Annotated in this window: 107 protein-coding genes and 4 tRNA genes (1 of these 111 running past the window's edge); 52 read left to right on the top strand and 59 right to left on the bottom strand. The window is 58.2% G+C overall.

Going from position 1 to position 114,539, the window contains the following annotated elements; genetic code table 11:
- From GOW56_RS13520 to GOW56_RS13485, 8 genes are all read right to left on the bottom strand, one after another.
- Positions 1-701: the beginning of an aminotransferase class III-fold pyridoxal phosphate-dependent enzyme gene (locus GOW56_RS13520; RefSeq protein ID WP_171206224.1), read on the bottom strand. The gene continues 2,365 nt to the left of window position 1, outside the view; only the first 701 of its 3,066 coding nucleotides appear in the window; it begins with the start codon at positions 699-701; its stop codon lies beyond the left edge, outside the window.
- Between the two features lie 102 nt (positions 702-803).
- Positions 804-1,676, bottom strand: coding sequence for an NAD(P)-dependent oxidoreductase (locus GOW56_RS13515; RefSeq protein ID WP_171206223.1), 873 nt, complete (start codon positions 1,674-1,676; stop codon positions 804-806).
- A 101-nt stretch (positions 1,677-1,777) separates the two neighbouring features.
- A complete protein-coding gene (gene cueR / locus GOW56_RS13510; protein WP_171118663.1) occupies positions 1,778-2,167 on the bottom strand; it encodes a Cu(I)-responsive transcriptional regulator in 390 nt (129 codons plus the stop codon).
- Positions 2,164-4,632, bottom strand: coding sequence for a heavy metal translocating P-type ATPase (locus tag GOW56_RS13505; RefSeq protein WP_171206222.1), 2,469 nt, complete (start codon positions 4,630-4,632; stop codon positions 2,164-2,166). The genes cueR and GOW56_RS13505 overlap by 4 nt, the downstream gene beginning before the upstream one ends.
- 78 nt (positions 4,633-4,710) lie before the next feature.
- Positions 4,711-5,475: an SDR family oxidoreductase gene (locus GOW56_RS13500; protein ID WP_171206221.1), complete on the bottom strand. Its 765-nt coding sequence runs from the start codon at positions 5,473-5,475 to the stop codon at positions 4,711-4,713.
- Positions 5,472-6,404, bottom strand: a complete 933-nt coding sequence (locus GOW56_RS13495; RefSeq protein WP_171118657.1) for an SDR family oxidoreductase — start codon at positions 6,402-6,404, stop codon at positions 5,472-5,474. The genes GOW56_RS13500 and GOW56_RS13495 overlap by 4 nt, the downstream gene beginning before the upstream one ends.
- Complete coding sequence (locus tag GOW56_RS13490; RefSeq protein ID WP_171206220.1) at positions 6,401-7,303, bottom strand: bile acid:sodium symporter family protein; 903 nt, start codon at positions 7,301-7,303, stop codon at positions 6,401-6,403. Before GOW56_RS13490 ends, GOW56_RS13495 begins: the two co-directional genes overlap by 4 nt.
- Positions 7,300-8,616 (bottom strand): NAD(P)/FAD-dependent oxidoreductase, encoded by a 1,317-nt coding sequence (locus GOW56_RS13485; protein ID WP_171168841.1) that lies wholly within the window; start codon positions 8,614-8,616, stop codon positions 7,300-7,302. Before GOW56_RS13485 ends, GOW56_RS13490 begins: the two co-directional genes overlap by 4 nt.
- A gap of 65 nt (positions 8,617-8,681) precedes the next feature.
- On the opposite strand from GOW56_RS13485, the gene GOW56_RS13480 reads away from it, so the two are divergent.
- Positions 8,682-9,341, top strand: coding sequence for a TetR/AcrR family transcriptional regulator (locus GOW56_RS13480; RefSeq protein WP_171118653.1), 660 nt, complete (start codon positions 8,682-8,684; stop codon positions 9,339-9,341).
- A gap of 256 nt (positions 9,342-9,597) precedes the next feature.
- Positions 9,598-10,293, top strand: a complete 696-nt coding sequence (locus GOW56_RS13475) for a THxN family PEP-CTERM protein (protein ID WP_171206219.1) — start codon at positions 9,598-9,600, stop codon at positions 10,291-10,293.
- Positions 10,294-10,680: 387 nt separating this feature from the next.
- Here GOW56_RS13475 and GOW56_RS13470 read toward each other — a convergent pair whose 3' ends face one another.
- Positions 10,681-11,301 carry a pyridoxamine 5'-phosphate oxidase family protein gene (locus GOW56_RS13470; RefSeq protein ID WP_171206218.1) on the bottom strand — a complete coding sequence of 207 codons (621 nt, stop codon included), beginning with the start codon at positions 11,299-11,301 and terminating at the stop codon, positions 10,681-10,683.
- A gap of 12 nt (positions 11,302-11,313) precedes the next feature.
- On the bottom strand, positions 11,314-11,778 hold the full coding sequence (locus GOW56_RS13465) for a nuclear transport factor 2 family protein (RefSeq protein ID WP_171206217.1): 465 nt from the start codon (positions 11,776-11,778) through the stop codon (positions 11,314-11,316).
- A 293-nt stretch (positions 11,779-12,071) separates the two neighbouring features.
- Between GOW56_RS13465 and GOW56_RS13460 the strand changes: the two genes are divergently transcribed.
- The 3 genes from GOW56_RS13460 (at position 12,072) to GOW56_RS13450 (ending at position 15,395) form a co-directional block, all read left to right on the top strand.
- Positions 12,072-12,635, top strand: a complete 564-nt coding sequence (locus GOW56_RS13460; RefSeq protein WP_171206216.1) for a TetR/AcrR family transcriptional regulator — start codon at positions 12,072-12,074, stop codon at positions 12,633-12,635.
- A 139-nt stretch (positions 12,636-12,774) separates the two neighbouring features.
- Positions 12,775-13,932 (top strand): acyl-CoA dehydrogenase family protein, encoded by a 1,158-nt coding sequence (locus GOW56_RS13455; RefSeq protein WP_171206215.1) that lies wholly within the window; start codon positions 12,775-12,777, stop codon positions 13,930-13,932.
- A 191-nt stretch (positions 13,933-14,123) separates the two neighbouring features.
- Positions 14,124-15,395: an FAD-binding oxidoreductase gene (locus tag GOW56_RS13450; protein WP_171206214.1), complete on the top strand. Its 1,272-nt coding sequence runs from the start codon at positions 14,124-14,126 to the stop codon at positions 15,393-15,395.
- A gap of 2 nt (positions 15,396-15,397) precedes the next feature.
- Here the strand turns inward: GOW56_RS13450 and GOW56_RS13445 are convergent, their stop codons facing one another.
- Complete coding sequence (locus GOW56_RS13445; RefSeq protein ID WP_171206213.1) at positions 15,398-16,099, bottom strand: SDR family oxidoreductase; 702 nt, start codon at positions 16,097-16,099, stop codon at positions 15,398-15,400.
- A gap of 103 nt (positions 16,100-16,202) precedes the next feature.
- On the opposite strand from GOW56_RS13445, the gene GOW56_RS13440 reads away from it, so the two are divergent.
- Positions 16,203-17,054 (top strand): LysR substrate-binding domain-containing protein, encoded by an 852-nt coding sequence (locus GOW56_RS13440; RefSeq protein WP_171206212.1) that lies wholly within the window; start codon positions 16,203-16,205, stop codon positions 17,052-17,054.
- Here the strand turns inward: GOW56_RS13440 and GOW56_RS13435 are convergent.
- Positions 17,045-17,947, bottom strand: a complete 903-nt coding sequence (locus GOW56_RS13435; RefSeq protein ID WP_171206211.1) for a LysR family transcriptional regulator — start codon at positions 17,945-17,947, stop codon at positions 17,045-17,047. The two genes, GOW56_RS13440 and GOW56_RS13435, sit on opposite strands and share 10 nt — an antisense overlap.
- A gap of 75 nt (positions 17,948-18,022) precedes the next feature.
- Here GOW56_RS13435 and GOW56_RS13430 point away from each other — a divergent pair, with 75 nt between their 5' ends.
- The 5 genes from GOW56_RS13430 (at position 18,023) to GOW56_RS13410 (ending at position 25,196) form a co-directional block, all read left to right on the top strand.
- Complete coding sequence (locus GOW56_RS13430; RefSeq protein ID WP_171206210.1) at positions 18,023-21,235, top strand: reductive dehalogenase; 3,213 nt, start codon at positions 18,023-18,025, stop codon at positions 21,233-21,235.
- 125 nt (positions 21,236-21,360) lie between these two features.
- A complete protein-coding gene (locus GOW56_RS13425; RefSeq protein ID WP_171206209.1) occupies positions 21,361-22,227 on the top strand; it encodes a xanthine dehydrogenase family protein subunit M in 867 nt (288 codons plus the stop codon).
- Positions 22,224-22,703 (top strand): (2Fe-2S)-binding protein, encoded by a 480-nt coding sequence (locus GOW56_RS13420; RefSeq protein ID WP_171206208.1) that lies wholly within the window; start codon positions 22,224-22,226, stop codon positions 22,701-22,703. The genes GOW56_RS13425 and GOW56_RS13420 overlap by 4 nt, the downstream gene beginning before the upstream one ends.
- Positions 22,703-24,958, top strand: a complete 2,256-nt coding sequence (locus tag GOW56_RS13415) for a xanthine dehydrogenase family protein molybdopterin-binding subunit (protein ID WP_171206207.1) — start codon at positions 22,703-22,705, stop codon at positions 24,956-24,958. Before GOW56_RS13420 ends, GOW56_RS13415 begins: the two co-directional genes overlap by 1 nt.
- Positions 24,951-25,196, top strand: a complete 246-nt coding sequence (locus tag GOW56_RS13410; RefSeq protein WP_152458904.1) for a MoaD/ThiS family protein — start codon at positions 24,951-24,953, stop codon at positions 25,194-25,196. The genes GOW56_RS13415 and GOW56_RS13410 overlap by 8 nt, the downstream gene beginning before the upstream one ends.
- Here GOW56_RS13410 and GOW56_RS13405 read toward each other — a convergent pair.
- Positions 25,193-25,897: a DUF374 domain-containing protein gene (locus GOW56_RS13405; protein ID WP_171168817.1), complete on the bottom strand. Its 705-nt coding sequence runs from the start codon at positions 25,895-25,897 to the stop codon at positions 25,193-25,195. The genes GOW56_RS13410 and GOW56_RS13405 overlap by 4 nt on opposite strands.
- Positions 25,898-26,038: 141 nt before the next feature.
- Between GOW56_RS13405 and GOW56_RS13400 the strand changes: the two genes are divergently transcribed.
- A tRNA-Trp gene (locus GOW56_RS13400) sits at positions 26,039-26,114 on the top strand.
- A gap of 427 nt (positions 26,115-26,541) precedes the next feature.
- Here GOW56_RS13400 and GOW56_RS13395 read toward each other — a convergent pair.
- A complete protein-coding gene (locus GOW56_RS13395; protein ID WP_171206206.1) occupies positions 26,542-27,468 on the bottom strand; it encodes an alpha/beta fold hydrolase in 927 nt (308 codons plus the stop codon).
- A gap of 218 nt (positions 27,469-27,686) precedes the next feature.
- On the opposite strand from GOW56_RS13395, the gene lptF reads away from it, so the two are divergent.
- Positions 27,687-28,826: an LPS export ABC transporter permease LptF gene (gene lptF, locus GOW56_RS13390; protein ID WP_171206205.1), complete on the top strand. Its 1,140-nt coding sequence runs from the start codon at positions 27,687-27,689 to the stop codon at positions 28,824-28,826.
- 3 nt (positions 28,827-28,829) lie between these two features.
- On the opposite strand, the gene GOW56_RS13385 is transcribed toward lptF, so the two are convergent.
- A complete protein-coding gene (locus GOW56_RS13385) occupies positions 28,830-29,663 on the bottom strand; it encodes a LysR family transcriptional regulator (RefSeq protein ID WP_171206204.1) in 834 nt (277 codons plus the stop codon).
- Positions 29,664-29,764: 101 nt separating this feature from the next.
- Between GOW56_RS13385 and GOW56_RS13380 the strand changes: the two genes are divergently transcribed.
- On the top strand, positions 29,765-30,367 hold the full coding sequence (locus GOW56_RS13380) for an HD domain-containing protein (protein ID WP_171206203.1): 603 nt from the start codon (positions 29,765-29,767) through the stop codon (positions 30,365-30,367).
- A gap of 39 nt (positions 30,368-30,406) precedes the next feature.
- Here the strand turns inward: GOW56_RS13380 and speB are convergent, their stop codons facing one another.
- The 10 genes from speB to GOW56_RS13330 form a co-directional block, all read right to left on the bottom strand.
- Positions 30,407-31,249, bottom strand: a complete 843-nt coding sequence (speB, locus tag GOW56_RS13375) for an agmatinase (RefSeq protein ID WP_171206202.1) — start codon at positions 31,247-31,249, stop codon at positions 30,407-30,409.
- Entirely contained in the window at positions 31,246-32,415 is a 1,170-nt protein-coding gene (nspC, locus tag GOW56_RS13370; RefSeq protein WP_171206201.1) for a carboxynorspermidine decarboxylase, read from the bottom strand. Before nspC ends, speB begins: the two co-directional genes overlap by 4 nt.
- Positions 32,416-32,523: 108 nt before the next feature.
- Positions 32,524-33,747, bottom strand: coding sequence for a saccharopine dehydrogenase family protein (locus tag GOW56_RS13365; protein ID WP_171206200.1), 1,224 nt, complete (start codon positions 33,745-33,747; stop codon positions 32,524-32,526).
- Between the two features lie 25 nt (positions 33,748-33,772).
- Positions 33,773-35,662: a biosynthetic arginine decarboxylase gene (gene speA / locus GOW56_RS13360; RefSeq protein ID WP_171206199.1), complete on the bottom strand. Its 1,890-nt coding sequence runs from the start codon at positions 35,660-35,662 to the stop codon at positions 33,773-33,775.
- 101 nt (positions 35,663-35,763) lie between these two features.
- Positions 35,764-36,849 (bottom strand): DUF1513 domain-containing protein, encoded by a 1,086-nt coding sequence (locus tag GOW56_RS13355; protein WP_171206198.1) that lies wholly within the window; start codon positions 36,847-36,849, stop codon positions 35,764-35,766.
- A 3-nt stretch (positions 36,850-36,852) separates the two neighbouring features.
- Entirely contained in the window at positions 36,853-37,863 is a 1,011-nt protein-coding gene (locus tag GOW56_RS13350) for an imelysin family protein (protein WP_171206197.1), read from the bottom strand.
- 3 nt (positions 37,864-37,866) lie between these two features.
- Positions 37,867-39,414, bottom strand: coding sequence for a di-heme oxidoredictase family protein (locus tag GOW56_RS13345; RefSeq protein ID WP_171206196.1), 1,548 nt, complete (start codon positions 39,412-39,414; stop codon positions 37,867-37,869).
- A complete protein-coding gene (gene bfr / locus GOW56_RS13340; RefSeq protein ID WP_152458892.1) occupies positions 39,374-39,859 on the bottom strand; it encodes a bacterioferritin in 486 nt (161 codons plus the stop codon). Before bfr ends, GOW56_RS13345 begins: the two co-directional genes overlap by 41 nt.
- Positions 39,807-40,100, bottom strand: a complete 294-nt coding sequence (locus GOW56_RS13335; RefSeq protein ID WP_152458891.1) for a bacterioferritin-associated ferredoxin — start codon at positions 40,098-40,100, stop codon at positions 39,807-39,809. The genes bfr and GOW56_RS13335 overlap by 53 nt, the downstream gene beginning before the upstream one ends.
- Positions 40,101-40,186: 86 nt before the next feature.
- Positions 40,187-41,458, bottom strand: coding sequence for an imelysin family protein (locus GOW56_RS13330; protein ID WP_171206195.1), 1,272 nt, complete (start codon positions 41,456-41,458; stop codon positions 40,187-40,189).
- Positions 41,459-41,707: 249 nt separating this feature from the next.
- Between GOW56_RS13330 and GOW56_RS13325 the strand changes: the two genes are divergently transcribed.
- Positions 41,708-42,265: a DUF2796 domain-containing protein gene (locus GOW56_RS13325; protein WP_171206194.1), complete on the top strand. Its 558-nt coding sequence runs from the start codon at positions 41,708-41,710 to the stop codon at positions 42,263-42,265.
- Positions 42,266-42,742: 477 nt separating this feature from the next.
- On the opposite strand, the gene GOW56_RS13320 is transcribed toward GOW56_RS13325, so the two are convergent.
- The gene (locus tag GOW56_RS13320; RefSeq protein ID WP_171206193.1) at positions 42,743-43,693 is read right to left on the bottom strand and encodes a GlxA family transcriptional regulator; all 951 of its coding nucleotides are present in this window, start codon (positions 43,691-43,693) and stop codon (positions 42,743-42,745) included.
- 168 nt (positions 43,694-43,861) lie between these two features.
- Between GOW56_RS13320 and GOW56_RS13310 the strand changes: the two genes are divergently transcribed.
- From GOW56_RS13310 to GOW56_RS13295, 4 genes are read left to right on the top strand one after another with little or no spacing between them, the layout of a single operon-like run.
- Entirely contained in the window at positions 43,862-44,572 is a 711-nt protein-coding gene (locus GOW56_RS13310; protein ID WP_171118563.1) for a GntR family transcriptional regulator, read from the top strand.
- A gap of 7 nt (positions 44,573-44,579) precedes the next feature.
- Positions 44,580-45,497, top strand: coding sequence for a dihydrodipicolinate synthase family protein (locus tag GOW56_RS13305; protein WP_171206192.1), 918 nt, complete (start codon positions 44,580-44,582; stop codon positions 45,495-45,497).
- 5 nt (positions 45,498-45,502) lie between these two features.
- Entirely contained in the window at positions 45,503-46,999 is a 1,497-nt protein-coding gene (locus GOW56_RS13300; protein WP_171206191.1) for an aldehyde dehydrogenase, read from the top strand.
- Positions 46,996-48,336 (top strand): FAD-binding oxidoreductase, encoded by a 1,341-nt coding sequence (locus GOW56_RS13295; RefSeq protein WP_171206190.1) that lies wholly within the window; start codon positions 46,996-46,998, stop codon positions 48,334-48,336. The genes GOW56_RS13300 and GOW56_RS13295 overlap by 4 nt, the downstream gene beginning before the upstream one ends.
- A 10-nt stretch (positions 48,337-48,346) precedes the next feature.
- Here the strand turns inward: GOW56_RS13295 and GOW56_RS13290 are convergent, their stop codons facing one another.
- The 4 genes from GOW56_RS13290 to GOW56_RS13275 form a co-directional block, all read right to left on the bottom strand.
- On the bottom strand, positions 48,347-49,081 hold the full coding sequence (locus GOW56_RS13290) for an SDR family NAD(P)-dependent oxidoreductase (protein ID WP_171206189.1): 735 nt from the start codon (positions 49,079-49,081) through the stop codon (positions 48,347-48,349).
- Complete coding sequence (locus GOW56_RS13285) at positions 49,078-49,809, bottom strand: SDR family NAD(P)-dependent oxidoreductase (protein ID WP_171206296.1); 732 nt, start codon at positions 49,807-49,809, stop codon at positions 49,078-49,080. The genes GOW56_RS13290 and GOW56_RS13285 overlap by 4 nt, the downstream gene beginning before the upstream one ends.
- A 14-nt stretch (positions 49,810-49,823) precedes the next feature.
- Positions 49,824-50,927: a mandelate racemase/muconate lactonizing enzyme family protein gene (locus GOW56_RS13280; protein WP_171206188.1), complete on the bottom strand. Its 1,104-nt coding sequence runs from the start codon at positions 50,925-50,927 to the stop codon at positions 49,824-49,826.
- Between the two features lie 72 nt (positions 50,928-50,999).
- Entirely contained in the window at positions 51,000-52,547 is a 1,548-nt protein-coding gene (locus GOW56_RS13275; protein ID WP_171206187.1) for a trimethylamine methyltransferase family protein, read from the bottom strand.
- Positions 52,548-52,773: 226 nt separating this feature from the next.
- On the opposite strand from GOW56_RS13275, the gene GOW56_RS13270 reads away from it, so the two are divergent.
- From GOW56_RS13270 to GOW56_RS13255, 4 genes are all read left to right on the top strand, one after another.
- Complete coding sequence (locus tag GOW56_RS13270) at positions 52,774-54,246, top strand: NAD(P)/FAD-dependent oxidoreductase (protein WP_171206186.1); 1,473 nt, start codon at positions 52,774-52,776, stop codon at positions 54,244-54,246.
- The gene (locus tag GOW56_RS13265) at positions 54,247-55,233 is read left to right on the top strand and encodes an alpha/beta fold hydrolase (protein ID WP_171206185.1); all 987 of its coding nucleotides are present in this window, start codon (positions 54,247-54,249) and stop codon (positions 55,231-55,233) included.
- A 72-nt stretch (positions 55,234-55,305) separates the two neighbouring features.
- Positions 55,306-55,382: transfer RNA gene (locus tag GOW56_RS13260), tRNA-Met, on the top strand.
- 108 nt (positions 55,383-55,490) lie between these two features.
- Positions 55,491-55,697, top strand: coding sequence for a hypothetical protein (locus tag GOW56_RS13255; protein WP_171118545.1), 207 nt, complete (start codon positions 55,491-55,493; stop codon positions 55,695-55,697).
- Between the two features lie 560 nt (positions 55,698-56,257).
- Here the strand turns inward: GOW56_RS13255 and GOW56_RS13250 are convergent.
- A complete protein-coding gene (locus GOW56_RS13250) occupies positions 56,258-56,875 on the bottom strand; it encodes a DUF4329 domain-containing protein (protein WP_171206184.1) in 618 nt (205 codons plus the stop codon).
- Between the two features lie 880 nt (positions 56,876-57,755).
- On the opposite strand from GOW56_RS13250, the gene GOW56_RS13245 reads away from it, so the two are divergent.
- Positions 57,756-58,513 (top strand): IS5 family transposase gene (locus GOW56_RS13245; RefSeq protein ID WP_171206183.1). Its coding sequence is split into 2 segments (ribosomal slippage): positions 57,756-58,077 and positions 58,077-58,513, totalling 759 coding nucleotides; the frame shifts between segments, so codons are not numbered across the junction.
- A gap of 285 nt (positions 58,514-58,798) precedes the next feature.
- On the opposite strand, the gene GOW56_RS13240 is transcribed toward GOW56_RS13245, so the two are convergent.
- On the bottom strand, positions 58,799-60,118 hold the full coding sequence (locus tag GOW56_RS13240) for a hypothetical protein (RefSeq protein ID WP_171206182.1): 1,320 nt from the start codon (positions 60,116-60,118) through the stop codon (positions 58,799-58,801).
- 344 nt (positions 60,119-60,462) lie between these two features.
- On the bottom strand, positions 60,463-60,714 hold the full coding sequence (locus tag GOW56_RS13235) for a hypothetical protein (RefSeq protein WP_171206181.1): 252 nt from the start codon (positions 60,712-60,714) through the stop codon (positions 60,463-60,465).
- 420 nt (positions 60,715-61,134) lie between these two features.
- On the opposite strand from GOW56_RS13235, the gene GOW56_RS13230 reads away from it, so the two are divergent.
- Entirely contained in the window at positions 61,135-62,850 is a 1,716-nt protein-coding gene (locus tag GOW56_RS13230) for an adenylate/guanylate cyclase domain-containing protein (protein WP_254447225.1), read from the top strand.
- A 323-nt stretch (positions 62,851-63,173) separates the two neighbouring features.
- On the opposite strand, the gene GOW56_RS13225 is transcribed toward GOW56_RS13230, so the two are convergent.
- The 4 genes from GOW56_RS13225 to GOW56_RS13210 all read right to left on the bottom strand — a co-directional run bounded on the left by GOW56_RS13225 (position 63,174) and on the right by GOW56_RS13210 (position 64,950).
- The gene (locus GOW56_RS13225; protein WP_171206180.1) at positions 63,174-63,443 is read right to left on the bottom strand and encodes an HlyU family transcriptional regulator; all 270 of its coding nucleotides are present in this window, start codon (positions 63,441-63,443) and stop codon (positions 63,174-63,176) included.
- Between the two features lie 432 nt (positions 63,444-63,875).
- Positions 63,876-64,478, bottom strand: coding sequence for a hypothetical protein (locus GOW56_RS22110; protein ID WP_171206179.1), 603 nt, complete (start codon positions 64,476-64,478; stop codon positions 63,876-63,878).
- A 9-nt stretch (positions 64,479-64,487) separates the two neighbouring features.
- Positions 64,488-64,796 (bottom strand): DUF6538 domain-containing protein, encoded by a 309-nt coding sequence (locus GOW56_RS13215; protein WP_171206178.1) that lies wholly within the window; start codon positions 64,794-64,796, stop codon positions 64,488-64,490.
- 79 nt (positions 64,797-64,875) lie between these two features.
- A tRNA-Thr gene (locus tag GOW56_RS13210) sits at positions 64,876-64,950 on the bottom strand.
- A gap of 83 nt (positions 64,951-65,033) precedes the next feature.
- On the opposite strand from GOW56_RS13210, the gene GOW56_RS13205 reads away from it, so the two are divergent.
- The 16 genes from GOW56_RS13205 to GOW56_RS13130 all read left to right on the top strand — a co-directional run bounded on the left by GOW56_RS13205 (position 65,034) and on the right by GOW56_RS13130 (position 74,371).
- Entirely contained in the window at positions 65,034-65,189 is a 156-nt protein-coding gene (locus GOW56_RS13205; RefSeq protein ID WP_171206177.1) for a hypothetical protein, read from the top strand.
- 6 nt (positions 65,190-65,195) lie between these two features.
- Complete coding sequence (murA, locus tag GOW56_RS13200) at positions 65,196-66,464, top strand: UDP-N-acetylglucosamine 1-carboxyvinyltransferase (protein WP_152458871.1); 1,269 nt, start codon at positions 65,196-65,198, stop codon at positions 66,462-66,464.
- On the top strand, positions 66,461-66,937 hold the full coding sequence (locus GOW56_RS13195) for a DUF2948 family protein (protein ID WP_171206176.1): 477 nt from the start codon (positions 66,461-66,463) through the stop codon (positions 66,935-66,937). The genes murA and GOW56_RS13195 overlap by 4 nt, the downstream gene beginning before the upstream one ends.
- Positions 66,938-67,459 (top strand): GNAT family N-acetyltransferase, encoded by a 522-nt coding sequence (locus tag GOW56_RS13190; RefSeq protein ID WP_171206175.1) that lies wholly within the window; start codon positions 66,938-66,940, stop codon positions 67,457-67,459.
- A gap of 61 nt (positions 67,460-67,520) precedes the next feature.
- On the top strand, positions 67,521-68,822 hold the full coding sequence (gene hisD, locus GOW56_RS13185) for a histidinol dehydrogenase (protein WP_171206174.1): 1,302 nt from the start codon (positions 67,521-67,523) through the stop codon (positions 68,820-68,822).
- A 98-nt stretch (positions 68,823-68,920) separates the two neighbouring features.
- Positions 68,921-69,400: a UPF0262 family protein gene (locus tag GOW56_RS13180; RefSeq protein ID WP_171168754.1), complete on the top strand. Its 480-nt coding sequence runs from the start codon at positions 68,921-68,923 to the stop codon at positions 69,398-69,400.
- 3 nt (positions 69,401-69,403) lie between these two features.
- Positions 69,404-69,856 carry a low molecular weight phosphatase family protein gene (locus GOW56_RS13175; protein WP_171118521.1) on the top strand — a complete coding sequence of 151 codons (453 nt, stop codon included), beginning with the start codon at positions 69,404-69,406 and terminating at the stop codon, positions 69,854-69,856.
- A 2-nt stretch (positions 69,857-69,858) separates the two neighbouring features.
- Positions 69,859-70,257, top strand: a complete 399-nt coding sequence (locus GOW56_RS13170; RefSeq protein ID WP_171168752.1) for a ketosteroid isomerase-related protein — start codon at positions 69,859-69,861, stop codon at positions 70,255-70,257.
- A complete protein-coding gene (locus GOW56_RS13165) occupies positions 70,250-70,843 on the top strand; it encodes a GNAT family N-acetyltransferase (protein WP_171206173.1) in 594 nt (197 codons plus the stop codon). Before GOW56_RS13170 ends, GOW56_RS13165 begins: the two co-directional genes overlap by 8 nt.
- 63 nt (positions 70,844-70,906) lie before the next feature.
- Positions 70,907-71,176, top strand: coding sequence for a DUF4242 domain-containing protein (locus GOW56_RS13160; protein WP_152458857.1), 270 nt, complete (start codon positions 70,907-70,909; stop codon positions 71,174-71,176).
- 67 nt (positions 71,177-71,243) lie between these two features.
- Complete coding sequence (locus GOW56_RS13155) at positions 71,244-72,119, top strand: carbon-nitrogen hydrolase family protein (RefSeq protein WP_171206172.1); 876 nt, start codon at positions 71,244-71,246, stop codon at positions 72,117-72,119.
- Positions 72,120-72,210: 91 nt separating this feature from the next.
- On the top strand, positions 72,211-72,429 hold the full coding sequence (infA, locus tag GOW56_RS13150) for a translation initiation factor IF-1 (RefSeq protein ID WP_005978431.1): 219 nt from the start codon (positions 72,211-72,213) through the stop codon (positions 72,427-72,429).
- Positions 72,430-72,440: 11 nt separating this feature from the next.
- Positions 72,441-73,019 (top strand): nucleoside triphosphate pyrophosphatase, encoded by a 579-nt coding sequence (locus GOW56_RS13145; RefSeq protein ID WP_171118515.1) that lies wholly within the window; start codon positions 72,441-72,443, stop codon positions 73,017-73,019.
- Positions 73,016-74,038: a ribonuclease E/G gene (locus tag GOW56_RS13140; RefSeq protein ID WP_171206171.1), complete on the top strand. Its 1,023-nt coding sequence runs from the start codon at positions 73,016-73,018 to the stop codon at positions 74,036-74,038. Before GOW56_RS13145 ends, GOW56_RS13140 begins: the two co-directional genes overlap by 4 nt.
- Positions 74,035-74,217: a DNA gyrase inhibitor YacG gene (locus GOW56_RS13135; RefSeq protein WP_171168742.1), complete on the top strand. Its 183-nt coding sequence runs from the start codon at positions 74,035-74,037 to the stop codon at positions 74,215-74,217. Before GOW56_RS13140 ends, GOW56_RS13135 begins: the two co-directional genes overlap by 4 nt.
- Positions 74,218-74,296: 79 nt before the next feature.
- A tRNA-Phe gene (locus tag GOW56_RS13130) sits at positions 74,297-74,371 on the top strand.
- Positions 74,372-75,000: 629 nt separating this feature from the next.
- On the opposite strand, the gene GOW56_RS13125 is transcribed toward GOW56_RS13130, so the two are convergent.
- The 3 genes from GOW56_RS13125 to GOW56_RS13110 form a co-directional block, all read right to left on the bottom strand.
- On the bottom strand, positions 75,001-75,396 hold the full coding sequence (locus GOW56_RS13125) for a nuclear transport factor 2 family protein (protein WP_171206170.1): 396 nt from the start codon (positions 75,394-75,396) through the stop codon (positions 75,001-75,003).
- A gap of 286 nt (positions 75,397-75,682) precedes the next feature.
- Positions 75,683-77,146, bottom strand: coding sequence for a serine protease (locus GOW56_RS13120; protein ID WP_217358823.1), 1,464 nt, complete (start codon positions 77,144-77,146; stop codon positions 75,683-75,685).
- 356 nt (positions 77,147-77,502) lie between these two features.
- Positions 77,503-78,951, bottom strand: a complete 1,449-nt coding sequence (locus tag GOW56_RS13110) for a tetratricopeptide repeat protein (RefSeq protein ID WP_171206167.1) — start codon at positions 78,949-78,951, stop codon at positions 77,503-77,505.
- A gap of 19 nt (positions 78,952-78,970) precedes the next feature.
- Between GOW56_RS13110 and GOW56_RS13105 the strand changes: the two genes are divergently transcribed.
- Both GOW56_RS13105 and GOW56_RS13100 read left to right on the top strand, forming a co-directional pair.
- On the top strand, positions 78,971-79,195 hold the full coding sequence (locus GOW56_RS13105; protein WP_171120937.1) for a hypothetical protein: 225 nt from the start codon (positions 78,971-78,973) through the stop codon (positions 79,193-79,195).
- A 177-nt stretch (positions 79,196-79,372) separates the two neighbouring features.
- A complete protein-coding gene (locus GOW56_RS13100) occupies positions 79,373-80,845 on the top strand; it encodes a sulfatase-like hydrolase/transferase (protein ID WP_217358822.1) in 1,473 nt (490 codons plus the stop codon).
- Positions 80,846-81,042: 197 nt separating this feature from the next.
- Here GOW56_RS13100 and GOW56_RS13095 read toward each other — a convergent pair whose 3' ends face one another.
- From GOW56_RS13095 to GOW56_RS13060, 8 genes are all read right to left on the bottom strand, one after another.
- Positions 81,043-81,675 carry a tyrosine-type recombinase/integrase gene (locus GOW56_RS13095; RefSeq protein WP_171120940.1) on the bottom strand — a complete coding sequence of 211 codons (633 nt, stop codon included), beginning with the start codon at positions 81,673-81,675 and terminating at the stop codon, positions 81,043-81,045.
- 228 nt (positions 81,676-81,903) lie between these two features.
- The gene (locus GOW56_RS13090; protein ID WP_171120943.1) at positions 81,904-82,314 is read right to left on the bottom strand and encodes a universal stress protein; all 411 of its coding nucleotides are present in this window, start codon (positions 82,312-82,314) and stop codon (positions 81,904-81,906) included.
- A 139-nt stretch (positions 82,315-82,453) separates the two neighbouring features.
- Positions 82,454-83,746: a TRAP transporter large permease gene (locus tag GOW56_RS13085; RefSeq protein ID WP_171168727.1), complete on the bottom strand. Its 1,293-nt coding sequence runs from the start codon at positions 83,744-83,746 to the stop codon at positions 82,454-82,456.
- The gene (locus tag GOW56_RS13080) at positions 83,743-84,357 is read right to left on the bottom strand and encodes a TRAP transporter small permease (RefSeq protein ID WP_254447224.1); all 615 of its coding nucleotides are present in this window, start codon (positions 84,355-84,357) and stop codon (positions 83,743-83,745) included. Before GOW56_RS13080 ends, GOW56_RS13085 begins: the two co-directional genes overlap by 4 nt.
- A 72-nt stretch (positions 84,358-84,429) precedes the next feature.
- Positions 84,430-85,419 (bottom strand): TRAP transporter substrate-binding protein DctP, encoded by a 990-nt coding sequence (gene dctP / locus GOW56_RS13075; RefSeq protein WP_171206295.1) that lies wholly within the window; start codon positions 85,417-85,419, stop codon positions 84,430-84,432.
- Between the two features lie 104 nt (positions 85,420-85,523).
- Entirely contained in the window at positions 85,524-86,633 is a 1,110-nt protein-coding gene (gene ald / locus GOW56_RS13070; RefSeq protein WP_171206165.1) for an alanine dehydrogenase, read from the bottom strand.
- 25 nt (positions 86,634-86,658) lie between these two features.
- Positions 86,659-88,170 carry a CoA-acylating methylmalonate-semialdehyde dehydrogenase gene (locus GOW56_RS13065; protein WP_174831838.1) on the bottom strand — a complete coding sequence of 504 codons (1,512 nt, stop codon included), beginning with the start codon at positions 88,168-88,170 and terminating at the stop codon, positions 86,659-86,661.
- Positions 88,171-88,204: 34 nt separating this feature from the next.
- A complete protein-coding gene (locus GOW56_RS13060; protein WP_171206164.1) occupies positions 88,205-89,527 on the bottom strand; it encodes an aspartate aminotransferase family protein in 1,323 nt (440 codons plus the stop codon).
- Between the two features lie 155 nt (positions 89,528-89,682).
- On the opposite strand from GOW56_RS13060, the gene GOW56_RS13055 reads away from it, so the two are divergent.
- Positions 89,683-90,237 carry a cupin domain-containing protein gene (locus GOW56_RS13055; RefSeq protein ID WP_170417168.1) on the top strand — a complete coding sequence of 185 codons (555 nt, stop codon included), beginning with the start codon at positions 89,683-89,685 and terminating at the stop codon, positions 90,235-90,237.
- Positions 90,238-90,532: 295 nt separating this feature from the next.
- Here the strand turns inward: GOW56_RS13055 and GOW56_RS13050 are convergent, their stop codons facing one another.
- Complete coding sequence (locus GOW56_RS13050; protein WP_171206163.1) at positions 90,533-90,877, bottom strand: hypothetical protein; 345 nt, start codon at positions 90,875-90,877, stop codon at positions 90,533-90,535.
- 431 nt (positions 90,878-91,308) lie between these two features.
- On the opposite strand from GOW56_RS13050, the gene GOW56_RS13045 reads away from it, so the two are divergent.
- The 8 genes from GOW56_RS13045 to GOW56_RS13010 all read left to right on the top strand — a co-directional run bounded on the left by GOW56_RS13045 (position 91,309) and on the right by GOW56_RS13010 (position 101,039).
- A complete protein-coding gene (locus GOW56_RS13045) occupies positions 91,309-92,262 on the top strand; it encodes an HlyD family secretion protein (protein WP_254447229.1) in 954 nt (317 codons plus the stop codon).
- Entirely contained in the window at positions 92,259-93,185 is a 927-nt protein-coding gene (locus GOW56_RS13040) for an ABC transporter ATP-binding protein (protein ID WP_171206162.1), read from the top strand. The genes GOW56_RS13045 and GOW56_RS13040 overlap by 4 nt, the downstream gene beginning before the upstream one ends.
- Positions 93,182-94,327 (top strand): ABC transporter permease, encoded by a 1,146-nt coding sequence (locus tag GOW56_RS13035; RefSeq protein ID WP_171120927.1) that lies wholly within the window; start codon positions 93,182-93,184, stop codon positions 94,325-94,327. The genes GOW56_RS13040 and GOW56_RS13035 overlap by 4 nt, the downstream gene beginning before the upstream one ends.
- A gap of 552 nt (positions 94,328-94,879) precedes the next feature.
- The gene (locus GOW56_RS13030; RefSeq protein ID WP_171120925.1) at positions 94,880-95,626 is read left to right on the top strand and encodes a response regulator transcription factor; all 747 of its coding nucleotides are present in this window, start codon (positions 94,880-94,882) and stop codon (positions 95,624-95,626) included.
- Between the two features lie 324 nt (positions 95,627-95,950).
- Complete coding sequence (locus GOW56_RS13025) at positions 95,951-97,957, top strand: ATP-binding protein (RefSeq protein ID WP_171206161.1); 2,007 nt, start codon at positions 95,951-95,953, stop codon at positions 97,955-97,957.
- Between the two features lie 63 nt (positions 97,958-98,020).
- Positions 98,021-99,043 (top strand): adenylate/guanylate cyclase domain-containing protein, encoded by a 1,023-nt coding sequence (locus GOW56_RS13020; protein ID WP_171206160.1) that lies wholly within the window; start codon positions 98,021-98,023, stop codon positions 99,041-99,043.
- Between the two features lie 99 nt (positions 99,044-99,142).
- Positions 99,143-100,591 carry an NADH:flavin oxidoreductase gene (locus tag GOW56_RS13015; protein ID WP_171120919.1) on the top strand — a complete coding sequence of 483 codons (1,449 nt, stop codon included), beginning with the start codon at positions 99,143-99,145 and terminating at the stop codon, positions 100,589-100,591.
- Between the two features lie 34 nt (positions 100,592-100,625).
- The gene (locus tag GOW56_RS13010) at positions 100,626-101,039 is read left to right on the top strand and encodes a hypothetical protein (protein WP_171120917.1); all 414 of its coding nucleotides are present in this window, start codon (positions 100,626-100,628) and stop codon (positions 101,037-101,039) included.
- Positions 101,040-101,951: 912 nt separating this feature from the next.
- On the opposite strand, the gene GOW56_RS13005 is transcribed toward GOW56_RS13010, so the two are convergent.
- The 10 genes from GOW56_RS13005 to GOW56_RS22105 all read right to left on the bottom strand — a co-directional run bounded on the left by GOW56_RS13005 (position 101,952) and on the right by GOW56_RS22105 (position 114,258).
- Positions 101,952-104,612, bottom strand: a complete 2,661-nt coding sequence (locus GOW56_RS13005) for a nitrate reductase (protein WP_171206159.1) — start codon at positions 104,610-104,612, stop codon at positions 101,952-101,954.
- Positions 104,612-104,944, bottom strand: coding sequence for a nitrite reductase small subunit NirD (gene nirD / locus GOW56_RS13000; protein ID WP_171172767.1), 333 nt, complete (start codon positions 104,942-104,944; stop codon positions 104,612-104,614). The genes GOW56_RS13005 and nirD overlap by 1 nt, the downstream gene beginning before the upstream one ends.
- Complete coding sequence (gene nirB / locus GOW56_RS12995) at positions 104,941-107,376, bottom strand: nitrite reductase large subunit NirB (protein WP_171206158.1); 2,436 nt, start codon at positions 107,374-107,376, stop codon at positions 104,941-104,943. Before nirB ends, nirD begins: the two co-directional genes overlap by 4 nt.
- A gap of 4 nt (positions 107,377-107,380) precedes the next feature.
- Positions 107,381-109,060: an ABC transporter ATP-binding protein gene (locus GOW56_RS12990; protein WP_171206157.1), complete on the bottom strand. Its 1,680-nt coding sequence runs from the start codon at positions 109,058-109,060 to the stop codon at positions 107,381-107,383.
- 5 nt (positions 109,061-109,065) lie between these two features.
- Positions 109,066-110,148 (bottom strand): ABC transporter permease, encoded by a 1,083-nt coding sequence (locus tag GOW56_RS12985; RefSeq protein WP_152458841.1) that lies wholly within the window; start codon positions 110,146-110,148, stop codon positions 109,066-109,068.
- Positions 110,149-110,219: 71 nt separating this feature from the next.
- Positions 110,220-111,584 carry a CmpA/NrtA family ABC transporter substrate-binding protein gene (locus GOW56_RS12980; RefSeq protein WP_171172771.1) on the bottom strand — a complete coding sequence of 455 codons (1,365 nt, stop codon included), beginning with the start codon at positions 111,582-111,584 and terminating at the stop codon, positions 110,220-110,222.
- A 270-nt stretch (positions 111,585-111,854) separates the two neighbouring features.
- Positions 111,855-113,024: an ABC transporter substrate-binding protein gene (locus tag GOW56_RS12975; RefSeq protein WP_171206156.1), complete on the bottom strand. Its 1,170-nt coding sequence runs from the start codon at positions 113,022-113,024 to the stop codon at positions 111,855-111,857.
- Positions 113,021-113,605, bottom strand: a complete 585-nt coding sequence (locus GOW56_RS12970) for an ANTAR domain-containing response regulator (protein ID WP_171206155.1) — start codon at positions 113,603-113,605, stop codon at positions 113,021-113,023. The genes GOW56_RS12975 and GOW56_RS12970 overlap by 4 nt, the downstream gene beginning before the upstream one ends.
- A gap of 201 nt (positions 113,606-113,806) precedes the next feature.
- Entirely contained in the window at positions 113,807-113,941 is a 135-nt protein-coding gene (locus GOW56_RS22015) for a hypothetical protein (RefSeq protein ID WP_256368257.1), read from the bottom strand.
- 113 nt (positions 113,942-114,054) lie between these two features.
- Complete coding sequence (locus GOW56_RS22105) at positions 114,055-114,258, bottom strand: hypothetical protein (protein WP_371807908.1); 204 nt, start codon at positions 114,256-114,258, stop codon at positions 114,055-114,057.
- Positions 114,259-114,539 lie beyond the last annotated feature (281 nt).

The following is a 114,539-nucleotide window of genomic DNA, read 5'->3' as shown; positions in this document are numbered from 1 at the left end:
ATGCGCGGCGCGGCGCACATGTCGCCCAGATCGGTCAGGCCCGAGATCCGCCGCCGCTCGCTCAGTTCCCCTTCGACCAGAATGTTGTAGTCATTGGCGTCATTGTGGATGGCCTGTTTCGGAAGATCCGCAAGGACATCCGCGATTGCAGCGAACCCCTCACAGATTTCCGTCAGCAGCGCCCGCCGCGCGGGGTCAGAGATCGCGTTTAACTTGTCAGCAATCCAGCCCGCCTGCATCAGGTCCCATTTGAAACCGGTCCGGTGCAACCCTTCATGCTCAAACCCTTCCAGGGCCCGGTCGGTTGCCCCCAATACGCGGCCCAGTTTCAGGATCAGCTCTTCGGATTTTGGGGCGGCCTTCGCGTAACATTGGCCCGGCAGGCACTCCAACAGCCAAACCAGCCTGCGCTGTCCTTCAGAATCGGCAATCTCGGGCAACATTTCGCCGGTCAGATCAGGGAATACCTTGGGAAACGGCAATCCCGGTGCCTCAGAAGCGATATGCGCCAGCGCCTTGATTTGCAGATCAACCAGATCCGCATCGCATCCGGCCCGCATGGCCTTCAGCACATAATCCTGACCATTGGTGGCGTGCACTCGAAAGTTCAGATCATATTCACCATCCAACCGCGTCAAACGGGCGTCCAGCCCCCAGAGCTGCCGCAGCGCGGCCGTCCAAAAAGCACTCAAATCGTCCATTCCCGTCTCCGCTCCGAACGCGCCGGAGCCCTCTTCATCTGGCCAAAATATCCTCGGGGGGAATCGCGCCTTGGCGCGATGGGGGGCAGACAGCCCCCCGCGTTACCCCATGGCCCGCAGGCGCTTGATCAACGACGAGGTGTCCCAGCGGCCACCACCCAGTTTCTGCACATCCTTGTAAAACTGATCGACCAGAGCGGTGACGGGCAGGGACGCACCGGTTTCATTGGAGGTATCCAGACAGATACCCAGATCCTTGCGCATCCAGTCGACGGCAAAGCCATGTTCGAAGTGATCATCCAGCATGGTCTCATACCGGTTTGCCATCTGCCAGCTGCCCGCCGCGCCCTGGCTGATCACCTCGACCACGGCCCTTCCGTCCAGCCCGGCCTTTTCGGCGAAGTGCAATGCTTCGCTCAGGCCCTGAACCAACCCTGCGATGGCAATCTGGTTGCACATCTTGGTCATCTGGCCCGCGCCGCTGTCCCCGATCCGGCGGCAGATCTTAGCATAGACCTGCATCACCGGTTCAGCCGCATCATACGCCGCCTGATCTCCGCCGCACATGATTGACAGAACACCGTTTTCGGCGCCTGCCTGGCCGCCCGAGATCGGCGCGTCCACGAAGGCGATACCCTGTGATTGGCCGGCAGCGTACAATTCCCGTGTGACTTTTGCAGAAACCGTGGTGTGGTCGACGAAAACAGCCCCGTTGGACATGCCGCGAAATGCGCCGTCCTCGCCCGTGCAAACCATGCACAGATCGTCGTCATTGCCGACGCAGGCCATCACAAATTCGGCGCCTTCAGCCGCGTCTTTCGGGGTGGCCGCCATCGATCCGCCATGCTGCTTTACCCAGGCTTCGGCCTTGGCAGCTGTGCGGTTGTAGACGGTGACGTCATGACCTGCGGCGTGAAGATGCCCAGCCATGGGATAGCCCATGACGCCCAAGCCAAGGAACGCGACTTTTGCCATTTTGTGATCCTCTCCGCTGTTCGGTCGGCTTCAGCGGTGCGTGCCTGGCCGAAATGTTTGGCGAAGACAAAGCAAAGCTGCGCCCAAAGGGCAACCCCAAGTCAGCCCTTCCCGCCCAGATCCTGCAGGATCGGGCAATCCGGCCTGTCATCCCCGGCGCAGGCGTCGATCAGGTGGCTCAGCGTCTCGCGCATCGCGTTCAGGTCGGCGATCTTGGCTTCGATCTGCGCCAGATGATCCCGCGCGACCTGTTTCACATCTGCACTGGCGCGGGTTTCATCCTCGTAAAGCGCCAGCAATGTCCGGCAATCCCCGATGGTGAATCCCAGAGCCCGGGCCCGGCCCAGAAAGTTCAGCTTGTGCACATCCTGATCGCGAAATCGGCGATAGCCGTTGTCGTCGCGCAGCGGTTTGATCAGGTCGATGTCTTCATAGTACCGGATCGTCTTTGCAGGCAGGCCGGTGCGGGCGGACACATCTCCGATATTCATGCGTGCACCTCCTTGGCGGGCGGGATCGGGGTTTCCGGCACGCTGGCTTGAACGCGACGCAGACGCAGCGCGTTCGAGACGACAAAGACGCTCGAAAGCGCCATTGCGCCCGCCGCCAGTGCCGGAGACAACAGATGGCCTCCGAACGGGTACAGCGCACCAGCGGCGACCGGGATCAGCAGGACATTGTAACCGAATGCCCATCCCAGGTTCTGGCGAATGTTTCGCATCGTTCTGCGGCTGATCTCGGTTGCATTTGCAACCCCGCGCAGATCGCCGGACATCAGAACGACATCAGCGGTTTCGATGGCCACATCGGTGCCCGTCCCGATGGCGATGCCGATGTCAGCCGTTGCCAGCGCCGGGGCGTCATTTATGCCGTCGCCGACGAAAGCCAGCGTTCCGAACTGGTCCCGCAAGGCGGTGATCGCATCCACCTTGCCGTCGGGCAGCACTTCGGCGGTGACGTGATCGATACCCAGCCGATCAGCCAAGGCCTGCGCGGTGCGCGCGTTGTCTCCGGTGACCATGGCCACGGTCAGACCCATTTGGTGGAGCCGCTCCAGCGCCTCTTCTGTGCCGGGTTTGACCGGGTCGGACACAGACAACGTGGCTGCGGCCTGCCCATCCAATGCGACGAACAATGGTGTTGCCCCTTCGGCGGCGCGGGCGTCTGCCTCGCTTGCCAGGGCTCCAAGGTCTATCCCGCGTTGTTGCATAAGCCGGTGCGACCCGATCAACACGTTGCGGCCGTCAACCAGCCCCTGCATGCCAAGCCCGGTAAGCGACAGGACGTCCGTCGCCTGTGGCAGCGTCGCAGGCCCGGCCCGGGTGATCGCCGAAGCTATCGGGTGTTCCGACCGCGCCTCGAGGGCGGCGGCCAGCCGCACAACCTCATCCCTGTCAAACCCGTTCGCCGTCAGAACATTGTCCAGTTCTGGACGGCCCAGTGTCAGGGTCCCGGTCTTGTCCAGCGCGATGACGCGTGCCTGCTGAAGCTGCTGCAAGGCATCGCCCTTGCGGAACAGCACCCCCAGTTCGGCCGCGCGCCCGGTGCCGACCATGATCGAGGTAGGAGTGGCCAGACCCATGGCGCAGGGGCAGGCTATGATCAGCACGGAAACCCCGGCGACAAGCGCCAGCGGCAGGGCGGGGCTTGGGCCGAAGATCAGCCAGGCCGCGACGGCGATCACGGCGACCAGGATGACCGCCGGGACAAAGCGATATGTGATCCGATCGACCAGGCCCTGGATCGGCAGCTTGGCCCCCTGCGCCTGCTGCACCATGCGAACGACCTGGGCCAGCACCGTGTCGCCTCCCACGCGCGTCGCCCGAACCCGCAAGGCGCCGGTGCCATTCACGGTTCCTCCGACAACAGCCGCGCCAGCTGATTTTCCAACGGGTATCGGCTCGCCCGTGATCATGCTTTCATCGACGTAAGCGGTGCCCTCGAGCACTTCGGCATCCACCGGCACACGTTCGCCCGGGCGGATGTGCAGGATGTCGCCCACCGCAATCTCGGCGATAGGGCGGTCTTCTATCCGGCCATCGATTTCGACCCGCGCGCTTTTGGGCTGAAGGCCCGCCAGTTTACGGATCGCAGCCCCGGTTTTGCCCTTGGCGCGCGCCTCCATCAGACGGCCCAGAAGGATCAGAACGACAATCACAGCCGCCGCCTCGTAATAGACGTTGGCAGTTCCGATCGGTAATGCGCCGGGGGCAAATGTGGCCACCACCGAATACAGATAGGCCGCCCCGGTTCCCAGCGCGACCAGCGCGTTCATATCCGGCGTGCCCCTCAGCAACGACGGGATGCCCTTGCGATAGAACACACGACCGGGTCCCAGCAGCAGGGCCGTTGTCAGGGCGAACTGAATCAACTGGCTGGTCTGCGTACCGATGGTGGCGTGTACCCAATGGTGGAAGGCGGGGATCATGTGCCCGCCCATCTCAAGTATGAACACGGGCAGGGCAAGAGCGGCCGCCAGCAGAGTGGCCCGGGTCAGCCCTGCTGTTTCAGTGTCTGCGCGGTCTTCGGGTGTCGAAGCGGCTTGAAGCCGCGCCGGGTATCCGGTGTCGGTGACCACCTGTGCCAGCGCCTGTGGCGTCGTTGTCCCAGCAGCGTAAGTCACCGCGGCAGTTTGTGTCGCCAGATTGACCTGCGCTTCGATCACACCGGGGCTGGCCTTCAGTGCGCGCTCGATCTTGGCCACGCACGAGGCGCAGTTCATACCTTCAATGATCAGATCCGCCCGGCTGGTCTCGGCCGGATGCCCTGCCGCGTCCAATGCCTTGGTCAGCGCCGAAACCGGCCCGTCAAAAGCCACCTGTGCGGACTTGGTTGCAAAGTTGACTGAGGCCGTTTCCACCCCGGGCACATCACGCAGCGCCTCTTCAACGCGTCCCACGCAGGATGCGCATCCCATGCCCGTGATTTTCAGCTCTGTCAGTGCTTTTTGCGCCATGCGACTCGCCCATGAAGTTTCCTTACTCACCAGATGGGGGTTCCAGTGACGGGAAGGTCAAGGGCCTGGGGCAGTTTTTTAGTGCCCCGCGCCGCGCATGTTGCGCTCCATCATGCGCTGATACAGGCGTGGCGAAAGGCGGTTGAGCCACCAGGACAGGCGCGCCACGCGGCCAACCGGGATCATGGGCAGCGATTTGTCCAGCCCGCGCAGGATCGTTTCGGCGGCGGCCTCGGGGCTCATCTCGTCCATCCCGTCCTTCGCCGATCCGGGCCGCGCTGTGCCATCCGCCTGCTCTTGTGCGTTGCCGGGGTTGGTGGCCACAAAGGACGGGGCAGCGATCAGAACCTCAACTCCATGAGGGGCTTCTTCCGAGCGCAGCGATTTGAAGAACCCCTCCAGCGCGTGTTTCGAGGCAGCATAGGCCGTCCGATGGTAAAGCGGTGCAAACCCGGCCACCGATGAGATGGCCAGATGTGTCCCCTTTGATGCCCGAACCGGGTGCAAGAACGCGCGGGCCATTTCAACGGCCGCAAAATAGTTGATGTCAAACAGAGTTCGGTGGCTGGCCGCGTCGGACTTTTCAAAGCCCCGGATTTGCGTGACACCGGCGTTGTAGATGACCAGATCGATACTGTCGCTGGTCGCGATCACCTTTTGGGTTGCTCTGGCAAGCTGGTCGGGATCCGTCAGGTCGCAGCCAACAGGCAACTGGTTCGGCCCGGTGTCCAGACCTGAAACATCGAGATCCAGCAGCACCACTCGCCACCCGCGACTTTGCAGGGCATGGCTGAGGGCCCGCCCCAAACCGCCCGCCCCGCCGGATATGACAGCCGTCTTCATAGCCCCGCCTGCTTTTGCCAGAGCGCGAATACCTGGGCGCTGGTTTTTTCCGGCGTGTAACCGAAGTCGGATTTCAGGGCGGTGTTGTCCAGAACCGGTCGATATTGCAGAAATCGCACCTGTTCCGGGCCATAGCGGGACAGACCCAGCGGACGTGCAGCGGCCAAAGCCGATTTCAGCGCCCAAGCGGGCAGGCGCAGAACCGGTTTTCCCATCGCACGCGCCAGATCGGTCACGCCCATCGCGCCGTCCCCGGCGACGTTGTAAACGCCGTCCGGCCCGTCGGTTGCCGCGCGCTTCAGGATGCGTGCCAGATCATGCGTCCAAATGAACACAAACGGGCTTTCGCTGCCGACCACGGCCAGCAGGCGGGGTTTGTGAAACAGGGCGGTGATCTGGTTTTCGGACCCGGCCCCCAGAACCGTGCCCACGCGCAGCACGACCTGTTCCAGATCGGGGGCGGCTTTGCGAACCTCGGCCAGCATCTCTTCGACCTGCCTTTTGTGATCGGAATACGGGAACTCTGGGTTGCCGCGCAACGGATCATCCTCGCGCAGGGGCACGGGGTTGTCCGGGTGATAGCCGTAGGCCGCACCCGAGGATGTGACCACCAATCTTCGCACTCCGTTTGCAAGGGCCGCGTTCACCACCTTGCGGGTGCCCTCGACATCAACCGCATATGCCGCTGCCCGTTCCATTTTTGGCGGAGGCGTCACGATGGAGGCCAGATGCACTATGACTTCAGGCTTCACGTTGGAGATCACGCGCGCGGGCGCGTCGGTCGTTACATCCAAGGGCAGATAGTGGACGTTTTCCGGCATGCTGTCGGGGCGTTTGATATCCGTTGCAAAAACATCGTGCCCCTTAAGTTCGGGCAACAGTGCCTGCCCGACCATGCCGGCGGCGCCTGTGATCAGGATACGGCTCATCGCGCGGCCTCGGTTCGGGCCATGACCGACGCCAGGGCAATCCCCGAGATCGCGTGCCAGATGCCCCAGAATGCGGCCACGACGGCCATGCCGCCCAGCCCGTGGAAAAAGGCAAAGATCAGAACCAGCCCAAGGCCGGAATTCTGAATGCCGGTTTCGATGGTGATGGCGCGGCGATCGAAAGGGGACAGCCGGGTCAGAGTGGCCACAACCCAACCGCCCCCCAGCGCCAGGGCGTTGTGAAGGATCACAAGCCCGGCAACAGCCCCGGAAAAGCTGAGGAAGAACCCCCAGTTCGCGCCCAGGGCAAGTAAGATGAAAGCCGCAAAAATACCCATCGACAGGTATTGCAGCGGCGCACGCAACCGTGCGGTCAGGGCCGGGCGGCGCTGGTTCAGTGCGATGCCCAGAACCAGAGGCAGGATCAGCATCAACCCGACAAGGATTGCGATTTGAACCGGGTCAATCTGGGTCTGTTGCAGGATCGCGCGTGTCGGCGGATACAACCCGCCCCAAAGCGCAATGTTGAAGGGCGTCATGAAAATTGCGCCGATGGTCGCAAAGGCGGTCATCGACACCGACAGCGCCGCATTGCCACCGGCGCGGTGCGTAATGAAGTTCGAGATATTGCCGCCCGGACAGGCTGCGACAAGGATCAGCCCAAGCGCAATTGACGGTCGCGGGGCCGTCACCCACACAAGCGCAAAAGTCAGCGCCGGCAGGACCAGAAATTGGGATACCAGCCCGACGATCACTGGTTTCGGCGCGCGTCTGAGGCGATCAAAATCCCTTGGTGTCAGATCGATCGCAATCGAGAACATCACGATCGCCAGTATCGCATTCAACAGCGTCAGAGAGGCCGGGCTGAAATTCAGCGTAATTTCGTCGATACCACTCATACCGTGGCTTTCCGCAGCCGTTCGATCCACCCGGTGACAGCCTTTCTGTAGGTGGCCTTGTCGACGTAGTAAGCCATTCGCGGCAGATCGATATAGCTCATGCCTCCGGTGGCGCGCTTATAGTCTTTTTGTTTTGCAGCCTTCAGATCGGCCGCCACCGGGCAGCCCTTTTGAAGACCTTTGATATAGCGCGCCACCATTTCGGCCTGCTCGTGCCTGCCCTGCCAGCCCAGACCCGTGGCCTCGACCATGCCCAGCACAAAAAGATCGTCCCGTTCGGGGTGCATCGCGTTCAGGTACAGATGTGGGGCATCACCCTGCCAGTTCAGCAGGCCCCGGTCGATGAACGGATAGTGCAGCTTGTATCCGGTCGCGGCGAGAATCATGTCATATTCTTCGCGCGTGCCGTCCTTGAAATGCACGGTTTTGCCTTCCAGGCGGTCGATATCGGGGCGAATGCGCAGGTCGCCATGGCCCGCGTGATACAGGACCAGCGAATTGACCACCGGGTGGCTTTCGTATAGCTGGTAATCGGGCTTGGGAAAGCCGTATTTCTGCGGATCACCGACAAACCAACTGAGGATGAGGCTGTCCAGCTTGCGCTTCAACCACATCGGCAGGCGGATCTTGCCGCCCATCGTGTCGGCCGGTTTGCCGAAAACGTATTTCGGCACGAAGTAATAGCCGCGCCGCATGGACAGATCGCAGCGTTCTGCGTGATGGATTGCGTCAACCGCAATGTCACAGCCGGAATTGCCCGCGCCCACGACCAACACGCGCTTGCCGTCGAACTGACTGGGGTACCGATATTGCGAGGCGTGGATCAACTCGCCGTCAAACGTGCCAGGAAAGCTGGGCATATTCGGTTCCGACAAGGTGCCGTTTGCAATCAGTACCCCTGCGAATTCAGCCTGATGCTCACCTTCGGCGTCCCGCCAGCCAACACGCCAACCGTCACCGGATTTGCCCAGCGGAGTGATCCGGGTGACTTCTGCATTGAACCAGTAGCTTTCACGCAGGCCGAAACGATCGGCAAAGGACCGGAAATAGTCGCGCATCGCCCGATGCGAGGGGTACTCGGCCACAGCCTCATCCATCGGGAAATCCTCGAATTCGGTCATGCGCTTTGAAGAGATCAGATGCGCCGATTCATACATGGTTGATCTGGGGGCATCGATATCCCACAGACCGCCCACATCCGAATGCAATTCGAAGCCCTGAAAGGCGATGCCCTGTTCCTTGAGCACCTTGGCTGCCGCCAAACCCATCGGCCCCGCCCCGATCAAGGCGAATGCGTTGCGCGTCTGTGTCATGAACCCTCCCGAAGTTCGTGATGCTTAACTTGAACGAACGACCAAAATAAGGCAAGATAATATTCATGAGTCCAAAAAACATAGAAAAACCAAGGCAAAGAGCACCGTCCAAGCGATCGCTTGAAACCAAGGCGCGGATCATGGATGCGGCTGAAACCGTCTTTGCCGAACGGGGATTCGAGGGTGCGTCGATCCGGGATATCGCGGCCTTGGCGGGGGTTCAGATTGGTCTTGTGCACCATCATGGTGGTGGCAAGGAGGAGTTGTTTTACAAAACCGTGGCGCGGCGCGCGGACGCGTTGGCGCAGCTTCGGATCGACGCGTTGAACAGGGCCAAGGCCGTCGCTCCGCTGACGCTTCACAGCATTCTGGACAGCTTTATCCGACCCTATGTGGACCTGGCAGAAACGGGTGGGCCCGGATGGATGGCATATGGGCGGTTGGTGGCCCACGTATCGGTTGACCCCAGGTGGCGCGATATCGCAGCGGAATGTTTCGACCCTACCGCCCAGCTGTTCATCACCGAGATCGCCACGCTTTACCCGGATGTCGATCCTGCGGTTTTGGCAAGTGGCCAGGTTTATTCGGTCTCGGCGATGCTGGCCCATCTCAACAGTGGATGGCGGGTCAAAGCCCTGTCGCAGGGCGGTGACGTATCAGGCATGGACCGTCTGGTGGACTTTTGCGCCGCCGGTATCGAAGCAATGGTACGATCCGACCGTTGATGAACCATCACGCGGCGCCCACTTGTGTGTTCAATCGTTGAGCTGGCGCCTTGTATCCTAAGTATCTGTTTCCAAAAGTTGGACAATTGGCGCAGGCTAGATGATTGTGTCCTTTTTGACGCTCTTTGGGGCGTCATTCGCCTTGATTAAGGTGAAAACGTGGCGTCAATGTGGCGCGTGAGCTGGGAATATGATCCTGTTGTGCTACTCTTTCCCAGAGTGGTTTGTAACGAGTATTCATACGTAAGGTGGGCACATGACATTCATACGAAACATAGCTGCGATCGCTGTTGCAGGTGTGATGACCGCAAGCGGTGCGTCGGCGCTGACCATTTCCAGCATCTCGCCCTCTTGGCAAAACGTAAATCCAAGTTCCGGCGTTACTGAAAGCACCTCTGGTTCTACGATTTCTCTTCGCTGGGGAAGTGGCAGCAGCTCGAGTGGTTACGATTTCACGCCAACTGGCACGCCAATTTCAGGTCTGATGCCTGGAACTGCTTTTGCTCTGGGTCAGTTCTCGCATCTGAATTTCCCGATCACGGGAACAACCCTAAGCTCTGTCGACCTCCTTGTCGATATACTGATCAGCGGTGGCCCTTTGGTGTCTTCGTCGTTTGCCCTGACGCATAACGAGACATTGAATCGTCCAGCGAACTGTCCGGCGGATGCTACCCCTTGTGATGACATCGTGACCATTACCAACAATTTGGGCTCTCAGAGCTTTAATTTTCGTGGACAGAATTATGTGTTCTCGGTCCTCGGGTTCTCTCAGGACGGCGGCAGCACCATTTCGAACGGCTTCAGCACAACGGAAAACATGCAAAACGTCGCAACGCTGTATGGGGAATACACGGTAGCCCCTGTGCCGCTGCCCGCTGCTGGCTGGCTGCTTCTTGGCGGCATCAGCGGTCTGTTTGTGATGGGGCGGCGGAAAAAGCGCAGCACGGCCTGATCTGGCTTTACATGCTCTCACCATTCTTGGTGGTGAGAGCAGACCTGGAACCGGGCCGCTCTTTGGCCAGGTTCTTCAGTCTTTCAGCCTATGCGCCCCGTGGGCCCGAGTTGATGGCATTGGCCTGAAACGACAAGCGCGCTTGCCGGGTTCCTGCCGCAGTGACGCTCGGTCATCATTCTTGCTGCAAATGTTCGAACAAAATCTTGCTGAATACCGATGGCGGCGATGTTCGTACCGCACTGGGTGAAGCGAAAAAACCGAACATGATGATCAGAATGATTAGGGCAGTACCGGCAAGGCAAGCCGCCGAGAGGTGAAAGACCGAGCGAACCATTGCGACACTCCCTTCTCTTGAAATCCGTAAATTCTGTGAGGGCTGAAACGTCAACCTGACTTTGCCAATTGCTGTTTCAGCCTTTGGTTTTCCGCCTGCAACTCTGCCAACTGCTGCCCCAGCCTGTTCAGATGAGGGCGCAACTCTGCTTCGGTGAACCGCGGCGTGATGTGGCTTGGGCAGTTCCAGTCCAATGCCTCGACGCGGATGATCACGGCCCGTTCGGCCGGTCCCTCGGCCTCTTCCGGGTAAAGGGTGGCGGCCGCTGTTTCGCCTTCCGTGAACTCTACGCGCCCAAGGATCTTAAGGCGGCGTCGGTTGGCGTAATCCATCAGGATCATTGCAATACGATCATTGCCGTCCAGATTCCCGCGCGAGATATACTGTTTATTGCCCGAAAAATCCGCATATCCGATGGTCTGAGGGCCAAGTACCTTCAGAAACCCTGTCGGCCCGCCCCGATACTGCACATAGGGCCAGCCGGTCTCGGACACGGTGGATTGATAGAACCCGTCCCGCGCCTGAATGAACTCTTTCTCGGTGTCTCCGATCAGATGGCCTTGCCGCGGGCCACCTGCAATGAACTTGGCATAGGTTCTGGCCGATCCCATCCTTTCTTGATGGGCGCGCACAGCGGGTGTGAAGGTCAGTTCGGAAAAAGCGCGGGGCATTGGAAAATCCTTTCAAAGACCCAGTTCGGACAACCCGGGGTGGTCATGAGGGCGTTCGCCCAAGGGCCAATGAAACAGCCTGTCATCTTCGGCTATCGGAAGATCGTTGAGCGAGGCATGGCGATGTGACATGCGCCCGTCATCGGCGAATTCCCAGTTTTCATTGCCATAGGATCGGAACCACTGACCGCTGTCGTCGCGCCATTCATAGGCATAGCGTACGGCAATGCGATTTCCGGCAAAGGCCCACAGTTCCTTGATCAGGCGATAATCCAGTTCCTTCCGCCATTTGCGGGTCAGAAAGGCGTGGATGTCGGCGTGGCCGGACAGGAATTCAGCCCGATTCCGCCATTGACTGTCATCCGTATAGGCGGGCGTCACGCGGTCGGGATCGCGACTGTTCCAGGCATCTTCCGCCGCGCGCACTTTTTGAGCGGCAGTTTCCAACGTGAAGGGGGGCAAGGGGGGTCTGGACATTTCGCAAAAGGCTTTCAGGTGAGGGAGGCGGCAAGAAGAGCCATGGTCAGAAGGAAGGGGACGTACTGAGGTGGAAAAATGCTGGCGCGACGTTTCATCGGTCAAATCCTCGGGTGTACAGATCGGTTAACTTACAGGCAAAGTGTACCGATCTGTAAACTTTTGCAAGTGGAAATTTCATGGTGAGACAAGGCGCCTGGTAAAACTATTTCAAAACAATGCTTTGGACTGAGGTCATTGTACTTCACGTTCCATGATAATATGTACAGAACGGTACACCATGGAGCCGAATCATGCGCCCAAACAAACGGGATGAGTTGGTCAGCAAGGCCCTGAAGGTCTTTTACCGCGACGGGTTTCACGCAACCGGCATGGACAAGCTGGTTGTGGAAACGGGCGTGTCCAAGACGTCGATGTACAAGCATTTCCGCACCAAGGAAGACCTGATCATCGCCGCGCTGCGCTTGCGGGATGAGAACTTTCGCAACTGGTTCTTTCAGCGCATCGACGAGATGGCGGAAACACCGGCCGATCAGATCATCGTCAGTTTCGATGCCCTGAAAGAGTGGTTCGAAGAGGACGGGTTCCGGGGCTGCATGTTCATCAAGGCCGGGGCCGAGTATCAGGACAAGGATCACCCCATCCATGTGCAGGCCGCCGAACACAAACAGCTTTTGCTGGAACACTTCACGGCCATAGCCCGGCAGGCCGGCGCGCATGATCCTCGGAAGCTCGCGAGTCAGATCGTGTTGTTGCAGGAAGGAGCCATCGTTTCCGCCGTCCTGCTCAAGAACTGCGATCCGGCGGAAGACGCCAAGGATGCGGCCAAGCACCTTTTGGCCAAAGCACTGGCTTAACCCCGCCAGCCAAAAGGTGTTCTCTGACATCGCAGGCCGAGACGTTGCGTTGTTCCTCAAAGGGACGCGGCGTCACAAGGATTGGCGTGAACCGAACACGGCGCTAGCCTTTTCGGAAAGACCGATTGGAGGGCGTTCAATGTCACTTTTCACTTCGACTGCGGCATGGGTCACTGATGAACACCGCATGTTCGCGGATATGGCGGGTCGGTTCATGGATGACGAACTGTCGCCCAATATCGAAACCTGGGTTGAAAACGGCGTCGTGGATCGCGATTTCTGGCGAAAGGCCGGCGAAACCGGGCTGATGGCGGGTGCGATCCCTGAAGAATATGGCGGCGTCGGCGGCGGCATGGGCTTTGACGCCATCACGGCCTACGAACAGGGCGCGCGGGGTGATGCGGGTTGGGGCTATGGCATTCAGTCGATCGTGACCCACTATCTCACCGCTTATGGCAGCGAAGAACAGAAGAAGAAGTGGTTGCCCAAACTGGCGTCGGGTGAATTGGTCGGCGCGCTGGCAATGACCGAACCCAGTACCGGTTCGGACGTACAGGCGGTGCGGACGACGGCCGAGAAGGACGGCAACTCCTACCGGTTGAACGGGTCTAAAATCTTCATCACGAACGGACAGACTGCGGATCTGATCATCGTGGCCGCCAAGACCGACAAGACCGCTGGTGCACGCGGCGTTTCGTTGATCGTGGTGGAAACTGACGGGTGTGAAGGTTTTCGCCGGGGGCGGAATCTTAAGAAACTGGGCATGAAAGGCAATGACACTGCCGAGCTGTTTTTCGAAGATGTCAAAGTGCCGATGACAAACCTGTTGGGCCCCGAGGAAGGGCAGGGTTTCTATCAGCTGATGAAACAGCTGCCGTGGGAACGGTTGAATATCGCGATCATGGCGCTGGGCGCGATCGATTTCGCCATCGGCGAAACCGTGAAATACGTGCAGGAACGCAAAGCCTTCGGGAAGCGGGTGATGGATTTTCAGAATACCCGGTTCAAACTGGCGGAATGCAAGACCAAGGCCGAGGTTCTGCGCAGTTTCATCAATGATTGTATCGGGAAACTGGAAACAGGCGAGTTGGACGCGGCAACTGCTTCGATGGCCAAATACTGGGGATCCGAGGTGCAAAACGAGATCATGCATGAATGCCTGCAATTGTTCGGCGGCTACGGGTTCATGATGGAATACCCGATTGCGCGTCTTTACGCGGATGCCAGGGTGCAGATGATCTATGGCGGCACCAACGAGGTCATGAAAGAGCTGATCGCGCGATCGCTCGACGTCTGAGCCCACCACGCGGGCTCTCCCGCCCGTCGTCTTCATTCCTCACGGAATGACTCCTCCGGTTGGGCCCGGCAGGCCCGGGCAAAGCCCGTTCCTGCCGGGCCTGTTTCGTTGCCGCAGCACGGGTCAAAAGGCCGCTTGCAAAGGGAGGGGCATCGGTATGATGATCCGCCGACAAGACTCAGAGGCCCGACGTGAACGATCCCGAACATGCACTTTGGCAGACCACTTGCACCGAGACAGTCCCCGCACCGCCCCTGACCGCTGACGCAGCGGTTGATCTGGCTGTCTTCGGAGGTGGCTACACCGGTTGTTCAGCGGCTTTGACCGCAGCCCGCGCCGGCGCGTCGGTCTGCCTGCTCGAGGCGCAGGAAATCGGGTTTGGCGGTTCGGGGCGCAATGTCGGTCTGGTCAATGCGGGGCTGTGGCTGCCGCCGGACGACATCCGTGCGCATATCGGTACTGAACCGGGGAACCGTTTGATCGACTTGCTGGCCAAGGCGCCGTCGGATGTGTTTGCCTTGATCGATGAATATGGCATTGCGTGTGAGCCCGTGCGCAACGGAACCCTGCATTGCGCTCATTCCGCGTCGGGTTTGAAGGACCTGCATACGCGTCATGCGCAGTTGAGCGAAGCCGGAGCGCCGGTTGAGCTGTTGTCGGCGGATCAGGCGGGTGAACGCACCGGCAGCCAGGCCTTTCAAGGTGCCTTGTTCGATCCACGGGCAGGAACCATTCAGCCTTTGGCCTATGCGGTGGGTTTGGCGCGCGCGGCGTCACAGGCCGGGGCGCGGATACACACGCAAAGCCCCGTGCAGACCATGACATATGAGGGCGGGCACTGGGTTCTGGTGACACCGGGCGGGACGGTTCGGGCAAGATCGGTCATTCAGGCGACGAATGCCTATCATCTTGCGCTGCCGGATACCGCGCCTGCCTATGTGCCGGTCTACTATTTCCAGTATGCCACGGCCCCGCTGACCGACAATTTGCGCGCCAGTATCCTGCCAAGGAAAGAAGGGTGCTGGGATACCGGGCTGATCATGACGTCATTCCGGCTGGATCAGGCGGGTCGGATGATCGTTGGCGGCATGGGGGATCTGGGACATGTCGGCCGGGTTGCACATTCCGGTTGGGTCCGGCGCAAGCTGGCCGAGCTCTATCCGCAATTGGCCGACCAGCCGTTGGAACACGGGTGGCACGGGCGGATCGCAATGACATCGGATCATATTCCAAAGATCACGCAGATCGGCCCCAACGCTTTGGCCGCACACGGGTATTCCGGTCGCGGTATCGGCCCGGGCACGGTGTTCGGTCGCATGATGGCCGAAAGCCTTCTGGCCGATGATCCCTCGCTTCTGCCGGTTCCCGCCGTGTCGGAACACCGCGAAAACTGGACGCGCGTGCGCCGCGCCTTTTTTGAATCCGGCGCGGCGCTGACGCATCTTGTAAAGGCGCGGTTCTAAGCTCAGACAGACCGGGTGATACCGCCGTCCACCCGGATATTCTGTCCGGTGATGTAACCGCCGCCCTCCGAGGCGAGCAGAGCGACGACCGAAGCGATCTCGTCGTAGCTGCGCCCATAACGACCCATCGGAATGCGGCTGCGGAATTCTTCTTTCTCGGGCAGGCTGTCAATGAAGCCCGGAAGAACGTTGTTCATGCGGATATTCGCGGCGGCATATTTGTCCGAGTACAGCTTGGTGAAGGCGGCCAGCCCGGCGCGGAACACGCCCGACGTCGGGAAAACCGGATCCGGCTCGAACGCGGCAAAGGTCGAGATGTTGATGATCGAGCCTCTCCCCTGCGCCTGCATGATCGGGGTCACAAGCCGGGTTGGGCGCACCGCGTTCAGGAAATAGACATCCATGCCGGTGTGCCAATCCTCATCCGTCAGTTCAAGGATCGGGGCACGGGGGCCGTGACCGGCAGAATTGACCAGAACGTCAATACGCCCCCAATGGGCCATGGCGGCATCGACAAGTTTCTGCAAATCCTCGGTGGACTGGTTCGAGCCGGTAATGCCGACGCCGCCCAGCTCTTTTGCCAAAGCTTCCCCTTTGCCCGAGGAGGACAGAATGCCGACCTTGAAACCGTCCGCCGCCAGCCTCCGGGCGGAATCCGCCCCCATGCCGCTGCCGCCCGCTGTGATAAGTGCTACTTTTTCCATCTGACATCTCCGTTTTCAGTTGATCCCAAGATGGCTGTCGGACAGTGGTTTGACCAATCAGTTCTGCTGCCTCTATTCTGTAGAAAATCTACTGGACAACAGCATGACCGCCCTTCCACCCCTTAACGCCTTGCGCGCTTTCGAGGCTTCTGGCCGTCACTTGAACTTTCGACTGGCCGCCGAGGAACTCGGCGTTACACAAGGTGCCGTCGCGCAGCAGGTGCGCGGGCTTGAAGCACGATTGGACGAGGTTCTGTTCGACCGCCTGCCGCGCGGGTTGCGCCTGACGGATGCCGGGCGGCGGTTTCACGCGCCCCTGCGGCGTGCTTTCAGCTTGATCGAAGAGGCTGTGGCCGACCTGTCTCCGGACCGGCGGATCACGTTGTCGGTCACGCCCAGCTTTGCCTCGAAATGGTTGGTGCCGCGTTTGTCGGGCTTCACGGACCTGTATCCGGACATCTCGGTTCAGGTGGATGCGCGCGAGCGTCTGGCGGATTTCAGTTCGGATGGCGTCGATCTTGCAGTCAGGCAGGGTCGGGCGCCGTTTGCGCCGGAACTGGAAGCGGTGCCTTTGTTCTCGACCGAATTCATCCCGGTATGCAGCCCTTCTGTTGCGGGCGGAATCAGCACCCCTTCTGACTTGATGAAGCAGGTATTGCTGAACGATACCCACGGATTGTGGCCCTTGTTCCTTGAACGGGTGGGTGCAAGCGGAAAGCCCAGAATGATGAGCTTCAGCCAGACCAGCCTTGCTATCGATGCCGCAGTTTCGGGGCAGGGGATAGCACTGGCCAATGCGCCTCTTGTCGCGCCCGAGGTGGCCTCGGGCCGTCTTGTTCAGCCGCTTGCGGATGTCCTGCTTGCAGATCTGGGGTTTTACGTGGTTGCGCCCCGCAAGCCGCGCCAGCCGCAACTGGTCAGGATCATGCGCGACTGGCTGTTGTCTCAGGTTTGAAGGGATGCGGCGATCGCCTCAATCCGGGCCCGAACCCAGCGATGGGCCGGGTCATTGGCCGACCTTTGGTGCCAGACCATGTAGATCGACACCGGCGCGCATTCGAACGGCAGTGGCGCGCAATCCAGCATGGCCAGCGGGCCCTGTTTCATCAGCGCCGTGTCGGTCGAGATCAGGTCGCTGCCCAGTATGAAGGCCGGGATGGCGTTGAAATGCGGCAAGGTCACCACCGCTGGCCTGATCTGGCTTTGATCGACGCCACGCATGACGGCACGGGCATTGCGGCCATCGGCAAAGCGAACCTCGACATGATCGCAGTTGCAATAGGCGTCCCAACTGTCCGGGGGCGTGCGCTGTGTGGCGTCATGGAACAGCATCAGCGGGCTGGTCATCAGACGTTTTTGAAAGATATCCGGCCCATCCGGCGGCAACGGGGTCAGCATCAACTGGCATCTGTCACTGCGCAGCAGCTCGGGGTCGGGCACGCCTGAAGGAATGAATTCCAGCCGCAGGCCTGCGCCTTCGGCACGTGTTTCTCGAAACAGCTGCGGAAAGATCAACTCGCGCGGCATGTCATTGGTGGCGATGCGGATCCTGATCTGTTCAGACTGCGGGTCGAACGGCCGCCCTTCGGTCAGCGCCCGCATTCCGTCCAGCACCTTTTGCGCGGGCTCCTTCAGGGACAAGGCGCGCTCGGTCGGGGTCAGGCCCTGACCGGAACGGACAAACAACGGGTCGCCCAGCACCAGCCGGAGCTTGGCCAGCGTGTGGCTGATGGCCGATTGCGTGACGCCCAGCCGATCCGCAGCTTTCGAAACCGAGCTTTCCTCGAGAATGGTCAGAAAGGTGCGCAGAACCCTGCCGTCGAGATCGGTGAAATCGATTTTCTTCATACCACTTATGATTATGCATGAATGGTTTCGCTGTCCATGACGGGGTAGGGGATGGATGGCAACAGGAGGCGCATAATGGGAATCCGCTTTTTCTCGGACAAGAACCGGCCCGTTCACATGGGGCGATACCCGTTGGAGCGTTTGACCCGACAAGATACCATGCCGGATTTGTCGCGCGTGCCCACCATGGGCGAACTGAGTTTCCACCGGCCGGAACGGCCCGACAGCATCGTCAACGCCATGGGCGAGTTTCAGGCGATGCTGGACGCGATCCGCGACGGGTTGGTGAACCCGATTGCATCCGAGATCCCCTCAGACCCGCAGGAGCGCGCAAACCATCTGAAGGCATTTGGGTATTTCAACGACGCATCGATGATGGGCTGCGGGCCGTTGCCGTCGGATGCACTGCTGGACGAACCACGTCGCAATCCCGATATCGACCGGCTTGCCCACGCGCTGCGCACGCGCCAGACCAAAACGCTGGCCTCTGGGATCGATCTCATCATGGCCGATCTGAAAGACAGTATGGAGGCCGCGCCCAAGCCGATTGACGACCACCGTCACGCCATCGTCATTCTTTGCGAACACAATCGCGACCCTGACCCTTCCGAACCCGGTGCGGACTGGATCATCGACGCGCAGGATCATCGTGCCTGCCTGCTGGCAACCGAGAATGCCGTGGTCATCGCCAACTATATCCGACTGCTGGGTTTTGACGCCCGCGCGCACGGTGTGATGTCGTCCGAGGTTGATCTGGGCAAGCTGGCCGTGGCCGCCGGTCTGGCCTCGGTCGAGGGCGACCAGCTGGTTGCGCCTTGGCTGGGCACCCGGTTTGGCCTTGCAGCCGTGACGACAGAGATGCCCATCGCGCATGACCGGCCGCTGAGGCCCATGGCGCAACAGTCGTGGTTTCGAACCCAAGGTCCGGCATGGTGGCTGGGCACGGGATTTGCCAAGAACGCCCTCAACCGTGACCCATATGCCAAACGACGCTTTGTGGACGGGGCCCATCCCTTCGAAAAGCTCAAACGGGTCGAGGCTCCGACAACCTATATCGACGAAGAGAATGTTGCCCGCGTTCCCAAGCGCGCCGACATGTTCGCCCGCGCCCAGTTCGGCGACATGGGCAAGTCATTGCAGGACGCCGCGAAAGGCGGGTACTACGTGCGCAAGGCCGCGCCCAGCTTTGCCCAGCGTCGCGCGCTGGGTGCATTCGTTCTGTTGCAGGATGGTGAAAGCGCCGAGGTCGCCGGACCCACCGATGCCGAGCGCAATGCGGCGAACATCAAGGCGGCGACCTATTTCCTGGGGGTCGATGCGGTGGGCCTCAGCCGCTGCCCGGAATGGGCGTGGTATTCTCATGACGCCACGGGCGAAGAAATCGTGCCGCCTCATGATCAGGCCATCAGCATGATCATCGATCAGGGCTATGAAACGATGGAAGGTGCCAGTGGTGACGACTGGATCAGCGTCGCCCAATCCATGCGCGCCTATCTGCGCTTTTCGCTGCTGGGCGGCGTGATCGCCCAGCAGATCCGCAACCTGGGCTACAAGGCCAAGGCGCATACGGTGATGGATGGCGAGGTGCTGCAACCGCCGCTGTTGCTGCTCTCGGGGTTGGGTGAGGTCAGCCGGATCGGAGAAGTTATCCTGAACCCCTATCTGGGCCCGCGCCTGAAATCAGGCGTGGTGACGACCGACATGCCGATGACGCATGACAAACCCATCGATTTCGGCCTGCAAACCTTTTGCGAGTCCTGCAACAAATGCGCCCGCGAATGTCCCTCGGGCGCGATCACCGCTGGACCGAAGCTGATGTTCAACGGTTATGAAATCTGGAAATCCGACAGCCAGAAATGCGCCACGTACCGTGTGACGACCCCGGGCGGCGCGATGTGCGGGCGCTGCATGAAGACCTGCCCGTGGAACCTCGAAGGCATCTTCGCTGAACGCCCCTTCCGGTGGGCTGCGATGAACATCCCCGCCGCCGCGCCCGCGCTGGCCAGGCTGGACGATGCGGTCGGCAATGGCGGGCTGAATGACATCAAGAAATGGTGGTGGGATATCGAGTTGCAGCCCGACGGCGCCTATCGCCCCACGACGCACCCGTTGAACCGGCGCGATCTGCAAAAGGATCTGGACCTGAAATATGAAGATCAGACCCTGGCCGTCTATCCCGCTTATCTGGCTCCGCACCCCTGGCCCTATCCCTTTGCAATGGACCGAGAAGCCGGGATTGCAGCCTATGAGGCCATGGTGACGGCCGACGAGTACAAGGCCCGCAAGGCAAGCGGGGACATGTCGATCATCCATCGCTATCAGATCGCCGGTGATGCGCCTGTGATGCGGGTCGCCGTGACCAAGGTTGAAAAGATGACGGCGGATGTCACGAAATACGAATTTGCATCGCTGGACGGTGCGCCCCTGCCGGGATGGACAGCGGGCGCACATCTGGACGTCCTGGTCGCGCCGGAATTTCTGCGGCAATATTCCATGTCGGGCGACCCGTCGGATCGTACGACCTATCAGATCGGCGTGCTGCGCGAAGATGACGGGCGTGGCGGGTCAGCGCTGTTGCATCGCATCTTTACCGAGGGCCGAAAGGTTTTCGTGTCCAAACCGATCAACCACTTTGAATTGGATGAAACGGCAACCAGAACATTCCTCATGGGTGGCGGCATCGGAATCACCCCGATGATCGCATTTGCCCACCGCCTGCATGCGCTGGGCCGCGATTTCGAATTGCACTATTCGGCCAGCACACGGGGCGGGGCGGGGTATCTGGATGACCTGGCCGCCATGCCCTGGGCGGATCGCGTTCATTACCATTTCTCGGATGAAGGCACCCGCGCCGACCTGAATGTGATTCTGTCCGGCTACCGGGATGGATGGCATGTCTATACCTGCGGGCCGGATCGTTACATGAACGGCGTGATTCAGGCGGCCGAGCAGCAGGGCTTTCCCGAAGTGGCACGTCATCTGGAGTATTTCTCGGTTCCTGAAACGCCTGAATATGAAAACCACGCGTTTGAACTCAAGCTTGCGCGTTCGGGCCGGACACTGCCCGTGCCCGCAGACAAGGACGCGGCGCAAGTTCTGAACGAAGCCGGTTTTCATGTGGATGTGAAATGCGCAGACGGCATCTGCGGCGTCTGTAAATGCGGTGTCATTTCGGGCGAGGTCGAGCATCGGGATTTCGTTTTGTCCCGCAAACAGCGCGAAGGCGCCATGATCCTGTGCCAAAGCCGCGCGGCGGAACCTGATGGGGTGATCGAAATCGATCTCTGAACCCTGTCCAAAAGCGACATTTGGAAGTTGAATTTTGGTCGCTCGGCCCATGGACGCCGGACGAGGGGTGAATTAACGTCGCCGCGAACCCAGATATTCCTGACCAACAGGTACGAGGTAGCTTCATGGATTATCACAGCCCCGCCAGCTTTGCCGAAGCTTCGGCTCTGGCCGCGAACGCGACGGGCATCACACGTTTTCTGGCGGGCGGTACGGATGTACTTGTGCAACTGCGCTCGGAGCTGGTGACGCCCGATACGCTGATCGACATCAAGAAAATCAACGGTGTACACAACATTACCCGCAACGACGACGGCAGTTGGACGATCGGCGTGGCCGTTACCGGCGCCGAGATGAGCGAGCACCCCGAGCTTGGCCGCGACTGGCCCGGTGTGGTCGAGGCGATGGACCTGATCGGTTCAACTCAGGTTCAGGGCCGCGCGACGTTGACGGGCAATCTGTGCAATGGCTCACCTGCGGCTGATTCCGTGCCCGCCATGGTGGCCGCAGGCGTGACCGTCACCGTAACCGGCCCCGATGGCACGCGTGACGTTGCGGTTGAGGACATCCCGACCGGGCCCGGCAGGACCTCGCTGGCGAAGGGCGAGTTGATCTCGGCCATCAACATCCCTGCACGCGGCGATAATGGGGGCGACGCCTATCTGCGTTTCATTCCCCGTACCGAAATGGACATTGCGGTGGTGGGCGTTGGTGTGAACCTCCGCCTGGATGGTGACGTCATCACCGAGGCGCGCGTGTCGCTGGGTGCCGTGGCACCGACCGTTCTGTTGGTTGAAGACTGTGCCAAAGCGATCATCGGCAGCACTTTGGCCGATGCCGCCCTTGACGCACTGGCCGCGGCCGCGTCGGCCGCCTGCAATCCGATCGATGACAAACGAGGTACGATCGCGTTCCGTACCGAAGTCGCTGGCGTTCTGGCCAAACGTGCCGCAAAGATCGCCTATGCCCGCGCGAAGGGAGAAAACGCATGAGCAAGCTGCACGTATCCACCACCGTGAACGGGGACGCAGTCGAATACCTGTGCGACCCGCGGGAAACCCTGCTGGACTGTCTACGCGACAAGCTGAACCTGACCGGCGCCAAAGAGGGCTGCGGCACTGGTGATTGCGGCGCGTGTTCGGTCAACGTCGATGGCCGCCTTGTGTGCTCGTGCCTGATGCTGGGTGTCGAAGCCGAAGGCAAGCAGATCGAGACCGTCGAAGGGATTGCGGATGGTGACATCCTGCACCCGTTGCAGAAGAAGATGATCGAATATGCCGCGCTTCAATGCGGCATCTGCACCCCGGGCATTCTGGTGGCGGCGAAGTCGCTGTTGGAGAAGAACCCCAATCCGACCGAGGAAGAAACGCGCTATTGGCTGGCGGGCAACCTGTGCCGCTGCACCGGCTATGACAAGATCATTCGCGCCGTGATGGACACGGCCGCTGAGATGCGGGAGGCGTCATAATGGCTCTAGACGATCGCAAAACTGATTTCACCTTCGTTGGCACCCGCCCCGATCGCCCCGACGGTTTGGACAAGGTGACGGGCCGGGCCAAGTTCGGTGCGGATATCTCGGCCCCCGGCATGTTGCACGGTGCGATTCTGCGCTCACCCCATGCCCATGCCCGGATCGTCAGGATTGATACCTCGAAAGCCGAGGCATCGAAGGACGTCAAAGCCGTCGTGACCCGTGCCGATTTCGCCGATGTCCCATTCAAGCCCGGGCTCGAAGGTGAATTCTGGAATGTGCTGGAAAACGTCATGGCGGGGGAAAAGGCGCTCTATGACGGGCACGCGGTTGCTGCGGTGGCGGCCACATCTGCCTTGGCGGCACGTGACGCGCTGAAACTGATCGAGGTCGAATACGAGGTGCTGCCGCACGTCACCGATGTGGACAAAGCGATGGCCCCGGATGCGCCGGTGATCCGGGAAGGTGCTGCGGATTATTCGGTGCCGGAAGGGATGCACCCGAACGTCGTGCGTTATCACGAAAGCGGGCACGGCGATGTCGAGGCTGGGTTTGCCGAGGCCGATCTGGTCATCGAAGACAGCTTTGTGACCGAGGCGACCCATCAGGGCTATATCGAACCGCACGCCTGTCTGGGCATGCTGGGCAATGACGGCAAGGGTGAGCTGTGGTGCACAACTCAGGGCCACTGGATCGCGCAGAAAACCTGTGCGGCGTTGCTGGGGATCGAAACCTCGCAACTGCGCGTGACTGCGTCTGAAATTGGCGGTGGTTTCGGCGGTAAGACCACGGTGTTCATCGAACCCGTTGCTCTGGCGCTAAGCCGCAAGGCAAACCGACCGGTCAAGATCGTGATGACCAGGTCCGAGGTTTTCCGGGCCACCGGGCCGACCTCTTCGGCGTCGATGGACGTGAAGATCGGCATGAAGAAAGACGGCACGATCACGGCGGCGCAGGGTGTCTTCCGCCTGCAAGGCGGGGCCTTCCCCGGCGCCCCGGGCGACATGACGGCCATGTGCGCCTTTGCGCCCTACAACCTGACCAACGTCAAGCAGATCGGTTACGACGTGATGTCGAACCGTCCGAAACAGGCCGCCTACCGCGCGCCGGGTGCACCCATGGGCGCCTTCGCCGTAGAATCCGTCATTGATGAGCTCTGCAACAAGCTGGGCCTCGATCCTATTGATGTGCGTCTGAAAAATGCCGCGCATGAAGGCACGAAGGCCAGCTATGGCCCGACCTACGAACGCATCGGTCTGGTCGAAACCCTTGAGGCTGCCAAAGCGCATCCCCATTACTCGGCACCGCTGAAGCCGGGGCAGGGGCGCGGGGTTTCCTGCGGTTTCTGGTTCAACCACGGGGGCGAGACCAGCGTTTCACTGGCACTGTCCGAGGATGGTTCGGCGCAGTTGATGGTCGGAACACCCGACATCGGCGGGTCGCGCGCATCCATGGCTCTGATGGCGGCCGAGGTTCTGGGCATTCCGTATGAAAACATCCGCGTGACCATCGCCGACACGGCGACGCTGGGTTACAACGACGTGAGCCATGGTTCGCGCGTGACCTACGCGTCGGGCCTCGCGACGATCAAGGCCGCAAGACACGCGGTCGAGAAACTGTGCGAACGTGCGGCGGCCAAGTGGGGCATCCCGGTCGATGCGGTGAAATGGGAAGACGGCTGCGCGGTACCCTCGGGGCCCAATGCAGGGGATTTCGACCCGCTGCCTCTGGCCGATATCACGGCGGATATGGGATCGACCGGAGGCCCGATTTCGGGCCATTTCGAAGCCACCCCCGAAGGCGCGGGCGTATCCTTTGGCACCCACATCGTCGATGCCGAGGTCGATCCGGAAACCGGCAAGACATCGATCACCCGCTACACGGTCATTCAGGATGCCGGCAAGGCGATCCACCCGACCTATGTGGAAGGGCAGTATCAGGGTGGCGCCGCGCAGGGCATCGGCTGGGCACTGAACGAGGAATACATCTATGGCGAAGATGGCCGGTTGCAGAACTCGATCTTTCTTGACTACCGGATTCCCGTTGCCAGTGACCTGCCGATGATTGACACGGTGATCGTCGAAGTGCCCAACCCGGGCCACCCGTTCGGGGTGCGCGGCGTGGGCGAGACGGGCATCGTGCCGCCCCTGGCCGCCATCGCCAATGCGGTGTCCAATGCGGCGGGTGTTCGGATGAAGCAACTGCCGATGTCTCCGCCGCGCATTCTGGCGGCCCTGAAGGAAAATGGTTGAGGTCCACCTCTGGTCCGGCCTCCGGTCACTGACCGGGGGCCAGCAAGTGGTTGAGGTCGAGGCCAAAACCACCGGAGAGCTTTTGCGGGCTCTGGTCCGGGCCCACCCGCAGTTGCAGGCCCCCATTGACGCGGGGGTCTCCATCGCGATCGACGGGCGTGTCATTGCCACAGGGCTTACCGAGCCGATTCCCGAAGGCAGCGAAGTCTATCTGATGCAACGTCTCAGGGGCGGTTAGGCGTCAGGTGACCAGGGCTCGCGCCCGACCATCCGGTCAGCTTCTGCCGTGATGTCGTTCATGTGCTGCTCCAGGCTCAGGCGCAGGGTCTCGATTTCCTCTTCGCTGGCCTTGCGGGGCACCGTTTCAGTCCATTCCCGGCACAGAAACACGCCTTCATTTCGCCAGGGGCGGGGCATCAGAAGGTGATCCCAGGTTCCCGCTTCGCGACCATGTTTCGTGGAGAAGGTGATACCGAATACGCGCTTGCCCGAGGTGCGCGCCCATACCAGCGGAACCGTCGACAGAACCCGTTCCGGCCCGCGCGGTCCGTCTGCCGCGATCCCAATAGAGATACCCTGCTTCATCTTGCCCAGAACTTGACGTGACAAGGCGACGTGGCGTGTCTTGCTGGCCATGGCGATCGTGTCCATGCCAAACAGCTTTTGTACCCGGCCCACCATGCTGCCCGCCCGGGCAGAGGAGGTGATCGAACAGATGCGCCCCTTGTCCAGCGGGAAGAAATAGGGCGACTGCGCCAGCCGTTGATGCCACAGCACAACGATGACCGGCTCACCTTGTTCGGCCAGCTGATCCAGTTCTTCGTATCCGATGCGCTGCCAGCGTGTGTTTCGGTTGACCAATCGAATGTAAGTGGCAATCCGGCGGGCCACCCAGTTCAGCACGGCTTCGCTGTCTGCGATCTTCTTGCGGAGGTTCACACGGGGTTCCTTTTGCTGACCGGACCTTGTCTTAGCGCACTGCACATTTTGCGCAACTTGTTTGTCGGCTCAGATAGTGGTGTGGAATTCGAAAAAGCCTCTTGAGTCCGCCGCGCGGCTGTCATATCTGGGGCTCACCACAGGGGTATAGCTCAGTTGGTAGAGCGACGGTCTCCAAAACCGTAGGTCGCGGGTTCGAACCCTGCTGCCCCTGCCATCCGCATCAAAACACCAATCGGCAATCGTGCTTGGCGCGTTTACAGCGTCCGCGGCTTTCGGCTATGGCCGGGGCGAACCGGAAATCAGAACGCGCGCAGGCTTTGTGAGCCGCAGTGCAACCAAACCCTATACGCCATCAAAAAATTCCGGCCCAGAGTGTGAACAGCGTCACTGACGGATGTTGGAAAGTCTGGTTGTCTGAGAATGTCAAAGAGTTGGCGTTCAGGTTCTGCACAGAACGCAGGTTTTCAGTTTCTCCCTTGTGACTGGGGCGCGCTTGAGGTCGAGCGCGCCCTTTCCGTTTCTGGTCAGCAACGCATACTGACGATATCAGAACGTGCAGAGATTCTGCCCAAAGCCGGTAATTGAGCAGAACCCGCAAAATCGGGCTTTGCACCAGAGAAAGGCGTGTGGCGGCCGGTCAGTCAGGCCAGCAGCGCCAGATCCCCGATATTTGTCTTGTGCCGGGTCGGCATCGTTTTTACCGAATGGCCGTCGATCGTCAGGGCGAGGTCCTCATAAAACCCGCCGCTGTCGAACCACCAGCGATGCGACTTCATCATCTTGCGCTGTCCTTTGGGGACGTCTCGTTGATATTGGTGGTCACAGAAAATATCCCAATGACCTTTCGAGGTCAGCTTCGGCATCCCGACACGACCGGCGCGACGCCGACCGCCGTGAACAATCCCGCCGGCCAGGGCCAGCACCTTGTCTTTCCGGCTGTAGTAATTGGTGAATCGCTTGCACCGTTTTTTCAGGACCAGATCGCCCCATGCGCCCTTTTCCAGCCATTCTGAATCGATGTCCGCTGACGCGAACATGACCTGATCCGCCGACCATATCTTGTTGCCGGGCCCGGCCGAATCCCCGAAGTCAGAGAATGCGCGCAGTACCACCAACGCTCCCATGGAATGAGCGATCAGATGCACCTTGGGGCGCGGCGACATTCCCAACAGCGGCAAGATTCCGTCCCCCACCAGATGCGGTGCCACCGCCTTGGCATCGGAGCGGTCCGAGTCATAGGTGTGCACCGATCCGTCGCTGGGCCAGTCAAAGGCAACGACCGCGCCCTGATACCCGTTGCCCCTGAGATTGGTTTCTATTTTTCCCAGCCGGTCCAGCATGTCCTTCTGGCTGGTGTTGAACCCGTGAACATAGATCAGGACGGCCGAATCCCCGCCCTCCTGTCGCACGAGATCCAGCCATTTGGCTTTTTTGACAATACTTCCCTTACGAATTTTTCCACCGGGGCTTTGCTGGGTGATGTGAGCATATCTGGTCTTTGCCGCCGGCTTAAACGTGAACTTTTTCTTCTGCGCGTTATAGGTGCGGCGGGAAAAAAACAGTGCCATTATTCAAACTCCATTCTAATTAATCCGTAAAATGTGCCATGAGCCGCCGTTTTCACAAAGCGTAATCTCCCGGCCCTTCTGGTGCCAAAACGGGGATGTGCGATGAAGCCGGTATGCGCCAAGGTTGCATACAGGGGCATCCTGACGTCCAATGCCTGTTTCCTCTGCCGGCTTAATGCCCTAGTGTCCGCTGCAAACGAACACACGCACGAGGCCCCATGTCGCGTTTTGATGGATATTTCCTGCGGCAATTGCTGATTCTGTTTGGCTTTTTCACCTTGGTGCTTGTCGGTGTGTTCTGGATCACCCGGTCTGTCAGCCTGTTTGACAGGGTCATCAGCGGCGGGCAGTCGGCAATGGTCTTTCTGGAATTCACCGCGCTGACTTTGCCGACCCTGATCCGCACGGTCATGCCCATGGCCGTGTTTGCCGCCGCCGTCTATGCCACAAATCGCCTGAGCCGCGAAAGTGAGCTGACGGTTATGCTGGCCACCGGATCCAGCCCTTGGCGGCTTGCCCGGGCGGTGCTGCTGTTCGGTGTGATTACCGGGGTGATGATGGCGATCATCAGCGTGTTCCTGCGCCCGGCCTCGGTGGAACAGCTGGAAATCCGGCAAGCCGAAGTGGCCGGAGATGTGACGGCTCAACTGCTGAACGAAGGCGAGTTTCTGCACCCCGCCGAAGGTGTCACGGTTTACATAGGCAGCATTGATCTGGACGGCACACTCCACGAAGTGTTCGTGTCTGACCGCCGCGATCCTGAAAACGCGGTCAGCTATTCAAGCGTAACCGCCTATCTGGTCAACAATGATGTCGGCATCCACCTTGTGATGGTTGATGGGGTTGCATTGCGCCTGAACAAGGAAGGCAAAGTGTTGTCATCGACCCTGTTCCAGGACGCGTCCTACGACATCTCGGAACTGACGAATACAAATCCGATGGCCCGGCGCAGCCTCGAAGCTATTCCAACGGCGGACCTGATCCGCAACCGGGATGAGGTTTCAGCCACGGAAGGGTTCAGCCAAGGCAAGCTGATCGAAGAGCTGCACCAGCGGTTCTCGTGGATCGCGATTTGCATCGCCGTGGCGCTGGCCGGGTATTCAACCCTGATGCTGGGCAGTTTTTCCCGGTTTGGATTGTGGCCGCAGATATTGGGCGCCTTCACCATTCTTGTGCTGCTTGAAGGTGTGCGCGGGTTTGTTTCCCCGGTGGTGATCGATGACCCGGAGCTTTGGTTTCTGCTGTACCTTCCCGCAATCATAGGGGTGCTGATCTCGGGCCTCTTCCTGCTTGTTGCCGGTCGGCCGCTGATGCGAAAACGGCAGCGCGCGCCGCAGATCATGCCGACGCCGGCCTGAGTTCTAGCCGCGAAGATCCACCAAACAGCTGTGAATGTCTTCAAATTCCTCGCGATCACCGCGGGTGACCAGATACATGGGCAGCGGCAAGCTGATACTGTCCTCGACCCGCTCCAGAGCACCCGAGGCCAGATGTTCAGAAATGACGTAATCGGGGAAATAGCCGTTTCCGCCTCGGTGCAGAATATATCGCAGCGCCATCATGCAATTGCCAAGAAAAACTGTCTGACCCGACGCCCGCCGCGCAGCCGATCTGACATGGTCCTGATAGACCTCGCCCAGTTCAAGGTTGACGAAGATCATGTCATCGTCCGTGCCGTCAGTCTTTGGCGTCCGGACCAGGGACAAAAGCTCGGGTTCAAGCGCGTACCACGTGACACGCCGGTCCGCCGGCTTTTCATGTGTGATCGCCGCGTCCAGCACATGGGTTGCCACCGCTTCGACCATGTTCAGGTCGTGGTCATAGTTCAGCGTCAACAGCAATTTGCCAAAGCGCTGTTCAAACCGAACCGCCAGGTCCACCAGCAACGGATCCCAGATGCTGAGCTGGCCACCCAACCGCAGTGCCGGGCGGTTCTGTGCCTGTACCGGCAGGTCGCGCGACGCAAAGCCCCAAAGGGACAACATCTGTTCCGCATAGGGTTTGAACTGCCGGCCGAACTCGGTCAGCGCCGTTCCGCCGGCACCGCGCGTGAACAGCGCCCTGCCGGTTTCCTCCTCGATCAGGCGAATACGCGCGCTGACAGCGGTCTGCGTCACATTCAACTTGCGGGCGGCGGCATGAAAGCCACCGGCTTCGGCCACGCAGAGAAAAGTTTCCAGAGCTTTGAATTGCATGTCGAAAGTATTTTTTGATCACAGTGATAAAATCAATTCATTTTTTTGAAGACTGGTTTCGAACTACGCTTCTTCTCAGGACACATGCCAAAGGATCAGCCATGCTGGACAAAAGCCACAAACCCACCTGGACCAGTTTCGAGAATGCCACCAAGGCCGACTGGGACGCTGTGATGGCGTATGAAGAGGCTTATAATGCGGCCCTGCCTGACCGCATCCTCGATGCCATCCGCTCGTTGGACGAAGAATGGACGCCCTATCCGGTCAACCGCTATCAGCACAGCCTGCAAGCCGCGACACGTGCTTACGAGGACGGTGCGGATGAAGAACTGGTGGTGGCTGCGCTGATTCACGATACCGGCGATATCCTGTCGCCCTACAATCACGGAGAGCTGTCGGCGGCGATGATGAAGCCTTACGTCAGCGAGAAGACCTATTGGATTCTCAAGCATCATTGCGTGTTTCAGGGGTACTACTACAACCACCACCTGGGTGGCGACCGCAACGCGCGCGACAAGTACCGCGACAGTCCTTATTGGGAAGAGTGTCGCTATTTCTGCCATGAATACGATCAGAAGGCGTTCGACCCGAATTATCCGACCAAGCCGCTGGAGTTCTTCGAACCCATGTTGCGCCGCGTCCTGAACAGGGGCGAAGGCCATATGGAGTTGAACGAAACCGTCGATGACGGCAAAACCGACTAAGTACCGGATCAGGCGGGCCAGCCCGGCCCGCCTGCCTGTTCAGCAGCTCGCCATCAGGCGATAGACGATCTGCGCCGCGGTGAAATCCCACGCCGCGTTGCCGTCGGGGGCCAGTTCGACCACGTCGAAACCAACGCAGCGGCGGCCCTTCAGGGCGTGTTCGACGAGGCGAAGCGCCTGATAATATCCCAGCCCACCCGGAACAGGCGTGCCTGTCGCGGGCATCTGCGCCGGGTCCAGCCCATCAACGTCAAAGCTGACATAGACCAGTTCGGGGAAATCCTCGGGCAGGTCGACGGCATGGATGTTGCCGGTGACCAACTCTTCGGCATCCACGTGGAAGACGCGGTTCCTCAGACGGCTTTTTGCTTCCTCGGTGGAAAAGGCGCGCACGCCGAACTGGGCCAGTGGGATACCCTCCTCGGCCAGCAGATGCATCACCGAGGCGTGCGAGTGTTTTTCGCCCTGATAGGCGTTGCGCAGATCTGCATGGGCGTCGATCTGCACGATGCCGAGGGGCTGGCCTAGCGAGCGAGTCACACCCATGACCGCGCCATAGCTGAGCGAGTGTTCGCCGCCCAGCGTGACCGGCACCTTGCCGGCGCGGATGGCGGCCTCGGTGCGCTGGGCGAGGCGCTCCATAACGTCCGGCAGCGGGCCGTCGCAATCCAGCGGGGGCTCGGTAAAGATGCCTTCGACGCAGGGTTCGGCGTGGCCCGTGATGCGTTCGAGTTCATTGCTGGCCGCGATGATCGCTTCGGGGCCTTTGGCGGTGCCGGACCCGTAGGATACGGTGCGTTCCAGCGGCACCGGGATCACGCGGAATCGCGCGTCTTCGCTGCGTTCGGTCTCGGTCAGTTCGCTGTCGAGGAAAATGCTCATGAAAGCCTCTCTTTGAAGTCGCTGTAGCCGAATTGCCTGATGATTTTTAGGTCGTCGGTTTCGCTGTTCCACAGGGCGATGGTGGGCAGGGGCACGCCGTTGAACGTGTTGGTCTTGACCATCGAGTAATGCGCCTGATCGAGGAAGGCAAAGCGCTGCCCGATTTTTAGCGGCTCGGCCCAAGTGTAGTCGCCGATCACGTCGCCCGCCAGGCACGAGGGGCCGCCCAGGCGATAGGTGTGGCCGGTTTCGGCCTCGTCCATCAGGGCGGGGCGATAGGGGGCCTCGATCACGTCGGGCATGTGGCAGGTGGCCGAGATATCGGTGATCGCCAGATCCATGCCGTTGTGCGGCAGGTCGAGGATTTCGCCCACCAGGATGCCCGCATCCAACGCCACGGCCTCGCCGGGTTCCAGATAGACCTCGACGCCGTATTTGGCGCGGATGTGTTTGATGAACTCCACCAGCCCGTCGCGGTCATAGTCGCTGCGGGTGATGTGGTGGCCGCCGCCGAAATTGAGCCATTTCAGGCCGTTCAGGAAGGGGGCGAGTTTCGGTTCAACAGCGGCCCAGGTGCGCGCCAGAGGCTCGAACCCCTGTTCGCAGAGCGTGTGCATGTGGAGGCCATCCACGCCCTCCAGCGCCTTAGCGTCCAGCTGGCTGACCGGGGTGCCGAGGCGTGAACACGGTGCGCAGGGGTCGTATTTCGCGACCTCGCCTTCTGAATGCTCGGGGTTGATGCGCAGCCCGACCTGCCGCCCCGCGGCTTGTGCCTTGGCAAGAAAGCGGTCTTTCTGCCCGGGGCTGTTGAAGATGATGTGATCCGACAGCGCAAGGATTTCGTCGATGTCGGCGTCCTTGTAGCCCGCGCAGTAGGTCGCGACCTCGCCGCCATATTCCTCGCGGCCCAGCCGGGCCTCGTAGATGCCGCTTGCGCAAGTGCCGCCGAGATACTGTCGCACTAGAGGGGCCAGAGCGAACATCGAGAAGGCCTTGAGCGCCGACAGGACATGCGCGCCAGAGCGCTCACCGATATCGGCCAGAACCGCCAGATTTCGCTCCACCGCCTTTTCGTCGACGACGAAGCAGGGGGAGGGGACGCGTGTCAGGTCGAAGTGGCGGAAGGCGCCGGCGTCTCCGGCCTGTGTGGTCATCATGTCGGACATTTCGGGCGTCTCCGATTGTGAAAAGCCCCGGGGGGGCCTGCCCCCCGGACCCCCCGGGATATTTTTAGCCAGATGAAGCAGGGCGGTCGCGCGGACCGCCCCGAGGGATCAGAACTCGACGGGCCCGTCGAGTTCGTGGACCTGCCACGGCAGGCCGTGTTCGTTCAGCATGTCCATGAAATCATCCGGGTCGAGCTGTTCCATGTTCCACACGCCCGGCTCGCGCCAGTTGCCTTTCAGCACTTGTGCCGCGCCGATCATCGCGGGGACGCCGGTGGTGTAGCTGACGGCCTGGCTGCCGACCTCGGCATAGCATTCCTCGTGGTCGCAGATGTTGTAGATGTAGTAGGTTTTCTCGCCCGAGCCGTCCTTGGCCTGACCCGTGGCGATGTCGCCGATGCAGGCCTTGCCCTTGGTCTCCGCCCCCAGATCGCCGGGATCGGGCAGCAGGGTTTTCAGGAACTGGATCGGGATGATTTCCTTGCCGTCATGCATCACCGGGTCGATGCGGGTCATGCCGACGTTTTCCAGCACTTTGGCATGGGTGATGTAGGCATCGCCGAATGTCATCCAGAAGCGGGCGCGCTCGATCTCGGGGAAATGGGTGCTGAGCGATTCCAGTTCCTCGTGATACATCAGGTACATGTTCTTGGGGCCGATGGCGGGGAAGTCGAACTCGACCTTGTGGGTCATGGCGGGAGAGTGCTTCCATTCGCCGTTCTCCCAGTGGCGCACTTCGGCCAGGACTTCGCGCAGGTTGATTTCCGGGTTGAAATTGGTGGCGAATTCCTGATCGTTCTGGCCGCCATTGGCGTCCAGAACGTCGATCTGGCGGATCGTGTCCAGCTTGTGTTTCTTGAGCCACTTGGCAAAGACGGATGTAACACCCGGATCGAAGCCCGAGCCGAGGATCGCGGTCAGGCCGGCCTGTTTGAACCTGTCCTGATAGGCCCATTGCCAGTGATATTCGAACTTGGCCTCGTCCTCGGGCTCGTAGTTTGCAGTGTCGAGATAGTGGCACCCGGCCTCGAGGCAGGCGTCCATCAGCACCAGGTCCTGATAGGGCAGGGCCAGGTTCACCAGGATTTCCGCGCCTGTTTCCTTGATCAGCTTGACCGTGTCTTCGACCTTGTAGGCGTCAAGCTCGGCGGTGGCGATGTCAACGCCCACGCGCTCTTTCACCGATTTGGCGATGGCGTCGCATTTCGACTTGGTCCGGCTGGCCAGTGTGATTTCGGTGAAGATGTCCGAATTCATCGCCATCTTGTGCACGGCGGCGTGGGATACGCCGCCCGCGCCAACAACCAGTGTTTTGCCACTAAGTGAACCCATGGGGGTAATCTCCTCTCACAGGGGGTTATTCGTAATAGGTGTAGCCGTTGATCGAGTCGCGATAGGCGCTCATCAGGGTTTTGCGGTCCTTGGCTTTCAGAGTACCGGTCGAGATCGCCTCGTCCACCATTTTGCGGAAGGCGGCGACGCAGTCGGTGGGGTCGAATTCGACGTAGGACAGCACCTGGCTGATCGTGTCGCCCTCTTGTTCGTGCAGCAGGTCGAACCCTCCGTCAGCGCGCAGGTCGATGGTGACGACGTTGGTGTCGCCGAACAGGTTATGCAGATCGCCCAGCGTTTCCTGATAGGCGCCGACGAAAAAGACGCCCATGAAATATTCATCATCTTCGGGCAGGGTATGCACCGGCAGACTGGGTGAAACACCGTCGGCCAGGATGAACCGGTCGATCTTGCCGTCGCTGTCGCAGGTGATGTCGGACAGGACTGCGCGGCGGTCGGGTGTTTGGTTCAGGCCCTGCAAGGGCACGATGGGGTGCAGCTGGTCAATGGCCCAGACGTCGGGCAAGGACTGGAACAGCGAAAAGTTGCAGTGGTAGATATCGGCCACTTTCTCAAGCTGGTCGTCCACGTCGGTTTCCAGATCGTCACTGGCCGCCAGCGCCTTGAGGCGGGCCATCAGCGACAGGTAGATCCGCTCGGCCCGGGCCATCTGTCGCAGGTCGACATAGCCGCGTCTGAACAGCGCGCGCAATTCGTTGCGATAGAAGGTGGCGTCGTTCCAGCATTCCTGAAGACGGTCTTTGCTGAGATAGCCGTGCACCGCGGCAAGGTCTGAAACCATGTGGTGATCGTCGGCTTCAACCTCGGGGCCGTTGGGCGCATCATAGAGCGTGCTTTCCAGCACGTTGAACACCAGCATCGACGACGTCGCCACCACCGCACGGCCGCTTTCGGTGACCAGCGTCGGGTGGTCCACCTCGGCCTCGTCCATGGCATAGGCCACGGTTTCCACCACGTTGGCGCAGTATTCCTCGACAGTGTAGTTGATCGAGTTCTCGGCCGCCTTCTTCTCGCCTGTGTAGTCCACCCCCATACCACCGCCGAGGTCCAGATGGGTCAGCGGCACGCCCTCGCGCGTCAGTTCGGTGTAATAGCGGCAGGCCTCGCCCACCGCGCGGCGCACGTCGTTGACGTCCTGCACCTGAGAGCCCAGATGCGAGTGCTGCAACTTCAGGCAATGCAGAAGGCCCGCGTCGCGCAGCTTGTCCACCGTGGCCACCAGTTGATCGGTGTTCATACCGAAAGCCGAGCGGTCGCCCGAGCTTTCTTCCCATTTGCCGCTGATCTGGTTGGTCAGTTTGACCCGCACACCAATAAGCGGTTCGACCTCCAATTCTTTGTAGACCTCGATCACCGTGTCAGCCTCTTTCGGGCTTTCAAGAACGATCACCGTGTTGAACCCGATCTTGCGTGACAGGATGGCCAGCTGGATGAACTCGGCATCCTTGACGCCGTTGCAGACTATCAGCGCTTCGCTAGCCAGCCGATGTGCCAGCGCGATCACCAGTTCGGGTTTGGACCCGGCCTCGAGCCCATAGTTGTACTTCTTGCCGAATTCGACGATCCGGTCGACTACCTGGGCCTGCTGGTTCACCTTGATCGGGAACACACCGCGATAGCTGCCTCTGTAACCGACGCGGGCGATGGCGTCGCGGAAGCTTTCGTTCAGATGCGCGATTTCGTGTTCCAGATAGGAAGACACGCGCAGAACCATCGGGGCCTTGATACCGCGGTCGTCCAGATCGCTGAGAATACCGGGCAGGCTGATCGCGCCAACCTCGGGAGCCAAGGGATTGCGCAGACCGATTTCGCCCTGCTCCGTCACCTCGATGAGGCCTTTGCCCCATTTCTCAACTCCGTAGATGGAATGCGGTGCGTCGGGCGTCTGTTTCAATCAAGTCGGTCCTTAACGTAGGGGTGCCAGTTTCGCGCCCGCCAATACGGCAGCTGTTTGATTCTTCCAAGCCTAAACTATGTGACGGAAAAATCCGAGTTTCATGCCGGTGGGGTGATCCGGACCAGATGATTGTCCCACTGGCACTTCGCGCGGGTCCGGATCTCGGGGTGCGCAGTGGCCAACGCGCCGAACACACCGGTTCCGGTGGTGAAAACCAAGCCGTTCGGGCCCGATCCAAGCCCGCAGACATCCTCAAGCTCGAACGCATCGCTGAATGTGCCACTGGCCACGTCGAACCGATGCAGCGCATTGCCGCGCGGACAGGTGATGGCAACGGTTGCACCATCCGCCGAAAACGCGATGCTGCCGGCATAGCCTTGCAGCGTGCTCTGATCCTGCTCAGGCGCTGACAGAAGGTGCGGGGTTTCCCCCTGACGGTGCAGGCCCAGCAAGGGCGGATGTTCGGCCTTGCTGCCCTGCCACTGCATCGCAAAGCCCACCAGCCCGTCGCGACGGACCGCCAGATGGCGGATCGAGTTCTTATGGAGCGCAGGCGCCAGCGACACCTGTTCCTGAACCAGGCCCGACATGGAAAGGTAGGTCAGGTTGGGCTTCATCGTCGGCAGGTTCAGCTTCGTGCGTCCGGTTTCGGGATGGGTTTCGATCCCGCCATTGGCAATCACAAGCGTTTTCCCACCCGGCATCAACCGCATGTCATGCGGCCCGACGCCGCCGGAGGGGAATTCACCCAAGCGCGCAAAGGTTTCGGCGTCCCAGACGCCTATGATACCTTCTCCAGCTTCGAAATCGTTTTCGGTGGCAAAGAAAATCGCGCCATCGGCTGAAAAAGTACCGTGACCATAAAAATGCCGGCCTTCCGGCGCCGTCAGCCGCGCGATCGGTGATCCCGTCACGCAATCAATCACCACGGCAAAGGTGCCCGGACGGCGCGCAAAGGCCACGGCCTGTGGTTTGACCGGATGTGCCGCCGCCGCATGACCGCGCGCGGGCAGGGGCACGGAAAACAGCAGCGTTCCCTGTGCATCCAGCCCGGCCAGTCGATACGAACCATCCGGAAACAGCCCTGCGGCCAGAAACTCCGGCCTTCCCACCGAGGCCCATCCATGGATCGGAGGCAGAGAGGTTGCAGCCAGCCCTGCAAGAAAACGGCGGCGCGATGTCATGGGTCAGTCCCCGTCCAGAGAATTGAAGCCTGCGCTGATGCCCAGGGTCGGGCCAAGTTCAATCGACGCAATGGCGCGAATATCGTGGATGGACTGTTGCAGGGCCTCGATACGGAACCGGGCCTGCGGATCCGAAACGCCCGCCAGCGCCGGGTCGTCAATGGCCTCGGCATTCTCGATGGCGCGCGCAAAGGCAGCATCCAGATCCGCGGCGATATCGGGATGATCAAAGGCCAATCGCGATGCAAGATCACGAAGGGCCATCAGTGAAAGCTCGACATGGCGCAAGGATCGCTTCGACCGCCACGCTTCGGCGCGGTTCGGGCGCGGGCGGTCGAACGTGCCCAATGGGCGACCAAGCCGAGTGTCGGCCGTGAATTCAAGACCCGTGGACAAAGCCTTGAACAGTTCCTGCATCGCTTCGTCCTGCGTTCGGTAGCGGCCGTTCTCGCCGGGCCGGGTCAGGCCGGGGGCATAGCTTTGCCAGTCATCGGCCATCGCCCGCGCGTTGGCATCAATATCCGCCGCGATCGCCTGAATCAGCGCACAGCGGTAATCCGCATTGCCCTGCTCTGCAAAGGCGCGATCGAACAGCATCCGTTCGAGCGCAAAGAACCCGCGCCCCGCTATGGATGTCTCGGCATAGGCTTCCGGGTCTTGCACGGCGTCATCCTCGGTTGCGATATGCTGGGACAGGGCTTTGGTGGTGAACCCTTTCGTGTCGGGCCAGAACGCCATGGCAAACGCACGATCATCAACCTCGGTCGGACCGAACCGCAGGTGACTGGCGGAAATCCAGCTGTCGAAGGCCGCGTCATAAGCCGCGCGCAACGCAGGTGAGGTCGGATCGCAATCCACCCGCGAAGCACTGACCAGAGCCCCGGTCGTTTCCGGCAGCTTGTCGAACCTGGGCAGGATATGTATCTCGGTAACGTCCATCAGGATCGGTGCGCGGTCCTGCGCCTGTGCGGCAAGCGGCATCATCAACGCGGCAACAAAGGTAAGAATACGCATGGGTCAGAGGCTCTCCAGAAAACGGATTAGGGCGCCGCGGTCAGTTTTCGGCATCGACACAACCGCATCGCGCGCGGCCTGGGCTTCGCCGCCGTGCCACAGTATCGCCTCGAGCAGATTGCGTGCCCGCCCGTCATGCAGAAACTGCGTGTGGCCCGAGACGCGTTCGGTCAGACCAATGCCCCACAAAGGCGGCGTCCGCCATTCGCGCCCCGTCGCGCGGGCCTCGGGGCGGTGATCCGCCAGACCTTCGCCCATGTCATGCAGCAGCAGGTCGGTATAAGGCCAGATCAGCTGAAAGCTGTGCTCGGGCCGATCTTCCAGCCGGTGGGTGACATGGGCTGGAGTATGGCAGGATGCGCAGCCGATCGTGTGAAACACCTCTTTGCCGCGCAACACCTCGGGGTCGTCGACATCACGGCGGCCGGGCACGCCCAGATTGCGGCTGTAGAAATCCACCAAGTCCATACCCTGCTGATCGATCTCGAACGCGCGGGTATCGATGTCGCCATGCGGGGCGTCGACGCAGTTCACCTGCAAGTCCGTGCAGTCCCCCTGAGGTGCCGGGTAAAGCGGGCTTGAAATACCGATATCCCCGGCAAAGGCTGCGGCGGATTGCTCCATGACCGTCGGCATGCCTGCCTTGTGCCCGAACCGGCCCATCATCGGGGCGCCGTATTCAACCGACCAGACGATGTTCGGACGGCCCGAGATGCCATCCCCATCCACGTCATCGGGATCAGCCCGGGCCAGCAGGTCTTCGACCGGGATCGCCTCCAGCAGGCCAAGCCCGATCATCTGCGGTGCGACCCGCGGGCTCAGCATCGCATCCGGGTGCAGAGGGCCATAGCCCAGGTCAGCGGCCCTGTAAGACGGGCGGCGCAGTGACGCGGTCTCGCCGTCAGAAAGTTCAACGGGGACTTCTTCGTAAGAGATATCCAGCCGATATTCCGCCGGATGTCCGGCAAGCGCGAAATCCTGCATCTGCCCGCCATAGTTGGGTTCGGGTCGGGTGGCGATGTAGTCTTCGATCCCGGCATACCCGTCTTCCGGCGCACTGGGGATCGAGACCCGAAGGAACATCGAGACCGCGTTGTCATCAGGGCCGTTGGGTGTGTGCCCCCGCCCATCCTTTATATGGCAACGCTGGCAGGATCGCGCGTTGTACAGCGGCCCCAACCCGTCAGAGGCCAATGTGGATGATGGTGACGACACCCAGATTTTCTTGAACAACCCGTTGCCGACCTTGAAATCCAGCTCCTGCTCGAAGCTCAGATTGCCCGAGGGTTGCGAGAACGCATCCGCGTCGTTGCGGACCCGGACAGTTGCCGCCCCGGCAGAGAGTTCTTCGAACGGCTGCGACACGCCATAATCCTGCGGGGGCGCGGTCACGGCCGCAATGCGGGCGCGTTCCTCGTCGGTGCGGGGGGTGAATTTCAGATGCAGGTCCCGCAGCTCGGCTGACAGGGAGGGGGTGGCCGCCAGGGCGACCACCGACAAGGCAAGAAGGCTATTCGCCTTCGTCCATTTTCGATGCGTTGAGTTGCGCATAATTGGCTTCGCCGATCCTTTCATACAGGTCGAGCTGCGTTTCGAGGAAGTCGATGTGTCCCTCTTCATCGGACATCAACTCTTCGAACAGCGACATGGAGACAAAGTCGCCGGCCTCCCGACAATATTCGCGCGCTTCCTTGTAAAGTGCCCTGGCGTCGATCTCGGCTGCCAGGTCGCATTCCAGCGTTTCCTTCGGCGTCTGACCGATCCGCAACGGGTCCAGTTTCTGAAGGTTGGGGTGACCTTCCAAAAAGATGATCCGTTCGATCAGCTTGTCCGCGTGGCCCATCTCTTCGATGCTTTCCTCGCGGCTTTTCTTGGCCATATGGCCAAGGCCCCAGTCTTCTTGCAGGCGGTAATGCAGCCAGTATTGACTGACGGCAGTCAGCTCATGCCGCAGAGACCTGTTCAGATATTCGATGACCTTCGGATCGCCTTTCATCAGCCTTCTCCTGTGTTGCTCCGGCACGCAAAGTGCGGAGTTGCATGGGGACTTCCAGATTACCGCTGGCCCGCATCGTGTCTAGGAACAACGGCATGCACCCGCCACAATCCGCCGATTTGCCAAGGGCATGGTAGATTTTGCCGGGGGTGATGATGGTCCGCGGATCCGCCGTGCGCATCCAGTCGATGGTGGCACGGATGTCGTGATCGGATATGTTGGTGCAGTGGCAGACAATCATTGGTCTTGGCTCGTTTCGCCGCCTTTACAGACGATCAGAAAGGGTTGCTCGGGCCGGAAAGAAACCCTCTCCGGCCCGCTTGAAGATTAATGGAAGACGGCGTCCGGGTTATCCAGGCTGTCTGACCCTTCAAACGCAACCCCGTCCAGTTCCAGCGCAGTTACGATGCGTTCGATCGTTTTGGTCTGATCGATCAGGCCGTTGACGCCGCCCATGATCAGGGCTTCGCCGCCTTCGTTGCCGCGCTCAAGCATCTGGTCATAAGCAAATCCCGCCTCGGTCGTTGTCTTGATCTTGCCCAGGGCCTGCATGGTGGCGGCCAGTTTCGCTTTCATCTCGGTATCCAGCGCCGGATCCGTGGCGATGACCAGATCGGCCAGAGATGCGCCCGAAACCGGGGTGCCATCAATGCGGGTATAGCTGCCCAGATAGACGTTCTGGATGCCCAACCCGTCATAGTAATGGCTGTTGTGGGTGTTGTCAGAAAAGCAGTCATGTTCTTCTTCAGGATCGTTCAGCATCAGGCCAAGGCGCATCCGTTCGCCGGCTTGCTCACCATACGAGAGAGAGCCCATGCCGGTCAGGATCGCGCTGATGCCTGCTGCTTCGTTCTCCATAAGGGCTGCGCGCGCCGCTCCGCCGTCTTTCCACTGATCCGCCATCCAGGCCAGATCGCTGACCAGCAGTTCGGTCGCAGCGCTCAGATATTGCGCGCGACGGTCGCAATGGCCGCCGGTACAGTTCTCGCCCTGCGCATAATCGGTCGCTGGTCGGTTGCCGGCACCGGCGCCATGGCCGTTCATGTCCTGACCCCACAGAAGGAACTCGATGGCGTGATAGCCGGTTGCCACATTCGCCTCGATACCATCGGCTTCGTGCAGGGTGTCGCTCAGCAGTTCGGGGGTGATTTCGCTGGCATCAATGGTCTCGCCCGACAGTTGGAAGCTGGGGTTGGCGATGACGTTCAGCACGGCAAATTCGTTTTCGTCCGTCGCGCCGCCATAGGCCGCGTCGACATAGTCGATCAGACCTTCGTCCAAGGGCCAGGCGTTCACCTTGCCTTCCCAGTCATCTACGATGGCATTGCCGAAGCGATAGACTTCCGTCTGCTGATAGGGGACACGCGCAGCAACCCAGGCCGCGCGCGCCGCGTTCAACGTTGCGTCCGAGGGATCAGCGATCAGTGCGTTGACCGCATCCTGCAATTTCCTGGCTGAAATCAGGCTGTCCTCAAATTTGGCTTCCGCAATATCGGCATAGGTGTTCAGTACATCTGCCTTGGTGGGGGCATCACCCGAGATTGCGGCGGTTGCCATGCAAAATGTCAGGGCGCTGGCAGTGGTGAATAACTTGGTCATAGGAGTTCGGTGCTTTCCTGTCAGAACTGTCGGATCGCGCGGGGATGTACCGCGGGTTTCGCGAAGAAATAACTGAGTGATTTAGTCGGCAATGTCAATCTGAGTTTTATTGTCGGATATAGCAAATGATGGTTGAATCCCACGCTTCTCCCCAAATCTGGCGAGCTCCGATCCGAGGGTTAACATTGCGTGGCGGGTGATTCGCGCTAAAATCACGTATGTGATTCTGTTTAAGGCGGTTGTTGGTTAATGAAGTGCTCTGTTCTGGCGTTGTCTCTTTTTCCGGCAGCTCTTGCCGCTCAGGCGACGCAGATCACGCCCACCCATCAACATGGGTCCGGTCAATTGGAAATCGTGTTTACGGACACGGAATTTACGCTGTCCCTTAAGGTTCCAAGCATTGACATAATCGGGTTCGAGACCCCGGTGGCAAGTGATGACGAGCGTACGCGCGTCGCCATCGCGATTTCCGAACTGTCCAAACCACTGGATCTGTTTGTCGTCCCGCCCGACGCCGTGTGCTTTAACGCATCTGCAAACGTGATCCTGACGCATGATATTCCGGGGCAGCAGGACAACGCGGGCGAGGGGGGCGCGTCATCCGTGCCGGGCGAACACTCGGAATTCCAGGCTGACTACGTTGTTCAATGTCAGGATATGGATGCGCTGACCACGATGGAATTTGCGTATTTCCAGCGGTTCAGCGGGACAGAGAAGCTGAACGTTCGCGTCGGATCAGGCGCGGCGACCAGCACCCATGAAATCACGCGCGCCGCGCCCAGTCTCGATATGACGCAATTCCGTTAGAGATGGTGCTTGAACGCCCGTTTGACGTTTTGAAGCGCGCAACCGAAGCAGTTGAGCCAAGATTGCCTCGTCCATGCCTGAGGCTGCGCAGAAAACGAACACGCTGGATTGAAGGCGGAAAAACTGCTCCTCAGTGCGGTCCTTGAATGCAGCAATGAGCGAAACTCACAAATTATTTATTTTTACAAGTGGTTATGGCCTTTGAGGTTGCCGGACTTCGCTGAATCAAAAGTCTCCAATTGAGGCAAAGATTAACGAATAAGGGCACAAGAATCGCATGTATGACAAGTTCTCGCAAAACTTATGCCAATATCCAAATCTATTGGTACATCATCCTGCCGATCTGTTGACTAGTCCGGTTTTAATGAGGGGGTATCTCGGCAGGGTTAGGGGGATGCCCGTTCAGGCCCGTCATGGGCCGACAAAGCGCGGCATCCCCTGCCGTATCGTTTTCGACAAGTCCACTACCCGATACTGTCAGTCGATCTTGTTGCGTTGCGCGTGCGGGGTGACGCCAAAGCTTGACCGGTAGACGCGCGAAAAATGGCCCGGGTTTTCAAAGCCGCAGGCCACGGCAACCTCGGTGACGGATGCTTCGGTCTGAAGCAACAGTTTCTGGGCGCGCTCCAGCCGCATTTCCATGAAGTATTTCTTGGGCGACGTGTTGAGGTATTTTCCAAACAGCCGCTCAAGCTGCCGGGTTGAAATGCCAAGCTCTTCTGCAATGAACGAGGGGGAAACCGGGGTTTCGATACTGTCCTGCATGATGGTGATCGCCTTGGCGAGGTGCGCATTGCGCATTCCGTTGCGTGATTGCAGGGAAACCCGTTGTTTGGCCGTGGCATTGCGTACCGCGTTGTAGACCATCTGATCCGCCACATCGATGGCCAGTTCTTCACCGTGATCGCGTTCGATCAGGTGCAGCATCAGATCCGCCGTTGCCGTTCCGCCAGATGCGGTAATGTGCTTTTCATCGGCGACGAACACGCTGCGTACCAGGTTGACCTCGGGAAAGGCTTCCATGAACGCGTCGTGATATTCCCAGTGGATTGCCGCTTGCATTCCGTCGAGAAAGCCAGCCTCGGCCAGCACCCATGCCCCCGAGCACAGGGCGCCGATTTTCGTGCCGCGCGCGCGTTCGCGGCGCAGGGTTGCAAGCAGGGGGCGGGTGACGTGGTCACGCATGTGAATGCCCGACAGGACAAACAGCTGATCACATTTGGCCAGACCCTGAAGGCCGGAATGCACCAGCGTGATGGATCCGTTCGAGCACACGGCCTGCTCGCCATGTTCGGACACAAAGGACCAGCGGTACAGTTCTTCGCCGCTCACAAGATTGGCGATCCGCAAGGGTTCGACCGCGCATGAAAACGCAAGGTGCGAGAACTCCTCGACAAGGATGAAAGTGATGTGCCGCGTCTGAGGCATGAGCAGTACCGTTTGCAAGCTGGGACAAAGTCCAGAACATGAGTCTATTTCGCAGGCTCCTATGCTGCACGAATTTTTATTGTATACAAGTTGTATTTTTATGGAATACAAAACCGTGACCGCACGCGATTCGACCGCGTTCGCCGAACAGAAGGATGAGGCCAAAGCATGAAAGACGAAGCCAAGTCTCGAAAAAGCGCGCTGAGAGAGCACCTGAGAGTGTCCATCCTTACGCTGCGCCTGCGCCCGGGCGCGGATCTGGACGAGGCGCATTTGTCAGAGGAATTCGGCTTGTCGCGCACGCCGCTGCGCGAGGTGTTTCGACAGTTGGCTGGCGAAGGCTATCTGGATCTGCGGACAAACCGCAGCGCCCGGGTTTCCGAGATGTCCTACACCACCTTGCGCGACTTCTTCCTTGCCGCGCCCATGGTATACGGAGCGATCCTGCGTTTGGCGGCTTTGAATGCGTCGAACGCCCAGATCAATGATTTGAAAGAGGCCCAGCAGGCGTTCAAGGCGGCCCTTCGGTCCGGGTCCGGCGAGGACCGAGCCTTGGCCAACAACCGCTTTCATGACGTGACCGGCGAAATGTCCGGCAATGTCTACCTGCTGCCGTCGTTCAACCGGCTGCTGATCGATCACGCCCGGATCGGCATGACGTTTTATCGGCCACAGACCGGTGAAATGTCGGAAAACCTGTCGCTGGCCAGCCAACAGCATGATGCGATCATCGCAGCCATCGAGGCGCGCGATGAGGCGACGGCGGCCAGGCTGGCGGAAGATCACTGGAACCTGTCACGCGATCAGATCGAGATGTTCGTGATGCCTGACGCGCTGGATGTCCCGATGGGAATCCCGCCCCTTTCGAAACCTGCATGAGGACGGAATGAACCCGATTTTCAAGTTTGAGGGGATCTATACCCCTGTGGTCACGCCTTATCACGACGATGGCAGCGTGAATTGGGACGCCTTGTCCGACGTGATCGAATACCTGATCGAGAATGGCGTGCATGGCCTGATCTCGGGTGGTTCGACCGGCGAGAACTATGCCCAGACCGTCCACGAACGTGTCGAACTGGCCCGGTTCACGCATGAGCAGTTGAAGGGCCGATTGCCATTGGTGGTTGGCACAGGCGCGATGCTGACGCCGGATTCGATTGCCCTTGCCGCCGGCGCGCGCGAAATCGGCGCCGATGCGATCCTGCTGGCCAGCCCGCCGTATTCGGTGCCGACTGATCGGGAAAACGCGCTGAATGCGCTGGCCATCGACAAGGCCGCTGATCTGCCTGTTATGCTGTACAACTACCCGCACCGCACCGGTACGATGATGGGCGAAGAGTTCCTTGACCGTGTGGGCCGCAGCCGCAACTTCTGCGGCATCAAGGAAAGCTCGGGCGATATCAACCGGGTGCATTTGCTGGCCCGCGACTATCCGCATATCCAGCTTGGTTGCGGAATGGACGATCAGGCGCTCGAATTCTTTGCCTGGGGTGCGCCGTTCTGGGTGTGCGGCGGGTCGAACTTCCTGCCTGCCGAACATGTGGCTCTGTATCAGGCCTGCGTGGTCGAAGGGAATTTCAACAAAGGCCGCCGGATCATGTCTGCGATGATGCCGCTGATGCGGGTACTGGAACAGGGTGGCAAGTTCATCCAGACCATCAAGCATGGCGTCACCATGAATGGAATTGATGCCGGCGCTATGCGGCCTCCGCTGAAGGGCCTGAACAAGGACGACAAACGCGCGCTGGAACAGGTCACGCGCGTGCTGAAAAAGACAATCGCCGACATCGTGGCGGAAGGGTAAGAGACATGGATCTGCTGACACAGGACGAATACAAATCCATCGCCGCAGGCCTGACCCTGCCGTCCGGGGCGTTCATCGACGGAGCATTCCGCCCGGCGATCTCGGGTGAGACGTTTGCAACCGTGAACCCGGCCACCGGCGACAAGCTTGCCGATATCGCATCCTGCGGTGCAGCGGATGTGGATTTTGCGGTCGAAAAGGCGCGTGAGGCCTTCGACGATGGCCGCTGGTCGAAACTGCACCCGTCCGAGCGCAAGGACGTGCTGATCCGGCTGGCCAAGCTGATGACCCGCAATGCCCGCGAACTGGCGGTGATGGAAAGCCTCGACAGTGGCAAGACCATCTATGACTGCGAAACCGTGGACGTGCCGGAAACCATCCACTGTCTGAAATGGCATGCCGAGGCGATCGACAAGATCTACGATCAGGTCTCACCTGCCAGCGACGACCATATCGCCATGGTCGTGCGTGAGCCGATCGGCGTCGTGGGGCTGGTACTGCCGTGGAACTTCCCCCTGCTGATGCTGGCGTGGAAGATCGGGCCTGCCTTGGCGGCGGGATGTTCAGTGGTTGTGAAACCCGCGGCTGAAACCTCGCTGACCGCGCTGCGTATGGCCGAACTGGCGATGGAGGCTGGCCTTCCCCGCGGCGTGCTGAACATCGTACCGGGTGGCGGTGCCGACGTGGGCGAACCCATCGGGCGGCACATGGATATCGACATGGTGTCCTTCACCGGCTCGACGGTGACGGGCAAACGGTTCCTGACCTATTCGGCGGAAAGCAACGCCAAGGAAGTGGTGCTTGAGATGGGAGGTAAGAACCCTGCCATCGTCATGGACGACGCCGAAAACCTCGACCGGGTGGCGGCGCATGTGGTGAACGGTGCGTTCTGGAACATGGGCGAGAACTGCTCGGCCTCGTCGCGCCTGATCGTGCACAAAGACGTGAAAGCCGAACTGCTGGACCGCATCGCGCATCACGCCAAACAGTGGAACATCGGCGACCCGCTGGATCCTGAAACCCGCATGGGCGCGCTGGTCAGCGAAGGGCATTATAACAAGGTCTGCGGATATCTCGATCAGGCTGAAAAGGTGGTGATCGGTGGCAAGGCCGATAAAGGCTTTGTCGAGGCCACCGTCGTTGAAGTGCCTGGCAACGACTCGACTTTGGCGCGCGAGGAGATCTTCGGCCCGGTCCTGTCGGTAATCGAAGTGTCGGGCTTTGACGAGGCCATCAAGATAGCCAATGACACCGACTATGGCTTGTGTGCCTCGATCTTCACCGCCAACGCCAAACGGGCCATTCGCGGCGCACGGGCCATCCGGGCGGGCACCGTGACCGTAAACAGCTTTGGCGAAGGCGACATCACCACGCCGTTTGGCGGGTTCAAGCAATCGGGCTTTGGCGGGCGCGACAACTCGATCCATGCGCATGATCAGTACACCCAGCTGAAAACCATCTGGATCGATCTTGCAGACGATGCCGACGAGGCTGTGGATTGACACGATACGAGGCCAAAAGACTGCCGCGGCAGACCGGTCCGGCGGGGTGGAATGCCATCCTGCCGCCCCAGGACCCTCTGCCGGTGCTCGAACAGGACCTGACCGCCGACATCACCATCGTCGGCGGAGGGTTTGCCGGGCTGACGGCGACGCGGCGGTTGCACCAACTGGACCCTTCGCTGAAGATCGCCCTGTTGGAAGCGGGCCGATTTGCCGATGGCTCGGCGGGGCGGAATTCGGGGTTCATGATCGACCTGCCGCATGATCTGGCCTCGGACAATTACGCAGGCGATGGGCTGGAAGCGGATCGCGCCGCCATTGCCCTGAACCGCAAGGCCATCGCTTTCGCGACCGAGGTCGCCGCCGATTGCGACCTGCCGCAGGAAATGTTCGACCCTTGCGGAAAATACAATGCTGCTGCCACACGGGCAGGAGACGCCCATAACCGCGCCTTCGCCGAGCATCTGACCAAACTGGGTGAGCCGCACACGCTGTATGACCAAAAGCAGATGCAAGAGATCACGGGCAGCCCGCATTATGTTTCGGGGCTGTTTGCGCCGGGGACGGTGATGATCCAGCCCGCAGCCTATGTACGGGCGTTGTCGGGCCAACTGGCTGGCCAAGTTAACGTATTCGAGAACTCACCAGTCGTCAGCTTTGAAAAGCAGGGTGCAGGCTGGGTGGTCAACACCGCCAAGGCCAAAGTCAGCACCGGGCGGATCGTTCTGGCCAACAATGGCCATCTGGAAAGCTTCGGATTTTACCAACGGCAATTGATGCATATCTGCCTTTACGCCTCGATCACGACCTCGCTGACCGAGGCACAGATCAAGACACTGGGCGGGCAACCGCGCTGGTCGGTCACCCCGGCGGATCCGATGGGCACCTCGGTCCGGCGTATTTCGGGCAGCTACGGGGATCGCATTTTGATCCGCACCGGATCCAGTTTTCACCCGACGATCGAAACCAGCCGGATGCGGTTGCGCAATGCCGGCTGGGTGCATGACCGGAAGTTCCGGGAACGCTTTCCGCATCTGTCGGATGTCCGGATGGAGCATCGCTGGGCCGGGATGCTATGCCTCAGCCGCAACGGATCCGCAGCGTTCGGCGAATTGGAAGACGGTGTGTTCTCGGCCTGCTGTCAGAACGGCCTGGGCATCGCCCGAGGCACCCTGCAAGGCATGGGCATCGCAGAGCTGGCGCTGCAAGGCGGATCAGAGATCGCGGATCACTTTCTGGCGCAGCCGGACCTTCCGCGATTGCCGCCCGAGCCTTTCGCCTCGCTTGGGGCGAACAGCTATCTGATCTGGAAAGAATGGCGGTCCGGCAAGGAATGACGTGTGGGCGTCAGGGCAAGCTCAGCTTGGCCATGCGCCCACCGTCCACCGTATAGACCTGCCCGGTGATGAAACCCGCATCCCCGGACGCCAGAAACGCGACGAGCGCGGCAACTTCTTCAGACCGCCCTGTTCGGGCCACCGGGTGGATCTTGGCGATGTCGCGACGGAATGCGGACGGGTCGGGCATGGATTCGATGAAATCCTCGTTCAATTCGGTATCGATCCAACCGGGCGCGACGGCGTTGCAGCGGATACCTTCGCCCCCGTGATCCACGGCTACGGCGCGGGTCAGGCCGTGCAAGCCTGCCTTTGATGCGCAATAGGCGGCGTGACCGGGATTGCTGCCCAGGCCTTCGATGGACCCGATGTTGACGATAGCGCCCTTTGTGTCGCGCAGATGCGGCAGCGCGGCCTTGATCATCAGGAACGGGGCGGTCAGGTTCACCGTCAGGTTGAGATGCCAGTCCTCAACGCTCATTTCCTCGACCGAGGCTTCCTGCATCATGCCGGCGTTGTTGACCAGCACGTCCAGACGCCCGGCTTTCGCGATCACTTCGCCGACCACCTGCGCGGGGCTGTCGGGAAGCGTGAAATCCGCAGCGATGCCGTGGAATTCGGTGTCCTCACCACGTTGGGCGGTAAAGACCCGTGCGCCTTCGTCGTGCAAACGCCGGGCAATGGCCTTGCCGATGCCGCTGCGCCCGCCGGTGACCAGCGCCACCTTTCCATCGAACCGCCTCATGATACCGGTTTCCCTCCGTTGACCTCGACGAGCGTGCCGCAAACATAACGCGACGCGTCCGAGACAAGGAACATGATGACATCGGCGATGTCCTCGGGCTCGGCGATCCGGCCCAGCGGCACGGTCCGGCCCAGTTCGGCCACGGCTGTATCGGGGTCAAAGCCGCGCTTTTCAAAGCCTGATCGCAGCATCGGGGTATTCACCTCGTTCGGGCAAACGGCGTTGATGCGGATACCCTGATGGGCGTGATCCATGCCCATGCACTGGGTCAGGGACGCGATGGCCGCCTTGGTCATGCAATAGACCGCATGATTGGGGCCGGGGCGCAGCCCCCAGCAGGACGCGGTGTTGACGATGGCCCCGCCGCCAGCGTCCGCCATGATCGGAATTGCCGCACGACAAATGCGGAACGGGGCTTCGACATTGACACCCAATGACAGAGACCAATCCGCATCAGTCGTATCCGTGACCGACCCGCGCGTGATGACGCCCGCATTGTTGATCACGATGTCAAGCCCGCCCAATGCAGACGCGGCTGCGCCGGGCAGCTGGTCTGCATATTCGGGAACAAGCAGATCACCGGGCAGATATGCCTCGGCCTCGATGGCATCGACAGCCCGGTCGGCGACGGCGACCCGCGCCCCGGCGTTGCGCAGGCGTTGAACGATTGACGCCCCGATGCCGCCAGCCGCGCCAGTGACCAGAGCCGATTTTCCTTTCAGGTTCATAACGTCATCCATTTTTAGAATGATGCGACAGGTGTGCCGAGCAGGCTTTCATCAGGAACCACGCCCAGCCCCGGCCCGGTTGGCAGCGCGATATGCCCGCCCTCGATCCGGATGCCGTTTTCAGGATCGTAGTTGCCTTCGATATATGGCGCAGCCAGCCAGACGCCTTCCAGCAGGTCGGGCCGAACGGTTGCACCGATATGGGTGCATGCAGCGGCGATGATATCCCCGCCCCAGCTGTCATCGCAGGTATGGGGCAGGTTGCTCGCCTCGCAGATGTCGCGGAAGGCGCGCATCGGATGCAGGCCGCCGATGCGGGTGACCTTCATGCCGAACCCGTCGACCAGACCGGTGCCCGCAGCCGAGATCACGGTGTTCAGGCTGGTGCTGTTTTCATCCATATAGATGCCATGCGTGACCTGAGGCCGGATCTTCCTGAGATCTTCGATTGTGTTGCAAGGCTGTTCCATGATGAAGGGGATTTCGGGGCACTCGCGGCTGACCCGCAGGGCGTCTCGTGTGGTCCAGCCCCGGTTGCCGTCAACGGCCAGACGCATACCCGATCCTTTGACCACGTCCCAAACCTTTCGAATGGTTTCGATGTTGATCTCGACCGGGCGGCCTCCGACCTTGATTTGCAGACGCGGGTAGCCTTCGGCCATTTTCTCGGCAGCCAGTTTCGCGATGTCGTCGGGTGCACCGACGCCCGTGGCAAAATAGGACGGCACCTTGTCCGAAACCGCTCCGCCCAGTAAATCGGAAACCGGAACGCCCAAATGTTTGCCAAGCAGGTCGTGCACCGCAATGTCGATGGCGGCCTTGGCATAACCATGACCGTTCAACAGCCCATCCATCCGGCGATGCAAGGCCAGAGGCAGGACCTCTGTTCCGATCAGGCCCGGGGCCATTTCGACCAGAGCGGCGCGCGCCCCGGCGGCGTGCGCCTCGGCATAGGTCGGGCCAACCGGGCAGGTCTCGCCCCAGCCGATCAGACCGTTGTCCGACACGATTTTGACCAGCGTGGTATCCAGCGCCCAGACCTGAGCGTTGGCCATAGTATAGGGTCCGTTTTTGACCGGCAGGTCGTGGCTGTAGATATGCAGTTCGGCGATCTTCATCTTGGCTTACGTGTCTTGACCGGAAAAAAGGGCCCACCCGGATGACGGGTGGGCAAGTACGGGGAGTGTGGATCAGTATGTTTGGTTCAACTCGTCCGCCGCCGGGATTTCCCTTTCGCGGCGGGCGATATAGTCCAGAAGGGCCTCGTTCCTGGCCTCGTCCAGCTTTGGTTCTTCATATTCGGCCAATAGTTTCTGTGCATGTTTCAGGGCGCGTTCGGTGATCTCAACTTCGCCTTCGGCGACCCATTGTTCGATCGAGTTGTTGTCGAACAGCTCCGGCATAAAGAACGCGGTTTGAAAGTTGTCCTGCGTGTGCGGATGACCCAGATAATGCCCGCCGGGCCCCACATCCGGAACCGCTGCCAGGGCCTGATCGAAATCGTGCCACTTTGGACCTTCCGCCATCCGGTAAGCCATCGCGCATTGTTCGGCGTCGACGATGAACTTGGCGACCGAACAATGCATGCCCGCCTCGTTCCAGCCTGCCGAATGCCAGATATAGTTGGCCCCGGCGTGAATGACCGCGCTGAGCGTCGTGGCGGATTCGTACCCGGCCTGTGCATCAAAGGTCTTGGCCCCACCCAGAGTGTTCGAAGTGCGCCACGGTACGTCGTAAAAGCGCGCCATCTGGCCGATCATGAAGTTCATAAGGCTGATCTCGGGCGTGCCGGCCATCGGCGCGCCGGATTTCATCGAAACGGTCGACAGGTAATGCCCCCAGATCGCAGGACAGCCCTTGCGGATCACCTGCGTATAGGCCAGCGCCGAAAGCGCCTCGGCGGTCAGCTGCGCCACGGTCGCGGGCACCGATGCCGGGGTGTTTGCGCCACCCAGCACAAAGGGCGAGCACAGAACCGGCTGATTGCGGCGGCAGAAGGCCCGCATCGCACCCAGCATGGTTTCGTCCCACACCAGAGGGCTGTTGCCGTTGCAGTTGCCGGTGGTGACCGGATGATCGTCAATGAACCCTTCGCCGAACAGGATATCGCACATATCCATCACATCCTCGGCATTCCTGGGCGAAGTGGTCATGCCCATGAAGGTCTTGTCCGAGTATTTCATCGACGAATAGGTGATGCGCAGGTGCCGCTGGCTGATCGGGTGGTCGTAGGGCTCGACAATGTGATGGGCCGAGCTGTGCAGCGCCGGCATCATGTGCGACAGCTTGTGGAACATCCCCAGATCATCCAGCGTCGGGTTGCGGCGTACATCGTCCAGATCGCGCAGGAATGGCGCGCCGGTCATCGGCACGAAAATCGCGTGCTTGCCCCCCAGCGCCAGGTTCTTTTTCGGATCGCGCGCATGATAGGTGAACTGCGCCGGAATGGTCGAGATCAGCTCGCGCACCATATTGCGGTCCAGATAGACCAGTTCGCCGTCAACCTTGGCACCGGCTTTTTTCCAGTCTTCCAGCGCGATGGGGTCGCGGAACTGAACGCCGACATTTTCCAGAATGTCCATCGCCGCATTGTCGATGCGTTCGACCTGGGTTGCGTCCATGACTTCGCAAACGGGAATGCCTCGGGTCAGGCCCGGCAGCATGTCAAAATTTGGAGCGGTGCGTTGGGCTCGGCGGGCAGAACGTCCGCCGGAACGCGTGGCAGTGCGAGTGGTCAAGGGGCAATCCTCCAATTTTGAAACAAACTGACGGATTCGCGGCGCAACCACCTCTCTGATTGCGATATGTGCTTGCAATAAGCGACACGGGTCATTCCAAATAGTTTTGTCCCTGCGTAACGAAAAGACGCCGGGTCATTGTTACCTGTGTGACCTACTTCACAGCCAGGCAAGTGCATACATCTGCAACAGATAAACGCAGGGTTGTTTCAGAAGGCACTCACTCATGCACAACAAAACAGAGATGCTGATCGTCGGCGCCGGGTTTGCCGGGCTGACGATGGCGCTTGAGGCACGCAAGCGCGGTATCAAGGATATCGCGATTTTGGAGAAGGCCGATGATATCGGGGGGACATGGCGCGAAAATACCTATCCCGGTGTCGCCTGTGATGTGCCGTCGCATCTGTATTCCATGGCGACCCATCTCAACCCGCATTGGAGCCGCGCCTATGCCGGTGGCGCGGAAATTCAGGCTTATCTGCAAAAAGTCGCGCGTCAGGAAGGGTTGTATGACCTGTGCCATTTCCGGCAGGAGCTGAAATCGGCCAGGTGGGATGGAACGCGCTGGCAAGTTGAAACGATGGATGGCCAGTACTGGTCGGCGCGGTTTCTGGTCTCGGCCATTGGCGCACTTCATTATCCCAGCATCCCGGGTATCCCCGGTGCCGACGGTTTTTCGGGGCCCAGTTTCCACTCGGCCGAATGGAATCACGATGTCGATCTGACCGGCAAGCGCGTGGCGGTCGTTGGAACCGGCGCATCCGCCGTTCAGTTTGTACCCGAGATCGCCAAGATTGCAGACCACGTCACGATCTTTCAGCGCAGTGCGCCTTACGTGATGCCGCGCCCGGACGGTCCGATTGCGCCCTGGGTGCGCAGCCTTTACGCCCGGTTTCCCATTTTGCCCCGCATTCGGCGCAAGCTGATATTCATGATCTTCGAATTTCGCCACCGCGTGTTTCGCGGTGAGGAACGCGCGGTGAATTTTGCCTTGAACATGTGGCGAAAGGCATTGGAGCGCGCCATCACCGATCCGGCCGAACGGCGGATTCTGACCCCCGACTACCGGATCGGCTGCAAACGTATCCTGAGTTCGAACGATTGGTACCCGACCCTGGCCCGCGACAATGTCAGCGTTGTTCCGAAGGGCGTCGCTCGACTCGAAGGTGACACGGTCATCGCGGCGGATGGCACCCGGACCAAGGCGGATGTCTTGATCTGGGGCACCGGGTTTCACGTAACCGACGTTGTCGAGCGTCTGGACATTACCGTTACGGACGGGCTGACGCTGCGCTCTGCCTGGTCGGATGGCATGTGCGCGCATCTGGGTACCGCAGTTGCGGGTTTTCCAAATTTCTTCCTGCTTCTGGGGCCGCATACCGGGCTGGGGCACAACTCGGTCGTGCTGATGATCGAGGCCCAGGTTGGCCATATCGGCCGGGTCCTGAGCGAGATGCAGCGCGAAGGGTTGTCCGCAATCACTCCTGACGCCGCAAAACAGGCGGCGTTCACGCGGGAAATGCACAGCCGCCACGCGGACGGCGTCTGGCAGGCCGGAGGTTGTACATCCTGGTACATGGATGCGGAAGGCCGAAACACGACCTTGTGGCCCGGCACCGTTGCCGAGTTTCAGAAACGCATGGCACAATCAGGGTTGGAGCAATACAGACCCGCCGCCCTTGGCAATGGAGAAAACTGAATGACAACCGTTCTGATCGTAATCGCCGTTTTTGTCGCCTTCCTGTTTGTCATGAACCTGTGGACACGGAAGATTACCCGCCGCGGTCTTGAAACCGTGCCGCAGCTGGGTCAGATCACACCCGTTCATGGCGGCAGCATCCACTATGTGGAAAAGGGAAACCCCGAGGCGCAGACAATCGTCATGATCCACGGCCTGGCTGGGCAGTTGCAGCACTTTACCTATGCGCTGGTGGATCTTCTGGCCGACGATTACCACGTTATCGCGCTGGACCGGCCGGGATGCGGGTATTCAACGCGCGATACGGCCGAGCTGGCGCAATTGCCCCACCAGGCAGGCATGATTGCCGAGTTTCTGGACAAAAAAGGCGTGGACCGCGCCGTTCTGGTCGGCCATTCACTGGGGGGCGCGGTTTCACTGGCGATGGCACTGGACCACCCGGCCCGGGTCGCCGGTCTGGCGCTGCTGGCGCCGCTGACGCATAAACTGCCCGAAACCCCGGCGATCTTCAAACCGCTCGAGATCCGCTCCGAATGGATGCGCAGCCTGATCGGCAACACGCTCGCCGTTCCCCTTGCGTCCAAAACCGCGCCGCACACGTTAAGTGCCGCGTTTGACCCGGAAACCCCGCCTGATGACTTTCTGGACCGGGCAGGTGGCGCGCTTGGCCTGCGACCTTCCGCCTTTGTCACGGCCTCTCAGGACGTTGCCGGCGTCGATGCCAGTATCAACGCGCAGGTCGCGCGCTATCCGAATCTGACCGTCCCAGGGGGCATCTTGTATGGCCGCCAGGACGCGATACTGTCGCCGCCGCTGCACGGGCCGACAATGACCGAGTTCGGGCTGAGTTACGAAGAGCTGGACGGGTTCGGCCACATGATTCCGATCACAGAGCCCGAAATCTGCGCCGCCTTCATCCGCAGGATGACCGAAGCGACCACATCCCCCCTGACTTCCTTGCAGGACAAGCCATCAGAGCAGGCGTGAAAGAAATCTTGAGGTTGGTTGATTTCCCTCTTGACCCTCCCGGGCCCCTCGCTTAAATCGCCTCTCACTCAAGGCGGAGTAGCTCAGTTGGTTAGAGCAGCGGAATCATAATCCGCGTGTCGGGGGTTCAAGTCCCTCCTCCGCTACCAAATCTCTCAAGTCCAACATCTGATTTCAGAAGCAATTCATGTTCTGTCTTTAGGTTGCCCTGCCATCATTACCACCACTTGGGTTTTCAAAACCAATTGGAAGGAAAAATGATTCAAAATGGATCACTTAAGGAATCCAGTAGCGTAGTGCTCGGTGTGGATTATCAAGCTGCTGGTTTGGCGGTAGCGCTGGACAACGCGATTTTCCTCGACAACTGCAAGCTGCAAGACGTACACCTCCAAGCTTTAGAGGCCTCGGACGGCATAGAAAAAGCGTTGTACAGATCCACAGACGTGCTCCTCGACCAGATCTGATCTCTCGATCTGGCAATCTATTGGACAATGACAACTGGTGAACGTCCACAACTGGTGAAGAACGGACATAAGAAAGAGCCGGGACAGAGCCAAGTATAACTCGCGGCGATCTATGAATGAGCACAAGTTTTGTCGGCCCATTATCCGTGCGGCAGGACTTATTGAAGTTTTTCATTGCTGAGATTGACGCAGCCGCTGCGAAATTTCACTTTGTCGGCGTTTTCCCTTTTCACCCAGCGGAACTGAACGTCCGAACTGCGCCGTCTGCGACTTGCTGCGCGAGGATCGAAGAAAATGTCGCAAAGGCAGCTAGTGACCCATCCCGCCTTACACACAGCACTTCGGATGGGTGGGACGCCAACATAGCTTCAGTTTCCTCAACGATGGTGATTGGCCTTCAGTCTTCGCAAGAGCAAGAAGACCGAGTGTTATCAGCGCAGGAAAACCCGAGGGGAAAAGAACCGTTCACGCGAGTGTCAACCGCTCTCTTCCTCGGATTCTCTCACTTGTAGTCTTCAGTAACGTAGCAAGGTAACGGTTTCGCGGGTTCTTTTCCCCAACTAGTTACTCTCGTATTCGAGAAGATCTTCATAAGAGTAAACCGATGAGATTTCCCCTTCCAAACCCGGAACGAAACCAGGGTCTTTTGGCAAACACCCTATATCGCAGATTTGTCTCACTTCCATTCGCTCCGTATCGACGTACCACAAACGTCCACCCGGAGTTGACACAAAGCCGTCGATGCCCTCGTCTTCATCGGCCTCAATGTCTGCAACGCTTGGAACTTCCGAACTATATTCCGGGTCGAACCTCCCGTGCGTGTGGTAAGATAAAACAAGCACCAAACCATTTTCTGCTTGATCCCAAACGCAGCTTTTGTTGTCGCCACGTTGAGCAGGAGTAGCAACAAGTTTCCCGGCTGGGTCATATGCAAGGTAGCCGCAATACTCTGTGTCATTGTTGAAAGAAATACCCTGTAGGCTAGACAGTGTCGCTTTCGCTACGCTGATTTCTTCCTGTGATTGGGCCAGGGTGGCCGCGGGTGGCCAGAGTATCAAGACAACTAAAGTATAGCGAAGGCGGCGTGCGGCTTCACATTTGCCTTCTGCGAGACCAAGTTGACGAGCCGTAAAAAGAAGGCAAAGTCCTGACAACGCAATAATGCTAAACTCAATCATGTTTTGCTCCTTATTATGAACTTATTAAAGCAGCGCTAACGCTGTAGGGATAGCCTGAAGAAAGGTGCCGACTGCGACCAAGGCAATCCATCCATCGCTGTTGCAAACTCCTGGACGTCCTTTTGTGCCTTCCCTGTGTTTTCCAGTCCGCCTTATCGTTCGACACTAATCTATCTGCGTTGTCTTCGGTCGCTTGGGCCGCTGCGTGTACAGCGAATAAGCCGCTCTACCTGCCGCTATCAACGTTACCGTGGAACCAAACAACGTTAACAACTGCGACCTGTTTCAACCATGAATCTCAAGCCGTTCCGCTCCGTTAGTCTTTTCGAAAGAACCGGTGCAGCAGCATAGGCAAACAACACCCAACACAACCAATTGCTCGCAACCTGTGCGTTTCAGGGGCAGCCGAACAAAAAACCGCGATGAAGGCGAATGCGAGCAGACAAACAAACGCGGCCACCCAAAAAACATCAAGTAAATCCTGCATCTAAGTTGCTCCAATTCTTTGCAAACGGAAGTACTATGCCAATGATCCGGTCTGTCGTGCTGCGCAAAGTGTTTGCAAGATTGATCCGATCGGCCAGCAGCGGCGTACACCTGTCACCCCGAACACTTGCCCCGCGCTTGCTCCTATCCCTCAGCAGCGCGGGTTTTTTCTTGCCTGCGGCGCTACGACACGGGGCCGGTTCAGGCCACAACGCTACATCCGATTTACTACCACCCTTCGGGGGGCCCGCGTTGCTCTTGTCCCCTCTAGCTTGCTTGCAGCGCGGGTCTATTTCAGGCGTGATGTGAACTTGAAGTATTGAATTGTTTAGGGTCAGGACCCATTGATTGCCGCTCATGTGAATGATTCACCGGCGGAAATAAGAGTGGTGACATGTCTGATCTTTTCTGGCTGAGCGACGTGCAGATGGCGCGTCTGGAACCTTATTTCCCGAAGTCCCACGGCAAACCTCGTGTCGATGACAGGCGGGTCCTGAGCGGGATAATCTTCATCAATCGTAATGGCTTACGCTGGCGGGATGCGCCGAAGGAGTATGGGCCTCACAAGACTTTATACAATCGCTGGAAGCGATGGAGCGACAAGGGTGTCTTTGCCCGGATCATGGCGGGCCTGGCGGCGGAGCACGGGGAGAAGAAGACGGCCATGATCGACGCGACCTACTTGAAGGCATACCGAACAGCGACCAGCATGGGCGTCAAAAAGGGGGGCGCGGACGCCTGATCGGCCGCACCAAGGGCGGTATGAACACCAAGTTGCATGCCGTCTGCGACAGTCAGGGACGTCCGCTCAACCTCTTTGTGACCGCAGGGCAGGCCAGCGACTACATCGGTGCGCGGGCGCTGCTCGGCAGCCTGCCGGATGTCGATTGGCTGCTCGGGGACCGCGGCTATGATGCCGACTGGTTCAGAGAAGCGTTGAAAGACAAAGGGATACGCGCATGTATCCCCGGCCGGAAGCAGCGCAAGAAAACCGTCAGATACGACAAGCGTCGCTACAAGCGCCGCAACCGTATCGAGATCATGTTCGGAAGGCTCAAGGATTGGCGGCGCGTGGCCACCCGATACGACCGCTGTCCGAAGGTCTTCCTGTCAGCCATCGCCCTCGCTGCAATCGTATTGTTCTGGCTATGAAACAAGAACGAGTCCTGACCCTAGACAGCCAGCCTGTCGCTTAGGCCCTCTCCATTAATCACCAAGGTCTCTATCGCCCAAACTCTCTGGGTCCGGTATGCCTCCGGCGTGACCCAGATTTTCTCGATTTCGGTTAAGCAGTCTCCAAATCTCTTGGCCGGTTTTCGGTTCAAAGCGAAAGACCCCAGTTTTGAATAGCAGAATTACGCAGTTCATCCTTTGGCAAACCACCAGCACACAAGGAAATCACATCAAACTCACGGTCGCCAAATACCCGAAGTCAAATCACTCGTCATTGCCCGTGCTGGACCTAGTAAGCAGGCGTTCTCGGATGGTGCGCCAAGAGTCTGGAACAAGAAACGCAGTTCCGTTGGGAGTTAAATTGTAAATCCGGTACATTAACGCCCTAGGATTCCCTACTGATTTGCGAGCGACTAAATCGAATGCAGCTGGTTCATTGAGCGCTACGCCCTCGTCACCAACGTGAGGCACAGTCAAGAAGTTGTGCGCAATTTCGTGGGAAACTAAGGTGCCGAACGAATTGTCCATTGGAGGGTCCACGTTCAGAGTAACACCCGCGATGCTCCCGTTCGGTCCAGATTGGGCACTTCCGCCAAGCGGCATTTCTCCGGGTTGCTGAGTGCGTATTGTCAGGACATGCTCGGCCCGATCCGGCCTGCCAGCAGCAGACTGCTCCTGGTTGAATTCGGCCAGGCGCTGCGCAACGGGAGTCCGATCAGGCCACGCGAAATCAATTGGTATCGGCTCAATTCGGTAGCGCAGCCCGGCTTCCTGATCCCCATCCAGAGGCGCCAAACCTGATCGAATAGGAAAAATTCGAGACAAGTCCTCCAGAGCCTGAAATAGAATTTCCCATTTCTCTGCAGGAAAGGGAAAGATCTCAACGACAACAAGAATTCGCAGATCCTTCGTCGGATGAAACTGTGGTTGCCCAAGAGACTTTTCGCCGACAAGAGTACCGTTGCGATAAAGCCGTGCAGTAAAACGATACCGTCCAGGCTTTGAGATTTCCCGACCGCGGATATAGAAGTTGATATTGTCGTCTTCGGAGAAACTCTTGGTATCATTTGAGAATACGCCATCACCAATATCACCTGGAATAACTGTTGTCCCAGATGGGCCGGAAATCTCAAGTTCGGCATAATCAATCCGGGCTGGATTGAAGGGCAACGAATGGATTGGAAGGGAATTCAGATCAAATCCGAGGGCTTTAGACGAATAGTCAGAATCCGCGTCATCCAAAAGTTCTGATGCCATAACAACTACGGGTGGGCGGCGACCAACAAATATTCTTGCAAGAGTATCTTTACCCGCGACAAGCTCGTAACCGGGGATACCTTGAGTCACCTCAGAACCGAAATCTGACATATCCGCCGGAACTTGCGGCAATGGGGGCCCGCTCTCTTCACACGCCTTAAGAGCCTCCCTTTTTCGCTGAAGCAGTGACAGCGACTGCTTTCTAAATCGAAAAAGCGCAGACTTTTGTATTGGGTCAACAGTGTTTTGAATCTGAATATCGAGAAGTTCAATACTTTGCTCAAGCGTCTCAATTTCATCCCGAATACTTTGACAATGCGCAGACATGCGGCCACCTGAGGAGGTTAGTGTTGAGTAGAACTTGTTCAGAAAATTACTCTAGCACGAAAACCAAAAAAGAGACGAATCTGGTTGGTCGAGAAATGTACTTGCAGGTATAATTCGTTTGTTTGGCAAGTTTAACGCAATGAAAAATAAGCCAAAACGAAAACTTCCCGAAAGACAGGCCTTTGTAGCAGGCACAACGCGTGGAGCGTGATAAAGGTATTTTCTGTACGATCCGGATCCAAGGAGCAGGCATTAGAGGCAGGCTTTTGCTGCGGTTTCAAACTGTTTGCGGTTCTTCGAGCCAGAGAAACGAAAATCCGTTTAACTCCAGATTTGAATGTCCTTCAAACACCTAAAAAATGATTGATGAGTCCTCCACTACGCCGCTTGAGCAGCTTGGTGGCTTCTGCTGCTGCGAATTCAAACTCCTTCCCGACCGGCTTGCCAGATGCGTTGAGTTCGCGACGTTCTCGATTGCAGGCGCGGATGAACCCATCGATGCAGGTTGGCTTTGACAACTCTTTTCCTCGTTCCCCTGGCAGGGCGCGCCCGATCTTGTCGATGCAAACCTTCCCATTGTTTTTTGCAGGAGCCACTCTCTTCGGTCGTCGAGCAACGGATGGCCGTCACCGTCAGGATCAGTTTGTCCAAGGTCTGATTTGAAACTGCGCGTCTCAGCCGTTCGCTTTCATTCTTAAGCGGCTCCGGTTCTTTCTATTGATCAACACCCATTCCACTGTTCTTGTTGATTCAGCGGTGGTGGGGCTGTTAAGCGCCGACAATCTGCCTGATTGCATCAAGACGGGACATGCCATGCCCCAGATTCCTCAATGCAACCATGGACCAGATCAGTTGGGTAGGCTCAGTCAACTACGACAAACTATTCCAAACAGCGGCCGTTCAGAAAATTATAGATTGGAACAGGTTTGCCCACAAAGTGGCCGGTTGGCGTTTGTGCAGAGTCTCTAAAAACAAGATGTCTTTTCCATGCAACGCGTTATGCGTTACGAATAGACATGAACGGAGACCGCAGACTTTCCGCAGTACTCTCGGCCGATGTAGTAAACTACTCGGGCCAAATAAAGGCGGATGAGAACAGAACTCTCAGTGAACTCCGTGTCCTGCGTCGAAAGATATTCGATCCATTGGTCAGTGATCATCGCGGCAATATCGTAAAGAGGATGGGCGATGGATGGATCGTCGAGTTTAGTTCGGTCTCGGACGCCGTGCGATGCGCCCTCGATCTACAAAGCCAAGTGTCCGCTCAGTCTTCGCTGAAACTGCGAGTGGGCGTTCATCTGGGAGATATCGTTTTTGACGAAGATGACATTTTCGGCGATGGGATCAATTTAGCCTCGCGGCTACAGGAGGCTTCCGACGAAGAGGCTGTGTTGATCTCCGATGTCGTCCATCGCAGCCTTGATGAGAGGCTCGCTGAGCAATTTCAACGCGCCGGAGAACGGCAGTTCAAGAATGCCCTGTCACCTGTCGAAGTATTCCAATGGTCGCCACCTGGCTCCGCCCCACCGCGAGTGACGCCAGCCAGTCACTCGAAGTCATTGCTGATCGGCGTTCTACCCTTTGACAATCTTTCTTCTGACCCCGATCAGGAATTCTTTGCAGATGGCATTACCGAAGAGATAATTACCACTCTGTCAAAACTCCCGAACTTACTGGTCGTCGCGCGCAACTCTACGTTCGTCTACAAGGGGCGTTCGGTAGACGTAAAACAAGTTGGACTGGAGCAGGGCGTCGATCTTGTTCTCGAGGGAAGTGTCCGCCAAAGCGGTAGTCGTGTGCGAATTACCGCGCAGCTCATCGATGCGAAGTCCGGAATGCACACTTGGGCAGACCGGTTTGATCGCCTGATAGAAGACGTATTCGAGGTTCAGGATGAAATTGCCCTGAGAATTGCGACTGAACTTCAAGTCGAATTACTGGCGGGCGAGATGGCCCGTTTCAGAGGTTCGGGTACTAAACATCTGGATGCCTGGACTGCTCAGCTGCAAGCTGTGGAAGCCTCGCGCAGAATAACTAAGGAAGCACAGGCTGACGCTCGTCGGTTTGCTCGACAGGCAATTTCCCTGGATCCCGGCTACTCCGCGCCATATTGCACTTTGGGGTTCATTTGTACTGTCGAAGCAAGGCACGGTTTTGTAGCAGACCGAAATGCGGCGCTGGCAGAGGCCCGCGACTGCGCTCGACGTGCTCTGGAGATAGACAGCTACAACCCAGAGGCTCACGCAATTGCGGGTTTCGCGGATGCAATCGACGGTAAACTGGAATCTGCTATCGGGAAGTTCAACAAGGCACTGCAGCTAAATCCAAACCACGCTGATGTGGCTGCAAGGCTGTCGATTACATTGGCATTCAATGGGCAGGCAAAAGAAGCGATCCGCGTGGCGCGGCAAGCCATTACTCTCAACCCTCACTATCCCGGCTGGTATGCTGGCGTTCTGGGTTTGGCACTTCGGCTCGACGGTCAATACGAGGAAGCCAAGAAGGCATTCACCGAATATGGTCAAAGAGTTGAAGGCTTTGGGCATCTCGACCTCGTTATCGTACATATGGAAACGGGTAACGTTGAGGGCGCTCGAGATGAGGCGCGGAATGTGATGAAATACCGCCCTCAGTTTTCCATATCAGACTGGGCAAAAACCCAGCTTTTCTCTGATGCAGAACGATTGGAGAAAGACTGCGCGTCTCTGCGTTTGGCCGGCTTGCCCGAATAAGTGCCGCGCGGATTTCCGGTAAAGCGATTTTTCCTGGAAAGTGACACCCAACGCATCGGCTATGGGTTCGAAGCTAAAGCCCGACAAATATGACCGATCTTCCGCTCTGGGGAAAACCTGCATTCCAGTGTTTTACGCAATTGCCTGCTTTATGCGCTTTGCGATGGCAGCTAACAAAATAACAGGGCAGATAAACTGCTGCACAAAGACTTCTTCGCCGAACAAAGTTTGACAAATGATAACCTATGGAATGCGTTCAGAATTATACGCATAAGCATGCTCATCGGTTCCGCTCGTAGATCAGGCTTCAAGCTAGGACCTCCCTAGCTGAAAATGCTGTCGCCTTGCTCATCAATGACCTGTTTCGCCTTTGCTATACTAAAGCTTTCGGCCTGATCCCGAGTGTCGAAGACATCCGCCCTGATCACCGTATGTGTCTTTCGATCTCCGTCGATGGTCTTTTCGATACGGGCCATCAGGCGAAATTTGCTGCCCTCGGCCATCAGGTCGGGGAATATCTCGAACCCTTTGTAAGAAACCGGATCCGGCTTGGACTTCTCAACGCCGCCGAAGAGTTTTGAGAAGAGGGACATCGGGTGGCTCCTTTCAGCGTTGTTCAGGGCAGAGACTAGCGCCGCTCAAGGCCGGAGTGAAGGGCGTTGCACGGTCAGGTCACTGGTTCCAGGGTTCGGAAGCGCGCACCGTTCAGAGTCACAATGCCCCAAAAAAAGCGGCGAAGGATCCGCCCTTGAAAAATAACGGCAAACACCGCGCTTGCGTTTCAACAAACCAGCCTACATGTCAGTTTCCCCGATTTACCGATTTGACCTCTCTGAGATGGCATCCGAGCATTAGGAGGCTTGGCCAGAGCAAATAGGTCTGAATCTCAACGTTTTCTCCAAAAGTAAGGAGGATAATGATAAGCAGTAGTCCCAGCGGAAGCTTGCCACGTTCACACTTTATTGCGTCCAGCGTGACGACCCAGAAATGAACTGACAAAGGCACAAGGAACGCTGTAAATCCCGTCAGCCCTTTGACGAATAACAGCCCATACCAAGTGTGGTGACTGCCGATCGGCATGTATTCAACAAGATGCGCTCCGGGTCTGACTGTGCCATGCCCGAAAACCATTGCATCCGATTGCCACCGTTCATAGGCAATGCGCTGCAGAGTTTCGCGCACGCGGGTACTGAGCCTCCCCAACTGAACGGGTCCACCGTTATGTTTAGGAAACGGAGGACTGAGAATGGCAAACAAGCGACCGAAGCGTGCTTCTTCTGGGCGAAGTCATCGACCGTTGCAGGTGCCTTTCCGTTGCTCAAGTGGTCTTTCTTCCACCGTTCAAAAAGGCTGGTGAGTGTAGGGCCTTCGATTGCCACTTTTGGCGAGGCTGTGGGTTCCCACTCAGGGAAGCGCGTAGCCTGAGGGTCTGGGGTGAAATCGCCTTCCGCTCTCTTCAACTGCTGGCTAGCCGCCTGCGTCCAAGACCGGTGAACTTCACGTAGCAATCGCGCACGCGTCGGTTCGTCTATAGCAATACCTTCTTCCGCCAGTATCTCGTCAGCGACCACACCGTACCATTTTTCCATACCGCCTTCGACAGCTTCCGCCTGTTGGCTCAGGCGCAAAACCTGTTCTCATATCGCAGGTTCACCCGGTTCATTTTCTAGCATTTCCATCAGGTGGAAATACACGCGACCAGACAGAGCAACGATCTTTTTCAAAGGGAGAGGTTCAGGCTTTGCCCTAAAGGACGCCCATCGCTTTTGAATTTTCCTGTATTCAGCCGCAAATCTCTCTTTGGCCTCTGATGGGTCTCTGGTGCGTAGTGACTTTGACACCTCGGCACGGCCAACGATTCCTTTCAGGTCCGCCGGAACGCGCACCCTCACGTAGTAGATTCCGCTTTTTTTGTCTTTGACTGGTGTAGGCATGGCAAGGGTCACTGTGTAGGGCTCCTGTGTAGGAGTCTGCAAGTGCAAGCCGTTGGTTTGGCGTAAGTTTTTGATGAATATGAGGAAATCATGGTGCTGCTGGAGAGAATTGAACTCTCGACCTCTCCCTTACCAAGGGAGTGCTCTACCTCTGAGCTACAGCAGCGCTGTGGGCGGGTGATTAGACTCAAACGAAACGCGGCGCAAGGGTGTCTGGACGGTTTTTTTCACCTCCTGTAGAGAAAGATCATGACGAATAAAAATTCACCCAAAAAACAAGGCAAATCCGGGGATGCGCGCGAAGAGCGGCTGAAAGCGGCGCTGAAGGCCAATATGGCCCGGCGCAAGGCGCAGGCCAAGGCGCGGGCGGCCTCTGGGGACAAGGCCGACAAGGACAAGGGATAAGAGCAGATGGATTCGATTCTGGTAACGGGCAACGGCCCGCTGAATGGTCAGATACCGATTGCGGGGGCCAAGAACGCGTGTCTGACGCTGATGCCTGCGACCTTGCTGAGCGAAGAACCGCTGACGCTGACGAACGCACCACGCCTAAGCGACATCAAGACCATGACCGCTCTGCTGCAATCGCTGGGGGCCGAGGTGTCGTCGCTGCAAGATGGTCAGGTGATCGCGATGTCGAGCCACAGTCTGACCAGCCAAACGGCGGATTATGACATCGTGCGCAAGATGCGTGCCTCGAATCTGGTGCTGGGTCCCTTGCTGGCGCGGTTCGGGCAGGCGGTTGTTTCTCTGCCCGGTGGCTGCGCGATTGGTGCCCGTCCAATGGACTTGCATGTGGAAGGGCTCGAGGCGCTGGGCGCCGAGATCGAGCTGAAGGACGGCTATCTGCATGCCAAGGCTCCGGGCGGCCTGAAAGGGGCGGTGCACGAGATGCGCTTTGCCTCGGTCGGGGCCACCGAAAACATCGTCATGGCGGCGACGCTGGCCAAGGGCACCACGGTGCTCAAGAACGCCGCGCGCGAGCCCGAGATCGTCGATCTGGTCGAATGCCTGCGCAAGATGGGTGCGCAGATTTCGGGCGAGGGCAGCTCGACCATAGAAATTCAGGGCGTCGACCGGCTGCACGGTGCCACCCATCAGGTTGTCACCGACCGGATCGAACTGGGCACCTATATGCTGGCCCCGGCGATTTGCGGCGGCGAGGTCGAACTGCTGGGCGGGCGCATGGCGCTGGTTGAATCCTTTGCGGCCAAGCTTGACGCGGCGGGGGTCAGTGTCACCGAAACCCAAAACGGCTTGAAAGTGGCGCGCAAGAACGGCCGTGTGCAGGCTGTGGACGTGGTGACCGAACCGTTCCCGGGCTTCCCGACCGACCTTCAGGCGCAGATGATGGCGCTGATGTGCACCGCCGAAGGCACCTCGGTTTTGGAAGAGCGTATCTTCGAAAACCGCTTTATGCATGCCCCGGAACTTGTGCGCATGGGTGCGAATATCGAGGTGCACGGCGGCACCGCCACCGTCACGGGTGTCGAAACCCTGAAAGGCGCCCCAGTGATGGCGACGGATCTGCGGGCTTCGGTGTCGCTGATCCTTGCCGGATTGGCGGCAGAAGGTGAGACAACGGTAAGCCGGGTCTATCATTTGGACCGCGGATATGAACATGTGGTGCGCAAGCTGGAAGGCGTGGGCGCAAAAATCGAACGGATCAAGGGCGAATGACGGACGCAAGTTTTGAAGACGGGCGCGAAGCCCCGCTGAATCTGGGGGCTGAGGATGCAGAAGACCTGAAGGTGATCTCGACCCTCGTGCAGGATGCGGTTTTTCCCGTGACCGAGATGAAATGGCAACCGTCGCACCGCCGCTTTGGCCTGTTGCTGAACCGCTTTCGCTGGGAAGACAAGGATGCCGCCGCCCGCCGTGACCGCCCCTTTGAACGGGTGCAGTCGGTGCTGGTCTTTGATTCCGTTCTGTCCGTGGCCAGTCAGGGCATAGATCGCAGTGAGAAGGACATGGTCATGTCACTGCTGTCCGTCGAATTCGAACCCGGCGAGGATGGCGCGGGCCAGGTCTTGCTGACCCTGGCGGGAGACGGCGCGATCCGCCTGAAGGTCGAGGCGTTGGATGCCGCGCTCAGGGACGTCACGCGCCCATATCGGGCCCCATCCGGCCGGGCGCCGCAGCACCCCGAATAGATGCAGAACAAGCGCGGCATTTCTCAGGCGTTTTCAAATGTGCCCGAGGGTATTGCCCTACGTCCGGCGACTGTGTTCGATGTGTTCGACATCAGCCGAGTGCTGATCCGGTCGATCACGCAGCTTTGTGTGGCCGATCACAACAACGATCCCGACCATCTGGAACAATGGACCGCCAACAAGGACCCGGCGACCATCCGGGGCTGGTTCAAGCCGGGATCACAGATCTGGCTGGCCCAGCGTGAAGGGCAGGTGGCCGCAGTTGGTGGGTTGTTCGAAACCGGCAAGATCACCTTGCTCTATGTTGACCCGGAACACGTTGGCAGCGGGGTGGGGGCCGCGTTGCTCAACCGGCTGGAACGGCAACTGGCTGCGTGCGGCTGTACCGAGGTGCATCTGGACGGCACGAAGACGGCACGGGAATTCTATTTGCGCCACGGCTGGAAGGCCACTGGTCAATGTAGTGACCGTCAAGACCTGACCTGCTTTGCCATGCGCAAATCGCTGCACCCCCAGGGCTGAGGGTTGAGGCCGCGCCCCGTGGGCGATATGTCCCGTGGCGCAACGCCCGGAGTGCCAGATCATGCCCGTTTTCCTTGACGCCACATCACCCGATTTCGAAACCGCCTTTCAGTCCCTGCTGTCCGCCAAGCGCGAGGACAGCCCGGATGTGGACGCGGTCGTGGCGCAGATCATCGACGATGTCCGCAACCGGGGCGACGCGGCAGTCATTGAATTGACCGCGAAATTCGACCGGCTGGAGCTGACGCCCGAAACACTTGCCTTCAGCACGCAGGAGATCGCAGACGCGGTGGCGCAGGTCGGGGCCGAAGACCGCGCGGCGCTGGAACTGGCCGCCGCCCGAATCCGGGCCTATCACGAACGTCAGATGCCCAGCGACCAAAGCTGGACGGATGAGGCCGGTGCCACACTGGGTTGGCGCTGGTCGGCGGTCTCGGCCGCCGGGCTTTATGTGCCGGGCGGGCTGGCTTCATACCCGTCTTCGGTTTTGATGAATGCCATCCCGGCCAAGGTGGCGGGGGTTGAACGGCTGGCCATCGTTGTGCCCACGCCGGACGGGCAGTTGAATCCACTGGTTCTGCTGGCCGCGCAACTGTCGGGCGTCGACGAGGTTTATCGCATCGGCGGCGCGCAGGCCGTGGCGGCGCTGGCCTACGGCACCGACACCATCGCGCCGGTCGACAAGATCACGGGCCCGGGCAACGCCTTTGTCGCGGCGGCCAAACGCCGTGTCTTTGGCAAGGTCGGCATCGACATGATTGCGGGCCCATCGGAAATCCTGGTCATCGCCGACAAGGACAACGATCCCGACTGGATCGCGCTGGACCTGCTCAGCCAGGCCGAACACGACGAAAGCGCGCAGTCGATTCTGATCACGGATGATGCCGCTTTTGGCCAAAGCGTCGCGAAGGCGGTCGAAAAACGCCTCGAAACCTTGCAGCGCCGCGCCATCGCCGGGGCCAGCTGGCGCGACTTCGGCGCCATCATCACCGTCCGTGATCTGAACCAGGCTGCAATCCTGTCGAACCGTATCGCCCCGGAACATCTGGAGCTTTGCGTCGCAGACCCGGTGGCGCTGAGCGAAAAAACCATCCACGCCGGGGCCATCTTTCTGGGCCAGTACACGCCCGAAGCCATCGGCGATTATGTCAGCGGCCCCAACCACGTGCTTCCGACGGCCCGGTCCGCGCGGTTCTCGTCCGGGCTCAGCGTGATGGATTTCCTCAAACGCACCACGCTCAGCCGGATGACCCCCGAGGCCCTGCGCGCCATCGGGCCCGCCGCTGAACAGCTGGCGCAATCAGAAAGCCTCGAGGCGCACGGCCTGTCAGTCACGGCGCGTCTGAACCGCCTGAATGGCTGAAATGACGCAAAGACCGGACACATATGGCTCTTCTCTGCGTTGCCGACGGAATGCCGTTGATATAGGTCTGTGCTGACAAAAGGATTGTAGCCATAACGATGACCCGCATTTCGCATATCGAACTGGATGACCGAAACCTGCCGCCGCCGACCCCTGAGATCGAGCAGGAACGCAAGGTTGCCATCTATGATCTGCTGGAAGACAACAGCTTTTCGCTGCCCAATCGGGATGACCGCGTCATTCCTGATGGGCCTTACCACGTGCAACTGTCGATCCGCGACAAACGGCTGGTCTTTGATATCGCGACGGAAGAGGATGAAAAAGCCGCCGAATTTCACCTGTCGCTTGGCCCGTTCCGGCAGGTGGTCAAGGATTACTTCCAGATCTGCGAAAGCTATTTCGACGCGGTCAAGTCGCTGCCTCCCAGCCAGATCGAGACCATAGACATGGCCCGCCGCGGCATCCACAACGAAGGCAGCCGCGTGCTACAGGAACGGCTGGAGGGAAAGGCAGAAGTGGATACCGATACCGCCCGGCGCCTGTTCACGCTGATCTGCGTGCTGCATTTCGGGGGCTGACGGGTGAAGCCTCTGCCGCAGTCGGTCCTGTTCTGTTGCGACCACAACTCGGTTCGATCTCCGATGGCCGAGGGGCTGATGAAGAAGTTTTACGGCACGGGCACCTATGTGCAGTCCGCAGGCGTGCACAACGATCTGGAAATTGACGGGTTCTGCATCGCGGCTTGCCACGAGGTGGGTGTGGAACTGTCCCGTCACCGCTCGCGGTCCTTTGACGAGATGCAGGAATGGGGCGACGATCTAAGCTCGTTCGATCTGGTGGTGGCGCTTTCGCCCGCCAGTCAGCGCCGGGCGCTGGAACTGACCCGGGTTTTTCACCTCGATGTCGATTATTGGCCAATAATGGACCCTACCGGGTTGGGCGAGACCCGCGAAGAAAAGCTACATCACTACCGACAGACCCGCGATCAGATCATCAAACATCTGAAAGACCGCTGGGGCGAACCTACGGAGTGACCATGAACCAGACCGTCAAAACCTATTTCGAAGCCTTCAATGCCGGTGACGTGGATGCCATGCTGGCTTGCCTGTCCGATGACGTGGCCCATCACGTGAACGAAGGCCAGATCCGCATCGGCAAGGACAAGTTCGCCGCGTTCTGCGCGCACATGAATCGCTGCTACAAAGAAAACCTGACCGACATCGTCGTGTTCGAAGCCGAAGGCGGCACCCGCGCAGCAGCCGAATTCATCGTCAACGGAACCTATCTGGAAACCGATGACGGCCTGGCGGATGCGCATGGCCAGACGTACCGCCTGCCTGCCGGTTCGTTCTTCGACCTGAAGGATGGCAAGATCACCCGCGTCACCACTTTCTACAACCTGGCGGACTGGACCAAGCAGGTTTCGAATGGCTGAGGTCACCGGCGTCCGCCCCCTGACCGGAGCGGCACTGGAAGCCGCCCTTGATGACGTTGCCCGGCTGCGGATCAAGGTATTTCACGCCTGGCCGTATCTTTACGATGGCGACCTGGAATATGAACGGAAATACCTGCAATCCTACCGCGACAGCGACAAGGCCATCGTGGTGGGCGCATTCGACAACGACCGTCTGATCGGCGCGTCAACCGGCGCCCCTCTGATCGACCACGCCGAAGATTTCGCGGCGGCCTTCGAGGGCACCGGGCTTGACCTGCATGACATCTTCTATTGCGCCGAATCGGTGCTGTTGCCCGACTATCGCGGGCAGGGTGTCGGCCACAGGTTCTTCGACGCCCGCGAAGCACACGCCCGCAGCCTGGGTTTCACCAAATGCGCGTTCTGCGGCGTGCAACGCCCGGCAGATCATCCGATGCGGCCCGACAATTACCGCCCGCTGGATGCCTTCTGGCGCGCGCGGGGATACACGCCTTTGCCCGGTGCGATCGCACAGTTTTCGTGGAAAGATATCGGCGAAGAAGGCGAATCGAAAAAACCTCTTCAGTTCTGGATCCGGGATCTCTGAACGCCAAACGCAGAAAAAACTCCCGAATCATGGTAGTGTTGGGTTTTCTGTGGGGGAATTGCCATGAAACGCTATGTTATCGAACGCGATCTTCCGGGTGTCGGTTCCATGTCCGGTGACGAACTGTGCGGCGCGTCTGCGAAGTCGAACGAAGCGCTGGCGCAAATACCCGGCGTGCAGTGGGAGCATTCCTATGTTGCTGGTGACAAGACCTTTTGCATCTATCTGGCCGAGAGCGAGGACGCGATCCACAAGCATGCGGAACTCAGCGGGTTCCCGGCCAACACGATCACCGAAGTGACCACGATCATCGATCCGACGACCGCAGGGTAATTGGGCTGTACTCCGGTCTGCGTCCGCGACTAAGGTCATGCGAATTTGACCGCACGGGGACGCTGCCATGAAAGTCGCAACTGCCGCCTATGATCTCGACTGGTTGGATAGCTGGGCACAATACGAAGACAAGCTTGAGGGGTGGGTGTCCCAGGCCGCAAGGCAGGGGGCCGAATTGTTGGTCTTTCCCGAATACGGCGCGATGGAGCTGTCGACCCTGGACGGGGCCGAGGTTGCCGGCGATCTGGAGCGGTCGATCCGGGCCGTGTCCGACCGGATGGAGGATGTACAAAACCTGCACATCCGCCTCGCCAAGACGTACAATACCTACATTCTGGGTGCGTCCGCGCCGGTTGTTGATGGAACCGGGCGTCCGGTGAACCGCGCCGCCTTCTACGCGCCGGATGGCAGTTTCGACCATCAGGACAAACAGATTATGACCCGGTTCGAACGCGAGGATTGGGACATCGCCCCCGGCGGTCCGCTCAAGCTGTTCGACACCGCGCTGGGCAAGATCGGTGTGTTGATCTGTTACGATAGCGAGTTTCCGTTGCTGGGCCGCGCACTGAGCGAGGCAGACCTAATCCTTGCGCCATCCTGTACCGAAGCGCTTTCGGGTTACTGGCGCGTGCGGATTGGCGCAATGTCAAGAGCTTTGGAAAATCAATGCGTTACAGTCATGGCCTCGCTGGTCGGGAACAACGAATGGTCCGAGGCGGTGGATATGAACACCGGGACCGGAGGCGTCTTTGGCCCGCCCGACAAGGGGTTTCCGGCCACCGGTGTGCTGGCCGAAGGCACTTTGAATCAGCCGGGCTGGACCTATGCGGATGTCGATCTGTCAGCCATCGCTGAGGTTCGCGCAGACGGTCACGTGCTGAACCGAACCCATTGGGAGGAACAGGCCGCCCGAGTCGAATCGGTCACAATATCCGCTCTTTAGGTGATTCCGCCCTTGAAATAAGGCCGAAATAGGCTCATTTAAGCGCACACCCCCGCAGATTCTGCGGGTGCAACGTAATGATGGAGACAACATGGCCAAGGAAGATACGCTCGAATTTCCCGGTGTCGTGAAGGAACTCCTGCCTAATGCGACGTTTCGGGTCGAGCTGGAAAACGGCCATGAGATCATCGCACATACGGCAGGCAAGATGCGCAAGAACCGCATCCGTGTTCTGGCCGGCGACAAGGTTCAGGTCGAGATGACCCCATATGATCTGACCAAGGGTCGGATCAACTATCGCTTCAAGTAACGCCTGCCGCAATGGCGTTTATTCTCGGATCGGGCAGCCCAAGACGGCTGGACCTGCTGGCCCAGCTTGGCGTGCAGCCCGATGCCATTTGCCCTCCTGACATCGACGAAACGCCCTTGAAGGGCGAGCTTCCGGTTCCGTATTGTCACCGTATCACGCGCCAAAAAGTGCAGGCGGTTCAATCGGATAGAGACGACGTTACCCTCTGCGCAGATACCACCGTGGCCTTGGGGCGCCGGATTCTGGGAAAGCCCGAGGATGCGGGGCAGGCAGCGGAATTTCTGCATGCTCTGTCCGGTCGCCGTCACCGCGTGATCACCTCGGTTGCGGTCCGGCGCGGAGATCGTGTGCTGCAACGTGATGTTGTCTCGCAGGTCAAGGTCAAACGCCTGTCGGACGTCGAGATCAACGCCTATCTGGCGACCGGAGACTGGCGCGGCAAGGCAGGCGCCTATGCCATTCAGGGTCCCGCAGGGGCTTTCATTCCATGGATTTCTGGGTCGTTTACCGGCATCGTCGGCCTGCCCCTGTCCGAGACCGCAGCCTTGCTGCAAGGCATCGGCTATCCACTGTATCGAGAGGCATCATGAAAGGTCGCACCATTGTTCTGGACCACATCCAAGGCCGCGAAGCGGCTGCGCTGATGGTCGACGGCAAGCTGGATGACTTCCTGATCGCCGCGGACGCCCCTGCGCCCGGCACCATCTACCGCGCCCGGGCTGACCGCCCGGTCAAGGGGCAGGGCGGAATGTTCCTGACCACGCCAGATGGCCCTGCGTTCTTGCGACAAGTCAAGGGCTTGGGTCCCGGCGCCCTGTTGTTGGTACAGGTCAGCGGGTTTGCTGAGCCCGGCAAAGCCATCCCGGTGAGCCATCGCATCCTCTTCAAAAGCCGCTATGCGATTGTCACGCCGGACGCTCCGGGCCTGAACATTTCGCGCAGTATCAAGGACGAGGACACACGAGATCAACTGCTTGAAATCGCGCACGAGCAGATGGGTGACAGCGCCTATGGATTGATCCTGCGCTCCTGCTGCGCTGGTGCGGATGCCGAAGAGATCTCGGAAGACATCTCGGCCATGTTGACGCAGGCCGAGCAGGTGATGAATGACGACGGGACCGAGCCTGAACTTCTCAGCGAGGGTGACAGCCCCCATATCCTTGCCTGGCGCGACTGGACCGACCCGGCCGAAGTCGTGACCCAGGCGGGCGGGTTCGAAACCCACGGCGTTCTGGATGCGCTGGATACGATGCGTGGAGCGTCCGAGCCTTTACCGGGCGGAGGGTATCTTTACATCGAACCCACACGCGCATTGGTCGCCGTGGATGTGAACACCGGAGCGGACACCTCGCTCGCGGCGGGCACCAAGGCCAATTTCGCCTGCGCCAAGATGCTGCCCCGTGCTTTGCGCGTACGTGGGCTGGCTGGTCAGATTACGCTGGACCTCGCGCCCATGCCAAAGAAGGATCGCCGCGGGTTTGAATCCGCTTTGCGTGCCGCGTTCAGATCAGACCCGGACGAGACGATTCTTGCAGGCTGGACCCCGCTGGGCCACTTTGAGTTGCAGCGAAAGCGTGGTCGAGTTCCTGTGATGGAGATCCTGAAATGAGCTGCCCGATTTGCGGAGGCGAGACCGAGCAGAAGTTTCGTCCGTTTTGTTCCAGGCGGTGTGCGGACATTGATTTGGCCAAATGGCTGAACGGGTCCTACTCGGTTCCGTCGCAGCGCGAAGAGGACCTTGAAGTCGAGGATGACACGCAGGACTTCACGCCAAAGCGACCACATTGAAAAAATGTAAAAAAGCCTCTGGACACCGCTGGTAGCAAGTCATAGAAGGCCCCCACCCAACGACGAACGTCGTTCCCGTGCCCGGGTAGCTCAGGGGTAGAGCAGTGGATTGAAAATCCTCGTGTCGGTGGTTCGATTCCGCCCCCGGGCACCACTTTTCTTCAAGAAAAGCAATGCGTTGACGGTTTAGCCCTTTCTGCACCTCATTGGTTGATTGCCCGGGACTGCACCGGGACTGCAAATCATTATGGACTAACATTCAGCACTTGTGAATCGCCGGTTGGGTCGTGCATGACTGCATTCTGGCGAAGTCAGAAGAAGAGACCGTTTGCCTTTACCGACTTCTGGTTGGAGCGGAGCGTTAACTTGACATTCACACGCTCATAGCACATATATCAGTCATCTCATCTACCAAGTGTGGAAAGAGAAACGAGGGCCGTTGCACTTTGTGCGACGGCCTTTGCCGTTTTAAGTGATGCGCTGGAAATAGGCATCTCTCTCTTTGCGCTTTTTTCGCCGGGCGCTCTCATACTCGATGCAGTATCCTGACTTTAGCAGGTAGTATCCGTTTCTCACCCTCAAGACGACGAGGAAATCTTCCTGATACCAGAGGAGAACGCTTCTTTGGCCTTTTCGTTTGTTTTCCCAAACATCTATTTCATCGCAGGTGTCTGCGTTTTGAATAACCCATGCGATCCATTGGAGGCGCTCACAACGCCTCATGTGGGTCTGACTTGCCGTATATGACTGTGCGTACAGTGCGCGAATTGGCGCCGGATATGGTCATGTTCCCGCAACTTGGCGTTCGTAATCCACACCATCATACCAACCGAGCGATTTGGTGACGTTCAGGTTGTCGTCTAAGTCCCATTCTTCCCAGCCCGAGAAACGAACATGGTTACCAGTCTCTTTATGATGGCCTTCGAAAGTCCACGCATAAACCATGTGGTGATCGGCGACGAGAACCATGTCGAGGTTAAGAACGAGGTCAGGGAAGTCAGCCATAAAACCCGCCGCCATGTCGCCAATCTCCGTCCGGCTCCTCATTGGGTCGCCACCGTTCATTATCATGATTGCAAGTTCAGCATATCTTCCGGCAACAGCGCCAGGCGCCTGGTTTGTCCATGCAGCGCAATGATCTTGAGCTATGCGGCGGGCGGTTTGTACATCCGGTGTCATCTATATTTACATGTCCTAAAAATCGCGAAAACACATGGTTGCAGAAACGTTAGTCGGGCCTCTGAAAGCAATCGAGTTTGCTTAACAGCGCTTCTCAACGATGGCAGGTTTGTTTGCCTCACGGCCATCCGCTCATTGAAATTTCTGCGTTTTGAACGAACGGCAGCTTTCGGGAAGCCGATAGGTGAAATCTGAGAGATACCGAATGTCGGCTGTGGGCCGCATCAGAACGTAGAGCAGGCGGCGGATACCGTTCGTTTGCGGCGCTATGGACTGCCCTTTACTACTATTTTTTCCGATGACGCACCCCAAGCCAAATGAGATTGAATGAACTGAATGCTTCGGTGGCAAGCTTAAAGTTCATTTCTGCCTGAAACACGCATCGTTGTATAAGCTCCAAATCGACATTGTCTGCATGCCCCTGCGCCAACATAAATCTATCGCTGAACGAATTGTCGAGTGTTTCATAGGCCCGCTGGGGCATAGAGGCAGTCCATGCAACGGTGCGAAGATGAAAATAGCAGCGCAATTTCAGGAAACCGCTGCCCTCGTCACGGATGGAAATAATTTCAAAGTCCTCGATCCCCTCCAACACCTCCGCCGTGACCTGCGAAATACTATCTAGAAAGCGTGCCGGAACGTCGCCTGCTTTAAGGAAGGACAAACATGCTGCAAGTGGAAGTGCCAAGAGTTCGGCTTCAGCTGCCTGCTCGACGAATTCTTCAAGTTGTTCATCATACCTCTCTGCAAAACCTTCCACTTTGGCTGAAGTGAACCTGTGCGGGTCCTTCGGAAGCGCTTCATCATTGGCAAAATAGGATTTCGATTGCTCAAAAAGGTCGCTCTCTTCCTCGGAGAATTTAATAATCACATCCCCCCAAGGCTTATTTTGAACTTCGCCCAAAACCCGCGCGGCCCGCAGCTTTGACGCGCCTATCAAGCTGATTTCTTCAAAGCGTTCAAATAGACCCGGTGGTGTATCAACTGTTGTTCTAAGCACGTCCCAGATTAACGTGACATAGGAAGGCCCGCCTTCCCAGGATGATGACACGATTCCAATCAATTCGCCCTTATCATTCACAACCGGCCCACCGCTCATTCCGCCGAGTGTGTCCATGTCTACTTCGATGCAAGGCGAAGGCATGCGCTCGCCGCGCCCATAGGGAAACGCCCCTGACACGCGACCTGAAGATACAAAGTGCGTGACTAACGGGATATTTTCCGAAATGGCCTGATGACGGAAACCAAAGGCCCAGAGGCGTTGCCTGATGAGCGGCAATGCCACTCGCATGGGCGTCAGCATGAGCGGTTCCTCCGGTATGGCATCCGAGTTTAGGGTGCAGCTAACAAGGGAAATGTCAGAGACGACGCTATGGTTAGGATCATATTTGCTCTGGCCGCTCACTGTTGTTGACGCGTATGGCAACCATACGCGAGGGCCCTTAGGTAAAAAGCTCATACACACCGGACCAAACCCTAACCCTCTGAACTCATCCAAAACATGAGTGGCCGTCAGCAACAGTCCTCGGGCAACCATTACACCGCTTCCGATGACGGTGGTGCCTGCTGGGGTTTCTTTGCTGATCGCAACAAGCGACGAGCCCGCTTCATGCATACTACCCATGGGGCCGAGCCCATCCTCGGCACTATATCGCGGGGTGCGCCAAGAAAGTGCCAGATTTGCTATCTTCGGGTTTGTATCGATTATGGGAGCTGAATATGTTTGGCCGTCGCTTTCGGTGCCTGTCATTGAGAAATCCGATTTTGGGTTAATTTGCGAACCCATTAAAATGCGTAGCCGCTGGTGTTTCAGTCAACCAAAGGCTGATCCACGTTTCAATAGTGGATTGCCACTTAGGTCTGCGGTGCTGACTTGGGTTCCAATTGAAATGCTGCACCGTGGACGAATGTCAGCTAAGTGAGCTGCTAACGCAGCATCCGAACATCACACCCAATGTCGGCTAAGGGCCGCCAGCGGCGAGGCCAATGTGTCATGGCCGAGAGATGCCGCGCTGCCTTGGAGATCTGAAACGAGCCGAGAGTGGTCATTCTTGTCGACCCCCTTCAAGCCTACGCCTGGGTGGTTCGCTTGGCAATTTGCCAAAGCTACTCCGCCCATCCGACAGAGCGCAGCTTTTTGACCAACTGTCGCGCTGTGTCTGGCTCGCGATGAAGTCGCGTCAAAAACTCTTCTATTGGAAACCCCGGCCAACTTTTTTCGATTTGATCGATCATGCGGCGCCCGTCCTGCTCCCTACCGACGGAGGAGTAAGCAGCGGCCAAGTACACGACCCCAAGAGCGGAAACCGGACCACCACTTGCGTTACCCTCTTCAAATGCAGAGATTGCTTCGTGGTATAGGCCAAGATGAAAATATGCCGCTCCCAGTATGTTCAAGTACGCAAAACGCGTGTTTTCACCTTCTCTTGGGCGATCACGGTCGCCTGCTTGTAATCCTTTTTCGAACTCTCCAGACGCGACTGCGACAACGCCATAGAAGTCCAGCACGTTGCCATTTTCAGGTGCGAGCGACAGTGCGCGTTCGGAATACCTCATGGCACTTTCGAAATCGCGTTCCACAAACGCCACCCAGCCTGCTGCTGATTGCACCCATTCGTGATCCGCGTCGAGTTCTAACGCCCGATCGCGCATTTCGCGGGCTTCAGCCAGAAAATTGTCGTGCCTGTCGCCAGCGATTGACAGAAGCGCAAGCGAGCCGAGAGTTTGGGCCGCCCCCGCATAGGGCAACGCGGAGTTCGGATCGATCTCAATCGCGGCGCGGAACAATTCCGTGGTCAACATTTGTCGATGCGCGTCGAAAATAGGATAGATTAGACCTCTGGCCTGCAAGGCCATATTGGCGGCTTCCAATGCCGCAGGCGATTGCTCCATGAGCGCCTGACGCTCGACGCGGGCCGCGAGTTCGGCATCGTCCGGACGCGGACCGGGACGGAGCACCTCAAAAACCCCGAGTGCGATTACCGCCAGCAGTACGCACGCAACAAGCACTAAGCGAAGTTTTTTCGGACCTCCACTGAGAAGTGGTCTGGCTGTGCCGTCGGCGGCCGGAGATTGCGCTGAAACGACGTGACGCTCGAATGTGGGTGCGTAGCCGCCTTTGCGTATGTGAACGCGAACCGCGTCCGCTCGGCCATCGCTGTCGTAGTAGTCATCTAATGACCTTCTCAACCGTCCCGCCTCAACGCGAACGAAGTTAGCGGAGTTTGTCTCGTCGACGGTATCCCGTCCGTAGAGATGGAACCCTATGGACTTGGCGCTGAGGTCCGCCCCCTCCTCGGACAGAGATTTCTCCGTCACGTAAATCAGGAATTCCTTGAGACGCGGCGAGTTCGCGAATATCCGACTTTCCACCACCGAAGCCACAGCAGCACGTTTTTCTTCGACACTGAGGTCGTTTCCGCTCTTGTCGCGGCAGGTGCTGTTTCCTTTGGTTTCGGTCATATTTTCAAACAGATAGTGCGTGAGCTTACTGGCGATTTTAGGGTAAGTTACTTCCCTGACGGATATTTTACCCGCAAGTCTGAGCGTGTCCAACCAGACGATTTGGAGGCACGTGACCTTTCTTGAACGATATAACCCAGGACTTTTTGTAAAGTATGTGAAGAGCCGTCAGTTCGACAGTCGCATTGGTGAAGTCTTCGACGATTTGGAAGAGATTGCCGGATCGTACGGGTTTGACGAAGTTTCAAAAGACGAACCCGCCACCTCCATCGTTTCGGAATTGATCGAAGAACTCCAGCGGCGAATAGAGGCCGTTGAAATACGAGACAACGATTGAAGGAGAGATTGCACGATGTGGATCATTCGAAACAAAACCCAGACTGCTTTGGGCTTGTCGATAGCGATAAGTGGCGCGGCCTTTGCGGCGATGGCGGCAGATCAAATCGTCCATGACGCAGAGTTTGTCCGGATGGAGCAGGAATTCGGTCTCGCCTGGGCTGACGATGACGCCACTGTGCGCGAAAAGCTGGTGGCTCTCGAAGCGCGGTTCGGAAAGAAACCCAACATTGTCTACATCATGGCCGACGACGTCGGGTACACAGAACTTGGCGTGTATGGCGGCGGCAAAATTCGTGGAGCGCCAACAGCCAGCCTGGACCGTATGGCGGAAGAGGGCATGAAGTTTCTGTCCTTCTATTCGGAGGTCGAATGCTCGCCGTCGCGTGGCGCGGTTCTGACCGGGCGTCATCCCATCCGAAACGGCGTCTATAACATCACGCTACCGGGCGAGAGCGGAACTGGTTTGCACAGTGATGAGGTGACAATCGCCGAGTTGCTGTCGGACGCGGGTTACTACACTGGTTTTTTCGGCAAGTGGCATCTGGGCGACGACGACGGCAACCATCCGACAGAACAAGGTTTCGACGAGGCGGAATGGTCGGAAGGAAATCCTCCTTGGTGGGTTAACAACAAGAACGCTTCCAAAGATGACGATATTGGCGGATTCACACAGCGCGCTTTGATGCACTCGCCCGGCCCTGAGGGATTTCCCTATGACACCGGCAGCGTCATGCGGGCAAAGAAAGGCGAGGAGCCGGAACCTGTCTATGAATACTCAATGGAAAGGTACAATACTTACGACACGGAGGTCGCGGATAACGTCATCGAGTTCATCACGCGCCGCGCCAACACGGATCAGCCGTTCTTTGTGAACTTCTGGGGCAAGGGTAATCATTTCTGGGGCGCTCACCCGGGTTTTCGCGACACACCTGCTGAAACCAATACCGCAGCTCAAATGGTGGAACATGACTACAATGTCGGGCGCGTTCTGAAAACGCTGGTCGATCTTGGGATCGCAGAGAACACCTTGGTGGTTTGGAGTTCGGACAATGGACCCATGTACACGGTGCACCCGCACGGCGGTTACTCCTTACTCCAAGGAGGCAAGGGGGAAACGCGGGAAGGCGGCATCCGCGTGCCGGCGATCGCGTGGTGGCCCGGCATGATCGAGCCGGGGCAAGACCCGCTCGACATCGTCCAGATCACGGACTTCTTTACCACATGGGCAAGCATCGGTGGCGTGCTCTCGGAGGTGCCCGGCGACCGGGTGATCGACGGTGTCGACCAATCTGGTTTGTTCCTGCTTGGAGAGGGCAACGGGCGTCGCGACTATGTCTTCCACTACAATCGCCAAAACTTGGAGGCGGTGCGCAAGGATCAGGTCAAACTGAACCTGAAGCCGAGGAATCCCAACTTTCATTTCTACGAGGTTTTCAATTTGTATCATGATCCCGCCGAGCGGTTCCCAAATGAGGCGCAAAACGGAATTTGGGCGGGCCCGGGCATCACCAAGATGATTCAGGAACACATGCTGCTGATCGAAGATTATCCGCATCGGTCAGTGAGCAGTTTCTACCGTGATTTTGACACGTCCTTCGATCCCGAACTGACGCCGCAGTATACGCCACAAAAGACAGTGGACTGGTAAGTTTCGTTTAAGGGAAGCTTGGAGCCATTGCAAATGGCTCCATCAACAAAATGTCTGCTTGGTTTGCACTTGAGACCTTGGTCACTATCGAATTCGAGCAGTCGCGGCGAAAGGCGGCTATGCGGGTTGCGGCCGCAGATTCACAGAACCACCATGAAGGTCGGCTATGGGCCGCCCGCGAGAGCGACCCGCAGTATTCAGATTTCAATGGCCTCTGCTATTGCAAGTGCATCCTCAAGTTCAACACCGAGATACCGAACAGTACTGTCCATCTTCGTGTGCCCGAGTAGGAGCTGCACCGCACGCAGATTGCCCGTCTTTTTGTAAATTTGGGTGACCTTGGTCCGCCGCATTGAATGTGTGCCATAAGCGCTTGCTTCCAAACCTATAGACGTGACCCAATCACGCACGATCCGCGCATACTGGCGCGTTGAAATGTGTAAACGCTCATGGAAACGTCCTGGCCAAAGGTATTCAGACCCGACCATGAGCTCGTCTTCCATCCACCTCTCGACTGAGCTTCGAGTTCCTTCAGAAATCTCGAAGCGGACAGGCTTCTGAGTTTTGCTTTGTAACACCGAAGCCCGCGCCTTGATCTGACCAGAAGCCATGATGTCTACGACTTTCATTTTCACCAAGTCACAGCCGCGCAACTTACTGTCGATGGCCATATTGAAGAGAGCGAGGTCGCGATGGTTTTCTGCGAGTTCTAACCTTACTCGAATTGCCCAGACGTGTTTGGGTTTCAACGGCCGTTTCTGACCGACGATGCGTCCCTTGTTCCAAGCTGGGCGAAGAGCGCGAATGGCAGGTAAGTTTGGTGTTTCCATAACTGATCCTCCGATCCGCCATGCCCGCCCACAACGACAACCCGACGTTGACGAGAGAGGATATCACAGGATGCCGCGTTGCCGCCGAGGTCGGCTGCGAGCCCTACCTCTTAAATGCCGCAAAGTGAAATTCTTGTAGACGGCAAAGCAGACCTTGGTCGCGGTGAGACCTGCTTATCACCGCAGAATTCACAGGGCAAAGTTACTGGCATGTTGCAGGCGCCAGCGTCACACTCGGAGTACATGCACCGAACACTGAGCGTGTCGAACGACGAGAGCGGCTGTTGAACCCAAAAAGAATTCTTTCATCCCAGGTTTATGCGAAGCAAGGACGATACAGTCGATGCCATGTTTGTTGGCGTATTCGGTGATAGCCCGCCCAGCCGATTGGCTCTCGATCAAGACAGAGGAAACCTCGGTTTCGTTTTTTAAGCGCTCGGCTAAACGCGCCTTTGCTTTTTGGAGAGATTTTTCTGCGATCCCTTCATCCATATAGTACATTATCTGTCTGTTTGGGGGCTCATGGATGTGCGCGGCAGTGATTTTTCCGCCTTCGGATACTAGAGCATGCGCCGCCGACATTGCGTGTTCACTGATGCCGTGTTCCAGAGACAGCGCGACTAGGATGTTTTTGTACATTTCAGACCTCTATTTTTAGGTTTAGGATTTCTGCTGCGAACTAGTCTCTCCCACGTCATCGTTGAGAGAGCGCTCTGGCACCCCACTCATTGGAATGGGGTGCGTGCATTTTGTCTTGTGCGTTGGCGCTTTCCGCCCATTATTTGCTGAGCAGGAGGTCCGGCAGGAACAGGGCCAACTCTGGTACAAAAGTTGTCAACATCAGCGTTGGGAGCCAGGCAAAGACTATGAAGATCAAAGTCGGCCACAGCATGCGCGAAACCGGTTCATCACAGACCTGCGCACCAAGATAGAGCAGAGGTGCAGTCGGAGGGGTGATGTTCGCCATACCTAAGTTTACGCCAATCACGGCCGCGAAATGGATAGGATCCATGCCGGTGCTCTGCGCGATGGGCAGTAGGATTGGTGTTGCCAAAAGCAGACCGGAGATATCATCCATGAGCATTCCGATCAGGATCATCACGACGTTGATCATCAGAAGGATCACAACTGGATTGTCCGAAACGGAATAAACCAGATCTTTGGCCAACTGAGGTGCACCCTGTGAGATCAGGTTGTCTGACACGATCAGAACCATGAAGATCATGACCATGACCACGCCAATCGTAACACCGGAATTCTGGATTGTCTGAGCCAGTGTTTTCCAGGTCAGTCCACGGTAGAAGTAGATCGCGATCGGGATCGAGTAGACCACTGCGATACCCGCAGCCTCGGTTGGCGTCATTATGCCGCCATAGATTCCGCCCAGAATGATCAGTGGCATCATAAGCGCAGGCCCGGCCAGGCGCGCCTGTACTCCGAATGTCGGCAGAAATGGTTTAGGACGTTCCGTCAGGTTTATGTCGTCATACTTCCGAAGCAGGAACTGATTTACGACGATCAAAAGGGTGATCAGGATGATCGCCGGAATGACGGTGGACAAGAAGCACTTTAGTACATGCTGCTGTGCAACCCAACCATAAAGGATGTGCGACGAACTCGGTGGGATCAACAGACCCAAGGGGCTGGCCGCGACGATCAAAGCCGCAGATTGCCCACCCGGATAGTTGGCCTTTTTCAGATGGGGCATCATGATGCCGCCTATGCAGGTCAGCGTTGCGTTTGCACTGCCGGAAATGGAGCCGAACACACCGCAGGCCAACACCCCAGCCGCGCTCAGTCCTCCTTTGATATGGCCAATGAACATTTCAGCCAGAGAGACAAGAGGGGCCGCGATTTTACCTTTCTCCATGATGCCTCCGGCGATCATGAAGAGTGGGATCGCCAGAAGTACAAGTGAGCGGATACCTGTAGAGCCGGTGGGCAAGTAGCCGGTGATGGATTGATCTCCGACAAGGGCGATGAAAATCAAAACCGATCCGAATGCTACATAAACGCTGACGCCCAACAGCAGCATAAAGCAGACGATAAGGAGACTTCCTCCGATGATCATTGGGTTTCTCCTTTTTGCATTTCTGATCTCAGGGGAAGCCCGAGCCCCTTGCGGATATGCACGTACAAATATGCCGCCGTGAACATTGCCATGAAGCCAAAGGCAATCATGATCGCAATCCGCCAGGTCACAAACGGAATGCGCAGCACCGGGGTTGCGCGCAGCCGGGGGAATGAGAAGTCATCAAGCAGCGAGACATAGCAGGCGTACATGAGGAACAGGATCACCAGGATCTCGACGGTCAGCACGACAAAGCCGCGCCACCAAATCAACCGAGGGTTTTGGATCACAATGCCAAGAATGTCCGCGTTGATGTGCAGGTTGCGGGCAGAGGCCAGAACAGCACCTGCAAAAAAGCCGATGATGCTAATGCCCAAAAGCCATTCTTCGTAGGCAAACAGATCACCGCCAAATCCATACCGGATGACAACAACTGCCCCAAATGTGAACGCCATCAGGAAACCGGCAAACATAACGATCTGCCTCATGGCAAAAGCCACTGCTTTCAGCGGATACCCAATAACAACTGGCAGCTCATCGGTGATTTTTTGCGAGCTCTTCTTTTCCGCGCTTTCGACGACCAACGGACGCTCTGCTTCAGTGCTAGACATCTTTCTCCCTCCCTTTGTTGAGCTAGAGACGAAAAAAGGGCCAACTGATTAGCTGGCCCTTCATCTCAGTGTTTATTGCTGTTCTTTTGCTGCCAGCAGGCGGTCGATGATGTCCTGACCGACGTTTTGTGCCATCGCGGGCCAGACCGTTTCCTGGACATGCGCGGCCATCGCAGCTTGTTCTTCGTCGCTCAGGCGCAGGATGGTATAGCCTTTGTCGAGCAATTTCTGGCCGAACACTTCGTCATTTTCACGATTGTAGGCAAAGAAGTCTTCGGACGCCTTTGTCATCGCGGCCTGAAGCGTGGCGCGCTGTTCGTCGTTCAGCTTGTCGAGTGTCCGCTGCGACGCGTAGAAAGTCGTCAGTTCTGAGATTGAGTTGTACTCGACAAAGTGGGTGCCAACATCTGATTTGGCGAAGATGGAATAGGTCGCGGTCTTGGTGCAGCAGATTGCTCCATCGACAATGCCGGCCTGAAGTGCGGGGAAAATGTCGCCCCATGCCATGGTTGTCGCTTGATACCCTAGTTCTTCAACCATTGATTTCACGACGCTGGACGACCAGACGCGAATGTTCATGCCCTTGTCGTCAAAGGTGTTCCAGTTTTCAGGTTCTTGCGACGAAACGATGCCGATGAACCCTTCGGGGTTCTGCGCCATTACCCGCACACCGTATTCGTCGGTGATCTCTTGCAGGATGGTGTTAAACTCGGAATCCATGTTGAGAAGCGTGCTTTCCATGTCATCCCAGCCGCCCAGCAGGAACGGCATTGACAGGAATTCCAGGCGTGGATCGGTATCGGCATAGATGAACGCCGATGCCAGGTCGATATTGCCGCGTGCAACATCTTCGAACAGCGCCTCACCCGAACCCAGTTGGTTTGCCGGGAATACTTCGATCTTCAGGCCAACGTCTGCTGCCGCGACATCCGCTGCGACCTGCTCCATCATTTTCGTGCCCTGATGGTCAATCGGGAACACGCCGGCAAAGCGCAGTGTAATGTCTTCCGCTGCGGCTGCTGTTGAGAGTGTGGTTGCAGCAAGCAAAACAGCGCCACCCATCGCGCCGAGGGCGCGGCGGTTAATCTTCGTAATCATTAAGGTTTCCTCCTCAGTGGTGTGCGTCCCGCCGCATTTCGCGCGACGGGACAATTCTTTGCTTCAATTCAGCAAAGTTCCGGGGCGACGAACTCGTATCCGAGATCATCGGCCACAGCCTTGTACGTCACCTTGCCGTGGGCCACGTTCAGGCCGTTCATAAGATGACGGTTGTCCGCAAGCGCCTGCTTCCAACCATTGTTGGCAATAGCCAGAGCGTGCGGCAGCGTGACGTTGTTGAGCGCGTAGGTTGACGTTCGGGCGACTGCGCCCGGCATGTTGGCGACACAGTAGTGAACAACATCGTCGACAACATATGTGGGCTCGGCGTGAGTGGTGGCTTTGGACGTTTCAAAGCAGCCGCCCTGGTCAATCGCCACGTCCACGACGACCGCACCGGGTTTCATTTTTGAGATCAGTTCGCGTGTGACCAGCTTGGGAGCAGCAGCACCCGGGATCAGAACCGCACCAACAACCAAATCGGCATTGGTGACTTCTTCCTCCAATGCGGCTTTGGTCGAATAGACAACCTTGGCCGACGCCTCGAAATGGTTCTCCAATTTCTCAAGAACTGCCGGATTGCGGTCCAGAATGGTCACGTCCGCGTGCAAGCCGACGGCCATCTGAGCTGCATTGAACCCAACAACACCGCCACCGATGATCACGACCTTGCCTGGTTTCACACCAGGCACACCGCCCAGCAGCACGCCCAGGCCTCCCTTTGCTTTCTCCAACGCACCGGCACCGGCCTGGATCGACATGCGACCGGCAACTTGGCTCATCGGTTTCAGCAGGGGCAGACCGCCATTGTCGTCGGTGACGGTTTCATAAGCGATGCAGACAGCGCCCGAGTCGACCAGATCTTTGGTCTGTTCCGGGTCGGGGGCCAGATGCAGATAGGTGTAAAGGATCTGACCTTCCCGCAGCATAGCGCGTTCAACAGCCTGAGGTTCCTTCACCTTCACAATCATCTCCGCATTGGCAAAGATATCCGCTGCGGTTTCGGCAATCTCCGCGCCAGCGGCACGATAGGCATCATCATCAGCCCCAATGCCTGTGCCGGCGTTGGTCTCGACGATGACGTTGTGACCATGAGAAACCAGTTCGGCGACGCTTTCAGGGGTCAGGCCAACACGGTATTCGTGGTTCTTGATTTCCTTGGGAACACCAATGAACATGTTCTTCACTCCTTGGATCGGATGATCATTTTGCCGTCGGCATGACGAATTCGGCACCTTCCGAGATGCTTTCGGGCCAGCGCTGCATGATGGATTTCTGCTTGGTGTAGAAACGAACGCCCTCTTCGCCATAGGCGTGCATGTCGCCGAACAGGCTCTTCTTCCAGCCGCCAAAGCCGTGCCAGGCCATGGGAACCGGGATCGGAACATTTACACCGACCATGCCGACCTGAACCTGCTTGCCGAACTCACGCGCAACGTTGCCGTCACGGGTGAACAACGACACGCCGTTGCCGAACTCGTGGTCGTTGATCAGTTGCAGACCTTCAGCAAAACTCGAAACGCGGACACAGGACAGGACCGGGCCAAAGATCTCTTCCTTGTAGATCTTCATGTCAGGCGTGACGTTGTCGAACAGGGTACCGCCAAGGAAATAGCCTTCCTCGTGCCCTTCGACGGTATAGTCTCGGCCATCGACCAGCAGGTCCGCACCTTCTGCGACGCCGGAGTCGATGTACCCTTTGATCCGGTCCCGCGCAGCGGCCGTGACAATCGGGCCCATCTCGGCGTCCAGTTCGAGGCCGTTTTTGACCTTCAGGGTTTCGGCACGTTCTTTCAGAACCGGCATCAGCTTGTCGGCGGCATCGTCAACCAGCAGGGCAACCGAGATGGCCATGCAACGCTCTCCGGCCGAACCATAGGCCGCGCCGATCAGGGCGTCGGCGGCTTTGTTCATGTCGGCATCCGGCATCACCAGCATATGGTTCTTCGCGCCGCCCAGAGCCTGAACGCGCTTGCCGTGGCGCGCACCGACCTCGTAGATGTAGTTCGCAATTGGCGTCGAGCCGACGAAGGACACGGCTTTGACGTCGTCGTTCTCCAGCAACGCATCCACGGCAACCTTGTCACCCTGAACCACGTTGAACACTCCGTCGGGGAAACCGGCTTTCTGCATCAGATCCGCGTACAGCAGAGAGGCCGACGGATCGGTCGGAGACGGCTTCAGGATAAAGGTATTGCCTGCGGCGATGGCGATCGGGAACATCCACATCGGCACCATGACCGGGAAGTTGAAGGGAGTGACCCCGGCGACAACGCCCAACGCCTGACGCGTTGTCCAGTTGTCCATGCCAGTGGAGACCTGCTCCGTGTAATCGCCCTTGAGGAGTTGCGGAATGCCGCAGGCAAACTCGATGATATCAATGCCGCGCTCAACTTCACCCTGCGCGTCGGTGAACACCTTGCCATGCTCAACCGTGATGGCACGTGCCAGATCGTCCTTATGCTCGCGCACCAGAGCCAGAAAGTTGTTCATCAGGCGGGCACGGCGGATCGGCGGAGTGTTCGACCACTTTGGGAACGCTGCTTTGGCGGCGGCCACTGCGTCGTTCACTGTCTGTACAGTCGCCAGCGACACCTCGCCGGTTTGCGTTCCGGTTGCGGGATTGAAAACCGGCTGAGTATTCTCACCGGAAGGAGCAGTGATTTGGCCATTAAAGTAGTGGCCGATCAAAGCGATCGGGGATGCATCTTTCATGATGTCAGTCCTTTTTGGGGTTAGAAGTCAGGGGTTATGGCAAGTCAACCAATACCTCTCCAAGTGTTTGACAAAGTGTCGTTATTTCGGGCTCCGAGATGATTAGTGGTGGCGACAAGGCGATGATGTCACCTGTGACACGGATCATTATTCCCGCGTCCCAGGCCCGTTTCATCGCATCATAGCCCCGTGCACCCGGTGCGCCCTCTCGTGGTGCCAGCTCGACCGCGCCCACCAGTCCCAGATTGCGAATATCGATGACATTCGGCAGATCCCTGAGGCTGTGAAGCTGATCCTCCCAAGGCCCCGACAGCAACGCAGCGCGGCGGAACAGATCGTTCTGTTTGTAGCTTTCCAGCGTAGCCAGCGCAGCGGCGCAGGACACAGGGTTGGCGGAATAGGTATAGCCGTGGAACAGCTCGATCGGCGCATCTGCGTTTTCCATAGCCGATGCATAGATCTTGTCTGAAACGACGACCGCACCCATCGGGATGACACCGTTGGTCAGTCCTTTTGCCGTCGTGATGATGTCCGGCTTCACATCGAAATACTCGGATGCTGTCGCGGCCCCCAAACGACCAAAGGCGGTGATGACCTCGTCGAAAATCAGCAGAATGCCATGACGGTCACAGATTTCGCGTAGCCGCTGCAGGTATCCTTTCGGCGGCAGAAGCACACCGGTGGACCCGGCCATCGGCTCAACGATCACTGCCGCAATGGTCGATGCATCGTGAAGCGCGACCAACCGTTCCAGATCATCCGCCAGTTCAGCGCCGTGTTCCGGGCAGCCGCGGGAAAAGGCATTTTTCTCTGGATCATGCGTGTGGCGCAAATGATCCACTCCTGTAAGGAGCGTTCCGAAATGCATCCGGTTCTTCACGATGCCGCCGACCGAAATGCCACCGAAGCCGGTCCCGTGGTAACCACGCTCACGCCCGATCAAACGCGTGCGCGCCCCATCCCCGCGCATGCGGTGGTAATGCAGCGCGATCTTGAGCGCCGTATCGACAGACTCGGAGCCAGAATTGGTGAAGAAAGCGTGGCTCATCCCCTCGGGCATCATCGCTGTCAGCTTTGCCGACAACTCAAATGCCTGAGGGTGGGAGAACTGGAAGTTTGGTGCATAATCCAACTCGTGCACCTGCTTCTGCACGGCTGCAACGATCAGCGGATCACGGTGACCTGCGTTGACGCACCACAGTCCGGCGGTACCATCCATGACCTTCCGGCCATCAGAACTGGTGTAATACATCCCCTCGGCCGCTTGGATCATTCGGGGCTCGCGAAGGAAATCACGATTGGCCGAAAACGGCATCCAGAACGATGACATTGTGTTGGGTTGATCGAGCACGTTCATTCCTCGTGAAACAGATTTTCATTTGATGACAAATCCTTGCAGAGTTCAGATCTTCCGCACATCCGGTTTTGTTTTAATCTGTAAGTTATTGAAAAAAATCATTGCACCCCTAGAATGCTTTCGATCCAAAGCAAGAAAGCACTAGAGTAACGGTTTTGTCATCAGATCTCGAAACAGCCCGTCGTCTAAAGTTGATTCGGACGACCAAAGGCCTCAGTCAACGTGAAATGGCCAAACGCGCGGGAGTGGGTAGCGGGACGATTTCTCAAATCGAAAGCGGTTCGACCCAACCTTCTGTGGCTTTGCTAAAGAAGATTCTTGCCTCAGTAGACGTCAATTTGGGCTTCTTCTTCAGTTTTGAATTGCAAAACGAGGAGTCGTTTTTTTACCCGCACGAAAGAATGCGCGACCTAGGATCACCCGGAGTCTCCTATTTGCTTGTCGCAGGTGAGCGCCGAGACAGAAAGCTCCAGATGCTCATAGAAGAGTACGATGTCGGTGCCGACTCGGGTCGATCTGAACTGTCGCATGAAGGAGAGGAATGTGCGGTTGTGATAGAGGGCCGTCTTGAAGTAACGGTAGATGGGCAGTCCAGGGTTCTGGGTCCCGGGGACGCGTACTACTTCTCAAGCATATTGCCACACAGGTTTCGGAATGCCGGCGATACGCCATGCAAAGTGATCAGCGCCTGCACTCCTTCGTCGTTCTGACTCAATGAAAGAGCTCTTTGTGAGCGTTTTCAATATTTCGCAGGATGGTCAATTTCGACAACAGACTCGGAATGTCGAGATGAAGTCGACATTTACAACTAGGGGCCATTTGTCGGTTTTCTTGCGCGGTCCCGAACGGCGAACTCTTGTCGGATTTCGCTCTTGTAACGAATGACTGAAATGACTGGAATGCGGGCGCGGCTCCGGCAATTTGTGTGTTCGGTGAAGGTCCTGTGTGGGCTGCTAACGCAGAATTTCAGTTTTCTGTTCGAGGTCTGCTTGGGGCCGAGCCCGTCTAAACGCTGCTGGTTACTTTCAACGCCGACATTCGCAAAGCGGACAGCAATTCTATCAAGTGTTTCTTGTTCTTTGCGCTGTACTTGGCCGCTGTTGAAGAACGCTGGATGAAGTCCGCGTACTGATCAACAGTCAGGTCACAGCTTTCAATCGCGCTCGAATACGGCTCTAGGACACGCGCGATGATCTCGGTGTTTCGTTTTGCGCCGGCCTCCAGCTCTTTCTGACTTATCGAGGTTACGCCAGCGATGATGTCCTCGGCATTGGGTGAGAACGGCGGTGAGAAAGTCGACCACGGTAGCGGCGGGATGATCTTGGTGCGGGCGGCGTAAAAGTCGTCCATCTTTTCCCTTTCTTATAACGGACGGTCCAGAGTCGACATTCAACCTACTGCCTTGGCGCTGCAGTCGCAGCCATAAAACCTGCCGTTCGCTGCGTGCGCAAAACCCCGATGCGTATAAACACGCAGTTCGCGGGACAAAGTGAGCTTTTAGTACGTTGCTCACGCTACGCCCAGCGGAATTATTGGCTGGAACGACGTCGAATGTTGCCGCCAGAACATCCAGAATCTCGAAGTGGTGGATATCGGCAGTGGCGTGCATTTCCTGCAGGAAGACAATCCCCGCCTTATCGAGAAAAAGTTCGAAGACTGGCGCACCTGCCTGCGTGACGTTTCTACAGGGCGATATATACAAATCGAATTTCCTGATTGTATGGTTCAATAACCGGCCCATCTGAATAGCGGCCAGCAACCGGAGGGTAACCTTGCTGAATATGACGATTCCCATACCCCTGATTTTGGCCGCTGTGCTGCCCGCCATTCTGGACCGGTGCTCTGGGTCCGATACCAGCGTCGCCTTGGGCGTTTTGGCACGAGATCGTGTGGCCTTGACCGCGACAGCCAGCGAAATTGTCGTCGATTTACCGGTTGCAGAGGGAGCCGTGGTAAAGGCAGGTGACACGCTGGTTCAGCTTGATCCAACATTGCAAAGCGCAAAGTTAGCACTGGCGCAGGCGGAACTGGAAAAGGCCCAGGCCACGCTTCTGAAACTGCAGGTGGGGCCGCGAGAGGAGGAGATTGCGATAGCCGAAGCCAAAGTCGCGGGCGCTGTTGCACGTCTTGCCGATGCCGAGGCTATCTATGACCGAAACGCCAGACTGGTCGAGAACTCGGTCGTGACCGAGGCTCAGGTGGCAAATGATCTGGCCCTGCGCGATTCCGCGCGGGCTGAGTTGGCCAGCGCTCAACAATCCCTGAAAGAGCTGCAAAACGGCACCCGCCCCGAAGACCTTGCGGTTGCCGAAGCCAATGTGCGGGCAGCAGAAGCCTCGATCGCCGCCGAACAGACTGTACTGGATAATTTGACTGTCACGGCCACCCGCAACGGCGTGTTGGATTCCCTGCCGTGGAATTTGGGTGAACGAGTAACATCCGGTAGCCCGGTGGCCGTGATGGTCACGGGCCAAATCCCCTATGCGCGCGTCTACATTCCCGAGCCACATCGCGTCAATCTGAGACCCGGCGATTCGCTGGAAGTGCGCGTTGACGGGCTGGCCGATCCATTGGATGGCGTGATCCGCTGGATCAGCGACGACGCGTCCTTCACCCCCTATTTCGGATTGAACAAAGACGACCGCACGCGCCTTGTCTATTTGGCTGAGATTGACCTGCCCACTGCAACACCTGACTTGCCCGCCGGTGTACCAGTGCAGGTCACAATGCCATGAGTGATATCGTCGTCTCGACGCAGGGTCTGACCCGCCGCTTCGGGGAAAACACCGCCGTCAACAATCTGGACCTTGAAATCAGAACGGGCCAGATTTACGGGTTTCTCGGTCCCAACGGTTGCGGCAAGACCACGACCATGCGCATGCTGACCGGCTTGCTCACCCCCAGCAGTGGGGCGATCTCGGTTTTGGGCCGGTCAATGCCCGACGCGGCTGAGCCGTTAAAAGATGAGATCGGGTACATGACCCAGATATTCTCGTATTACCGCGATCTGACCGTACTGGAAAACCTCCGGTTCGCAGCGGAAATCTATGGCATTCCAGCCAAATCGGCGGCAAACCGGATCGACGAGTTGCTAAACACCTATGACCTGACAACCAATGTGCATCAGCTAAGCGGTAGCATGAGTGGCGGACAGCGACAGAAACTGGCGCTTGCGGCGACCGTCATGCACCGACCAAAGCTGCTGTTTCTGGATGAACCGACCTCTGCCGTTGACCCCGAAACCCGTCGCACATTCTGGGAACAGCTGTTCGATCTGGTCGATCAGGGCGCGACGATGATCGTCTCGACACATTTCATGGACGAGGCCGAGCGCTGTCACCGGTTGGCGATCCTGCAACACGGGGTGAAAAAGGCAGACGGGTCTCCGAGTCAGTTGATGGACGATCTGCAGGCCGATGTTGTCGAAGTTGAAGGCCCAGACCTGCGCAAGGTCAAACACGCGTTGGACGGCCAGCCCAAGATCCTGTCGACCGCGCAAGTCGGGTCGCGGCTACGTGTGCTGGTAGAAAAATCCGAACCTCAGCCGGTCGACATGTTGCGCGGCCAACTTGCTGCGTTTCCCGACCTGTCCCTGACTCCGCAGCGACCAAATCTGGAAGACGTGTTCGTCAGCGCCACACGGGGGCCAGAACAGTGATCTCGCCACGCCGCATCGTTGCTGTACTGAAGAAAGAACTGCTGCAACTACGGCGAGACCGGATGACGTTCGCCATGGTCATCATGATCCCGCTGATCCAACTGCTGCTGTTCGGCTATGCGATCAACACCAACCTGCGCCATGTGCCCGTAGCAGTGGTGGACCAATCCGGAACCGAGCTGTCCCGCACATTGGCGCAGATCGTTCAAGCCACGCAGGTCGTGACCATCACCGAACAACTAACAACCCCGCAAGAAGCCGAACGCGCGATCACTGAATCCCGCGTGCGCGCCGCGCTGATCATCCCGCCCGATGTCAGCCAACGCCTTGCCCGCAGTCCCTCTGTCGGTTTGGGTCTGCCCAACGCAACGGACCAGACCAGCAGTCGGCCCGTTGCCCATTGGATCGTCGATGGTTCGGACACCATGGTCGCCAGCGCAATCAAATCCCTGCGCACGATGCCTTTGACAGAACTGCTGAAACAACCACCAAACCGGCAGGTGCCCACCTTCGAGGTGACGCTTTACTTCAATCCCGAGCAGCGGTCGGCGGTCAATATCGTGCCGGGTCTTGTCGGTGTGATCCTAACCATGACGATGATCCTGTTCACCTCCGCCGCCATCGTCCGCGAACGCGAGCGGGGCAATATGGAGATGCTGATCAACACCCCGATCAAATCGATCGAACTGATGATCGGCAAGATCATACCCTACATCTTTCTGGGCCTGATACAGGTCGCAATCATCCTGGGTCTCGGGCACATCCTGTTCGATGTCCCGATAAACGGCGGATTGGGCACTTTGCTTGTAGTGACCTTGTTGTTCATCATCGCCAGCCTGTCGCTTGGGCTGGTGATCTCGACCCTGGCTCAAAACCAGCTCCAGTCGATGCAAATGACCATCTTTGTCCTACTGCCTTCAATCCTAATGTCTGGCTTCATGTTCCCCTTCGACGGTATGCCCAAACCTGTCCAAATGATTGCTCAAGTTTTACCTGCGACGCACTTCATGGACATGATTCGCGGTGTGGTTCTTCGAGATGCTTCGCTCTACGAGTTGCGCTGGGGGATTCTCTGGATGATCGGATTTGCGGCATTCGGATTGTTGGCGGCAACTCTGAGGTTCAAGAAGCGGTTGGGTTGAAGACCCCCGGCCCATAAGAGACATTCATCTCCCAGCTCCGATGCTGCGGTCGCAGCCCGCATTGCCGCCGTTCGCTGCATTCGCGAAAACTGGAAATGATCATACTCACAAATTGCGGGACAGACCCGCCCTTCGCTCACGCGGCTGTTTCTGACGCAGCATCCGTTCGCATTCGCAGTGGCGATCCTGCCGCGCAACTGCAGAGGTCGTCGAAGCGGTCATTTCCAAGCGGCTTCAGGGGCATCGTCTTAACCGCACCTTCGCTGCATTGGTCTCAGACTCGAAAGTCGCGCAACAAACCTGCCGTTGATTGAAACGCCTCGAATGACCGCTCTTGGCTAGAGGCGGGTTTCATTTGAAGCAGAGGATTCTGGCGAAGAGCTCAGAAACACGATTGCGTACGCCTTCGAGACGTTTGGAACGCATGAAATTCGAAAGGCGTCGCGCGTTGTGGTTTCTAGAATGCACCCGAGGCAGACGCGCTCGATCCGGGAGCCGCAGCGGTGTTGTGAGCTGCGTTCATAACTCATTCGGCAACTTTTCTGCGGATTTATGGTCTCCATTGGGGTACGCTTTGTCTTTAAGATGTCTCGCAAAACCCGCATATTGATCGTCGAGGACGAGCCCACCGTTCGCGCACTAATGAGAGCACTTCTCCAGAACGAAGGGTTTATCGTCACGGCAGCGGAAGACGTTGCGACCGCCGAGGCCGAAATTCGGTTCGTAGACTTCAGCTTGGTGCTTCTTGATCTCTCGCTACCCGACGAGGACGGGCTTGTCCTGGCACGGCGGCTTCGAGCCCGCTCGTCGATCCCAATCATCTTCGTCACACACAGAGACGCGGACAGTGAGAAGATCACGGCGCTTGAGATGGGCGGAGACGACTACATCACCAAACCGTTCCACCCGCGAGAGCTAGTCGCTCGTGTCCGCAGCGTTTTGAGACGAAGTAGTGCAGACTTTGCCCAAAAGACGGGTGTTGAACGTGTCCGAGTAGGGGAATGGGTGCTCGATCTGAGCCGGCGGACGGTCATCGCGCGCGGAGGTGGCTCGGCGAAGCTGACACGTGCGGAGTTTGATGTCCTTGCAGCATTGGTACAGGCTGACGGGCGTGTAATGTCCCGTGCTCAGCTGTTGGACGCTATGGCGGAGCATCGAACTGATGGAACCGACCGAACTATTGATGTTCTGGTCAGTCGTATACGGAAGAAGCTTTCGGAGCCGGGCAAAAGCAGGGAATTGATCGATACGGTGCCGACGATCGGCTACAAGATAGGCGCAGATGTCGTGCCTTTCTGAGCCGGTACGTGACGTGCTCAACTCAGTGTATGCTGTCGCCAGTATGCCCAACTAAGGTCGAATGTTGTGCCTAGCTGCCAGAATTCCGCGGGGTTGACGACCCCGCACCCTCTAACGCTGAAGTTCAGGGACGCTGAACTTGAGTCCAGATTTCTGGCCGATCACGGTCGCAGGACGAGAACCCAGGCGCGGCTCGCCATTCTGGCGGCAATTGTCCTCTACGTGGTGTTCTCCGTTATCGATCCTTGGGTCGTAGGTGAAAACTATCGTTCGGCTTGGACGGTTCGGGTCTTCGTGTGCGTGTTCCTTGTCGGAGCGCTTGCCATGACCTATTCCGAACTCTATCTCCGGGTCGCCCGTTTGGTTCAGTGGATGATACTGATCGTTTGCTGCTCTGGCATCATTGCCTTGATCTATCTCTCCGATACGGTGGGTCAGACAATGTACTATGCTGGCATCATGCTGATAATCATCGGGTGTTTTGTCGTTTTCCCCTTCACATTCATACACGCACTTCTGGGAACAGCTCTCTCGGTTCTTGCTTACTTCGTGGTTGCAATTCTGTTTGGCGATTTGTCGACGCCGATATTCTACAACAACATGATCTTTCTGATCTCGACGTCACTGATATTGGGCTTTGCCGGTTACACGCTGGAGTCCTACGACCGGCGGAACTTCGTGCAGCAGCGCGAGCTTTTGCACAGTCGAGAAGAACTGCGCGAAGCGCGCGACGACGCACTCGCTGCAAGCCAAGCGAAGTCCGAATTCTTGGCGACTATGAGCCACGAGTTGCGCACTCCGCTGAATGGAATTCTTGGCACCGCGCAACTTGCCATCCGTCGAAGTGACCTCCAAGCATCAATCCAAGAGGACTTCGAAGTAGTCGAGAGATCTGGCGAACTACTGCTGAAACTAATCGACGACGTATTGGACATCGCTCGCATCGAAGCGGGGCGCCTGGAGATCGAACGGGAGAGCTTCGCGCTGATTGAGGTCGTGGAAGACGTTGTCGAGATACTGAGGCCAATCGCCGCCAAGCAAGTAACTTTGATAAGTTACGACATCGCTGACGATGTGCCGAGGTTCCTTTTCGGTGATGAAGCGCGTGTACGTCAGATTCTCCTTAACCTCTCTGGGAACGCCGTCAAGTTCACGCAAGACGGGGAAGTAACGATCAAGGTCGCGAGGACGGAGGGCTTCGGGAGCGTACCACTTGTTAGTTTTTCGGTTGTGGATACAGGGATCGGCATTCCGCCTGAAGATCTTGGCAGAATTTTCGACCCCTTGACCCAGGGAGCAAACGCTGTCCAGCGCCGGTTTGGCGGTACCGGTCTGGGCCTTTCTATCGTCAAGCGTTTGGTCGACGCCATGGACGGCACGCTGTCAGCCGAGAGCGTCGTCGGCGAAGGTAGTCGCTTTTCCTTCGAGATCGATCTCGTGGCTGGCGCCGAGACAAATACCCCGCAATCGGAACAAGGCCCAAAGAAGTGGATAACCCCCCCCTTGCACGTGCTACTCGTCGAGGACGACCCCGTCAGCCGGGGCGTCGCCGAAGCAATGTTGGAGAAGTTTGGGCACACAGTCACGACAGTTGACCGCGGATATGACGCCGTGTCGTTGGTACGGGATGTCAAGTTCGATGCAATCCTGCTGGACATGCGACTGCCCGATATGGATGGGGTCGACGTGGTTCGAGCCCTTCGGCAAGAAAAGAACAGATGCGCGGACTGGGTCTCGATCATTGCCGTTACAGCTAACGTATTTCCTGCCGACATCGACGGTTACCTTGCGGTAGGTTGCGACGACGTCGTAGCGAAACCGGTCCAGGCGGATCAGCTTCATGCGGTTCTCAATCAAGCTGCGCACATACGGGGACGAATGTACGCGGATTGGCCCGACAAGCTGAAAGTCCCGGAGGCGTTCGAAGCCGAGCTGTTCCGGGAGGTCCTGGAAAGTGTCGGAACAGCCGAAATGCTGAACCTTGTCGGGCAACTCCAGAAGTCCATCAGCCAGAACGTGGCTGAGATTGAAGCTGCGGGAGAGGACGGTTTGTTTTCTAAGGCGGTCGATCCCGCGCACCGCCTCGCCGGTGCCGCGAGGTGTCTCGGTCTGACGCAGCTTGCCGCATGCCTCAATCGGCTGGAGGCGTACATCCGTTCCGGAGAGAACGCGGCCGAGATTGCGCAAACGATCTGCGACCTTAAGCGCCAGGGGGAAGAGGCGGCGATCGCCTTGGCCGAAGTCCAGGCGGGAATCGCCGGGATCAGCGCTCCGGACCATCCGGACCCCGCTGGCGCTGAATGGCAGCCGGGGCCGTTAACATCGCGTTAATCACACCGACAAATCCCGTTCAAACGATTGCGTCACACTTTCTCTTATCAGAGGAGGAAGGGCATGGCCCATCGATTGACTGCAATCCTGATCGCCGACGTCGTCGGGTATTCGAGGATGTTGACCTCGGATGAAGCTGCAGCACTCAGAATGGTGCGCGAGATTGAGTCGGGTATTCTCAAACCGGCGGTCTGGACCAACTCGGGCAAGATCATCAAAACCGTCGGCGACGGTTGGATCACCGAGTTCGGCAGCGCGATCGGCGCCGTCGACTGCGCGCTCGAAGTTCAGCAGTTGCTCGCGTTCGAGCATGCTGCTGAGCTGCGGATAGGAGTGGACATCGGCGACGTCGTACCAATCGATCACGAGGTCTTCGGAACGGCTGTGAACGTAGCGACGAGATTGCAGGAGTTCGCGGATCCCGCCGGGATCGCGATCTCCGATGCGACGTATGCGACACTGGACGAGACGGTGGCCAGAATCTTCGTCGACGCGGGGATCCAGGAGTTGAAAAACTTGGCGCGTCCCTTGCGCGTCTGGACGGCGGCGCCGTTTTCCGTGCGGGAGATCAGGCAGATGACCAGCGGAGCAGAAGCCTGGAGCAAGGACCTGTTCCTTGAGCTTGCACCTATCTGTACAACCGATCCCAGGGATGAGATCCACGAGATCGCCCACGCGCTGGACTGCGATCTTAGGGCGCTGCTGTCGGCATCCGGCTGGCTGCGGATCGGCCGTGAGCTGACCGACCCCGACGGCGCTTACCGCCTTGAGGGCGTGCTGCGCAGCGTGCAGAATCGGCTCCGCCTGGAGGTAAGACTGTTGCTCGCGGATGGAGAAGTTTGGACGGCGAAATACGAAGGTGACTTGCCAGCTCGGTTTGAATGGCAGGACGAGGTCAGCGAGGAGCTCTCGACGACTGTCCTTGGCGTGATGCTGGATGAACGTTCGGCAGAGCTGAGGCGCCGGATCAGCGAGCTTCGCGTACCGGATTTGGCTTCAGATGAAAAATGCGTAGACTTCTTGTCAGTCACGCAAAGGACGGTGAACGCCGATTGTACGGCGATAAAGCCGCCGGTCGCAAAGTGAAGGCGACCACGAAAGAGGCAAGTTCCCGGTCAAGGCCCCATCGGCTTGATGACTGATCGCGCGGCGGTCGGCCCTTGAATTTACGGGTGAGGAGGCCAAATGACGGCACCACGTATCCACGACCCGCTGGACATCGGGAGCCTAAAGCTGGACAACCGCCTGCTTAGGTCAAGCCTCTCCGGACGGATCGACAACTATGACGGCTCGGGGACGGAATGGCGCCGGAACTTCGAACGAACCTTCGCAGCTGGAGGTGTCGGCGCCATCATCTCGTCGCACGTACCGATCCACACAAGCGGACGTATTCTGCCGAATTACGCGCATGTGGATTGCGACGCGCGAATCCCGTTCTGGGAATCGGTCGTCAAACAGGTCGCGAGGGCGACGCCCACGGGTCGCGAGGAACCATGCCACTACATAATGCAGCTCTCGCACTCCGGACGTCAGCAGGACATTGCAGGGATCGAGAACCTCGGACGCCAACCGCCGGCACCAACTGATAGGAAGGGGTTCTTCCACGGCCTCAGGGGACGTCGGATGACCGACGGCGAGGCCTGTAAGATCATCGCGCTCTTCGTTAACGCCGCGCGGAGGGCACAGCGTGCCGGAATCAAGGCGATTGAACTGCACTCGGGAAACGGTTACCTCTTCACGCAATTCCTGAGCGCCGCCATAAACCGTCGTCCCGATGGCGACTTTGCCGGCGGCTGTATCAAAACACGGTACGAATTCCTGAGACGGGTCATCTGCGCAATTCGCGACGATCCAAAGGTCCGTGACATGACCCTCATCGCCAAACTCAGCATCGCGGAACTAAACAACTGCGTCTTCCCCTGGGTCCACCCAGGAAACACCCTTGAAGAAAACGTTCAGGTCGCGGAATGGTGCGAAAGAGACGGCGTGGACGCGATCCACGTATCGTCGGGCAGCATGTTCGGGCATCCCTGCAATCCCGCAGGTTACTTCCCAAGCGAGTTCGTACCGAGGACTTACAAGTCACTAATCGACAGCGGGGCCTACACGTTTCTCTGGTACCTTGCATTCAGAGTGCGGCCCCTGCTGTGGGTGGCGAGGCTCTTATGGGAGCGGTCGCTCCGGCGCGAACTTTATCCGACAATAGGAAGTTTCGTTGCGGGACGCAGGCCACCGGCAGACAACAAGGACGCGGCCTGGCGTAGGCTCGAGGGCGTCAATCTCGATGCTGCCGAGGCCGTTAAATCCCGCGTGACAATCCCGGTCATCTGCACCGGTTCCTTCCAAACCCTGGAAGGAATTCAGGCAGCCTTGGACGATGGTAAATGCGATGCAGTGTCCATTGCGCGCCCCCTGCTGGCCAACCCCAATCTGCCGAACGAGATACTCAAGGCCAGCCGCGAGAAGAAAACAGCGCACGCAGCGGAGCGTCCCTGCACGCTCTGCAATCGTTGCCTCCTGGCGGTGCTCGAATACCCAATGGGCTGCTACGACGACAGCCGCTTCGCGCACATCCCGGGCCAACCGCACCATCGTTGGGATGCCCTGATCCAGGAGGTCTTCGACCTGTACTAGCAATGGCGGCTGTGCTGCCAGGATGGAGAAAGCGATGAAGAGTCACTACCACTGGCGCCGATTGCTAATTGCAAAAGGCCTCTACAACTGCGTCGGCACTTTCGGCCTGGTTGTGTTCTCGGACTGGGCGCTGAACTGCCTCGGGCTCGATGCCGGTGATCGCCTGTTCTTCTACCTGTTCGCACTGCACGCCTTCGTATTCGGACTGGGTTTCATGGCGGTGGCGTTCAATCCGGACCGAAACCACACCATCATCGCGACTGGTGCGTTCGCTCAGTTGGGTTTGGCGGGCTTGAGCATTTGGTATACCACCAGTGGCAGCGCAGACGTGCTGCTACTTGGCCCCGGCGCCGTCGACTTAGTGTTCGGTGTACTGTTCCTCGTGTTCCTCTGGAACTACCAATGGAGTAGTGCTGAACCGCGCTCTGCTCGTACGGATGAACCGTGAATCTTGACGCTGTCATCGGCCATGGAAGCAAGGCCACATGCTTCGGTTTGACGCTATATTTCTAATCGCCGTTGACGGCTCAAATGCTCAAGATCAGCCAGCAATGGTAAGTTGGATCGTCTTGCCGCCTTGACTCAGGGCAGACTGCGAAACAGCATCTGGCGATACCAAGACTAATTTACATAGAAGTCTGATCGGACCCACGAGAGGGATATTGGATGAAAAAACACCTTTGCTACTTGGGGGGTTTCTCACTTCTTTGTACTGAGGCTATCGCACAAGAACAGCCGATTATTCGCGCACTTGATCCCGGCACATTCGTGACAGATCAGTTTCCCCAGACCCATATTCAGCCAACTGCTTCGGAGCTTCTCGGATTGGCTCAAACTGGCGGCTTTGGCGTTAGCACTGAGGACACCGGTTTGGCACTTAGAAATCTAACCGGCAATGAACTGAGTCAGCTCGTCAGAACGCCTGGGCTAGTCAAGCAAGCAATCAGATCGACTTTTATATATCTACGACCAACTTCAAGAGAGCGACCAGCTTGGAGCTGCACTCGCGGCACAGGCTGCAGGAACAAATGAATGGGTAACAATCACAACACAACGCGGCCCCACAGTGCACTGGGCTATCGCCCGCCAGCGCCCGAAACCATCATACCAATGGATCGCAGGCCGACAATGCACTAACAATCAATTTGGACCAGTCAGATGAGGCTGCTCAGTCGCAGGACACGAAATTGCTCAGTAAGCATATATTGGCGCTTGGAGCGCAGGACGACGCCATCCTTCCACCGGATTGCCCGAACCGGTGAATCACGCTCAGCCAGGTTTTGGGTATCGAGTGAGTGGAAACCGCTCCTACCTAGATAACCTACCAAAGCAGACTGCTGTCCAGCTCGACAACCCGGGTTTATACTTGCTGTTTTTCCGGGAAACTCTTCGGTGTATTGCGGTTCAACTTCGAATGCTCCGCGACCAATTCAGCCAACTCTGGCCGGCATGAACCGCAGTTTGTTCCAGCTTGAAGGGCATCTCCGATATCGTCCGCATTGATCAAACGTTTGTCGCGAATGGCGCCGATGATGGTTTTTAGTCCGACCCCGAAACACGAACAGACAATTGGTCCACAGTCTTCAGAAGCAGCAGATGACCGGCCAGACAGTATCTGAATGAGCGAAACCTCAGGCAAACTTGCCAAATAGTCTCGCATCAGAATGATAGGTTGGCGGGAGACGAAAAGCGCTGCCAAGAGGCGCTGTCCGTCTGACAGCGCGATCCTATGCGCGCCGCGATTGGGGTCTTCGATTGAAGTCACCATGGCATCAGGTAGTCCAAACCACTCGCGGGCTTTGTGTTCCCAATCGTCGATGTCCTGCTTCCCTGCCAACTCCATCCTGTAGCCTTTGCCCGTTTTGCTCATTGCCCAGTATTCTGCCGTAGGCGAAGCCGCATCGACGGAAATGGCGAAGCCGTACCAGGAAGCATTCAGACGCCGCACAGAAACAGCCGTCGCCTTGCTTTCAGGCTGTCCAGATATCGGATCAGTCACACTTGGAACAAGCGCATCCACACGGGCTGAAGGTGCCGTTTCACCCGTCCAGTGAATTGGTGCGAACACTTGCCCGGGTGCGACAGCTTCCGAGATTCGCAGGCGAAAGACACCGCTTCCAACTGAGCTGTCGAGTTGGACCAAATCTGCGGCGCTAAGGCCCAACCGATCAACGTCTGTTGGATTCATGTCAACATAAGGTTCGGAAAGGTGGGCTGATAAACGAGGCGACAAACCTGACCGTGTCATGGTATGCCACTGATCCCGGTTTCGCCCTGTGTTTAAAAGAAACGGGAATTGTGCACAGGTTTCCACTTTGGGCGGCTTGTGAGAAACCGGAACAATACGCGCTTTGCCATCAGGATGAAAAAACTGTCCATCGCCAAAAAACCGCTTGTCGGTCGCACCAAGTGTCGTTGGCCATTGTGTGGGGCTCAGCGCATCATAGTCTTCATCCCCAACGTCGGACAACTCGGTAATATTGAAGTCCTTGCCAAAAGACGTCGCAAGTGAGGTCATGCTCGCGTATTCTCTGAAAATCTGCGCCGGAGACTCGTAGTTAAATGCCTCTTCCCAACCCATCCTACGGCCGACCTCGGCCAAGATATCCCAGTCCGAGCGGGCTTGCCCCGGAGGCCTCAAAACGGCACGTTGTCTGCTTATCGTGCGATCTGAATTGGTTACAGTCCCCGATTTTTCTGCCCATCCCGCCGCAGGCAGCAGCACGTCTGCGATACGCGCGGTATCTGTCCGCGCGGTAAGGTCGCTGACAACTGTAAATGGGCAGTTTTCGATAGCTGCGCTCACTCTGTCCGCGTCCGGCATGGTAGCCGCAGGGTTGGTGTGGATGATCCAGAGCGCCTTGATCTGACCGTCTTCGATGGATCGGAACAGATCGACCGCTTTTAATCCTTGCCTCCGAGGGATGTTGGGCGAATTCCAAAATTGTTTAACCGCCTGACGATGGTCCTCGTTTTCTATGTCCAGATGGCAAGCGAGCGTATTGGCCAGACCACCCACCTCTCGACCGCCCATGGCGTTAGGCTGACCTGTGACCGAGAACGGCCCCATCCCTTCGCGACCAATTCGACCGGTGGCCAGATGGCAATTCAAGATCGCATTGACCTTGTCGGTACCGCTGGAAGACTGGTTTACACCCTGACTAAAGACCGTAACGACCCGCTCAGTACCGATCCACAAATCGCAAAACGCCTCAATCTCAGATGGGCTGAGCCCCGTCTCGTCAGGATCGTCAAGCTGCGCCAGTTCGAGGGCTTCAGAGAACCCATTGCTTCGTTCCAGGAATTCGGCGGATACATGGCCGGTGTGGTGAATTCTGCAAAGCAATCGGTTGAAAAGCGCTACGTCGCTGCCTGGCTTAAGCGGCAGATGAAGGTCCGCCTGATCACAACTCGCTGTGCGGCGCGGGTCAATGACCACGATCTTCGTGCCATGCGCCTGACGCGCCGCCATGACCCGCTGATAGAGAACGGGATGACACCAGGCAAGGTTTGAACCAACCAGCACAACTAAGTCAGCGTGATCCAGATCTTCATAAGTTCCGGGCACTGTATCGGTTCCGAAGGCGCGTTTATGCCCGGCTACAGTTGACGCCATACACAACCGCGAGTTGGTGTCGATATTGGCTGAGCCGATGAAGCCTTTCATCAACTTGTTGGCAACATAGTAATCCTCGGTCAGCAATTGGCCCGAGACGTAAAAAGCTACGCTGCCCGGTCCGAACTCTCTGATCGTGGCCGAAAAGCGATCGGCAACCAATTGCAGTGCGTTATCCCAACTGGTGTCCTGGCCGAACGCGCGTGGGGCCAACAACCGGTGGTCTAGACCCACGGTTTCGTCCAAAGCCAACCCTTTCGAGCATAGACGCCCGTAATTCGCCGGGTGGTCCGGGTCGCCCCGCACTGTCAGACCACCGGCACCATCGGGGCGCAAAAGAACACCGCAGCCGACGCCGCAATAGGCACAGGTTGACCGGACCTCTGGCAGGCCAGTTCCGTCCATCAGGCCGCACTCCGCCGGGTGACGGCGCTGTCGTCAAGCAGGATGCGCCCATCTTCCAAACGTACGGGGTAGGTGGTGATGCGACCATCATCTGCGCCCTGGGCCTCGCCCGTATTCAAGTCGAAAACCCAGTTGTGCAAGGGGCAGGTGACCGACTGGCCGTGGACGATGCCTTCAGACAACGGGCCACCCTTATGGGGGCAGCTATTGGTTGCGGCGTACACTTCAACCTCAGCAGTACGGAATACGGCGATGCAGCCGATATGGGTTTTCACCAACCGCGCCCCGCGTAAGGGAACCTCGTCGATATGTCCGATGTCGATCCAGCTCATTCCGCTGCCTCCAGTGTGAAATCTGCAATCGGCGCGTAGGTCTGCGCTTTTTCTTTGACGTGTTCGGCCCACGGGTCTTTACGGTAGATGCTTTGCGACAGCTCGAACCTGGCGACCAAGGCGGTGCGGTTTTCAAGGTCGTCCACGACCTGAGCTTTGACCCAGTCCATGCCGACCTTGCCTAGCCATTTATACATTCGATCCAGATATTTGCCGCCTTCGCGATAGGCTTGCGTGACGGCCATCACCACCTCAATCGCTTCGCCTTCGGTCTGGACCTGGCACAGCAATTCGGTCTCTTTCACGTCCATACCGGCGGCCCCTCCGATACTGATCTGATAGCCTGAGTCCACGCAGACAACGCCGATATCCTTGCAAGTCGCCTCAGCGCAGTTGCGAGGACAGCCCGACACGGCCAGCTTCAGCTTATGCGGAGTCCAAGACCCCCACAGGATTTTCTCAAGCTTGATGCCGAGGCCGGTGCTGTCCTGCGTGCCGAACCGGCAATGATCGGTTCCGACGCAGGTTTTGACTGTCCGCAGGCCCTTGGAATAGGCGTGGCCCGAGACCAGACCGGCCCTGTTCAGATCCGACCAGATCGCAGGCAGGTCTTCACCCTTCACGCCCAGCAGATCGATGCGTTGTCCGCCGGTGACCTTTACGGTTGGCACGTCGTACTTGTCGGCGGCGTCGGCAATGGCACGCAGTTCTTCGGGCGTGGTGATCCCGCCCCACATGCGCGGCACGACGCTGAACGTACCGTCTTTCTGAATATTCGCGTGTTTGCGTTCGTTAACGAAGCGGCTTTGTGGATCATCCTGATATTCCAGTGGCCAATCCGCCAGAAGGTAATAGTTGATCGCCGGGCGGCAGACATGACAGCCGTTGGGCGTATTCCAGCCGAGTTCCTGCCAGACTGCGGCCTGGCTTTTTAGTTCTTGGCCCTTGATCAGACGGCGTACATCTTCATGCGTCAGGTCGGTGCAACCACAGATCGGTTGTGCCGCTGGCATCTGGAACGCATCGCCTAAAGTGACCTGCAGGACCTGTTCTACCAGACCCGAACATGTTCCGCAGGAAGCGCTGGCCTTGGTACTTGCCCGCACCGCGCCCAGATCGCCAGCCCCTGAATGGATCGCCTCGACAATGTCGCCTTTGCATATGCCGTTGCAGCCGCAAATCTCCGCCTCAGGCGGCAATGCTGCAACGGCTGAGAGAGGGTCCGCGGTGTCGCCCCCCTGGTAGGCCGGGCCAAAGATCAGCGTCTCACGCATGTCTTCGATGCTGGTGCCATCCTGGATCAGGCCGAAAAACCAGCCGCTGTCGGCCGTGTCACCGTACATGACAGCGCCGATCAGACGGTCCTGTTCGATCACAAGACGCTTGTAGACGCCCCGCGATGGGTCGCGGAAGACGATATCCTCACGCCCCGGTCCATCCGCGAAATCGCCAGCGCTGAACAGATCGCAGCCGGTGACTTTCAACTTTGTTGAAAGAGTTTTTTGCTCAAACGCGACCTCTTTATCCAACAAGGCATGCGCCGCCACTTTCGCCTGATCGTAGAGCGGCGCGACAAGACCAAAGACCTCTCCGTTATGCTCGACGCACTCACCCACAGCGTAAATCTCCGGATCCGAGGTCAACATTTGGTCATCCACATGAATGCCACGCCCGGTGGCCAGACCGGCCTCCAGCGCCAGCGCTGTATTGGGACGGATGCCAACGGCCATGACCAGCAGATCACAGGGCAGCTCGGTCCCGTCGTCCAGCAAAAGTGCGCGGACCTTGCCATCTTGCCCAAGGATTTCCTTGGAGTTCGCCTGTAGGCAGATATTGATTCCTTTGTCTTCCAGCGACTTCTTCAGCAGGTAGCCTGCGGCTTCATCCAACTGACGCTCCATCAAGTGGCCCATGATATGCACCACGGTGACGTCAACGCCGTGCGCGGCCATGCCCGCCGCAGCTTCAAGCCCCAGCAAGCCGCCACCGATCACGACGACCTTGTTGTCGGGGCCCATGTCCATCATCTGCTGGGTGTCTTCCAGGTCGCGATAGGCGATGACACCTTCCAGATCATGACCGGGCAGGGGGATGATGAACGGGTTCGACCCGGTTGCGATCACCAGCTTGTCGTAGAGAAGGTGTCCGTGCTCGCCCTCGACAACTTTCATCTCGCGGTCGATCTTTGCAACTTTCTCACCGAACCGGCAAGCAATCCCCCGCTCGGCGTACCAGGCGTCATCATGTGTGACGATCTCTTCATAAGTCTTCTCACCCGACAGAACCGGGCTCAGCATGATGCGGTTGTAGTTCCCGCGGGGCTCGGCGTTGAACAGGGTGATGTCGAACGCATCCGGCGCGGCGTCGGTCAGGTGTTCTAGCACCCGGCCCGAGGCCATGCCTGCGCCGATGACAACAAGTCTTTGTTTCATGGTTTCACTCCGCTGCAATCGCCTTGGGGGCGGGCGTTTTTGGCTTGGCGCCGTGTTCGTATTCTTCGAGGAAATCGAGGACCTCCTGCCGGTAGGCGTAGTAGTCCGGATGCTCCAACAGCGCTTTGCGGGTGCGCGGGCGCGGCAGGTCGACCTTGGTGATCTTGCCTATGGTCGCTTGTGGGCCATTGGTCATCATCACCACGCGATCGGCCAGCAGGATCGCCTCATCCACGTCATGGGTCACACAGATTGCGGTGACCTTGGTGCGGGACCAGACCTCCATCAACACTTCCTGCAATTCCCAACGGGTCAGACTGTCGAGCATCCCGAAGGGCTCATCCAACAGCAGCAGCTTGGGCGATAGGGCAAAGGCGCGTGCGATGCCGACGCGTTGTTTCATGCCGTTCGACAGGTCGCTTGCGGATTTGTCCATCGCGTCGGCCAGACCGACGCGTTCCAGATAGTATTCAACGACATCCTGACGCTCGGCGATGCTGGCCTTGGGATAGACTTTGTCGACCCCGATCGCGACGTTTTCCTTGGCATTTAGCCATGGGAACAGGTTGGGGGATTGGAACACCACGGCGCGTTCTGGATCAGCCCCCTCGACATGACGACCATCCAGCTTGATCGCGCCCTTCGATATATCGTTCAGCCCCGCAGCCATGGTCAGAACCGTAGATTTTCCGCAACCTGAATGGCCGATCAGCGATATGAACTCGCCCTTGTCGATTTTCAGGTCAAAGTCCTCGACCACGGTCAGAGGGCCTTTTGGTGTCGGGTACACTTTGTGCAGTTGCGAGAAGTCGAGGAAGCGGTCCTGGATCATCCCCTTTTGCGCCTCAGCCACCGCAGCCGGCACACCGTGAATTGGAGTCACATCGGGCAAGATGCGCGAACCTTCGACCTTGGCTTCGATCCCCACATCCATCAGGTACTTGGTGACGTCGGAGCGTAGGCGCTTGAACGTCTCGTCGTTGTTCATTGCACCGCGTTCGCGAGGGCGCGGGATCGATACGCGGAATTCCTGGCCCAACGTACCATCGGGGTTCAAGGCGATGATCCGGTCGGCCAGAATGATCGCCTCGTCCACGTCATTGGTGATCAGAACGCAGGTCTTTTTGTCGGCCTCCCAGATATGTTCGATCTCATCCGCCAGATTGGCACGGGTGAGCGCGTCGAGCGCCGACAGAGGCTCATCCAACAACAAAACCTCGGGGTTCATCGACAAGGCACGCGCCACGTTGACCCGCTGACGCATCCCACCCGACAGTTCCGCCGGGCGGCGCGTGGCAGCGTGGCTGAGACCCACCATCTGCACATAATGCGCGACCTTCTCGGCCTTCTCAGTCTTGCCGAGGCCCGGAAAGACCGTATCGACCGCCAGCCCCACATTGCCGCTGACCGTCAGCCAAGGCATCAGTGAATAGTTCTGAAATACTACGCCACGTTCCGGGCCCGGCCCCTTGATCGGAGTGCCTTTGAACGTGACCTCTCCGCCAGTTGGAGTATCCAGACCGGCCATGAGGTTAATCAGGGTCGTTTTTCCGGTGCCGGAAAAGCCGAGGATCACCAGAAACTCGCCCTTTTGCACGTCCAGATCGATGCCTTTCAGCACATCCGTGCGCGCGGCGCCTTCACCGAAGGATTTCGTGGCGTTTTTGAAGCTCAGTATGCTCATCGCGCTCACCGGTTGTTCGTGAATGTGAAGAGGGATTGCAGCGCGTACATCACCCGGTCCAACAGGAAACCGATGATGCCGATGGTGAAGACCGCAACCATGATCTTGGCAAGCGAGCTGGACGAGCCGTTCTGGAACTCATCCCAGACAAACTTGCCCAAACCGGGGTTCTGCGCCAGCATTTCCGCCGCGATCAGAACCATCCAGCCGACGCCCAGCGACAGGCGCAAACCTGTGAAAATCAGCGGCAACGCCGAAGGCAGCACCAGCTTAGTGACTTTGGTATAGGTGTTCATTTTCAGAACCTTGGAGACGTTCACCAAGTCCTTGTCGATGGTCGCCACACCCAGCGCGGTGTTGATCAGGGTTGGCCAAAGCGAACACAGGGTCACTGTGATGGCGGAGATCAGGAAGGACTTGGCGAACCAACCGTCGTTGGTGACGTAGACGGCCGAGACGATCATGGTCACGATCGGCAGCCATGCCAGAGGTGAGACCGGTTTGAAGATCTGGATCAGAGGGTTCAGCGCCGCATTGGCGGTCGGCGACAGTCCGGCAGCGATCCCAAGGGGAACGGCCACAACGGTCGCGATCAGAAACCCGAAGAACACGGTTTTGATAGAGGTCCAGATTTGCTGGTAGTAAGACGGCGCGCCGGTGTAGGCGACTTGTTTGACCTCGTCCGCGCGGCCCGTATCGATCAGCTTCTGGTTCCGTTTCTCAACCATTGCCTCGAACTTGGCGCGCTTGGCGGCCTTGGCCTGTGCGTCCTCGTTGAGGTTGACCATTTCTGCCCAGACCTGAGCTGGGCCTGGTACGGCGCCCAGGGAAGTTTGCACTTTCGGGGCGAGCGTCCCCCAAAGCAGCAGGAAGGCGCAGATCGACAGCAGGGGGACGACCAGAAGACGCCAGATTTCGGTCATCTGAGCGCGGGGGTTGTCTCCGGCGGCAGCTTTCAGGACCGGGGTGGCCCAGCTTAAGCCAAGAATCTGGAACCATTTGTCGGCGGCGTTGATGCGGGTGAACAGGCGGGTGCGACGCGCCTCTTTGGCGGCGTCTGCGTTGAATTCGGGATCGACCGTTGTCATCTGATGTGTCCTTGCGATGGCGGGGCACTTTGGGGTGTGCGCCCGACTGATACCGGGCGCGACGCATGGGATTAGCCTTGCACGTCCGAGCCGACGATCTTCTGATCGCCCTTCAGACCAATGGACAGGCTTTCGAGATAGGCGTTGGGGGTGCGGCCGTCATAGGTGATGCCGTCGATGATATCCTCGGCCGGGGTGGGCGCTTTGTAACCATCACTGTCCCAGGGGAAGTCGGCCTCATTCGCCAGGCCTTCATCGACTAGCAGGCGCGCGGCTTCCAGATAGATCTCGGGTTTGTAGACAGATTTGGCAACCTCGTCATACCAGCTGTCGGGCTTGGATTCAGGGATCTGACCCCAGCGGCGCATCTGTGTCAGATACCAGATCGCGTCCGAATAGAACGGGTATGTCGCGTTGTAGCGGAAGAACACGTTGAAATCAGGAACTTCGCGCTTGTCGCCTTTTTCGTATTCAAATGTGCCGGTCATCGAGTTGGCGATCACGTCATAATCTGCGCCCACATATTCCGCGCGGCTGAGGATCTCGACCGCCTCGGGGCGGTTGGCGTTGTCGTTCTCATCCAGCCACATCGCGGCGCGGATCAGGGCCTTGGTCACGGCCAGCGTGGTGTTGGGATACTCTTCTGCGAACTCGGCAGTGATGCCAAAGACCTTCTCAGGGTTGTTCTTCCACAGCTCATAGTCCGTGATGACCGGCACGCCGATACCCTTGAACACAGCCTGTTGGTTCCAAGGCTCGCCCACGCAGTAGCCGTATATCGTGCCAGCCTCCAACGTGGCAGGCATCTGCGGCGGTGGCGTTACTGACAGGAACACATCTGCGCCGATCTGGCCGGTTACGTTGTCAGGGCTGTAGTAGCCGGGGTGCAGTCCACCGGCGGCAAGCCAATAGCGCAGTTCGTAATTATGGGTCGAAACGGGGAAGACCATGCCCATGTTAAAGGGCTTGCCTTCGGACTTGTATTTCTCGACGACCGGAGCAAGCGCCTCGGAGCTGATAGGGTGTTGGGGACGACCATCCTCCATCACCGGGATATTCGGCTTCATCTCTTCCCAAATCTCGTTCGAGACGGTGATGCCGTTGCCGTTCAAGTCCATCGAAAATGGTGTGATGATATGCGCCTCGGTGCCGTATCCGATGGTCGCGGCCAAAGGCTGCCCGGCCAGCATGTGCGCGCCATCCAGCTGCCCGTCGATCACGCCATCCAGCAGCACTTTCCAGTTGGCTTGTGCTTCCAGCGTCACGAACAGGCCTTCGTCAAGAAAGTACCCATTCTCATAGGCGACAGCCAGCGGCGCCATGTCAGTCAGTTTGATAAAGCCAAACGTTAGCTCGTCTTTTTCCAGTTCCAGTTCGGCCAGTGCCGGTGACACAAGCGCCGTCGTCGCAGCAAGGCCTAAAAGAAGCTTTTTCATCTCGTTCCCTTTCGGTTCAGCCCAACCCGTTGGGCAAACAAAAAAGCCGCCGACACAGTCCGCCGGGAGGAGGTGGCGGATGGTCGAGCGGCTTTGCTCTTGTGAGGTGCCCTGGACTATGGGCGAATTCCGTCGGTGGGCGTCGTTGCCTTCCGATGTTCCGATTTAGCCAGTCACGCAGCGGCGCGTCATCAATTTTCAGCGTTTTCACCTCGAAAATTCTGCGTCGCAGCAATAACAGATGCTGCACTGCAAAAATTTTGTGCAGACTTACCCCGCTGGCTCGAAAATGCGTCGGTCGAAAAAGACGTTCCGAGACAGAATCAGGCTGCCATTGGTCGAGGCAACCGCCGTCGACTCGGGTAACGCCCCTTCAAGTTTCTCGGACGCGCCGGGTGTTTCCACACCAAGCCCTTGCAATTCGCGACGATAGAGATCACTGCGAAAGACCTTTGCGGATTGTCGTTCCGCAGTTCCGGCGTCCAGCCCGTTTCGTTTCGCCAATTGATGCGCAACCCATTTCGCCTGACTGCGCCATGGGAAGGTGGCAGCGCCGTCAAAAAACTCGACAAACCCATCGACATGGCGCTGCTCGCCGCGGGCCGATATAGTGAATTCGCCCATCAGCGCTCGGTCAATCAGCTCGGGTGAGACGTTGAGATAGGTTTTACGCGATAGCATCTCGGATGCAGTTGTACGGCTGTCCGTGTTCGAAAGCCAGCGTCCTGCGCGCCAAACGGCCCGCATAAGGCTACCCAGCAAATGTGGTTCGGTTTCGGCCCAGTCGTTTCTGACCGCCAGCACCTTTTCAGGTGCACAGGACCAGATCGCCTTGCCGGGCAACAGTAGTGCACCGACATTGTCGTCTACAGCGAATGAGCCCCAGGGCTCACCCACACAGAAGGCATCGATCTCGCCACCTGCGAGCGCCTGCGCCATGAGTGGAGGCGGGACGGTTCGGATTTCGACCTGTTTCGAGGCCAGTTCGGTTCCAGCGACCCAATAACGCAACAATTCAACATGCATCGAAAACGGAAAAGGTACACCGAACACCAAAACGTCGCCGGCGGCCTGTGCCAGTGCAGCCCCAGCTGCAGCAGCATCGGAGAAATCGAAGCCGTAGCCCTGGTCGGCCAACCGCCCAGCCAATTGAGTTCCAACACCTATGACATTGCCATTGAGCGACAGGACAGACACGGCGGACAACGGTGTCGCAATGCCTCCAAGACCCAAAGCCATCGCAACGGGGACGGGTGACAGCAGATGTGCCGCGTCCACGTGCCCAAAGGCCAGCATATCACGCAGAGACGACCAAGATGGAGCCGGTCGCAGGTCCAACGAGATGCCTTCGGCGTGGTCAAACCCCATCTCGCGTGCCACGATCAGTGGAGCGGCATCAACCAAAGGCATATAGGCGACAGGCAGGGTTACCGTTCTCATGACAACAAACCTGATGCTGTGACCAAGGCTTCGGACACCTCGGCAACCCGGCGATTCTGATTCATCGCAGTTTTACGGAGCAGGGCATAGGCTTCATCTTCCGAAACGCCCTTGGCCTTCATTAACAAGCCCTTAGCTCGGTCAATCACCTTGCGCTCTTCTAGCGCACGGCGGGTTTCGGCCAGTTCGGTCCGTATCTGACGTAACACCTGAAACCGGGCAATAGCGGTATCGATCACAGGTTTAATGCGCTCGGCTTGCAAACCGTCGACGACATAGGCCGATACCCCGGCCTCAACTGCGGCTTTCGCCAACCCGCCCGCAGCGCTCGAGACAAACATCGCCACGGGACGTTCCAACGGGCCCGAAGCAACGGTGAGCTCTTCCAGCATATCCCGCGATGGATTGTCGATGTCGATCAGGACAATGTCTGGGCTATGCGTTGCAATTTTACGTGCCAGACCGGAGACATTGCCAATTACATAAACGTCTACGTCTCCAGCCTCTTTTAGGGCATCTACGATCGCAAAAGCACGCTCTTGGTTCTGTTCGACTACAACGACAGTCAGATGTTGATTCATAGAGTCTCAACTGAGCCCAAGATTCATTTATCGCAATTCCAAGGCCAATAATCTGTTCACCAGGCTGCCGGTTCGCCCATTATTTCAGCGTATTTCCACATTTAGCGGAATGCCTGCACAGTTTTTCTACATGGCATCAAAGAAATCTGCGGTGAGCGCTGCAGTGGCGTCTCGCATCGCACCTTGTGTTTTTCACTTGCTCTAACGGTCGTAGGATTTTTCAACAACTCTGATCTGTCCGATCGCATCAAGACGGGGCATACCTTGCCCCATCAGAAGTTCAAACTGCCGCAACTTCGAATCTACCTCTTCTGGCTTCGGTCGCTTGTTTGCCATTCTCAGTCCTCCGTTTCCTAAACATAACGGTGGACCAGTTCAGTTGGGGAGGCTCAAAGCTGCCCATCCTGCTTTGTTCTGCCAGGACCCCTACCAGTTCCGCTGGGAGATCTTCAGTCAGCAGGGCTCAGGTCTTGAGAGGCGTGGGCGTACACGATTTCTTTCTCCATTCGCTCATAGACCGTGAGAAGCCTGGCGGCTCGTTTCACGGCGTCGAGCGGGAGGTCGGTACGCAGGGAAAGGTACAGAGATGAGTTTGATTGAAAGTTTGATAGCGCCCTGGGAAGGCGTTTGCGGCAATGGAATGCCCGACCCATTCGCATGAGGTAAGGGCCGGCGCAGTGTTTTGGCTTCTGATGGGACGAGCTAGAGCGCTTGCGCGCATAGTTCGCAACGGATTGTGTTACACCCTCTGTCACAGTTTCGGGCGACTGAGACACATTGTCTAAGATGAGCTTGGGAAAGCTCTAATTTTCTCGACTTTTCATGGAAATTGGCTGGGGTGGTAGGAATCCTTGCCGACCGATGAAACCTATCAACTTTTCCCACTAGCCTGAGAAACTGGGGCGGTTTCGGGGGCATTCTGCTTAGCGAAGCG

This window comes from Ruegeria sp. HKCCA0235A, assembly GCF_013033235.1.
In the GTDB taxonomy this organism is placed as follows: domain Bacteria; phylum Pseudomonadota; class Alphaproteobacteria; order Rhodobacterales; family Rhodobacteraceae; genus Ruegeria.
The sequence above is the reverse complement of the archived record's forward strand: the minus strand, read 5'-3'. Positions and strand labels throughout refer to the sequence as shown.

What these genes read in the sequence shown, in the direction of transcription:
- GOW56_RS13515 (WP_171206223.1), bottom strand. Translation starts at nt 1,676, where the DNA reads ATGGCAAAAGTCGCGTTCCTTGGCTTGGGCGTCATGGGCTATCCCATG.
- cueR (WP_171118663.1), bottom strand. Translation starts at nt 2,167, where the DNA reads ATGAATATCGGAGATGTGTCCGCCCGCACCGGCCTGCCTGCAAAGACG.
- GOW56_RS13505 (WP_171206222.1), bottom strand. Translation starts at nt 4,632, where the DNA reads ATGGCGCAAAAAGCACTGACAGAGCTGAAAATCACGGGCATGGGATGC.
- GOW56_RS13500 (WP_171206221.1), bottom strand. Translation starts at nt 5,475, where the DNA reads ATGAAGACGGCTGTCATATCCGGCGGGGCGGGCGGTTTGGGGCGGGCC.
- GOW56_RS13495 (WP_171118657.1), bottom strand. Translation starts at nt 6,404, where the DNA reads ATGAGCCGTATCCTGATCACAGGCGCCGCCGGCATGGTCGGGCAGGCA.
- GOW56_RS13490 (WP_171206220.1), bottom strand. Translation starts at nt 7,303, where the DNA reads ATGAGTGGTATCGACGAAATTACGCTGAATTTCAGCCCGGCCTCTCTG.
- GOW56_RS13485 (WP_171168841.1), bottom strand. Translation starts at nt 8,616, where the DNA reads ATGACACAGACGCGCAACGCATTCGCCTTGATCGGGGCGGGGCCGATG.
- GOW56_RS13480 (WP_171118653.1), top strand. Translation starts at nt 8,682, where the DNA reads ATGAGTCCAAAAAACATAGAAAAACCAAGGCAAAGAGCACCGTCCAAG.
- GOW56_RS13475 (WP_171206219.1), top strand. Translation starts at nt 9,598, where the DNA reads ATGACATTCATACGAAACATAGCTGCGATCGCTGTTGCAGGTGTGATG.
- GOW56_RS13470 (WP_171206218.1), bottom strand. Translation starts at nt 11,301, where the DNA reads ATGCCCCGCGCTTTTTCCGAACTGACCTTCACACCCGCTGTGCGCGCC.
- GOW56_RS13465 (WP_171206217.1), bottom strand. Translation starts at nt 11,778, where the DNA reads ATGTCCAGACCCCCCTTGCCCCCCTTCACGTTGGAAACTGCCGCTCAA.
- GOW56_RS13460 (WP_171206216.1), top strand. Translation starts at nt 12,072, where the DNA reads ATGCGCCCAAACAAACGGGATGAGTTGGTCAGCAAGGCCCTGAAGGTC.
- GOW56_RS13455 (WP_171206215.1), top strand. Translation starts at nt 12,775, where the DNA reads ATGTCACTTTTCACTTCGACTGCGGCATGGGTCACTGATGAACACCGC.
- GOW56_RS13445 (WP_171206213.1), bottom strand. Translation starts at nt 16,099, where the DNA reads ATGGAAAAAGTAGCACTTATCACAGCGGGCGGCAGCGGCATGGGGGCG.
- GOW56_RS13440 (WP_171206212.1), top strand. Translation starts at nt 16,203, where the DNA reads ATGACCGCCCTTCCACCCCTTAACGCCTTGCGCGCTTTCGAGGCTTCT.
- GOW56_RS13435 (WP_171206211.1), bottom strand. Translation starts at nt 17,947, where the DNA reads ATGAAGAAAATCGATTTCACCGATCTCGACGGCAGGGTTCTGCGCACC.
- GOW56_RS13430 (WP_171206210.1), top strand. Translation starts at nt 18,023, where the DNA reads ATGGGAATCCGCTTTTTCTCGGACAAGAACCGGCCCGTTCACATGGGG.
- GOW56_RS13425 (WP_171206209.1), top strand. Translation starts at nt 21,361, where the DNA reads ATGGATTATCACAGCCCCGCCAGCTTTGCCGAAGCTTCGGCTCTGGCC.
- GOW56_RS13420 (WP_171206208.1), top strand. Translation starts at nt 22,224, where the DNA reads ATGAGCAAGCTGCACGTATCCACCACCGTGAACGGGGACGCAGTCGAA.
- GOW56_RS13415 (WP_171206207.1), top strand. Translation starts at nt 22,703, where the DNA reads ATGGCTCTAGACGATCGCAAAACTGATTTCACCTTCGTTGGCACCCGC.
- GOW56_RS13410 (WP_152458904.1), top strand. Translation starts at nt 24,951, where the DNA reads ATGGTTGAGGTCCACCTCTGGTCCGGCCTCCGGTCACTGACCGGGGGC.
- GOW56_RS13395 (WP_171206206.1), bottom strand. Translation starts at nt 27,468, where the DNA reads ATGGCACTGTTTTTTTCCCGCCGCACCTATAACGCGCAGAAGAAAAAG.
- lptF (WP_171206205.1), top strand. Translation starts at nt 27,687, where the DNA reads ATGTCGCGTTTTGATGGATATTTCCTGCGGCAATTGCTGATTCTGTTT.
- GOW56_RS13385 (WP_171206204.1), bottom strand. Translation starts at nt 29,663, where the DNA reads ATGCAATTCAAAGCTCTGGAAACTTTTCTCTGCGTGGCCGAAGCCGGT.
- GOW56_RS13380 (WP_171206203.1), top strand. Translation starts at nt 29,765, where the DNA reads ATGCTGGACAAAAGCCACAAACCCACCTGGACCAGTTTCGAGAATGCC.
- speB (WP_171206202.1), bottom strand. Translation starts at nt 31,249, where the DNA reads ATGAGCATTTTCCTCGACAGCGAACTGACCGAGACCGAACGCAGCGAA.
- nspC (WP_171206201.1), bottom strand. Translation starts at nt 32,415, where the DNA reads ATGTCCGACATGATGACCACACAGGCCGGAGACGCCGGCGCCTTCCGC.
- GOW56_RS13365 (WP_171206200.1), bottom strand. Translation starts at nt 33,747, where the DNA reads ATGGGTTCACTTAGTGGCAAAACACTGGTTGTTGGCGCGGGCGGCGTA.
- GOW56_RS13355 (WP_171206198.1), bottom strand. Translation starts at nt 36,849, where the DNA reads ATGACATCGCGCCGCCGTTTTCTTGCAGGGCTGGCTGCAACCTCTCTG.
- GOW56_RS13350 (WP_171206197.1), bottom strand. Translation starts at nt 37,863, where the DNA reads ATGCGTATTCTTACCTTTGTTGCCGCGTTGATGATGCCGCTTGCCGCA.
- GOW56_RS13345 (WP_171206196.1), bottom strand. Translation starts at nt 39,414, where the DNA reads ATGCGCAACTCAACGCATCGAAAATGGACGAAGGCGAATAGCCTTCTT.
- bfr (WP_152458892.1), bottom strand. Translation starts at nt 39,859, where the DNA reads ATGAAAGGCGATCCGAAGGTCATCGAATATCTGAACAGGTCTCTGCGG.
- GOW56_RS13335 (WP_152458891.1), bottom strand. Translation starts at nt 40,100, where the DNA reads ATGATTGTCTGCCACTGCACCAACATATCCGATCACGACATCCGTGCC.
- GOW56_RS13330 (WP_171206195.1), bottom strand. Translation starts at nt 41,458, where the DNA reads ATGACCAAGTTATTCACCACTGCCAGCGCCCTGACATTTTGCATGGCA.
- GOW56_RS13325 (WP_171206194.1), top strand. Translation starts at nt 41,708, where the DNA reads ATGAAGTGCTCTGTTCTGGCGTTGTCTCTTTTTCCGGCAGCTCTTGCC.
- GOW56_RS13320 (WP_171206193.1), bottom strand. Translation starts at nt 43,693, where the DNA reads ATGCCTCAGACGCGGCACATCACTTTCATCCTTGTCGAGGAGTTCTCG.
- GOW56_RS13310 (WP_171118563.1), top strand. Translation starts at nt 43,862, where the DNA reads ATGAAAGACGAAGCCAAGTCTCGAAAAAGCGCGCTGAGAGAGCACCTG.
- GOW56_RS13305 (WP_171206192.1), top strand. Translation starts at nt 44,580, where the DNA reads ATGAACCCGATTTTCAAGTTTGAGGGGATCTATACCCCTGTGGTCACG.
- GOW56_RS13300 (WP_171206191.1), top strand. Translation starts at nt 45,503, where the DNA reads ATGGATCTGCTGACACAGGACGAATACAAATCCATCGCCGCAGGCCTG.
- GOW56_RS13290 (WP_171206189.1), bottom strand. Translation starts at nt 49,081, where the DNA reads ATGAGGCGGTTCGATGGAAAGGTGGCGCTGGTCACCGGCGGGCGCAGC.
- GOW56_RS13285 (WP_171206296.1), bottom strand. Translation starts at nt 49,809, where the DNA reads ATGAACCTGAAAGGAAAATCGGCTCTGGTCACTGGCGCGGCTGGCGGC.
- GOW56_RS13280 (WP_171206188.1), bottom strand. Translation starts at nt 50,927, where the DNA reads ATGAAGATCGCCGAACTGCATATCTACAGCCACGACCTGCCGGTCAAA.
- GOW56_RS13270 (WP_171206186.1), top strand. Translation starts at nt 52,774, where the DNA reads ATGCACAACAAAACAGAGATGCTGATCGTCGGCGCCGGGTTTGCCGGG.
- GOW56_RS13265 (WP_171206185.1), top strand. Translation starts at nt 54,247, where the DNA reads ATGACAACCGTTCTGATCGTAATCGCCGTTTTTGTCGCCTTCCTGTTT.
- GOW56_RS13255 (WP_171118545.1), top strand. Translation starts at nt 55,491, where the DNA reads ATGATTCAAAATGGATCACTTAAGGAATCCAGTAGCGTAGTGCTCGGT.
- GOW56_RS13250 (WP_171206184.1), bottom strand. Translation starts at nt 56,875, where the DNA reads ATGATTGAGTTTAGCATTATTGCGTTGTCAGGACTTTGCCTTCTTTTT.
- GOW56_RS13240 (WP_171206182.1), bottom strand. Translation starts at nt 60,118, where the DNA reads ATGTCTGCGCATTGTCAAAGTATTCGGGATGAAATTGAGACGCTTGAG.
- GOW56_RS13230 (WP_254447225.1), top strand. Translation starts at nt 61,135, where the DNA reads ATGAACGGAGACCGCAGACTTTCCGCAGTACTCTCGGCCGATGTAGTA.
- GOW56_RS13225 (WP_171206180.1), bottom strand. Translation starts at nt 63,443, where the DNA reads ATGTCCCTCTTCTCAAAACTCTTCGGCGGCGTTGAGAAGTCCAAGCCG.
- GOW56_RS13205 (WP_171206177.1), top strand. Translation starts at nt 65,034, where the DNA reads ATGACGAATAAAAATTCACCCAAAAAACAAGGCAAATCCGGGGATGCG.
- murA (WP_152458871.1), top strand. Translation starts at nt 65,196, where the DNA reads ATGGATTCGATTCTGGTAACGGGCAACGGCCCGCTGAATGGTCAGATA.
- GOW56_RS13195 (WP_171206176.1), top strand. Translation starts at nt 66,461, where the DNA reads ATGACGGACGCAAGTTTTGAAGACGGGCGCGAAGCCCCGCTGAATCTG.
- GOW56_RS13190 (WP_171206175.1), top strand. Translation starts at nt 66,938, where the DNA reads ATGCAGAACAAGCGCGGCATTTCTCAGGCGTTTTCAAATGTGCCCGAG.
- hisD (WP_171206174.1), top strand. Translation starts at nt 67,521, where the DNA reads ATGCCCGTTTTCCTTGACGCCACATCACCCGATTTCGAAACCGCCTTT.
- GOW56_RS13180 (WP_171168754.1), top strand. Translation starts at nt 68,921, where the DNA reads ATGACCCGCATTTCGCATATCGAACTGGATGACCGAAACCTGCCGCCG.
- GOW56_RS13170 (WP_171168752.1), top strand. Translation starts at nt 69,859, where the DNA reads ATGAACCAGACCGTCAAAACCTATTTCGAAGCCTTCAATGCCGGTGAC.
- GOW56_RS13165 (WP_171206173.1), top strand. Translation starts at nt 70,250, where the DNA reads ATGGCTGAGGTCACCGGCGTCCGCCCCCTGACCGGAGCGGCACTGGAA.
- GOW56_RS13160 (WP_152458857.1), top strand. Translation starts at nt 70,907, where the DNA reads ATGAAACGCTATGTTATCGAACGCGATCTTCCGGGTGTCGGTTCCATG.
- GOW56_RS13155 (WP_171206172.1), top strand. Translation starts at nt 71,244, where the DNA reads ATGAAAGTCGCAACTGCCGCCTATGATCTCGACTGGTTGGATAGCTGG.
- infA (WP_005978431.1), top strand. Translation starts at nt 72,211, where the DNA reads ATGGCCAAGGAAGATACGCTCGAATTTCCCGGTGTCGTGAAGGAACTC.
- GOW56_RS13145 (WP_171118515.1), top strand. Translation starts at nt 72,441, where the DNA reads ATGGCGTTTATTCTCGGATCGGGCAGCCCAAGACGGCTGGACCTGCTG.
- GOW56_RS13140 (WP_171206171.1), top strand. Translation starts at nt 73,016, where the DNA reads ATGAAAGGTCGCACCATTGTTCTGGACCACATCCAAGGCCGCGAAGCG.
- GOW56_RS13135 (WP_171168742.1), top strand. Translation starts at nt 74,035, where the DNA reads ATGAGCTGCCCGATTTGCGGAGGCGAGACCGAGCAGAAGTTTCGTCCG.
- GOW56_RS13125 (WP_171206170.1), bottom strand. Translation starts at nt 75,396, where the DNA reads ATGACACCGGATGTACAAACCGCCCGCCGCATAGCTCAAGATCATTGC.
- GOW56_RS13120 (WP_217358823.1), bottom strand. Translation starts at nt 77,146, where the DNA reads ATGACAGGCACCGAAAGCGACGGCCAAACATATTCAGCTCCCATAATC.
- GOW56_RS13095 (WP_171120940.1), bottom strand. Translation starts at nt 81,675, where the DNA reads ATGGAAACACCAAACTTACCTGCCATTCGCGCTCTTCGCCCAGCTTGG.
- GOW56_RS13090 (WP_171120943.1), bottom strand. Translation starts at nt 82,314, where the DNA reads ATGTACAAAAACATCCTAGTCGCGCTGTCTCTGGAACACGGCATCAGT.
- GOW56_RS13085 (WP_171168727.1), bottom strand. Translation starts at nt 83,746, where the DNA reads ATGATCATCGGAGGAAGTCTCCTTATCGTCTGCTTTATGCTGCTGTTG.
- GOW56_RS13080 (WP_254447224.1), bottom strand. Translation starts at nt 84,357, where the DNA reads ATGTCTAGCACTGAAGCAGAGCGTCCGTTGGTCGTCGAAAGCGCGGAA.
- dctP (WP_171206295.1), bottom strand. Translation starts at nt 85,419, where the DNA reads ATGGGTGGCGCTGTTTTGCTTGCTGCAACCACACTCTCAACAGCAGCC.
- ald (WP_171206165.1), bottom strand. Translation starts at nt 86,633, where the DNA reads ATGTTCATTGGTGTTCCCAAGGAAATCAAGAACCACGAATACCGTGTT.
- GOW56_RS13065 (WP_174831838.1), bottom strand. Translation starts at nt 88,170, where the DNA reads ATGAAAGATGCATCCCCGATCGCTTTGATCGGCCACTACTTTAATGGC.
- GOW56_RS13060 (WP_171206164.1), bottom strand. Translation starts at nt 89,527, where the DNA reads ATGAACGTGCTCGATCAACCCAACACAATGTCATCGTTCTGGATGCCG.
- GOW56_RS13050 (WP_171206163.1), bottom strand. Translation starts at nt 90,877, where the DNA reads ATGGACGACTTTTACGCCGCCCGCACCAAGATCATCCCGCCGCTACCG.
- GOW56_RS13045 (WP_254447229.1), top strand. Translation starts at nt 91,309, where the DNA reads ATGACGATTCCCATACCCCTGATTTTGGCCGCTGTGCTGCCCGCCATT.
- GOW56_RS13040 (WP_171206162.1), top strand. Translation starts at nt 92,259, where the DNA reads ATGAGTGATATCGTCGTCTCGACGCAGGGTCTGACCCGCCGCTTCGGG.
- GOW56_RS13030 (WP_171120925.1), top strand. Translation starts at nt 94,880, where the DNA reads ATGGTCTCCATTGGGGTACGCTTTGTCTTTAAGATGTCTCGCAAAACC.
- GOW56_RS13025 (WP_171206161.1), top strand. Translation starts at nt 95,951, where the DNA reads ATGACCTATTCCGAACTCTATCTCCGGGTCGCCCGTTTGGTTCAGTGG.
- GOW56_RS13020 (WP_171206160.1), top strand. Translation starts at nt 98,021, where the DNA reads ATGGCCCATCGATTGACTGCAATCCTGATCGCCGACGTCGTCGGGTAT.
- GOW56_RS13015 (WP_171120919.1), top strand. Translation starts at nt 99,143, where the DNA reads ATGACGGCACCACGTATCCACGACCCGCTGGACATCGGGAGCCTAAAG.
- GOW56_RS13010 (WP_171120917.1), top strand. Translation starts at nt 100,626, where the DNA reads ATGAAGAGTCACTACCACTGGCGCCGATTGCTAATTGCAAAAGGCCTC.
- GOW56_RS13005 (WP_171206159.1), bottom strand. Translation starts at nt 104,612, where the DNA reads ATGGACGGAACTGGCCTGCCAGAGGTCCGGTCAACCTGTGCCTATTGC.
- nirD (WP_171172767.1), bottom strand. Translation starts at nt 104,944, where the DNA reads ATGAGCTGGATCGACATCGGACATATCGACGAGGTTCCCTTACGCGGG.
- nirB (WP_171206158.1), bottom strand. Translation starts at nt 107,376, where the DNA reads ATGAAACAAAGACTTGTTGTCATCGGCGCAGGCATGGCCTCGGGCCGG.
- GOW56_RS12990 (WP_171206157.1), bottom strand. Translation starts at nt 109,060, where the DNA reads ATGAGCATACTGAGCTTCAAAAACGCCACGAAATCCTTCGGTGAAGGC.
- GOW56_RS12985 (WP_152458841.1), bottom strand. Translation starts at nt 110,148, where the DNA reads ATGACAACGGTCGATCCCGAATTCAACGCAGACGCCGCCAAAGAGGCG.
- GOW56_RS12980 (WP_171172771.1), bottom strand. Translation starts at nt 111,584, where the DNA reads ATGAAAAAGCTTCTTTTAGGCCTTGCTGCGACGACGGCGCTTGTGTCA.
- GOW56_RS12975 (WP_171206156.1), bottom strand. Translation starts at nt 113,024, where the DNA reads ATGAGAACGGTAACCCTGCCTGTCGCCTATATGCCTTTGGTTGATGCC.
- GOW56_RS12970 (WP_171206155.1), bottom strand. Translation starts at nt 113,605, where the DNA reads ATGAATCAACATCTGACTGTCGTTGTAGTCGAACAGAACCAAGAGCGT.
- GOW56_RS22015 (WP_256368257.1), bottom strand. Translation starts at nt 113,941, where the DNA reads ATGGCAAACAAGCGACCGAAGCCAGAAGAGGTAGATTCGAAGTTGCGG.
- GOW56_RS22105 (WP_371807908.1), bottom strand. Translation starts at nt 114,258, where the DNA reads ATGGGTCGGGCATTCCATTGCCGCAAACGCCTTCCCAGGGCGCTATCA.